The organism is Micromonospora sp. NPDC049359 (assembly GCF_044466585.1).
Lineage (GTDB): Bacteria > Actinomycetota > Actinomycetes > Mycobacteriales > Micromonosporaceae > Micromonospora.
In genome coordinates this window covers 282,280-397,622 of record NZ_JBITMW010000005.1, presented here as the reverse complement: position 1 = coordinate 397,622, position 115,343 = coordinate 282,280, and the positions used below count along the sequence as shown (strand labels likewise).

The 115,343-nt window shown below is 70.8% G+C and carries 96 protein-coding genes (1 of these 96 running past the window's edge); 45 read left to right on the top strand and 51 right to left on the bottom strand.

The window, feature by feature from the left end:
- Positions 1–692, top strand: the 3' portion of a protein-coding gene (locus ACIBTX_RS15415; protein WP_363661502.1) for a zf-HC2 domain-containing protein. It extends 25 nt beyond the left edge of the window; the window shows 692 of its 717 coding nt (coding positions 26–717); the start codon falls outside the window, past its left edge; its stop codon occupies positions 690–692.
- A gap of 78 nt (positions 693–770) precedes the next feature.
- Here ACIBTX_RS15415 and ACIBTX_RS15410 read toward each other — a convergent pair whose 3' ends face one another.
- From ACIBTX_RS15410 to ACIBTX_RS15400, 3 genes are all read right to left on the bottom strand, one after another.
- A complete protein-coding gene (locus tag ACIBTX_RS15410) occupies positions 771–1,694 on the bottom strand; it encodes a hypothetical protein (RefSeq protein WP_357171472.1) in 924 nt (307 codons plus the stop codon).
- 116 nt (positions 1,695–1,810) lie between these two features.
- A complete protein-coding gene (locus ACIBTX_RS15405; RefSeq protein WP_357120607.1) occupies positions 1,811–3,019 on the bottom strand; it encodes an alcohol dehydrogenase catalytic domain-containing protein in 1,209 nt (402 codons plus the stop codon).
- Between the two features lie 91 nt (positions 3,020–3,110).
- Entirely contained in the window at positions 3,111–6,011 is a 2,901-nt protein-coding gene (locus tag ACIBTX_RS15400) for a BTAD domain-containing putative transcriptional regulator (RefSeq protein ID WP_396832614.1), read from the bottom strand.
- Between the two features lie 248 nt (positions 6,012–6,259).
- Between ACIBTX_RS15400 and ACIBTX_RS15395 the strand changes: the two genes are divergently transcribed.
- The 4 genes from ACIBTX_RS15395 (at position 6,260) to ACIBTX_RS15380 (ending at position 8,921) form a co-directional block, all read left to right on the top strand.
- Positions 6,260–7,216 carry a sigma-70 family RNA polymerase sigma factor gene (locus ACIBTX_RS15395; protein ID WP_363661505.1) on the top strand — a complete coding sequence of 319 codons (957 nt, stop codon included), beginning with the start codon at positions 6,260–6,262 and terminating at the stop codon, positions 7,214–7,216.
- A 51-nt stretch (positions 7,217–7,267) separates the two neighbouring features.
- The gene (locus tag ACIBTX_RS15390) at positions 7,268–8,020 is read left to right on the top strand and encodes a GNAT family N-acetyltransferase (RefSeq protein WP_396832613.1); all 753 of its coding nucleotides are present in this window, start codon (positions 7,268–7,270) and stop codon (positions 8,018–8,020) included.
- Between the two features lie 140 nt (positions 8,021–8,160).
- On the top strand, positions 8,161–8,616 hold the full coding sequence (locus ACIBTX_RS15385) for a hypothetical protein (protein ID WP_357120618.1): 456 nt from the start codon (positions 8,161–8,163) through the stop codon (positions 8,614–8,616).
- A gap of 2 nt (positions 8,617–8,618) precedes the next feature.
- Positions 8,619–8,921, top strand: coding sequence for a transcriptional regulator (locus ACIBTX_RS15380; protein WP_357120621.1), 303 nt, complete (start codon positions 8,619–8,621; stop codon positions 8,919–8,921).
- A 208-nt stretch (positions 8,922–9,129) separates the two neighbouring features.
- On the opposite strand, the gene ACIBTX_RS15375 is transcribed toward ACIBTX_RS15380, so the two are convergent.
- The 3 genes from ACIBTX_RS15375 to ACIBTX_RS15365 form a co-directional block, all read right to left on the bottom strand.
- Positions 9,130–10,725, bottom strand: a complete 1,596-nt coding sequence (locus tag ACIBTX_RS15375; protein ID WP_357171468.1) for a Na+/H+ antiporter — start codon at positions 10,723–10,725, stop codon at positions 9,130–9,132.
- Positions 10,726–10,813: 88 nt separating this feature from the next.
- Complete coding sequence (locus ACIBTX_RS15370; RefSeq protein WP_357120627.1) at positions 10,814–11,425, bottom strand: YdeI/OmpD-associated family protein; 612 nt, start codon at positions 11,423–11,425, stop codon at positions 10,814–10,816.
- Between the two features lie 136 nt (positions 11,426–11,561).
- A complete protein-coding gene (locus ACIBTX_RS15365) occupies positions 11,562–12,815 on the bottom strand; it encodes a cellulose-binding domain-containing protein (RefSeq protein WP_396832612.1) in 1,254 nt (417 codons plus the stop codon).
- Positions 12,816–13,199: 384 nt separating this feature from the next.
- Between ACIBTX_RS15365 and ACIBTX_RS15360 the strand changes: the two genes are divergently transcribed.
- Positions 13,200–15,182 (top strand): GTP-binding protein, encoded by a 1,983-nt coding sequence (locus tag ACIBTX_RS15360; protein WP_396832611.1) that lies wholly within the window; start codon positions 13,200–13,202, stop codon positions 15,180–15,182.
- On the opposite strand, the gene ACIBTX_RS15355 is transcribed toward ACIBTX_RS15360, so the two are convergent.
- Entirely contained in the window at positions 15,145–15,645 is a 501-nt protein-coding gene (locus tag ACIBTX_RS15355; RefSeq protein WP_396832610.1) for a YcxB family protein, read from the bottom strand. The genes ACIBTX_RS15360 and ACIBTX_RS15355 overlap by 38 nt on opposite strands.
- A gap of 93 nt (positions 15,646–15,738) precedes the next feature.
- Between ACIBTX_RS15355 and ACIBTX_RS15350 the strand changes: the two genes are divergently transcribed.
- Both ACIBTX_RS15350 and ACIBTX_RS15345 read left to right on the top strand, forming a co-directional pair.
- Complete coding sequence (locus tag ACIBTX_RS15350; RefSeq protein ID WP_357120639.1) at positions 15,739–16,299, top strand: hypothetical protein; 561 nt, start codon at positions 15,739–15,741, stop codon at positions 16,297–16,299.
- 22 nt (positions 16,300–16,321) lie between these two features.
- Positions 16,322–17,542, top strand: coding sequence for an MFS transporter (locus ACIBTX_RS15345; protein ID WP_396832609.1), 1,221 nt, complete (start codon positions 16,322–16,324; stop codon positions 17,540–17,542).
- Positions 17,543–17,553: 11 nt separating this feature from the next.
- Here the strand turns inward: ACIBTX_RS15345 and ACIBTX_RS15340 are convergent, their stop codons facing one another.
- Complete coding sequence (locus ACIBTX_RS15340; RefSeq protein WP_396832608.1) at positions 17,554–18,792, bottom strand: hypothetical protein; 1,239 nt, start codon at positions 18,790–18,792, stop codon at positions 17,554–17,556.
- Between the two features lie 272 nt (positions 18,793–19,064).
- Between ACIBTX_RS15340 and ACIBTX_RS15335 the strand changes: the two genes are divergently transcribed.
- Positions 19,065–20,588: an RICIN domain-containing protein gene (locus ACIBTX_RS15335; RefSeq protein WP_357171462.1), complete on the top strand. Its 1,524-nt coding sequence runs from the start codon at positions 19,065–19,067 to the stop codon at positions 20,586–20,588.
- A gap of 71 nt (positions 20,589–20,659) precedes the next feature.
- Here ACIBTX_RS15335 and ACIBTX_RS15330 read toward each other — a convergent pair whose 3' ends face one another.
- Both ACIBTX_RS15330 and ACIBTX_RS15325 read right to left on the bottom strand, forming a co-directional pair.
- Positions 20,660–21,787: a glycosyl hydrolase 53 family protein gene (locus ACIBTX_RS15330; RefSeq protein ID WP_357120649.1), complete on the bottom strand. Its 1,128-nt coding sequence runs from the start codon at positions 21,785–21,787 to the stop codon at positions 20,660–20,662.
- Between the two features lie 24 nt (positions 21,788–21,811).
- Positions 21,812–23,002 carry a cellulose binding domain-containing protein gene (locus ACIBTX_RS15325; RefSeq protein WP_396832607.1) on the bottom strand — a complete coding sequence of 397 codons (1,191 nt, stop codon included), beginning with the start codon at positions 23,000–23,002 and terminating at the stop codon, positions 21,812–21,814.
- Between the two features lie 224 nt (positions 23,003–23,226).
- Here ACIBTX_RS15325 and ACIBTX_RS15320 point away from each other — a divergent pair, with 224 nt between their 5' ends.
- Positions 23,227–24,054, top strand: a complete 828-nt coding sequence (locus tag ACIBTX_RS15320) for an SAM-dependent methyltransferase (protein ID WP_357120655.1) — start codon at positions 23,227–23,229, stop codon at positions 24,052–24,054.
- Positions 24,055–24,278: 224 nt separating this feature from the next.
- On the opposite strand, the gene ACIBTX_RS15315 is transcribed toward ACIBTX_RS15320, so the two are convergent.
- On the bottom strand, positions 24,279–24,437 hold the full coding sequence (locus ACIBTX_RS15315; protein ID WP_396832606.1) for a hypothetical protein: 159 nt from the start codon (positions 24,435–24,437) through the stop codon (positions 24,279–24,281).
- Positions 24,438–24,675: 238 nt separating this feature from the next.
- Between ACIBTX_RS15315 and ACIBTX_RS15310 the strand changes: the two genes are divergently transcribed.
- Both ACIBTX_RS15310 and ACIBTX_RS15305 read left to right on the top strand, forming a co-directional pair.
- Positions 24,676–24,861 (top strand): hypothetical protein, encoded by a 186-nt coding sequence (locus tag ACIBTX_RS15310; protein ID WP_110562400.1) that lies wholly within the window; start codon positions 24,676–24,678, stop codon positions 24,859–24,861.
- 287 nt (positions 24,862–25,148) lie between these two features.
- Positions 25,149–26,504, top strand: coding sequence for a carbohydrate-binding protein (locus ACIBTX_RS15305; protein WP_357120664.1), 1,356 nt, complete (start codon positions 25,149–25,151; stop codon positions 26,502–26,504).
- Positions 26,505–26,544: 40 nt separating this feature from the next.
- Here the strand turns inward: ACIBTX_RS15305 and ACIBTX_RS15300 are convergent, their stop codons facing one another.
- On the bottom strand, positions 26,545–27,210 hold the full coding sequence (locus ACIBTX_RS15300) for a TMEM175 family protein (RefSeq protein ID WP_357171458.1): 666 nt from the start codon (positions 27,208–27,210) through the stop codon (positions 26,545–26,547).
- Positions 27,211–27,358: 148 nt separating this feature from the next.
- The gene (locus tag ACIBTX_RS15295; RefSeq protein ID WP_357171457.1) at positions 27,359–29,674 is read right to left on the bottom strand and encodes a tetratricopeptide repeat protein; all 2,316 of its coding nucleotides are present in this window, start codon (positions 29,672–29,674) and stop codon (positions 27,359–27,361) included.
- Between the two features lie 121 nt (positions 29,675–29,795).
- Between ACIBTX_RS15295 and ACIBTX_RS15290 the strand changes: the two genes are divergently transcribed.
- Both ACIBTX_RS15290 and ACIBTX_RS15285 read left to right on the top strand, forming a co-directional pair.
- Positions 29,796–30,398: a hypothetical protein gene (locus tag ACIBTX_RS15290; RefSeq protein WP_357120673.1), complete on the top strand. Its 603-nt coding sequence runs from the start codon at positions 29,796–29,798 to the stop codon at positions 30,396–30,398.
- Between the two features lie 148 nt (positions 30,399–30,546).
- The gene (locus tag ACIBTX_RS15285) at positions 30,547–31,809 is read left to right on the top strand and encodes a prolyl oligopeptidase family serine peptidase (RefSeq protein WP_396832605.1); all 1,263 of its coding nucleotides are present in this window, start codon (positions 30,547–30,549) and stop codon (positions 31,807–31,809) included.
- Positions 31,810–31,824: 15 nt separating this feature from the next.
- Here ACIBTX_RS15285 and ACIBTX_RS15280 read toward each other — a convergent pair whose 3' ends face one another.
- Positions 31,825–33,012 carry an amidohydrolase family protein gene (locus ACIBTX_RS15280; RefSeq protein WP_357171455.1) on the bottom strand — a complete coding sequence of 396 codons (1,188 nt, stop codon included), beginning with the start codon at positions 33,010–33,012 and terminating at the stop codon, positions 31,825–31,827.
- Positions 33,013–33,423: 411 nt separating this feature from the next.
- On the opposite strand from ACIBTX_RS15280, the gene ACIBTX_RS15275 reads away from it, so the two are divergent.
- Positions 33,424–34,848: an APC family permease gene (locus ACIBTX_RS15275; RefSeq protein ID WP_357120683.1), complete on the top strand. Its 1,425-nt coding sequence runs from the start codon at positions 33,424–33,426 to the stop codon at positions 34,846–34,848.
- A gap of 59 nt (positions 34,849–34,907) precedes the next feature.
- On the opposite strand, the gene ACIBTX_RS15270 is transcribed toward ACIBTX_RS15275, so the two are convergent.
- Positions 34,908–35,738: a hypothetical protein gene (locus tag ACIBTX_RS15270; protein WP_357120686.1), complete on the bottom strand. Its 831-nt coding sequence runs from the start codon at positions 35,736–35,738 to the stop codon at positions 34,908–34,910.
- A 6-nt stretch (positions 35,739–35,744) separates the two neighbouring features.
- On the opposite strand from ACIBTX_RS15270, the gene ACIBTX_RS15265 reads away from it, so the two are divergent.
- The gene (locus tag ACIBTX_RS15265; protein WP_357171454.1) at positions 35,745–37,283 is read left to right on the top strand and encodes a histidine decarboxylase; all 1,539 of its coding nucleotides are present in this window, start codon (positions 35,745–35,747) and stop codon (positions 37,281–37,283) included.
- A 60-nt stretch (positions 37,284–37,343) separates the two neighbouring features.
- On the opposite strand, the gene ACIBTX_RS15260 is transcribed toward ACIBTX_RS15265, so the two are convergent.
- The 4 genes from ACIBTX_RS15260 to ACIBTX_RS15245 form a co-directional block, all read right to left on the bottom strand.
- Entirely contained in the window at positions 37,344–38,237 is an 894-nt protein-coding gene (locus tag ACIBTX_RS15260) for a serine hydrolase (RefSeq protein ID WP_357120692.1), read from the bottom strand.
- Between the two features lie 13 nt (positions 38,238–38,250).
- Positions 38,251–38,928, bottom strand: a complete 678-nt coding sequence (locus tag ACIBTX_RS15255; protein ID WP_363660933.1) for a hypothetical protein — start codon at positions 38,926–38,928, stop codon at positions 38,251–38,253.
- 104 nt (positions 38,929–39,032) lie between these two features.
- Entirely contained in the window at positions 39,033–39,533 is a 501-nt protein-coding gene (locus tag ACIBTX_RS15250; protein ID WP_357120698.1) for a SigE family RNA polymerase sigma factor, read from the bottom strand.
- Positions 39,526–40,407: a hypothetical protein gene (locus tag ACIBTX_RS15245; RefSeq protein WP_357171452.1), complete on the bottom strand. Its 882-nt coding sequence runs from the start codon at positions 40,405–40,407 to the stop codon at positions 39,526–39,528. Before ACIBTX_RS15245 ends, ACIBTX_RS15250 begins: the two co-directional genes overlap by 8 nt.
- Before the next feature lie 194 nt (positions 40,408–40,601).
- Here ACIBTX_RS15245 and ACIBTX_RS15240 point away from each other — a divergent pair, with 194 nt between their 5' ends.
- From ACIBTX_RS15240 to ACIBTX_RS15230, 3 genes are all read left to right on the top strand, one after another.
- A complete protein-coding gene (locus ACIBTX_RS15240; protein WP_357120704.1) occupies positions 40,602–41,279 on the top strand; it encodes a GyrI-like domain-containing protein in 678 nt (225 codons plus the stop codon).
- A gap of 63 nt (positions 41,280–41,342) precedes the next feature.
- Entirely contained in the window at positions 41,343–42,122 is a 780-nt protein-coding gene (locus tag ACIBTX_RS15235) for a hypothetical protein (RefSeq protein ID WP_357171451.1), read from the top strand.
- Positions 42,119–42,484, top strand: a complete 366-nt coding sequence (locus ACIBTX_RS15230; RefSeq protein ID WP_357120710.1) for a GntR family transcriptional regulator — start codon at positions 42,119–42,121, stop codon at positions 42,482–42,484. Before ACIBTX_RS15235 ends, ACIBTX_RS15230 begins: the two co-directional genes overlap by 4 nt.
- A gap of 77 nt (positions 42,485–42,561) precedes the next feature.
- Here ACIBTX_RS15230 and ACIBTX_RS15225 read toward each other — a convergent pair whose 3' ends face one another.
- Together ACIBTX_RS15225 and ACIBTX_RS15220 are read right to left on the bottom strand one after the other, a co-directional pair.
- A complete protein-coding gene (locus ACIBTX_RS15225; RefSeq protein ID WP_357120713.1) occupies positions 42,562–42,831 on the bottom strand; it encodes a hypothetical protein in 270 nt (89 codons plus the stop codon).
- Between the two features lie 209 nt (positions 42,832–43,040).
- Entirely contained in the window at positions 43,041–46,226 is a 3,186-nt protein-coding gene (locus ACIBTX_RS15220) for a penicillin acylase family protein (protein WP_396832604.1), read from the bottom strand.
- Positions 46,227–46,687: 461 nt separating this feature from the next.
- On the opposite strand from ACIBTX_RS15220, the gene ACIBTX_RS15215 reads away from it, so the two are divergent.
- Both ACIBTX_RS15215 and ACIBTX_RS15210 read left to right on the top strand, forming a co-directional pair.
- The gene (locus ACIBTX_RS15215; RefSeq protein ID WP_396832603.1) at positions 46,688–49,135 is read left to right on the top strand and encodes a hypothetical protein; all 2,448 of its coding nucleotides are present in this window, start codon (positions 46,688–46,690) and stop codon (positions 49,133–49,135) included.
- Positions 49,132–50,145 (top strand): aminoglycoside phosphotransferase family protein, encoded by a 1,014-nt coding sequence (locus tag ACIBTX_RS15210; protein WP_357171448.1) that lies wholly within the window; start codon positions 49,132–49,134, stop codon positions 50,143–50,145. The genes ACIBTX_RS15215 and ACIBTX_RS15210 overlap by 4 nt, the downstream gene beginning before the upstream one ends.
- Before the next feature lie 215 nt (positions 50,146–50,360).
- Here ACIBTX_RS15210 and ACIBTX_RS15205 read toward each other — a convergent pair whose 3' ends face one another.
- Entirely contained in the window at positions 50,361–51,104 is a 744-nt protein-coding gene (locus ACIBTX_RS15205; protein ID WP_357171447.1) for a TetR/AcrR family transcriptional regulator, read from the bottom strand.
- A gap of 102 nt (positions 51,105–51,206) precedes the next feature.
- On the opposite strand from ACIBTX_RS15205, the gene ACIBTX_RS15200 reads away from it, so the two are divergent.
- Positions 51,207–52,436 carry a DUF418 domain-containing protein gene (locus tag ACIBTX_RS15200; protein WP_357171446.1) on the top strand — a complete coding sequence of 410 codons (1,230 nt, stop codon included), beginning with the start codon at positions 51,207–51,209 and terminating at the stop codon, positions 52,434–52,436.
- Here the strand turns inward: ACIBTX_RS15200 and ACIBTX_RS15195 are convergent.
- From ACIBTX_RS15195 to ACIBTX_RS15170, 6 genes are all read right to left on the bottom strand, one after another.
- Positions 52,418–53,038, bottom strand: coding sequence for a dihydrofolate reductase family protein (locus ACIBTX_RS15195; RefSeq protein WP_357171445.1), 621 nt, complete (start codon positions 53,036–53,038; stop codon positions 52,418–52,420). The genes ACIBTX_RS15200 and ACIBTX_RS15195 overlap by 19 nt on opposite strands.
- Before the next feature lie 4 nt (positions 53,039–53,042).
- A complete protein-coding gene (locus ACIBTX_RS15190; protein WP_357171444.1) occupies positions 53,043–53,870 on the bottom strand; it encodes a TIGR02452 family protein in 828 nt (275 codons plus the stop codon).
- Positions 53,871–53,984: 114 nt separating this feature from the next.
- On the bottom strand, positions 53,985–54,557 hold the full coding sequence (locus ACIBTX_RS15185; protein ID WP_357171443.1) for a GNAT family protein: 573 nt from the start codon (positions 54,555–54,557) through the stop codon (positions 53,985–53,987).
- A gap of 227 nt (positions 54,558–54,784) precedes the next feature.
- Entirely contained in the window at positions 54,785–55,252 is a 468-nt protein-coding gene (locus tag ACIBTX_RS15180) for an NUDIX domain-containing protein (RefSeq protein WP_357171442.1), read from the bottom strand.
- Positions 55,252–55,401 (bottom strand): hypothetical protein, encoded by a 150-nt coding sequence (locus tag ACIBTX_RS15175; RefSeq protein ID WP_357171441.1) that lies wholly within the window; start codon positions 55,399–55,401, stop codon positions 55,252–55,254. Before ACIBTX_RS15175 ends, ACIBTX_RS15180 begins: the two co-directional genes overlap by 1 nt.
- Before the next feature lie 101 nt (positions 55,402–55,502).
- On the bottom strand, positions 55,503–56,057 hold the full coding sequence (locus tag ACIBTX_RS15170) for a hypothetical protein (RefSeq protein ID WP_357171440.1): 555 nt from the start codon (positions 56,055–56,057) through the stop codon (positions 55,503–55,505).
- A 113-nt stretch (positions 56,058–56,170) separates the two neighbouring features.
- On the opposite strand from ACIBTX_RS15170, the gene ACIBTX_RS15165 reads away from it, so the two are divergent.
- Complete coding sequence (locus ACIBTX_RS15165; protein WP_357171439.1) at positions 56,171–57,103, top strand: aminoglycoside phosphotransferase family protein; 933 nt, start codon at positions 56,171–56,173, stop codon at positions 57,101–57,103.
- Between the two features lie 57 nt (positions 57,104–57,160).
- Here ACIBTX_RS15165 and ACIBTX_RS15160 read toward each other — a convergent pair whose 3' ends face one another.
- Together ACIBTX_RS15160 and ACIBTX_RS15155 are read right to left on the bottom strand one after the other, a co-directional pair.
- Positions 57,161–57,859: a Type 1 glutamine amidotransferase-like domain-containing protein gene (locus tag ACIBTX_RS15160; RefSeq protein ID WP_357171438.1), complete on the bottom strand. Its 699-nt coding sequence runs from the start codon at positions 57,857–57,859 to the stop codon at positions 57,161–57,163.
- Between the two features lie 92 nt (positions 57,860–57,951).
- A complete protein-coding gene (locus tag ACIBTX_RS15155) occupies positions 57,952–58,782 on the bottom strand; it encodes a hypothetical protein (RefSeq protein ID WP_357123311.1) in 831 nt (276 codons plus the stop codon).
- 209 nt (positions 58,783–58,991) lie between these two features.
- Between ACIBTX_RS15155 and ACIBTX_RS15150 the strand changes: the two genes are divergently transcribed.
- From ACIBTX_RS15150 to ACIBTX_RS15140, 3 genes are all read left to right on the top strand, one after another.
- Positions 58,992–61,847, top strand: coding sequence for a BTAD domain-containing putative transcriptional regulator (locus ACIBTX_RS15150; protein ID WP_357171437.1), 2,856 nt, complete (start codon positions 58,992–58,994; stop codon positions 61,845–61,847).
- A gap of 109 nt (positions 61,848–61,956) precedes the next feature.
- A complete protein-coding gene (locus tag ACIBTX_RS15145; protein ID WP_357171436.1) occupies positions 61,957–62,190 on the top strand; it encodes a holin in 234 nt (77 codons plus the stop codon).
- Positions 62,191–62,316: 126 nt separating this feature from the next.
- On the top strand, positions 62,317–64,587 hold the full coding sequence (locus tag ACIBTX_RS15140) for a glycoside hydrolase family 44 protein (protein WP_357396844.1): 2,271 nt from the start codon (positions 62,317–62,319) through the stop codon (positions 64,585–64,587).
- A 162-nt stretch (positions 64,588–64,749) separates the two neighbouring features.
- Here the strand turns inward: ACIBTX_RS15140 and ACIBTX_RS15135 are convergent, their stop codons facing one another.
- Positions 64,750–65,553 carry an NAD(P)H-binding protein gene (locus ACIBTX_RS15135; RefSeq protein WP_357123302.1) on the bottom strand — a complete coding sequence of 268 codons (804 nt, stop codon included), beginning with the start codon at positions 65,551–65,553 and terminating at the stop codon, positions 64,750–64,752.
- An 89-nt stretch (positions 65,554–65,642) separates the two neighbouring features.
- Positions 65,643–65,825 carry a hypothetical protein gene (locus ACIBTX_RS15130; RefSeq protein WP_357123425.1) on the bottom strand — a complete coding sequence of 61 codons (183 nt, stop codon included), beginning with the start codon at positions 65,823–65,825 and terminating at the stop codon, positions 65,643–65,645.
- Between ACIBTX_RS15130 and ACIBTX_RS15125 the strand changes: the two genes are divergently transcribed.
- Positions 65,742–66,062, top strand: coding sequence for a helix-turn-helix domain-containing protein (locus ACIBTX_RS15125; RefSeq protein ID WP_357123422.1), 321 nt, complete (start codon positions 65,742–65,744; stop codon positions 66,060–66,062). The genes ACIBTX_RS15130 and ACIBTX_RS15125 overlap by 84 nt on opposite strands.
- 88 nt (positions 66,063–66,150) lie before the next feature.
- Here ACIBTX_RS15125 and ACIBTX_RS15120 read toward each other — a convergent pair whose 3' ends face one another.
- The gene (locus ACIBTX_RS15120) at positions 66,151–66,513 is read right to left on the bottom strand and encodes a helix-turn-helix domain-containing protein (RefSeq protein ID WP_355052955.1); all 363 of its coding nucleotides are present in this window, start codon (positions 66,511–66,513) and stop codon (positions 66,151–66,153) included.
- A gap of 108 nt (positions 66,514–66,621) precedes the next feature.
- On the opposite strand from ACIBTX_RS15120, the gene ACIBTX_RS15115 reads away from it, so the two are divergent.
- The gene (locus tag ACIBTX_RS15115; protein WP_357123299.1) at positions 66,622–67,461 is read left to right on the top strand and encodes an NAD(P)H-binding protein; all 840 of its coding nucleotides are present in this window, start codon (positions 66,622–66,624) and stop codon (positions 67,459–67,461) included.
- A 54-nt stretch (positions 67,462–67,515) separates the two neighbouring features.
- Here ACIBTX_RS15115 and ACIBTX_RS15110 read toward each other — a convergent pair whose 3' ends face one another.
- The 4 genes from ACIBTX_RS15110 to ACIBTX_RS15095 all read right to left on the bottom strand — a co-directional run bounded on the left by ACIBTX_RS15110 (position 67,516) and on the right by ACIBTX_RS15095 (position 71,156).
- Positions 67,516–68,244, bottom strand: coding sequence for an anti-sigma factor (locus tag ACIBTX_RS15110; protein WP_357123296.1), 729 nt, complete (start codon positions 68,242–68,244; stop codon positions 67,516–67,518).
- A complete protein-coding gene (locus tag ACIBTX_RS15105; protein ID WP_357123293.1) occupies positions 68,241–68,867 on the bottom strand; it encodes a sigma-70 family RNA polymerase sigma factor in 627 nt (208 codons plus the stop codon). Before ACIBTX_RS15105 ends, ACIBTX_RS15110 begins: the two co-directional genes overlap by 4 nt.
- A 76-nt stretch (positions 68,868–68,943) precedes the next feature.
- Positions 68,944–70,467, bottom strand: a complete 1,524-nt coding sequence (locus ACIBTX_RS15100) for a molybdopterin-dependent oxidoreductase (RefSeq protein ID WP_357123289.1) — start codon at positions 70,465–70,467, stop codon at positions 68,944–68,946.
- Between the two features lie 59 nt (positions 70,468–70,526).
- On the bottom strand, positions 70,527–71,156 hold the full coding sequence (locus ACIBTX_RS15095; protein WP_396832602.1) for a fasciclin domain-containing protein: 630 nt from the start codon (positions 71,154–71,156) through the stop codon (positions 70,527–70,529).
- Between the two features lie 260 nt (positions 71,157–71,416).
- Here ACIBTX_RS15095 and ACIBTX_RS15090 point away from each other — a divergent pair, with 260 nt between their 5' ends.
- From ACIBTX_RS15090 to ACIBTX_RS15080, 3 genes are all read left to right on the top strand, one after another.
- Positions 71,417–71,638, top strand: a complete 222-nt coding sequence (locus ACIBTX_RS15090; protein WP_357171433.1) for a hypothetical protein — start codon at positions 71,417–71,419, stop codon at positions 71,636–71,638.
- A gap of 72 nt (positions 71,639–71,710) precedes the next feature.
- Positions 71,711–72,754 carry a hypothetical protein gene (locus ACIBTX_RS15085; RefSeq protein WP_396832601.1) on the top strand — a complete coding sequence of 348 codons (1,044 nt, stop codon included), beginning with the start codon at positions 71,711–71,713 and terminating at the stop codon, positions 72,752–72,754.
- 153 nt (positions 72,755–72,907) lie between these two features.
- Complete coding sequence (locus tag ACIBTX_RS15080) at positions 72,908–74,011, top strand: FUSC family protein (protein ID WP_357171430.1); 1,104 nt, start codon at positions 72,908–72,910, stop codon at positions 74,009–74,011.
- 322 nt (positions 74,012–74,333) lie between these two features.
- Here the strand turns inward: ACIBTX_RS15080 and ACIBTX_RS15075 are convergent, their stop codons facing one another.
- Positions 74,334–74,963: a VOC family protein gene (locus ACIBTX_RS15075; protein ID WP_357171429.1), complete on the bottom strand. Its 630-nt coding sequence runs from the start codon at positions 74,961–74,963 to the stop codon at positions 74,334–74,336.
- Positions 74,964–75,137: 174 nt separating this feature from the next.
- Here ACIBTX_RS15075 and ACIBTX_RS15070 point away from each other — a divergent pair, with 174 nt between their 5' ends.
- The gene (locus ACIBTX_RS15070; protein WP_357123271.1) at positions 75,138–75,632 is read left to right on the top strand and encodes an SMI1/KNR4 family protein; all 495 of its coding nucleotides are present in this window, start codon (positions 75,138–75,140) and stop codon (positions 75,630–75,632) included.
- Between the two features lie 28 nt (positions 75,633–75,660).
- Here the strand turns inward: ACIBTX_RS15070 and ACIBTX_RS15065 are convergent, their stop codons facing one another.
- Positions 75,661–76,686 (bottom strand): XRE family transcriptional regulator, encoded by a 1,026-nt coding sequence (locus tag ACIBTX_RS15065; RefSeq protein ID WP_357171428.1) that lies wholly within the window; start codon positions 76,684–76,686, stop codon positions 75,661–75,663.
- A gap of 213 nt (positions 76,687–76,899) precedes the next feature.
- Here ACIBTX_RS15065 and ACIBTX_RS15060 point away from each other — a divergent pair, with 213 nt between their 5' ends.
- The 4 genes from ACIBTX_RS15060 (at position 76,900) to ACIBTX_RS15045 (ending at position 94,909) form a co-directional block, all read left to right on the top strand.
- Positions 76,900–82,965 carry an RHS repeat-associated core domain-containing protein gene (locus ACIBTX_RS15060; RefSeq protein WP_363660950.1) on the top strand — a complete coding sequence of 2,022 codons (6,066 nt, stop codon included), beginning with the start codon at positions 76,900–76,902 and terminating at the stop codon, positions 82,963–82,965.
- A gap of 87 nt (positions 82,966–83,052) precedes the next feature.
- A complete protein-coding gene (locus ACIBTX_RS15055; protein WP_396832600.1) occupies positions 83,053–88,884 on the top strand; it encodes an RHS repeat domain-containing protein in 5,832 nt (1,943 codons plus the stop codon).
- Between the two features lie 45 nt (positions 88,885–88,929).
- Positions 88,930–93,543: a LamG domain-containing protein gene (locus ACIBTX_RS15050; RefSeq protein WP_396832599.1), complete on the top strand. Its 4,614-nt coding sequence runs from the start codon at positions 88,930–88,932 to the stop codon at positions 93,541–93,543.
- 82 nt (positions 93,544–93,625) lie between these two features.
- Positions 93,626–94,909, top strand: coding sequence for a hypothetical protein (locus tag ACIBTX_RS15045; protein ID WP_396832598.1), 1,284 nt, complete (start codon positions 93,626–93,628; stop codon positions 94,907–94,909).
- A 56-nt stretch (positions 94,910–94,965) separates the two neighbouring features.
- On the opposite strand, the gene ACIBTX_RS15040 is transcribed toward ACIBTX_RS15045, so the two are convergent.
- Positions 94,966–95,436: a GNAT family N-acetyltransferase gene (locus ACIBTX_RS15040; RefSeq protein ID WP_396832597.1), complete on the bottom strand. Its 471-nt coding sequence runs from the start codon at positions 95,434–95,436 to the stop codon at positions 94,966–94,968.
- Between the two features lie 122 nt (positions 95,437–95,558).
- Here ACIBTX_RS15040 and ACIBTX_RS15035 point away from each other — a divergent pair, with 122 nt between their 5' ends.
- Both ACIBTX_RS15035 and ACIBTX_RS15030 read left to right on the top strand, forming a co-directional pair.
- A complete protein-coding gene (locus ACIBTX_RS15035; protein ID WP_396832596.1) occupies positions 95,559–95,957 on the top strand; it encodes a DUF2809 domain-containing protein in 399 nt (132 codons plus the stop codon).
- 52 nt (positions 95,958–96,009) lie between these two features.
- Entirely contained in the window at positions 96,010–96,345 is a 336-nt protein-coding gene (locus tag ACIBTX_RS15030; RefSeq protein ID WP_363660953.1) for a hypothetical protein, read from the top strand.
- Between the two features lie 49 nt (positions 96,346–96,394).
- Here the strand turns inward: ACIBTX_RS15030 and ACIBTX_RS15025 are convergent, their stop codons facing one another.
- From ACIBTX_RS15025 to ACIBTX_RS15000, 6 genes are all read right to left on the bottom strand, one after another.
- A complete protein-coding gene (locus ACIBTX_RS15025) occupies positions 96,395–96,826 on the bottom strand; it encodes a DUF6196 family protein (RefSeq protein ID WP_357394115.1) in 432 nt (143 codons plus the stop codon).
- A 70-nt stretch (positions 96,827–96,896) separates the two neighbouring features.
- Positions 96,897–97,364 carry a nuclear transport factor 2 family protein gene (locus ACIBTX_RS15020; protein ID WP_396832595.1) on the bottom strand — a complete coding sequence of 156 codons (468 nt, stop codon included), beginning with the start codon at positions 97,362–97,364 and terminating at the stop codon, positions 96,897–96,899.
- Between the two features lie 95 nt (positions 97,365–97,459).
- Positions 97,460–98,080 carry a hypothetical protein gene (locus ACIBTX_RS15015; protein WP_396832594.1) on the bottom strand — a complete coding sequence of 207 codons (621 nt, stop codon included), beginning with the start codon at positions 98,078–98,080 and terminating at the stop codon, positions 97,460–97,462.
- A complete protein-coding gene (locus ACIBTX_RS15010; protein WP_357123230.1) occupies positions 98,061–98,585 on the bottom strand; it encodes an SRPBCC family protein in 525 nt (174 codons plus the stop codon). The genes ACIBTX_RS15015 and ACIBTX_RS15010 overlap by 20 nt, the downstream gene beginning before the upstream one ends.
- A gap of 129 nt (positions 98,586–98,714) precedes the next feature.
- Complete coding sequence (locus tag ACIBTX_RS15005; RefSeq protein WP_396832593.1) at positions 98,715–99,332, bottom strand: response regulator; 618 nt, start codon at positions 99,330–99,332, stop codon at positions 98,715–98,717.
- 8 nt (positions 99,333–99,340) lie between these two features.
- Positions 99,341–100,540, bottom strand: coding sequence for a sensor histidine kinase (locus ACIBTX_RS15000; protein WP_396832592.1), 1,200 nt, complete (start codon positions 100,538–100,540; stop codon positions 99,341–99,343).
- A gap of 135 nt (positions 100,541–100,675) precedes the next feature.
- Here ACIBTX_RS15000 and ACIBTX_RS14995 point away from each other — a divergent pair, with 135 nt between their 5' ends.
- A complete protein-coding gene (locus tag ACIBTX_RS14995) occupies positions 100,676–101,338 on the top strand; it encodes a DUF998 domain-containing protein (RefSeq protein WP_396832591.1) in 663 nt (220 codons plus the stop codon).
- Positions 101,339–101,464: 126 nt separating this feature from the next.
- Here the strand turns inward: ACIBTX_RS14995 and ACIBTX_RS14990 are convergent, their stop codons facing one another.
- From ACIBTX_RS14990 to ACIBTX_RS14980, 3 genes are all read right to left on the bottom strand, one after another.
- A complete protein-coding gene (locus ACIBTX_RS14990) occupies positions 101,465–101,638 on the bottom strand; it encodes a hypothetical protein (RefSeq protein WP_396832590.1) in 174 nt (57 codons plus the stop codon).
- A gap of 104 nt (positions 101,639–101,742) precedes the next feature.
- Positions 101,743–102,336 (bottom strand): hypothetical protein, encoded by a 594-nt coding sequence (locus ACIBTX_RS14985; protein WP_357171407.1) that lies wholly within the window; start codon positions 102,334–102,336, stop codon positions 101,743–101,745.
- Between the two features lie 120 nt (positions 102,337–102,456).
- A complete protein-coding gene (locus ACIBTX_RS14980) occupies positions 102,457–105,621 on the bottom strand; it encodes an AfsR/SARP family transcriptional regulator (RefSeq protein WP_396832589.1) in 3,165 nt (1,054 codons plus the stop codon).
- Positions 105,622–105,977: 356 nt separating this feature from the next.
- Here ACIBTX_RS14980 and ACIBTX_RS14975 point away from each other — a divergent pair, with 356 nt between their 5' ends.
- The 6 genes from ACIBTX_RS14975 (at position 105,978) to ACIBTX_RS14950 (ending at position 111,242) form a co-directional block, all read left to right on the top strand.
- Entirely contained in the window at positions 105,978–107,540 is a 1,563-nt protein-coding gene (locus ACIBTX_RS14975) for a VCBS repeat-containing protein (protein WP_357123212.1), read from the top strand.
- Positions 107,541–107,702: 162 nt separating this feature from the next.
- Positions 107,703–108,155 carry a VOC family protein gene (locus ACIBTX_RS14970; protein ID WP_357394104.1) on the top strand — a complete coding sequence of 151 codons (453 nt, stop codon included), beginning with the start codon at positions 107,703–107,705 and terminating at the stop codon, positions 108,153–108,155.
- A gap of 375 nt (positions 108,156–108,530) precedes the next feature.
- Entirely contained in the window at positions 108,531–108,908 is a 378-nt protein-coding gene (locus ACIBTX_RS14965; RefSeq protein WP_363661587.1) for a hypothetical protein, read from the top strand.
- 154 nt (positions 108,909–109,062) lie between these two features.
- Positions 109,063–109,269 (top strand): hypothetical protein, encoded by a 207-nt coding sequence (locus ACIBTX_RS14960; protein WP_363661586.1) that lies wholly within the window; start codon positions 109,063–109,065, stop codon positions 109,267–109,269.
- 170 nt (positions 109,270–109,439) lie between these two features.
- Positions 109,440–110,678, top strand: coding sequence for an FAD-dependent oxidoreductase (locus tag ACIBTX_RS14955; protein ID WP_396832588.1), 1,239 nt, complete (start codon positions 109,440–109,442; stop codon positions 110,676–110,678).
- Between the two features lie 126 nt (positions 110,679–110,804).
- Entirely contained in the window at positions 110,805–111,242 is a 438-nt protein-coding gene (locus tag ACIBTX_RS14950; protein WP_357123197.1) for a GNAT family N-acetyltransferase, read from the top strand.
- Between the two features lie 153 nt (positions 111,243–111,395).
- Here ACIBTX_RS14950 and ACIBTX_RS14945 read toward each other — a convergent pair whose 3' ends face one another.
- Together ACIBTX_RS14945 and ACIBTX_RS14940 are read right to left on the bottom strand one after the other, a co-directional pair.
- Positions 111,396–111,965, bottom strand: a complete 570-nt coding sequence (locus ACIBTX_RS14945) for an NADAR family protein (RefSeq protein WP_357171397.1) — start codon at positions 111,963–111,965, stop codon at positions 111,396–111,398.
- A 478-nt stretch (positions 111,966–112,443) separates the two neighbouring features.
- Positions 112,444–115,152: an RICIN domain-containing protein gene (locus ACIBTX_RS14940; RefSeq protein WP_396832587.1), complete on the bottom strand. Its 2,709-nt coding sequence runs from the start codon at positions 115,150–115,152 to the stop codon at positions 112,444–112,446.
- Positions 115,153–115,343 lie beyond the last annotated feature (191 nt).

Here is a 115,343-nt window from a genome sequence, read left to right as displayed (position 1 = left end):
ACGCCGACCACTTCGACGTCGGCGGTTACCTGCTGGGCGCGCTCGACGAGTCCTCGGCCCGCCGAGCCGAGGAGCACCTGGCGGGTTGTGCCCAGTGCCGGGCCGAGGTCGAATCGCTGCGGACGTGGACGGACGCGCTCGAGAACGTACCCGACGTGATGCTGCTCGACGGCCCGCCGGAGGACGGCGACCTGCTGTTGCAGCGCACCCTGCGGCAGATCCGCGGCGAGGCCGCCGACGAGCGCCGCCGCCGGCACGCCGTGACCGGGGTCGCCGCGGCGGTCGTCGCCTCGGCCGTCCTCGGCGGCGCCTTCCTCGTTCCCCGGGGCGACACGACGACGGACGCGACCGCGCCGCCGCCGAGCCCGAGCGTCCCGGCCGACCGGGCGGTCCGCTCCGCCAGCGCGGCCGATCCGCGCACCGGCGCTCGTCTCGCCGTCGCCGTCCAGCCGGCCCCCGGCTGGGTACGCCTCAACGCCACGGTGTCCGGCATCCCGCAGGGCCAGCGTTGTCGCCTGCTGGTCGTCGGCAAGGACGGCAGCACGGTACTGGCGGGCAGTTGGCTGGTGTCGGAGCGCGGGGCCGCCGAGGGCGTCACCCTGGACGGCAGTGCCCTGATCGACGAGGCCCAGATCGGCAGTGTCCGGGTGGAGACGACCGACGGCACGGTGTACGTCAGCGCGACGCTGTAGGGCATACCACCAGCAGCGACAGACAGCAACGCGCCGGCCCGGCCAGTGGCCGGGCCGGCGCGAGCCGCACCGCCGGGATCAGCCCAGGCGCACCGAGACGACCGCGTTGTCGAAGTCGACGGTCGCCAGATCCGCGACGTCCCCGTTGATCACCTTCGAGCGGCCGGTGCAGTCCGGGCCCGCCCAGAGCTTGAGCGAGCCGGGCGCCGCCACCGAGGAGGAGACACCCGGGCGGCTCAGGTTCCGGCAGCCGGTGCCGGCGACCCCCTGCGAGCCAGCGCCGTCGCCGAAGTTGGTGTCGTCGAAGAAGACGGCGCTGGTGGCCGGCGGGGCCGGCGACTCCGCGCCGGGCTGCTCGCCACCGGACGCGCCGGCCTTGCCGCCGGTCGGGGTCACGCCGAACCAGGTCCCCCCGACACCCTGCCCCTTGGTCTCGCCGGGCTTGGTGTCCTTGGCGAAGCGGTAGGCCGGCCAGCCGCCGATGGTGACCTGCCGGCTGCCGTCCGAGCGCCGGACCGTACCGACGGCCTCCGCCTTGACCCCCGCGACGAAGATCTTGCCGCCCGGCGTCACCGTGACCGGCGGCCAGGTGGTGGCGCAGTCACCGTCGCAGTTCGACGTCGGCGGGTTGTTGCTGTCCTTGTCGAACCGGTACAGGGTCAGTCCCGCGCCGTTGACGACGACCGGGTCGAGTTTGCCCGCCCGGCCCACGGTCAGCTGGACCCAGCGCTGCGCCGACTCGCGGGCGGCCCCGGTCGCCACCCCGCCGTTGGGTACCGCCCAGTCACCGGTGCCCTGAGCCGCGTTGTTGGACTTCGCGGTGCCGGACGTGAGGGCGAGGTCGGCGACACCGGCCCCGCCCTGTGGTGATGCCGCCGGGCTGCCGCTCAGGTCGGCGGCCCGCGCTGGGCCGGGTGGCACCTGGCTCGGGCCGCACGCCGTGAGCGTCACCGCGCCGACGGCCAGCGCGGCGATGAGGGGTGTCACGTGGTTGCGCATCATCGGAAATCTCCAGCAGTCACCCGGCTCCCAGGAGGTCCGGAAACCGTTCGCCCCTCACACGGAACAGGTCCGGAATCGGTTCAGGGCGGGTGCTGCCGCAGTCGGCCCCGAGGAACTCAGGTGGTGCCGAGGGCCACCTTCAGCCAGCCGGGGCTGCGCAGGTCGAACTCCCGGTACGCCCCAACGGCGTCGGTCAGCGGTTCGTGCTCCGTCACGACATCCTCCGGACGGACCTGACCGGAGGCGACCATGGCCGCCAGCCTGGGGATGTACCGGGGATGGTTGCCGTTGCCGGCGCGGATGGTCAGGTTGCGTCCCATGGCCACACCGATGGGGAAGTACCGGTCGCCGGGCGGATAGACACCCACGATGCCCAGCGTGCCGACCTTGGCGAGGCTGTCGACCGCCCAGGTCTGCGCCTGGCTGGGCGCGTCACCCGGCTTCCAGTGCCCGTCCTGGCCCTGGCTGTCGAGGTTCGGGGAGATGGTGCGCTGTTCCTCGGCGTTGCGCTCGGCGTCCTTGCCCGCCGCAGGTCCCGACTTGGCGCTCTCACTGTCCACTCCGACGGCGTCGATGGCGCAGTCGGCGCCGATACCGTTCGTCAATTCCATGATGGCGTCGACCGGGTCCACCTCGTTGAAGTTGATCACCTCGGCGCCACGGCCACGGGCATGCTCCAGCCGGTCGGCGTGCCCGTCGATCGCGATCACCCGGGACGCGCCACGCTGGTACGCGGAGAGGATGGCGAACTGACCCACCGGACCGCAACCCCAGACCGTCACCACCTTGCCATCGTCGGCATCGGCGAGGACCGCTCCGAAGTAGCCGGTCGGGTAGATGTCGGACAGCGTAATGGCCTGCGACTCGGTGACGTTCTCGCCCAGGGAGATCAGGTTGGTGTGCGCGAAGGGCACGCGCGCGTACTCCGCCTGCAAGCCGTTGAACGGACCCTGCATATCGGGTGAGCCGGGCGAGGCCGTACCGGTCCGCGGTCCGAGCGGGTTCGCGTTGTCGCACTGCGCGAAGAGGCCCCGGCGGCAGTACCAGCAGGACCCGCAGCCCAGCACCGCCGAGATCACCACCCGGTCACCCGGTCGGAAGTTGTGGATCTGCGAGCCCACCTCCTCGACCACCCCGACGCCCTCGTGGCCGAGGATCTTGCCCGGCGACATCCCGGGCATGGTGCCGCGGACGAAGTGCAGGTCGGTGCCGCAGATCGCCGCTGTGGTGACCCGGACGATCGCGTCCGTGGGTTGTTCGATGCGGGGCTCGGGCACGTCGTCGACCCGAATGTCACCGATTCCGTGGAAAACGACGGCCTTCACGCGTACTCCCATCCGCGCTGGTCGCCGCAGTGGCGCCAGCCCTCGACAACGGGACCCGGCTTCCCCGGGCGGGCCACGACAAACCGCCCGCTCACGCCAGTTTCTGGGCCAGTCGGGTGACCGAGGCACGCATCCCCTCGGTGCCGCCGTCGGGAAACTCCCGCAGCAGCGTGCGCGCCTCTTCGAACGCCCGGCGGGAACCGGGCAGGTCACCGACGGCGATGAGCACGTCGGCCATCTGCCGCAGCGCGGCGAACTGCGACGGCCGGTTCCCCACGCGCCGCGCCGTGCTCGCCGCGAGTTCCAGCTCCGTCACCGCCTCCGCGACCCGGCCGGTCTCGACCAGGTTGTCCGCGACGGCGGCGCGAATCGCGCTCTCCTCGTGCGCACGCCCCGCCCGCTGGTTGAGGTCGAGCGCCTCCCGGAGCACCTGGATCGACTCAGCGACCTGCCCCTGGGCGGTCAACGACCGTCCCATCCGCAGCAGGCTGCAGATCTCGCCCTGCCGGTGGCCGAGCAGGCGGAACAACGCCAGCGCCTGCGTGCTGTGCGTGAGCGCGCGGTCGTGTCGGCCCAGCACGCTGAGCACCTGGTGGCAGTTGTTGTGCACCAACGCCTGTTCCAGACGCATGCCCCGGTCCTGGTAGGTCGGTGCGGCCTCGCCGAGCAGGCCGAGCGCCTCCTCGTGGGCTCCGAGAAAGTACCGGGCGCCCGCCAGGCTGCGCAGGACGTGCGCTTCCCCGACGACGTCGTGGCGTGCCCGCGCGGCACGTAGCGCGTTGCGCATGACGTCCTCCCAGTCCTGGAAGCGTCCGGCCCACTGCAGGTACTGCTGCATCGAGATGGCGAGCTGCCACGGCACGATGCCGTACCCGACGTCGGCGGCGAGGCGCACCACCTCCGTGAGCACCTCCCGCTGGCGGTCGAACCAGGCGATCGCTTCGTCGTGCGTGTCCGGCCGTTCGACGACGACACCGGGCAGCGGCGGCGCCGGCTCGATCGGCGAACGGTTCGGGTTCAACGCAAGCTGCGCCTGGTAGCTGCTGTGCAGATAATGCTGCAGCAGGCGGCTGAGCGCCGCCTGTCGTTCCGCCGCCGGCTCCTCGGCCTCCCACAGCTCCTCGGCGTACGCCTTGACCAGCACGTGCGACGTGAGTCTGCCGTCCTCGTGCTCGCTCACCAGCGCCGCGTCGATCAGCTCGGCGAGCAGGGCACGCGTGGTGTCCGGGCCGCGGTCGGCGAGGCTCACGCAGGCCTCGGCCGTGACACCGGGCAGCGGGGCGGCCGACAGCAGTCGGAACAGCCGGGCGGCCTCCGGACTGAGCTGCCGATAGGACCACGAGAAGGCCGTCCGGGGATCGACCAACCCGCGGCTGGCCGCGAACGCCTCGAGCCGGTGGGCGCTGTCGCGCAGCTCGGCGGCGATGGTGGCGAGCGACAGGCCCGGACGAGCGGCGATCCGGGCCGCCAGGATGGCCAGCGCCAGCGGAAGCCGACCACACAGCTCGATGACCTCGTCGGCCGTGCCGGCCCCCTCCCCGTCGTCGGTCGACCGGCCTGGCAGGCCGGCGAGACGACGTTCGAGCAGTCGACGGGCCGTCGGCAGGTCGGGCGGGTCGACCCGGAGCAGGTGCGCGCCGTCGAAGGCCGCGAGGCCGACGAGGGCCCGCCGGCTGGTGACGATCACGAGACTCCGTGCCGAGTTCGGCAGCAGCGGGCGCACCTGGGCGGCGTCGTGGGCGTTGTCCAGCAGGAAGAGCATCTGCTTACCGGCCGTCATGCTGCGGTACGTGCCGATCCGCGCGTCGAACGTGTCGGGCACGTCGGAGGCGGGCACGCCCACCATGTGCAGCAGCGAGCGTACGGCGTCGTCGGCCGACAGGCGCTCCCCCGCGCAGAGGTGCCCCCGCAGGTCGAGGTAGAGCTGCCCGTCGGCGAACTCGTCGGCCACCCGGTGGGCGAAGTGCGTGGCGAGCGTCGAGGTGCCCACTCCACCCATGCCGTCCATCGCGATCACCAGTGGACTGGTCCGCCCGGCGGTCCGCATCCCCGTGGTCAGGTCGCCCAGGATCAGCAGTTCGGATTCGCGGCCCACGAAGAAGGGCGGGTCCGGCGGGAGCTGCGCCGGGCGGACCAGCGGTGCCGGACGGGCCACCACGGGGTCCGCGTCCTCGGCGGGTGTCAGCGCCGTCTGGGTGAGGGCCTGCCGATGGGCGTCCTGTAGGTGGTAGCCGGGATCGATGCCCAACTCCTCGTCGAGGCGCGTCCGGATGACGCCGTACACGGCCAACGCCTCCGCCTGCTGCCCCGCCGCGGCGAGGGTCGTCACGAGGCTCGCGTGGACCGGTTCGTTGAGCTCACCCATCGTCGCCGCGAGCCGCAGCGGCGTCAGGACCCGGGCGGGCTGACGCAGCCGTACGGCCACCGCGGCGGCGGCGATCGCGGCGTCGAAGAACTCGCCGTCGATGCCCGCGCAGACCGCCGCGGCGGCGGCGCTGTCGAGAAGCCCGTCACCGGACGAACCGTGGCAGCGCCCCAGCGCGTCGAGATACTGCTCCAACGCCTGGTCCGGGCGGTCCTGCGCCAGGCTGGACTTGGCCGCCGAGACGTCGCGGCGGAACGCGACGAGGTCGAGCGTCTCCGGCTCGGCCACGAAGAGGTACCCGTTGCCGTGCCGCAACAGGTACGAGCCGACGGCCCGCGCGGGCAGGTCGGGTTCGAGCAGGCGGCGCAGCGCCGCGACGTACTTGTGGATCAGGTTCACGGCGCTGGCCGGCGAATCTGGACCCCAGACGAGATCCATCAGATCGCTGGTGGTGGTGGGACGCCCCTGCCGGGCCAGCAGGACCGCCAGGAGGCGGCGTTGCTGGCGCGGGCCCGCGTCGAGTTCGGCCGCACCGCGCCAGACCCGCAGCGGGCCCATGATCTGCAGGCGCGGTCCCCCCTGCGACGCCGGTTCCGCTGTCCGACCGGAGCCGACATCGTCCGTCACGTTGATCACGCTGCGTCCACCGAGTGGAGGTCTACTTGACGACGACTGGATCGGACAGTTCGCCGCAGGATCCGACAATCCCGGGCGCGGGGAAGCCGACACCGGGGTCGAAGGCGGCACGCACCGACCGGCTCGGCCCTGCGGAGGCGAGGTCCTGTCTCGTAACCCATGTTCAGCAGACGTCGCCGGCGAGACGAAAGTTCGATCCTCTTAATGGATTTTTCCCACCGGCGAGCTAGCGTTCCCGGATGCTTCTCCCGACCTCGACGCACGTGTCGGCCGACGACATGGTCGAGCAGGTCCGGAGCGCCCAGCAGGGCGATCCGGCCAGCTTCGCGCTGCTTCTCGACCGCCACTACGCCGGCATGCTCGCGGTGGCACACCGTCTGTTGGGCTCCCGGCCCGACGCCGAGGACGCCTGCCAGGATGCGGCGATCACGGCGTTCAGCCGCATCGGTGAGCTGCGCGACCCCGGCGCCGCGCGGTCCTGGCTACACGCCATCGTGCGCAACAACTGCCGGACGATGCTCCGCGCCCGCATCCCCGTTCCGGTCGGGGTGGCCGGCGAGAATCTGCTCGCCTCGGAGCTGGACGACCCGGTCGCCCGCATCGAGCGCAGCGCCATGCGGGACTGGGTCTGGCACGCGATCCAGCAGTTGTCGCCGGCCGCGCAGACGGTGGCGTTGCTGCGGTACTTCACCAACAACAACTCGTACGAGCAGATCGCCGACCTCTGCGGTACGCCGGTCGGCACTGTCCGTAGTCGCCTGAGCGAGGCACGCCGGCAGTTGGCCGAGGTCCTCCCCCGTGTGCACGACGAGCGGCACGGCGAGACCGTGGCGCTGCGCGCCGAACGACAGCAGGAGGCGGCGACCATCCTGTCGGCGGTACCGGACGGCGCCAGGCTGAACAAGGTGGCCGCCCGCTGGGCCGAGGACATGACCTTCTGGTGGCCGAGCGGCATCCGGACGACCGGTCGGGAACCGGTCTTCGCCGTCATGCGGCAGGACTACGAGTCCGGCGTCGCTGCCAGGATCACCGGAGTGCTCGCCGGGTCCGGCGTCACGATCTGGGAGAACGCCTTCATCAACCCGCCGGAGGATCCGCACCACTGCCCGCCCGGGGGGACCTGGTTGCTGAGGGAGAAAGAGGGCCTGGTGCGCGAAGTGCGCCTTCTGCACACCCCACGGCCGCCCCGGTTCTAGAGAATCCGCGGCGGAATCGAACTTTCCCCCGCCGAGCCATGTCCTGAGGGTATGACCACGTACTCCATCCACGACCTGGAACCACAGCTCGCCGCGAACCGCACGTACTGGTGCGGTTGGGCCGGCGCCCAGCCCGACACCGACCTGCCGACCTATCGCACCGACATCCCGCACCCGCTTCTCAACGGTGTCCTGCGCGTACGCGGGCGGCAGCTCGACGACGCGATCACGGAGGCGAGGAAGCACCTGACCGGCTCGGTCTGGGGCTGGTGGGTGGGTGCGGACAGCGACGAGGGCACCGCCGAGGGACTGCTCGCGCGCGGCGCGACCCAGATCTCCGACATGCCCGTCATGGCGGTGGACGTGACCACGCTGCCCGAGGTCGAGGGCCCCAGCGACCTGCGGATCCAGGTCGCCGCCACGCCGGCCGAGATGCGCGAGTACGTCGAGGCGTACGCCGGGGCGCTCGGCGTCCCCGGCGACCTCGGGCTCGTCGTCGACCGGGAACTGTCCTTCGCCTATCCGGACGTGATCCGCCTCGCCGGCATCGTGGACGGCCGCACCGTGGGCACGTGCACCCTGTCGCTCGGCACCGACGTCGGCGCTCTGTACTGCATCGCCACCCACCCCGACCACCGTCGCAAGGGCATCGCGACCGCCCTCACCCGCGAGGCGCTGCGCATCACCCGCGCGGCCGGACTGCGGATCGCCACCCTCCAGGCGAGCAGTGAGGGCGAGCCGGTGTACCGGCAGATCGGCTTCGACACCGTCACCCGCTACCGCCTCTACCAGCTCCCGGAGTGAGTCCGCGGCGCTGTCGGGCGGGTCGTACGCCGGTCGGCGCGGCAGCGTGCTGACCGGTTCGGCAACAACTTGCTCGTACGGAAAGTGAGTGTTAACTTTCCGTACGAGCAAGTACTTTCCCTAGCTCAAGGAGTTGCGCGATGAGCACCACCCCGACCCCAGAAGAGGCACGGCGAGCTCTCGAGGACGTCGACCGGCGCCGGGACCAGACGGCGGCGGCCGCCAGCCGGTCACGCTGGACCTGGCTCGCGGCCGGAATCCTCGTCGCGGCGTACGGGATCGTGGCCGACCGTTATCCGGACTTCGTGCGCACCTACGGCACCACCATCGTCATCCTGCTTCTGCTCGCCTCGATGGCGGCCAACACCCGATGGGGAGCGGCGCTGCTGCGGCGTCCGGTGCGTCCCCGGGCCACCCCCGACACGTCGAGCCTGCTGTGGTCGGCCCTGGTGCTGGCCCTCCTGATCGGTGGCGCGGCCTTCGCCACCGCCCTGGACGTCCCGCACCTCTGGGCGTGGTTCGGCCTGGTGGGTGGTGTCCTGCTGGCCGCCGCCGGGCCGTGGTGGCAGCGCCGCGTCCTCACCCGCCCGGCCTGACCGTGGCGGCCGACCCGAAGCTGGACCCGGTCCTGCTCGATCCCACCCGGCTGGCCATCCTGGCGCTGCTGGCGGGGACCGAGTGGGCCGAGTTCGCGTTCGTCCGCGACGCCATGGACCTGAGCGATTCCGCCCTTTCCAAGCGGATCTCGAACCTGAGCGACCGCGGTTACGTCGAGGTGCGCAAGGGCTACGTGGGCAAGCGACCCCGCACGTGGATCAACCTCTCCGTGGCCGGGCGGTCGGCCCTGAGCGGCCACATCGCCGCCCTGCGGGACATCGCCGCCCGCGTGGACGGGCCTTAGCGTCACGCCGTGCGACCGACGCCAACAACATCCTGATGTGCGTGATGCCGGTGAGTCATCTAGATGCCTCACAGGCATCACGCACATCAGCATTACCGCCGCCGCTCAGCGACGCGGCCCCGACCGTGTGATCGCGGCCTCGTTCCAGGCCACCGTCACCATCGCCGCGCTACTCCAACGTTTGTGAACCTTTGAAGACACGGCCTCGCTAGCGGTTGTCGTTGTCCCGGCGCTGGGTCATGTGGACCTGTTCGAGGTCGAGTCCGTCCTGGACCCGGCGAAGCACCTCGTCGTCAATCTCGCCCGCGTCGCGCATGCGCACGACGGTCTCGTGGCGGTGGTCGATGACCGCGAGGTGCAGGTCGGCGTACTGCTTCTCGTAGTCGGCCGCAGCCTCGTCCGGGCCGGCGGCGGCGTCACCGTCGCGCAGGACCCGCAGCCGGCGGTCGTACTCCGTGCGCAGCTGCTCGTGCACGTCGTCGCTCGTGCCCAGCTCGGCGGCCATCGTGGGCAGGGACTCCAACGCCCGGTCCATGGACGTGATCTCGGCCTGCCGGCGTTCCCGCTCGGCCTCGGAGTCGGCGCCCAGCCCGGCCCAGCGCGTCACCCGGGGCATCAGCGGCGCCTGCACCAGCAGGGTCACGGCGATCACGACAGCCGTGACGAAGACGATGAGGTCACGGTCCGGGAACTCCGCTCCGGAGGGAAGCGTGTGCGGTACGGCCAGCGCCGCCGCCATCGACACGGCGCCCCGGAACCCGGCCGCCGACATGAGCGCCCGCGGACGCCCGCTCAGTCGTCGTTCCCGCTGCTGCGGTCGCCGGTCGATCGCCCGGATCACGTACGGGCTGGTGAAGAGCCAGCCGAAGCGCACCGCGACGATGACCGCGCAGACCACGAGCGCGACGAGCATGCCGTGTGCCAGACCGGTGTGGTCCAGCCCGCGCACCGCCGACTGCGCCTCCAGCCCCACCAGGACGAACAGCGCGGCGTTCGCCAGCATGGTCACGAACTCCATGACGGTGTGGACCTGCCGGCGCGCGTTACCAGGGAACAGGCGTGGCGAGGCACGGCCCACCCACAGTCCGCTGACCACGGCCGCGAGGACACCGGACACCTCGGCCGCCTCCGCAATCAGGTAGGCGGTCAGGGGTGTCAGCAGCGCGAGCAGATTGTGCTGGAAGGGGTCGGTCAGCCGGCGACGGATCTGCAGGACGAGGAACGTCACGACCGCGCCGGACGCGATGCCACCGAGGTACGAGAAGGCGAACAACCCGGCGACCCGACCGACGCTCAGGTGCTCCTCGCCCAGGGTGATCCCGACCGCGAGCGTGTAGATCACCAGCGCCGTACCGTCGTTGACCAGGCTCTCCGCGCGCAACGTGGTCGCGATACGACGGGGCAGCATCCGGCCCAGGACGCCGACCGCCGTCGCGTCGGTCGGCGCGACGGCGGCGCCCAGCACCCATGCCGCTCCCCAGCCGAGCCCGAGCGCGTGCGCGGCGACCGCCACACCGGCCGCCGTCGCCACCACGAGCAGGGTGCTCAGCAGCACGATGACCCGCAGGTTCCGGCGCATCTCGCGCAGTGAGGAGGAGAACGCCTCCCAGTAGAGCAGCACCGGAAGGAACACCAACAGGACTGCCTCGGGCGGCAGGTGCACCCCGCGCAGCGCGGGGGCGAAGCCGAGGAGGACACCGGCGATCAGCAGCAGCACCGGCGGAGCGATCCGGAGCCGACGGGCCGCGCCCGTACCGACCAGGATCGCGACACCGACCGCTACGACCAGGGCGAGGCTGGACACGAGGTTTCCGCTGTCCTTCGTTCGGGGGTGACTCGGACCCGGCAAGGATGACCGGACCCAGTGGACGGCTACTTGACGCTCCCCCGGGTCACGACGACGGAGGGCTCGACGGCCTGGCCTTCTGCGGGTACGGGGTCTCGTGGCGGGCGAGCATGGCGACGAACTCGGCGATCTTCCGCTCGCGGGTCTCAACCCGCTTGACCGCGTTGACGCGGTGGATGAGAGAGAACCGGTTGGTCTTGGTGAGCACGTCGAACATGGCCTGGGCGGCGGGATCGGCGGCGATGGCGGCGAGCAGGTCGGCCGGCACCTCGGCTTCCGATGGCGGAGCGTACGCGGCCGCCCACCGCCCGTCGGACTTGGCGGCCTCCACCGCGGCCCGGCCGGCGGGCGTCATCCGCCCCTCGGCCTCCAGCCGCGCCACGTGCGCGACGTTGCGTTGTGACCAGATACTGCGCGGACGGCGGGGGGTGAACCGGATCCAGGAGGACTCCTCGTCCCGCTTGCGGGCCTGCCCGTCGATCCAGCCGTAACAGAGCGCCTCGTCGACCGCCTGCTGCCAGGTCAGCGTCGTGACCGTGCCGCCCTTCTTGGTCAGGGCCAGCCAGACGCCCGGCGACGTGGCGTGGTTGGCGGACAGCCACCCGCGCAGCGCCTCGGCGTCCACGACGATCAGCTCCTGGAGTTCGGCGCTCGCCATGACAGCAGGCTATCGTCGCGCCGGTCGGCCAGCCTCCACCAGGTGGGCCGTTCCGGCACCGACCAGCGGTGCGCGCGGGGACGGCCGGGGGTGCGGCACGTCGACCGTGCCACACCCCCGATCCCACCTCCGGTGGTCAGCAGCCGATCCGACTGGCTCCGACCGCGACGTCGTCGTACCAGAGGGTGTCGGACCCGTTGCCGTAGCTCTCCCAGCCCAGCTTCAGGTCGGTGAGCTGCGGTCGCCAGGTGCGGTTGTACCACTGCCCGTCGATGTCGTGCGTGGGTACGCCGTCCGCGGTCAGCCCCGCGACGGCGGCGCCGTCCAGCCAGGTGCGGAGCTGACCGGACGAGCCGTCCACCATGAACTCCAGGCAGGTCCACCGGTTGGTGGGCAGCGGCACGCTCTGTGCCACCCCGGCCGGGCTCTGCTCCGGCAGGGTCGCGTCGTCGGAGGCGCGGTTCCACTGCAGGGCGCCGTTCTGGCCGCCCATCCGCAGGTCCCGGTTACCGTCGGCGGCGTCGGTCATCGCCATCATCGTGGTGTGGTCGGTGGGCTGGGCGGTGGTGTGCCGGACCCAGATCCGGCCGTAGCGGACGCTGCCCACGCTGCCGAGGTTCTTCGTCGACCTGATGAAGACGTGGTTGCAGTACCCGGCCGCCCCGTTGATCCGCACGGCTCGGCTGCCGCTGTGCGTGGTGGTCGTGTCGATGGTGGCGGTTCCGGCGCCGGAACAGTCCGGGCTCACGACGGCCCAGTCGCCGGACGGTGTCGAACCGGTCTGGTTCTCGAAGCCGTCGCAGAGCACCGCTCCGGCACAGCCGACCGGCGGCGGCGTCGTCGGCGGGGGCGTGGTGGGCGGGGGCGTGGTCGGCGGCGGCGTCGTGGGAGGCGGCGTCGTCGGCGGGGGCGTCGTCGGCGGGGGCGTCGTGGGAGGCGGCGTCGTCGGCGGGGGCGTCGTCGGCGCGACGCCGTTGCACGGTACGCCGTTCAGGCTGAAGCCGGTCGGCGCTCCACCGCTGGTGCCGTACGTGCCCTGCACGCCGAACTCGGTGACGCCACCGGCCGGAATGCTTCCGTTGTACGACATGTTGCGGGCGGTCACCGTCGATCCGGACTGGCTGACCGTGGCGTTCCAGCCGCTCGTGACGCGCTCGTTCCCGGCGTACGTCCAGGTGACGGTCCAGGTGGAGACGGCGGTGTCGCCCGGGCTGACCTTGACGCTGGCGGTGAAACCGCCGGGCCACTGGTTGGGCGTGTAGTCGACCCGGCAGCCCTGGGCGGCCGCGGCCGGCGCGACGAGCAGGGCCGTGCCGGTCGCGGTCACGGCGGCGGCCAACGCGGCGACGACCGCGAGGGTCGGGGCGGGGCGGGCGCGGAGAATGGTCATGGGAAGTCCTTCTGCCATCAAGCGGGAGACCGGCGCGGCAGCGCGCGTCCGGGGCGGACACGGCGACACGCCGGGTACGGCGCGGCGATGCGCCACAGCGAGTGGTCGATGCGTACGACCGACGTGCCCGGCTCGAGGTGAAGCTGTCAGTCACCGCTTCGGGTTGTTACCCGGAACGCAGTGACGCCCGCTCCCAATGTATTGACAGACCACTATCTAATCAAGCGCGCGTAAATCGGTGGCCCGACGCCGGCGGCCGTGCCAGCCTGGCCGGAGAAGGACCGGGCCCGCACGGCCCGGCACCACCAGCAGACGGGAGCACGGCGATGCGAGGACTCGAAACCCCGCCCATCCGGACGCGAGCTTTCGAGGACCAGAGCGCCTGTGCAGACCATCAACCTTGGCATCGTCGCCCACGTCGACGCCGGTAAGACCAGCCTGACCGAACGCCTGCTCCACGCCACCGGGGTCATCGACCGGCTCGGCAGCGTCGACGCGGGCACCACCCAGACCGACACCGGAGCGATCGAGCGTCGGCGGGGCATCACCATCCGCAGCGCCGTCGCCTCGTTCACCGTGCGCGACCGCCAGGTCAACCTGCTCGACACCCCCGGGCACAGCGACTTCGTGGCCGAGGTCGAACGCGCGCTCGGGGTGCTCGACGCGGCCGTGCTGGTGCTGTCGGCCGTCGAGGGCGTCCAGCCGCACAGCCGCCGGATCATGCGCATCCTCCGGTCGCTCCGGCTGCCCACCCTGATCTTCGTCAACAAGATCGACCGGGTCGGCGCCCGCGTCGACGAGCTGGTCGCGGACACGCGCCGGCTCCTCGCGCCGACCGTCGTCCCGCTGGGCACGGTCCGCGCGCCCGGCACCCCCGACGCCACCTACCGGCCGCGCCATCGGGGGTACGACCACAGCCTCGCCGAGGTTCTCGCCGAACACGACGACGAACTACTGGCCGCCCTCGTCGACGACCGGCCGCCCGACGCCGACCGCGTCGACGAGGCCCTGCGGGCACAGGTCGCGGCGGGGCAGGCGTACCCGCTGCTGTTCGGCTCGGCGCTGTCCGGGGCCGGCGTACCGGAGCTGCTGGACGCCATCGCGGCAGTGCTTCCGCCCGCGCCCCCGGGCGAACCCGACCCGCGAGCGCGGGTGTTCGCCATTGAGCGCGAGCCCTCCGGCGAACGCGTGGCCTACCTGCGCTCGTACGGCGGGCAGTTCCGGGCGCGGGAGCGGGTCACCGCGTACCGCCGGGAGTCGGACGGCCGGACCACCACGACGCACGGGCGGATCACGCGGCTCGACGTGGTCGGCGCGGCCACCGACCAGGCCGCGCTGACCGCCGGCCACATCGCCCGGGTCGGCGGCCTGACCGGGGTACGCCTCGGCGACCAGCTCGGCAGCCCGGCCGGCCTCGACGGGCGGTCGTACTTCCCCGCGCCGACCCTGGAGGCGGTGGTGCGACCCCGCGACTCGTCCCAGACGCTGGCGCTGCACGCCGCGCTGCTGGACATCGCGGACACCGACCCGTTCCTGCGGACCCGGGTGGCCCCCGAGGGCGGCACGAGCGTGCTGCTCTACGGCGAGGTGCAGCGCGAGGTGCTGAGCGCCACGCTGGCCGAGACGTACGGGGTCCAGGCGGAGTTCGGGCCGGGACGGCTCATGCACGTGGAGCGGCCGACCGGCACGGGCACCGCCGTGGAGATTATCGGACACGGCTTCTTCGGGACGGTCGGGTTCCGGGTCGAGCCCGGCGTCGGCGTGGACTACCGGCGGAAGGTCGAGCTGGGCTCGCTGCCGCTGTCGTTCCACGCGGCCATCGAGGAGGCCGCCCGCGCCGCCCTCGACCAGGGCTGTCACGGTTGGCCGGTCACCGATATCCGGATCATCCTCACCCACAGCGGCTACTGGTCGCCGATCACGACCGCCGGGCACTTCCGGGACCTCGCCCCGTACGTCCTCATGCAGGCGCTCGCCGAGGCCGGCACCCGGGTCTTCGAGCCGTGCCGCCGCTTCGAGGTGGAGGTGCCGGCCGACCGGCTCGGCCCGGTCACGTCGTACCTGGGCCGGCTCGGCGCCCGGGTCGACGGCACCGACGACGTCGCCGCCGGCTGGCGGATCAGTGGCGTGCTGCCGGCACGGCTCGAACTCCAGGCGCAGCGGCGTCTGCCCGACCTGTCCAGCGGGGAGGGGCTGTGGTCGTCGACGCCCGGCGGCGACCGACCGGTGTCCGGCGAGCCGCCGCGCCGGGCCCGCACCGACGGCAACCCGTTCGACCGGGCGGAGTACCTGCGCTTCCTCGCCCAGCCGAAGAACCGACCCGTAGCCGTCAGGGACGCGGGCCCAGGAGGCCCCGGTCGGCCATGAAGGCGCGCAACGTCTCGGCGTCCTCGGCGGACATCAGCCACCGGGGGATCACGGTCGCCGGCATCCGGCCGACGAACACGATCCAGAAGTCCGGGTTGTCCCCCACCCGCGCGACCCCGTCCCAGGCGATACCGCCGGACTCCGAGCCGCTGCGCATCATGATGTTGTCGTCGGTGATCTCGTACGCGCCCTCGACGGCGTAGTCACCCGAGCGGCGGCGGGCCCGCGAGCGTACCCAGGGCAGGTAGAGCATCGACAGCACGCCCGCGAGCACCAACGTCAGCCACAGCGGGGACGCGCGCTCACCCCAGCCCAGCCCGCGCGAGAACACCAGGCCGACCGCCCCGACCGCCACCAGCACCGCGCCGATGTAGCTGAACCGACGCAGTCGGACACCGGCGAGGGTGGCTGCCACCCGAGCGGGGTAGGCGGGGTCGGCGGGTACGTCGAAGCGGATGCGCACCCCAGAACGATAGTGCCTGCATCGGCCCGGGTCGCGGCGGACGTGGGGTCGCGGACGTTTCGGCCGCAGTGGCTTTCGGGTAGCGGATGGCGCATGAACCGCGATCTCCTGAAGGCCGTCCAGGTGGCCTGGGGGCTGCCGGAGTTCCGCGACGGGCTGCGACACCTCATCGACCTCGACGAGGTGTCCGTGCTGCTGGGCACGCTGGCCGTGCCGGATCACGACGGTGCGGTCGACCGCAGCCTGGTGGACCTGCTGCGCTCCGGCCTGGAGACGGTCGAGATCCGGGAGGCGGTGTTGCTGCTGCTGGAACGGGACGAGGTGCGCCGGCCGCTCGTGGCGGCGGCGGTGGAACCGCTCGCCGACCGACCGGGCCTCGCCGCCGCCATCGCCTCGGCCGCCGAGGATCCCGGGGTACGGCGTGCGGTCCGGGCGGCGCTGGACAGCGCCAACGTGCGTGAGCTGATCTGGCAGGCGATGGAGAACCAGCTCAGCGACCACCGGTTCGGCATGATCCGCCGGGCGGCGGCGCTGTTCGTCCGGCACCCGAGCGTGCGGCGGCTGGCGTGGGCCGCGCGCCGGCACGGCGTGCTACGCGAACTACGGCGCGGACCGCTGATCGACCAGGGGCCCTCGGCCGGCAAGGGGCTTTGACACACGCCCTTAGCGTGGTGGAGTGGCCGCGCCTCGCCCGGCACCGCCCCCGCACCTGAGCCGCCCGCTGACGTTCCTGCTCGCGCTGGCGGCCGGCGCGGCCGTCGCCAACCTGTACTGGGCGCAGCCGCTGCTCGGCGTCATCGCCGACGACCTGGACGCGCCGACGTCCACGGCCGGCTGGCTCGTCACCGCGACGCAGATCGGGTACGCCGTCGGCGTCCTGCTGCTCGTACCGCTCGGCGACGTCCTGGACCGCCGCCGCTTCGTCCCGCTGATGTTCCTGGCCTCCGCCGCCGCGCTACTGCTGTGCGCGCTGGCGCCGTCGATCGGCGTGCTCCTGGTCGCGCTCGGCGTGCTGGGCGTCACGACGATCTCCGGGCAGATCCTCACGCCGCTCGCCGGGGACCTGGCCGGCGACGCCGACCGTGGTCGGATCGTCGGTGTCGTCGGCTCGGGGACCCTCACGGGCATCCTGGCCTCCCGCACGATCAGCGGACTCGTCGCCGGCGCTGCCGGTTGGCGTGCGACCTACACCCTCGCCGCGGTCGTCGCCGCCCTGCTCGCGGTCCTGCTCCACCGCGCGATGCCGCCGCTGCCACCGCGAGCACGCATCCCGTACCCACGGCTGCTGTTCTCGGTCGCGGCGATGGTCCGGCGGGAGCGGGCGGTCCGGTGGACGCTGGTCCTGGCCGCCGCCGGCTTCGCCGCCTTCTCGCTCTTCTGGACGGCGCTGACGTTCCTGCTCAGCGGTCCACCGTTCCACTATCCGCCGGCGGTGATCGGGATGTTCGGGCTGGTCGGACTCGCCGGTGTCCTCTCCGGCCTGCGCGGTGGTCGTCTGTACGACCGCGGCTGGTCACTTCCGGCCACCGGGGCGGCCTGGGCCCTGGCCCTGGGGGCGTTCGTCGTCGCGGCGTTCGGCGGCCGGTCCCTCGTGCTTCTCATCACCGTGGCCGTCGTGGTCGACGTCGCCTTCCAGACGCAGGCCCTGCTCAACCGTGCACGGTTGTTCGCCCTCGCGCACGAGGCGCGCAGCCGGCTCAACACGGCTCTGGCGACCGCCAACTTCATCGGCGCCGCCGCCGGTTCCGCCGCCGCGAGCACGCTCTGGTCGGCGGGCGGCTGGTCAGCGGTCGCGATCGCGGGAGCGGGCCTGGGCTGTCTGGCGCTCGCCGTGTGGGCGCTGGGACGCCGTGGCCCGCTCGTCGTCGATTGTGCCGAACCAGGTCCCGTCACCTGAGGACGAGCGGGTCAGCGCGCCTGCGTCTGGTCGACGATCGGGAACGCCCGCCGTACGGCCGCCAGGAACTCGTCCCGGCGGGAAGCGTAGGTGCCGACCGCCGCCCACAGCGCCTCCAGGGCGGCCTGCAACGGATCCGACTCGCCGGCGGCCACGAGGGCCGGCAGGGCCATCGCGACCGGGTCCACCGGGCCGTCGAGCGCCGCGCGCAGCAGGTCGGTCGGCGCGGCATCCCCGCGGCGCAGCGAGGCGACGGCGATCGTGACGGTCGCCCTGCCCTGGATGCGTGTCCTGAGCGCCGTCGTGTCGGTGAAATCGGCGGGCAGCGGTCCACCCCGTTCCAGCGCCGTCCACGCGGGCCTCATCCAGTCGAGATCCGCGATGCCCGCGAGGGCGCACGCCTGCCGCGCCGCCCAGACCGCGATCTCGCGTTGGGTGACGGCGTCGGCATCGGCCAGCCCGTCGACCAGGTCCCGGTCCAGCAACAGCATGCCGTGGATGTTGCCGCGTACCTGTCGGAGTCGCTCGCTCGGCAGACGCCCGCCCCAGCGCCGCAACTCCTCGCGCCGCCGATACTCCTCGTTGCGGCGATCCTCCTCCGCCCGCCTGCGCACCTCGGCCTCAACCCGTTCCCACAGCGTGAGCGGAGCCGGCAACCCGTGCGCCCAACCGTGCCAGTACGCCGCGTTGCCGCTGCCCTGGCGCAGCACCGCGTCGGCACGGACAGCGCCGTCACCCGGGTCGCCGGCCGCGCTGGCCTCCGGCCAGAAGCAGAGCAGGTAGCGGTCCGGTCGTCGGTCAAGGTAGGTGTGGTCGTCCTCGTCGATCTCGTCGGGGTCGAGCCCGCCGAACGGATCGCTCCCCTCGTCCATGCCCGCCGCGCAGTACCGCACGCGGTAGGCCGGCAGCCGGCCACCGTCACTCTCCTGCGAGGTCAGCGGCAGGTGGGCCAGCGCCCCATCGCCCCACGGGACCAGGTCGACCACCGGGGCCCTCGGCTGGAGCGACACCTCCACCACGTCCTCCCACTCGGCGGCTGCGGTCGGCGGCTCGGCGTCGTGCAGCTCGATCCGGAACCGGACCCGTCCGGAGTGGGTGCCGGTCATCAGGAACAGCGCGCCCGGGTGTCCGGCCCCGCATAGTCCGTTGACCTGCCCGGCGAACGCCCGGTCCATGTCGGGCAGCTCGCGACTCGTCACGTAGATCTGCCCATAGTCGACCGGCGCCGGGCCGTCGAAGAGAACGCGCATCGAGCGATCCTGTCATCGACCGATCGCCCTCCGCTGCCCCGCGACGAGGCGGCCGACCACCTCGTCAGTGAGAAACGTCGATGCCTTGACACTCCACATGCGATCGCTAACACTTGGCTGCAACACGCGCTTAACACACGGAACACACGCTGTCCGCGTCAGGGTGAGGGGCCGGGTCCACCCGCGCGGCACGCCAATCACGCCGCGATTCGACCGATCATGTCCGCGGTTCGTGTTAGCGCTAACACATTCACCACCGCCTCGGAGGCATCATGGTCACACCACCCGCTGACCGCGCACCTGATTCGACGCACGATCCTCGCCTGTTACGGCGGACGCTTGTCGCCCTGGTGGCCGTGCTGACGGCGATGGTCGGCGGCATCGCGGTCCGGCCCGGGCCGGCCGCTGCCGCCACCAGTCAGTTCCGGGGCATGAACTGGGCCGTGCTGGGCGACAACTTCAGCACCGGCCCTCTCGTCGTACAGGGCCTGAGCATGTCCGACAGCAACGCCACCGTGCGCGCCAAGGCCAACGCCCTCTACGACGACATGGCGTCCACGCTGGGTGTCAACACCGTCCGGCTGCCCATCAACACCCACACCGTCGGAACGGCCTGGTGGGAGGCGTATCGCGGTGCCATCGACGCCGCCACCGCCCGTGGGTTCAAGGTGATCCTCGCCTACTGGGAGGACGGCGCCGCCTCCGGCGGCAGGATCACGAACCTCGCCGCGTGGAACGCGATGTGGTCCACGGTGACCAACACGTACGGCTCGAACACCAACGTCTACTTCGAGCCGATGAACGAGCCGCACGGCTACAGCTCGGCGGAGTGGCGCACCGTCGCGGCCAACTGGCTCACCTACCACTACTCGGCCCCGCCCGGCCGGGTGCTCATCGGCGGCACCGGCTTCAGCCAGGACCTGCGTGACATCTGTAACGACAGCCGCTTCAACGCCACGCTGCTCTCCTTCCACTACTACGCCTTCTTCTACGGCGCGATGACGTACGACGCCTTCCGCGGCCACATCCAGACGCGCCTCGGCAACTGCGCCTCCCGGGCGGTCGCCACCGAGTTCGGCGCGCCCATGAACGACGGCCGCAACTACGCCGACCCGAACAGCACCGACAACTTCGTGCGGTACATCCGCGCGATGGCCCAGGTCATGCGGGACAACCAGATGGGCGGCACCTACTGGCCCGCCCTGGGCGGTAAACCGGGCACCATCGGCTACGACTGGTACTCGATGTACGCGCTCAGCGGCGGCGGCACCGACCTCAACCTCACCGTTCGCAACACCTCCGGCGCGGACCGGATCCGCTACGGCTGGGGCGATACCATCGGCGGCGGCGACCCCACGACGCCTCCCCCGACAACGGGGACCTTCTACCGGGTCGACGTGCGGCACAGCGGCAAGGCCATGGACGTCCAGTCACCGAACATGAACAACGGCGCCCGCGTCGGCCAGTACACGTACGGCGGCAACGCCTGGCAGCAGTGGCAGTTCCAGGACGCCGGCAGCGGCTACTGGCGCATCATCAGCCGCAACAGCGGGAAGTGCCTCGACGTGACGAGCGCCTCGACCGCCGACGGCGCCGAGCTGATCCAGTACACCTGCGGCAGCGGCACCAACCAGCAGTTCCAGATGGTCACCAACGGCAGCTACTTCCAACTTCGCGCCCGGCACAGCGGCAAGTGCGTGGACGTGCCCGCCGCGTCGACCGCGGACGGGGTGGTCCTCAAGCAGTACACCTGCAACAGCGGAGCCAACCAGCAGTGGTCGCGGACGGCCGTCTGACGACCGGCACGCCAGCGCCCCCGCTCATCGTCGTAACGGTGCGCGGGGGCGCGTCGTCCGTCCCGCGAAGATCAGGGCGTCCAGCGTACGTTCGGGTTCACCCGCCCGGACCAGTCGAAGACGGCCATGTTGTCCCACTGGTTTCCGGTGCCGTTGATGTTCGCCGGGTCCCAGCCGTTGCCGTTGACGGCGTACCAGGTCGGCTCCCAGTAGAAGACACCGATGGCCCCGGCGTTGCGGGCGGTGTTCTGCACCCAGTCGAACTCCTGAGCCTGACCCGACCAGGTCGCGCTGATGCCGTCGCACGTCGCGTCGCCGATGGCGTTCGGCTCGCTGTCCGCGTTGTTCCGCGTGAAGGGGTACGCGGTCTCCGCGATCACCACCGGCCTGCCGTAGCGACCGCGCAGGTCGACGATGTTGTTGTAGAGGTTCGCCAGGCTGCCGTGCCACATGCAGTAGTAGGACAGGGCCGTGATGTCCCACTGCACGCCCTGGGCGCGGATGCCGTCGTAGAACCAGCGGGCGTTGGCGTTGCTGTCGGCGTTGGCGGTGTGGATCATCACCGGGATGCCGCCCCCGCACGCCTTGGTCGCGTTGTAGCCCTGCTTCAGCAGGCCGGCCAGCGGGCGGAAGTCGTTGTTGACGACCTTGCCCTCGTCCCACAGCATTCCGACGTTGATCTCGTTGCCGATCTGCACGCTGTCCGGCAGGGTGCCCTGCCCCCGCAGGCCGGCGCAGACGTCGTAGGTGAAGTTGTACACGTCGGCGCCCAGTTGGCTCAGGGTGTGGCCGGCCCACGCGACCGGCTTGTACTGCTTGCCAGGGTCGGCCCAGGTGTCCGAGTAGTGGAAGTCGATGAGCACCTTGAGGCCTTTCGCCTTCGCCGCCCTGGCCTGGGCCAACACCCTGCTCTTGTTGTTGTAGCCGCTGGTTGGGTTGTTCCAGACGCGCAGTCGGACGTAGTTCACGCCGACGGACCTCAGGATGTCCAGTGGGTCACGGGCGACGCCGCCGGCGTCGTAGTACCGCGCGCCCAGGTCGAGGCTGCGCTGCAACGAGGAGACGTCGGCGCCCCGCATGGTGAGCGTGTTCGCGGCGGAGGCGGGCGCGGTCAGGCCGCCGAGCGTGGTGGAGACGACGAGGACGCCGGCCAGGACAGCCCCGGCCAGGAACCTACGGCGACGGTGCGGTGTGCTCACGGGACTCCTCGGGAGGGGGCGGGCTCAACCCACCGCGCACTGGGCGCCGTTCAGCGTGAAGCCGAGCGGCGGCGCGTCGCTGGCGCTCCACCGCCCCTGGATGCCGAAGGTCGTCGAGCCGTTCGGCGCCAGGACACGGTTCCAGTCGACGTTACGGGCGGTCACGGTGGAGCCGGTCTGGCTGACCGTGGCGTTCCACGCCGAAGTCACCTGCTGGTCTCCGCTGAAGGTGAAGGTGACGATCCAACCGTCGACCGGTGCCGCCTGGGTGTTCTGGACCGTCACCGTCGCCACGAAGCCGGTCGGCCACTCCGACTGGTTCCGGTAGGTCACGCGGCACGTCGAGGGCGGCGGGGGCGACGGCGTGGACGTCGTGGGCAGGGTGACCGTGTTGGACGCGATCGACACGTTGCCCACCGCGTCCCGGGCCCGTACGTAGTACAGGTTCTGCAGCGGCGTGGACGCGGGCAGCGACGTCGTGTACGTCGTTCCCGGCACGGTGGCGATCAGCGTCGAGCTGAACCAGCCGTCGAAGCGGTAGACGTTGTACCCGAGCACGCCGACGTTGTCGGTCGACGGCGACCAGGACAGGGTGCCGTTCGAGGCGGTCACCTCGGTGACCGTCAGGTTCTGCGGTGCGCTCGGCGGGGTGGTGTCCCCGCCGGTCTCCGTCACCGGCGTGACCACGGTCAGCGCGTCCGTGGACGTCGACCGGTGCCCGAGGGTGTCCCGGGCGGCCACCCGGAACGAGTACTGCTTGCCCGGCCCGATGTACGAGGTGATCGTGGTGCTGGTGACGGCCCCGACGCTGGCGCTGTAGATGACGTCGTCGAACGCCTGGTAGTACGTGATGTCGTACCCGACGATGGCGCAGCAGCCCGGCCTGGCTGCCGCCCAGGTGAGGGTGACCGATCCGGTGCGTACCTCGCTGGCGGTCAGGTTGGTGGGCGGGCTCGGCGGGAAGGGTGAGGTGCCCGGCGTGCCGGGCGGCGTGGTGGGCGGCGGTGGCGCGGTCCCGGTCGGTTCGGCGGCGGGCATCGCGCCGCCGTGCGGCGCCGGGGCGACCCCGGGGTACGCGGCGGGGGCGGCGGTGCCGGCGTCGGCCGCCGGCGCGATGCCTGCCACGGTCACGACCACCGCCGTCGAGAGCATGGCGGCGACCAGCAGACCCGGACCGAGACGGCGGAACAGCGAGGACGACGAGACGCCTGTCATACGTCGACGATGCAGCCGCCATATCGATGATCGCCAACGTATCTCATTACTCGGTCGCCTCTCTTTCGGCGTGTCACCCGGTGCGTGCCCTGGTGGGGAGACGATTCACTGGGAGCGATACCAGCCGGGGCGGAATTCCGCCCGCCCGATCGCTACACTCGCCCCAACGCCGGCACCGTCCACAGTCCTCAGCCTGCGCTGATTCGAATCGAATGGAGACGCCTGTGACCCGCGACAAGGCGGCACCCCCGGGCATCGACCCCCGCATTCCCAGCGTGGCCCGGGTCTACGACTTCTTCCTGGGCGGCAAGGACAACTTCGAGGCGGACCGACAGGTCGCCGAGCACGCCCTGCGGATCACCCCGGACGGGCCGGCAGCCGGCCAGGCGAACCGGGCCTTCCTGCGTCGGGTGATCCGCTTCCTGGTCTCCGAGGCGGGCATCGACCAGTTCCTCGACATCGGATCGGGGCTGCCCACCCAGGGCAACGTGCACGAGGTCGCCACCGAGCAGAACCCGAAGGCTCAGGTGGTCTACGTCGACAACGACCCAATCGTCCTGACGCACGGCCGGGCACTGCTCGCCGCGGACGGCACCGCGACGGTGATCCAGGCGGACATCCGGACACCGCAGGAGATCCTGCGCCACCCGGACGTGCAGCGGTTCCTCGACTTCGATCGGCCGGTCGGGCTGCTCCTCTTCGCGATCCTGCACCACCTGGGCGACGACGAGGATCCGCGCGCGGTGGCGGCGGAGCTGATCGACGCGCTGCCCTCGGGCAGCTACGTGGCGATCTCACACTTCCGCGACCCCGGCGAGCGGGACCCGGAGGGCTCCCGCAAGGCGCGCGAGGTCGAGCGGGTCTTCAACGAGTCGCTGGGCACCGGCCGCTGGCGTACGGACGAGGAGATCCTCTCGTTCGTCGACGGGCTGGAGGTGCTGGAGCCGGGGCTGGTGCCGCTGGCCGAGTGGCGGCCGGCGCCGGGCGCGTCCGCGCCACAGCAGACCGACACCTATCACACCTTCGTCGGGCTGCTCGCCCGCAAACCATAGGCTTCACCCCCGATGCGGTCCGTCGGCGAGAGCACTGAGCCCGAGCTACAACGGCGGCGATAGCGGGGCACCTGGGGGTATGACCCTCCTGCGCCCAACTTCCGTACCGCCATGTCTCAGCGCCCGAGATCGTGCCACGGTTCCAGAGTCGTTCTAGCGGGACCACCGAGATCAAGCGCCAGGGCCCCGGTCGCCCCGAAGTGCCGGGGCGCCCTCCTCTCTGGCTACGTGAACGGCCTGCGCCTGGTCCATCCGACGAATCTAACGAACAGGGCGTCAGGGCCGGGCATCTCGTGAGGGTTGAGCTTCACCATGTCGCCGGTCGCGTCGAAGAGGTAGCCGGCCATCTCGATCGACAGCCCGACCGGGTCGCCGTCGAACACGGCTCGCAGGGTCAGTCGGGCGGTTGCGCACGGCCAGACTCCGCACCCTCGGCGGCAGTGCCAGATCGGGCGGATGGGTGCATGTCCTGCGGAGATCGGCAAGCAGCGACCGGATGGGGTGTGGCGCAACGTCATGCTCACATGCTGTCGCTCGTTGGTGTCATGTGTCAACAACGTGCAGCATCAACGTGCCGCGTTGTTGCTCGGCTACCACACGTTGTTGCCTACCGTCAAGGGCATGGATCTGGTCGGCGTTGCGGAGATCCGAGACATGCTCGGCGGGATCAGCCGGCAGCGGGTCAGCATCATCGCGAACAGCAAGGGCTTCCCTGACCCGGTTGCCGTGCTCGCGATGGGCAAGGTGTGGCGTCGGCGCGATGTTGCCCGGTGGATCGCTGAACATCGACCCGACCAGGCCGACTGACCCGATACGACGAAAGCGCCCCGGTGGCCCGTGGTGGGTGTCGAGACTTCTCGTACCTGGGCCACCCGGCCGCGCGGCCTCATCGCCAGCGGCGCGAGGAACAGGGTTACCGGCCGACCACCCGCACCCTGCCCGATGTAGAACGGGTACGCAGCTCAGCGAGAGCGCCTTCCTCGAAGACTTCGCCGGCGACGTTCGACAGGTTATCTGTAAACAACCCTTGATATTAAACGTCACGAACGTCAATATGTGGAGGTCGCGGGTCGCCGAAGCCTGGGGAGTGAGCCATGAGAAGCCGTCGCATCGTCGCAGCGCTGGCCGGGGCGGCGATGTCCGTCGCGGCCGCCGTCGCCTTCGTCCCCAGCAGCATGGCCGCCGTGTCCTCGGGCAACGCCGTCGCGATGGTCGCCTGCACCGCACCCGCCTGGGCCGAGGGCACCACCTACCAGGTGGGCGCACAGGTCACCTACGGCGGCCGGCTCTACCAGGCTCTGGTCACCCACACCGCGTACGTCGGCGCCGGTTGGAACCCCGCTTCGACCCCGTCGCTCTGGCGTGACCTGGGAGCCTGCTCGGGAAACACTCCCCCACCCAGCACGCCACCGCCGACGACCGCGCCACCCACCACGCCACCCCCGACCACCGCTCCCCCGACCACGGCTCCCCCCACCACGCCGCCGCCGACCGGCGGAACCTGCGGGGTGAAGTCCCGGCCGACCGGCAAGGTGTTGCAGGGCTACTGGGAGAACTGGGACGGCGCGTCCAACGGCGTACACCCCGGGCTCGGCTGGATCCCGATCACCGACAGCCGGCTCCCACAGCACGGCTACAACGTGATCAACGCAGCGTTCCCGGTGATCCGCGCGGACGGCACGGTCCTCTGGGAGAACGGCATGGACGCCGGCGTCAAGGTGGCGACCCCCGCCGAGATGTGCCAGGCCAAGGCGGCCGGCGCCACGATCCTGATGTCGATCGGCGGTGCCGCCGCCGGCATCGACCTGAGCTCCACCGCGGTCGCCGACCGGTTCATCGCGACGATCGTGCCGATCCTGACGAACTACCACTTCGACGGCATCGACATCGACATCGAGACCGGCCTCACCGGTAGCGGCAACATCAACACCCTGTCGACGTCGCAGGCCAACCTGATCCGGATCATCGACGGCGTGCTGGCCCGAATGCCGTCGAACTTCGGCCTGACCATGGCGCCGGAGACCGCGTACGTCACCGGCGGCAGCGTGGTCTACGGCTCGATCTGGGGCTCATACCTGCCGATCATCAAGAAGTACGTCGACAACGGCCGGCTCTGGTGGCTCAACATGCAGTACTACAACGGCAGCATGTACGGCTGCTCGGGCGACTCGTACCCGGCTGGCACCGTGCAGGGCTTCACCGTGCAGACGCAGTGCCTGAACAACGGCCTCACCATCGGGGGAACCACCATCCGGGTGCCGTACGACAAGCAGGTCCCGGGCCTGCCCGCGCAGATCGGGGCGGGCGGTGGCTACCTGTCGACGTCGTTGGTCACGCAGGCCTGGAACTCCGTGCCCGGCCTCAAGGGCCTGATGACCTGGTCGGCGAACTGGGACGGCTCGAAGGGATGGACCTTCGGCGACAACGTGAAGCGCCTGCAGGGTCGCTGAGGCCCGCGCCGGCCCGCCCCGAGCCTGCGACAGGACAGGTTCAGGGCGGGCCGTCCGCGGCCTGGGCCCGGGTCCGTCTGATGCTGGCGATCTCACCGTTGATCGGTAGCCAGTAGAAGGGAATGAACGCCGCGACCGCGATCAGGCCGGCGATCGGGTGGACGACGCACAGGGCGGTTCCGACAGCGATCCAGACGGGGGCCACCCGGAAACGCCTGCTGATCGCTCGGGCGGTGGCCTCGTCGGTGGTGGACGTCAACAGACGGTGACCGCTGCTGGCGTACTGCCAGATGACGTTGAAGAGGATGGAGGCGGCCCCGTAGACGATGCCGTAGAAGACGAGCGCGGCCCGCTTGCCGGGCCCCTCCTCGAAGGCACGGGCCAGCACCGACGAGACGAACGGCAGGAACGCGATCACCATCAGCAGCAGGGTGTTCAGCAGTAGCAGCAGGCGGTCGGCGGAGCGGATGTGATCGAACATGACGTGGTGGTTCACCCAGATCTGGCCGAGCAGCAGAAAGGTGACGCCGTAGGCCAGGTAGGACGGCCACAGGTCGAGCAATCCGCGCATGAGGTGTTCGGTGTCCTCGGGCGGCTTGATCTCCAGGACGAGAAGGGTGATGGCGATCGCCATGACGGCGTCGCTGAAGGTGACCACCCGGCTCGGGTCACGTTCCGCTCCGAACGGCCTCCGGGATCTGGTCACCCCGTTCGAGGTGGCACCGCGGGAGGTCCGGATCCTACGCATCAGCCTCCCCCACCCGTACCCGGCTGCCGCCGGAGCGCTGCCGGGAATCCCCGCCGCGCAAGGAGCTAAACCGGCACCCGCGCCGTCGTCTGGTCGGCGCGGACGCCTACCGGGCCCGCAACCTGGCGCGGACGGCTGCGGCGTCCGGGTGGTCCAGGGCCGTGAAGATGTCCAGTGCCCGCTGCCAGTCGGCTCGGGCGGAGGCGGGGTCGCCGAGTGCGAGGCGGGTGTCGCCCAGCCGGCTCAGAGTGTCCGCCTCGCCCCAGAGGTCGCCGAGATCCCGGGTCAGGTCGAGCGTGCGCTCGTAACACTCCACGGCCCGGCCGAACTGGCCGAGGTGGTGGTGTGCGTACCCGAGGCTGTCCCAGGTCGCCGCCTCGCCCGCCCGGTCGTCGAGTTGCTGGAGCAGGTCGAGCGCCTGCTCGCAGTAGGCAAGCGCCGCGAGGTGTTCGCCGATCTGCGCGTGGCACCAGCCGACGGCGTTGAGCGCGTCGGCCTGGGCCCTGCGGTGGCCGGCGGCGCGGGCCAGGACCAAAGTCCGCCTTGAGTGCTCGAGCGCCTTGCGGGGCTCGCCCTGACGGTCCCAGAGCGAGGCGAGGTTCTGGTGCGTACGCGCCTCGCCCCCGGTGTCACCACCGGCCACGTACAGGTCGAGGGCGCGTTCGAGGTGGCTGTGCGCGTCGGCGTACCGGTTGACCACGGTGTGCGCGCCGGCGAGGAAGCGGTGCGCGACCGCCTGGGCGACCGGGTCGCCGAGACGTTCGGCGGCGAGCAGGGCCGCCCGGCAGGTCTCGACCCGGTCGTGCCAGTGCCCCTGCCGGTCCAGGAACGTGTCGAGGGCCCGACCCAACCGCCAGGTGTGGGCGTCGTAGCCGGCGCTCGCGGCGAAGCGGAGCGCGGCGAGCAGCACAGGATGTTCGGCGGTCAACCAGTGCAGCGCCTCCGCGTGCGAGGCGGGCCGTTCCGGACGCACACCGGCCGCCGCCGGGGCCATGAGGTGGTCGACCGGATCGCTGTGCGGGCGCAGCAGGGCGTCGGCGGCGTGGGTGGTGTGGGTGTAGTGGTCGAGGAGCCGGATCGTGGCGGCCCTGCGGTCGGGCACGGAGTCGGTGCCGTCGCTGAGTTCGGCCGCGTACGCGCGCAGGAGGTCGTGCGCGGTGAACCGGCCGGGCCGGTACTCGGCCAGCAGGTTCGCCCGGGTCAGTTCGGTCAGCAGCAGTCGGGTGTCGTCCACCGCGCGACCGGCCAGGCTCGCCGCGGCGGCCACCGTGATGTCCGGGCCGGGGTGCAGGCCCACCAGCCGGAACAGCCCGGCGGCCGGTGCGCTGAGCGCGGTGTACGACCAGGAGAACACCGCCCTTACCTCGCCGACCGCGTCACCCGCGTTGAGTACGCCGAACCGTTGACCGGCCGTGCCCAGCTCGGCCGCGAGGGTGGCCAGCGGAAAGCCGGACTGCTGGGCCCGGGCAGCGGCGATGTTCAGCGCCAGCGGCAGCCGGGCACACGCGGCGATGATCGCCTCGGCGGCGTCCGGCTCGGCGGCCACCCGTTCCACGCCGAGCCGACGGGTGAGCAGCTGAGCGGACGCGTCGCGGCTGAGCAGGCCGAGCGGGAGCGGGTGCGCGCCGTCCAGGCTGACCAGCGAGGTGAGCTGGCTGCGGCTCGTCACCAGCACCATGGTGGTGGGCGTGCCGGGTAGCAGCGGGCGGACCTGTTGGGCGTCCCGGGCGTTGTCCAGCACGATGAGGATCCGCTTGCCGGCGAGCGCGCTGCGGTACAGGGCGGCCTGGGCGTCGAGGTCGGCGGGCACCCGGGTGGCCGGAACGCCGAGCGCGTCCAGGAAGCCGTGCAGCGCCTTCGCCGCGCTCACCGCCTGCCCGCGCGGGTCGAAGCCGCGCAGGTTGACGTAGAGCTGACCGTCGTCGAAGCGATCGGCGACGCGATGCGCCCAGTGCACGGCCAGGGCGGTCTTGCCCACGCCCGCGGTTCCCGAGATCGCGGCCACCACGACGGAGGTGGGCGCGGCGACGAGCTTGTCGAGGAGGGCCACCTCGTCGTCGCGGCCGGCGAGGCTGGCCACGTCGGCGGGCAGTTGCCGGGGTACCAGCCGGCCGGGCGTACGCGGCGTGCGGCGGCGGTTCTCCTCGACGCGGTCCCGGGCGGTGGCCAACGCGCCCTGCTCGGCTGGCGTCGCGCCGAGCAGCCGGACCAGCGCGTCGAGCCGGTCGGTGGGCGGCAGCGTCTTCCCGGTCAGGTACTCCGCGATGGCGGTGTGCGACCAGCCGGTGCGGGCGGCCAGCTCCCGATAGGTCAGCTCGCCGTCGCCGTGTTGGCGTGCGTACCTGCGTCGCAACGCCCGCAACAGGCCGGCGAGGTCGTCGGACGTCTGCGCCCCCGCGGCATCCAGTGCCCTGCCCCCCACCGTCGACAATCGACGTTCGTCAGTGTACGGCGGTGTACGGAATTCCGGCCAGAGCCCGATCGGATCCGCGATCCTGCTCGTGCGCGGAGCACAGCGCACCGATCCGATCGATGGAGGTCACGTGTCCGTACACCTCAAGCCTCTGGCCCTGGCCCTGACCGTGCTCGCGGCGACGCTCGCCGTTCCGGCGGCGGCCGCGTCGGCGGCGACGCCCGACACGGCCATCTGCACGACGAAGAAGGCCTGCGCCGACGGCGGTCTCGCCGCGGCGTCGACGCACCGGGCGGCCCGCGCCATCGGCGGCGTCGGGGCCAACGTGATTCCGGTTACCCCGCCGGCCGCCTTCCCGCCGGGCACCCCCTGCTATCGCGAGGAGGTCTCCGAGCAGGTCTACGAGACCGCCACCTACTCCACCATCTACGAGCTGTACTTCCAGGCGAGCGTCTGCCTGTTCGCCACGGAGATCGTGCTGTACAACCTGGACACCTCGCTCTCCTTCCCCAACGACGTGCAGGACCCGCGACTGACCTCGATGCAGTTCGTGACGCGGGACGAGGTGTACGCCCACAGCCCGACCGAGAAGGACGGGTACTCCGAGCTGTGGGTGACCTTCTGCACCAACCCGGCGCAGCCGAACACCTGCCAGCGCTACCTGCACCGACTGGGGCTGATCTTCACCCAGGCCTGGGTGTACCCGTTCTCCGTGTTCGAGCGTCTGAGCTGACCGTCCGTCCGTGACCGATCAGGGCGCCCTCCGGGATTCCCGGCCCCGGGCGCCCTGGCCGCGCGTCCGCGTCGGTTGCCGATGGATTTCCACGCCGTTACGGTGGGGTGCCATCGACGTTTGTCTACAAACGGGGGGCCGTATGTCCATGCCTGTCACTCGCCGTACCGTGCTGGCCGGTGCGGCCGGCGCCGCTCTCGGTCTCACCCTGCCGGGCGCCGCCGCCCAGGCCGACGACCGGCACCACGAGGTCGGCGTGGGCTTCACCCTCGACGCGCGGACGCTCGACGGTGGTGAGCAGGTCACCTCGGTCACCCTCGACACCCGTCGGCTCGGCCCGATCGACCCGGCGGGGCTCACCCCGGACACGTTCACCGTGCACGCCAAGGCCACCAGCCCGCTCCCGATCGCTCCCGGCGATCTGATCTTCAGCGAGTACGACCTGGACCGCACGGTGACCGCGGCCCGGCTCGACCGGCACGGAAACATCGTCCTGGAGCTGAGCCACGCCGAGGGTCAACCCGGCGGCGGCACCCTCGGCTACATCCTGAGCAAGGGCCGCAACGTCCGACTGGACCTCGTCTACACCATCACGCAGAACACGCCGCTCGCGCGCCGCCACGGCTCCCCCCTCACCATCACGCGCTTCGTGCAGGGGCGACTGTCGAACCCCGAGGTGGACGCCTTCACCCACCACGTTTCGGGGTCGGGCCTCAAGTACCGGCTGTACTCCCCGGCACATTCGCCCCGCCACGGCCGACGGCCGCTGATCCTCTGGCTGCACGGCGCCGGCGAGGGCGCCTCCCTCCCCGACGACTACTACGACAACGAGACCACGCTGCGCGCCAACCGCGGTGCGCTGGGTTTCGCCACCCCGCAGGCCCAACGGATCTTCTCCGGCGCGTACGTCGTGGCTCCGCAGAGCACCTCCTACTGGATGGAGGACGGGCCCCGGTTCGCACCGCTGATCCGCGAGATCGTCCAGGATCTCGTGCGTCGCGAGCGCGTCGACCCCGACCGGATCTACGTGGTCGGTTGCAGCAACGGCGGCTACATGTCCCTGGAGATGACCGTCACGTATCCCGATCTGTTCGCCGCGTCGGTGCCGATCTGCGGCGTCGTCGAGCCGCTCGGCGGGCAGGGCCCGCCGCTGGTCACGGACGCGGAGCTGGCGGCGATCCGGACGCCGACCTGGCTGGTCACCTCGCTCGACGACGACACCGTGCCGCCGGAGACCAACACGATCCACGCGCACGACCTCATCCGAGGATCGCTGGTCACCCTGTACGACCACGTCGTCTGGGACGGCTACCAGTTCCCCGGTCACTGGTCCTGGATCTACGTGGCCCGCAACGACCCCAGCCACCACGGCACCCACATCTGGCAGTGGATGGCCGGCCGCAGTCGGTGATCCACCCCGCAGAGGTCAGCCCACCTGAACACCTGCCCGGTACACGGCGAGCGGGTGGCGCAGCACCCCGATGTCGCTCGTCGGGTCACCGTCGACGATCAACAGGTCGGCCTCGAATCCGGGCCGGACGCGGCCCTTACCGCCGCCCACGCCACACACCTGCGCACCGATCGCGGTGGCCGCGGCGAGGGCGGCGGTGGGGGGAATGCCGCAGGCCACGTACTCGACGAGTGTCTCCGGCAGGATCCCGTGCGGTTTCGCGGGGCCGAGGCCCGCGTCCGAACCGGCCACCAGATGGACCCCGGCCCGGTAGAGCGTGGCGGCACCGGCACGTAGCGCGGCGGCGCTGAGCCCGGCCCGCTCCGCCATCGCCACCACCTCCGGCGGCGTCACCACGGCCGGATCGGTGCCGAGCGTGGCGCAGACCGCCGGTCCGGACGCGGCCAGGCGGGCCGCGAGTTCGTCGGGGACGCGGGCCCCGGCCGCGGTCACGCAGGTGCAGTGCTCGATGCCGTCCACCCCGACGCGGAGCGCCTGCTCGACCGCGAGCAGGGCGTGCGCGTGCGCGGTCACCGGCAGGTCCAGGTCGTGCGCCTGCGCAACGGCGGCGGTCATCTCCTGATCGGTGAACTGCAATCCACTGGTGTCCGTGCCAGGGGTGAAGACCCCGCCGCTGGCCATGATCTTGATCAGGTCCGCGCCGGCTGCCGCTCGCAGCCGCACGGCCTCTCGCACACCGTCGACACCGCTCGCCTCACCCCCCAGCGCCCAGCAGTGTCCGCCAACGCTGGTGATGGGCGTACCCGACGCCACCACCGTCGGCAGGTCGTCGCGTACTCCCCGAGCCCGCCATCGGAGCACCGCGTCGCGTCGGTCGCCCAGGTCCCGTACCGTCGTGACGCCGGCCGCCAGGTGCGCGCGCAGTGACGCCTCGATGACCGCGTCGAGATCCGCCTCGGCGCGCTCGGCGAGTCGACCGAGCGCGTCCGGCCCGGCGTCGGCGCACAGGTGCACGTGTGCGTCGACCAAACCAGGCAACACTGTCCCGTCTCGCGCCTCGCGTACCGGCCAGCCCACCGGCGCGTCGATCCAGCCCCGGTGCACGTCGGCGATGCGCCCGCCCTCGATGAGGACCAGCACCCCACCATCGGTGAGCCGCTCGCCGTCGAACATCCGGGCAGCCCGGACAGCCTGCTTCGTCATCGTCACCCCATCCGCACGACCGCGGCCATCACCCCCGCCGCGGCGCCTCGTGTCCTCCGGCGAACCACCGGCCGTGACCCGACCATCGCACCGGTGACGGGTGTCCAGCCTCCCTCAGCGGGGTGATCCTTCCTCCCTCTTCCGAGGCGGTTAACGATCAACACGGCCGATTGTCCACACAGGACGCGAGGCGGGTCGTCCCGAATCTTCGTTGCGCTTCCCGGGGCGCTCAAATTCTGCGACCCGCTGCTCCCAGTAACGGCGAGATCACCTGTAAGGTCATCGAGTCCCGTCCCTGACCTATCGCCTAGAACCTGGGGAGGTTCAGTTATGGTCACGCCTTCGGTGACCCCCCTGACGGTGTCCGCCGAGCGGGGACTGGCACGCAAAACTCTGCGAACGAGTTCTCTGGTGACGTTCGGCGCGACCGCGTCGTCTCCCATGGCCGTTCTCGTCGGCGGTATCGTCGCGACCTATGCGGCGACCGGCAATACCGGTGTGGCCTCCAGTTTCCTGCTCCTGACGGTCGTGATGCTCCTGTGGGCACCGGGGTACATCGCCATCGCCCGTTACGTGCAGCCCAGTGGAATCTTCTACACCGCCCTCGCCGCCGGCCTGTCCCGGCTCGTCGGGGTCGCGGGCGCGCCGGTCGTGCTCCTGGCCTACAACACCATTCAGATCTCGTTGTACGGGCTGCTCGGGTCGGTGATCAGCGGGCTGGTCGGCGGACCGTGGTGGGTCGGCGCGCTCCTCGCGTGGGCCATCGTCGCGGCGTTCGGTCTGCAACGCACCGGCGTCAGCACCGCCATGTTCGGCACCATCCTGATCGTCGAGATCACGTTGCTGCTGGTGTTCGTGCTGGTCGGCCTGGCTCACCCGGTGGGCGGTCAACTGACCTTCGCGGCGTTGAACCCGGCGCAACTGTTCGACACCGGGGTGGTGGCCGGGCTCGCGGTCCTTCCCCTCGGCTTCGCCGCGTTCTTCGGCACCGAGACCATCGCCGCGTACGGTGCGGAGGCGCGCACCCCACGGGCGGTGTCGCGCAGCATCATCTACGTGATCCTGGGCCTGGGCCTGCTCTACGCGCTGTGCGCGTGGGCAATGGTGGCAACGGTGGGCGCCGACCGGGTCGTCGACCTGGCCCGCGACCCGGCGGCGCCGCTGCCGTTCGAGGTCTTCTCGGGCTCCCGCGCCGGTAGCGCCGGCGTCCTGCTGGTGGCGCTGGGTGGCCTGCTGCTGGTCAGCAGCGTCCTCGCGGCGATGATCAGCTTCCACAACAGCGTGGCGAGATACCTGTTCGCGCTCGGCAAGGACCGGCTGTTGCCCGCTCGCCTGGCGGCCATCCGCGAGGGTGGGTCGGGCGCGCCGCTGGGCGGCTCGATCACCCAGTCGATCACCGCTCTGATCGTCATCCTGCTGTTCGTGGTGAGCGGCGCCGAGGCGTTGACCATGTTCACCTGGCTGAGCAACATCGCCGCGGTCAGCCTGATGCTCTTGATGACGGTGAGTTCACTCGCCACCGTCCGTTACTTCGCCCGGGGCGGCGGACGCAGCGAGTCGCTGTGGGCGCGGGCGATCGCTCCCACCCTCGGTGGTATCGCGATCGCGGTGATCCTGCTGGTCACGCTGGTCAACATCAGCGCCGCGCTCGGCACGCCACCCGGTTCCCACACCGCCTGGCTGGTGCCCGGAACGGTCGGCGTCTTCGTCGTCATCGGCGTGCTGTGGGCGATCAGCGTTCGGGCCCGCCGCCCGGACCTGCTCACCGGCATCGGGGAACGGGAGACCAACCCGACGCGGCAGGTCGACGAGGACCTGGGTCACCTCACGCTCTGAGCCGCGTCCACACGATGAAGCAGGCGGCGCCGCCGAAGCGGCGCCGCCTGCTTCAGGTTCTAGGCTGTCGCGCCCCTGGTCGGGCTGATCCGCTGCGCGCCGAGGTGCACCAGCGTCGCCAACTGGGCGATCCCCGTCCAGATCGGAGCGTCGCCCGAGTAGCTCTGCAACGGACGCCACGACTCGTAGAGCGGCGTGGTGGACTGGATCAGCGGTCTCTCCCACGGATCGGTGGGCCGGTCGACGACGATCCGCGTCTCTTCGGGATCCATCATCTGGATGTAGAAGCGGCCGGGAATGCGGTCCTCACCCTCCACCCGGCGCATCGTCTGCTCCCAGGTGCCGAGCGGACCGTCGAGCGAGCTGACCGCGAGCCCGATGAACGTCGACTCGGCGGTGATCCGCTCGTCGACCCGGTTGCACATCTGCGGGGGCTGACGCGGATCCAAACCTCCGTTATCGAGGTAGTGTCGCGCCGTCTGCGCGAGGTCGTACAGCAGCCTGGGCAGGTGTGAGACGTCCTCGCCGGCCTTGTCGAGACGCGTCGCCGCGCCCACCTCGAAGACCGATCGATCCGCTGTGGACCCGATGACCGGCACCGCGTAGAGGAAGGCGAAGCCGTAGGGGCACAGCGGGTTGCGCCGGCGCTGCGCCCACGCGTGCCGGCCGTGCATCGTGTTCATCAACCCGACCCGGCTCAACGCGGACGATCGCAACGACGCCCAGATCCGCCGCGTCTCCGGATCGCTGACCGGGGGCGCGGTCGGCGACTCGCGCGTGGTCGGCGACGGCTCCACCGGTGGCGGCGCGTACGCGGACGGCGTGGGCTGCCAGGGGACCGGCGGCTGCTGCTCGACGGCGGGCGACGGTATCGCGGTCGTGGGCGCCACCCAACCGTGGCGTCCAACCGCCGGCGCCGGCTCCGGAGGGATGGACGGCTGGCTGCCCGAGTGCTGGTCCCAGGGGACCGCTGCCGTCCTTCCGGCACTCGCCGCCGCTCTCCAATCGTCGGCGCTCCTCTCAAAAGGATTCGAGCGCGTTCCCGGCCTGTCGTACGCCACGGTGTCAGTCCCTCCAAAGACGTCGCCACAGCCTCTCATCGCACACACACCGCGATCAACCATGCACCGCCAGTCGGCTTGATCGCGATTCGGAGACTGTTGCCTGTACGTCGGCGTCATGGTCCACTCTTCGCTGAGTCGCCTATCAACGGAGAGCCCGTGACCTCCCCCACAAGCGTTCCCGACGACCTTTCCCTCACCGCTGAGATCGAGCAGTTACGAGCCGCTCTGTCAGCGCGCAGGTCGATCGGCTTCCCGGCCGCGGTGGATATCGACTATGGACCCGTGACCTCCCTGTTCGGACTGTTGATCAATAATGTCGGTGACCCGGATACCGACCCCGACACCGTTCACACGAAGGCCTACGAGCGCAGGGTCATCGACTGGCACGCGAACCTCTTCGGCGCCCCCGCCGACGATCGGTGGGGATATCTGACCAGTGGTGGCACGGAGGCCAACCAGGCGGCCATCCTGCTCGCCCGGGACCGGTTCGCCGGCGCGAGTCCCGTCCTCTACTACAGCCAGGCGACCCACGACTGGATCCGCAAGACCGCCAGCATGCTCAACCTCCCCGAGGTCGTCATCCGCACCGACGTCACCGGTGAGATCGACTACGACGATCTGCGCGGCGAGTTGGCCCGGCGCAGGGACCGGCCCGCCATCGTCGTGGCCAACGCCGGCACGACCGTGACGGAGGCGGTGGACGACCCAGCCCGTGTTCGTCGCGCCCTGTCCGAGCTGGCGATCCGCAACGCTCACCTGCACGTCGACGGAGCACTCGCCGGTGTGCCGTTGGCCCTGCTGCCGGACCGGCCGGTGGCCATCGACCTTGGCGGCGTGGTCGACTCCGTGGCCATCTCCTGCCACAAGTTCTACGGGACCACCATCCCGGGCGGTCTGGTGGTCACCCGCCGCTCGCTGCAACGGGCAGCGCGACGGATCTCCTACACCGCCACGACCGACAGCACCATCAGTGGCTCGCGCTGCGGCCAACTCGCCGTCCAGATGTGGTACGCGCTGCGACTGCTCGGCGAGGACGGGCACCGTGAGCGCGCCGAGCGCGCACGCGAAACGGCTCGTTTCGCCCACTCCCTGCTGGCCAGCGTCGGCTGGCCCGCCTGGCGCAACGTCCACGCCTTCACTGTCTACTTCACGACACCGCCACCGCCGATCTCCCGCCGCTACGGCCTGTCGAACGCCGACGGCGGCATCAGCCACCTGATCTGCATGCCGGGCGTCACCCGCCAACAGATCGAGGCGCTCGCGGCCGACATCGCGACCGTCCGGGGCACCGAACAGCCCAGCCCGAGCCGCGGCGTCCGGCGACTCGTGCCGGTCGCGCACCTGCCCCTGGCGGCCGCCGATCGGCCCTGATCGGCGGCCACCGCCCGAACGCCAGCCGTGCGGCGGGACGCCCGGGGGCGACGGCCCACCCTACGAAGGGCCGTCGCCCGCGGTGGCGGCGCGCATCTCCTTGAGGACGAACTTCGCCGCCTTCTCCACCACGCTGACGCCCGCCTCCTGGCTGACGTGATGGTCGGAGAGCACGGCGATCAGCCAGTCGTGACGGGCCTCGACGATCCGTCCGATGCTGTTGACGAGCCAGCGACCGCTGTCGACGTCCACGGTGTCCCAGCCGTTCTTGACGTACACGGAATTGCCCGGCTCACGCGCGGCGGTGACTCCCCACCGCTGCTCGGGGATCACCTTCTTCATGAGGCCCATGACGAAGGTACGGTCCTGCGGCGTCAGCGGGCCCTTCGACGACGTCAGCGCCGTCAGCAGACGGATCTGGTCGGCGGCCGTGGTCGTGGTCGTCCCCCAGTGCTTGTTGGCTTTGGTCTCCAGCAGACCGAGTGTGCGGTTCGCGGCCGTGAGGCCGCGCGAGCCGTCGATCTTCTGCCACAGGGCCACCGCGGCGTCGTTGTCACTGGACACGATCATGGCTTCGGCCAGCCGTCTGGTCTCCGAGCTCAGGGCCTTACCGGGCGGGTTCTGGCGCAGCAGCAGCGCCGCGAGGATATTGACCTTGACGATGCTGGCGGTCTCGAAGCGGGTGGCGCCGGCCGTCACCGCGGCCGTACTCTGTCGATCCACTGCCGCGACCGCGAGATGGCCGTCGTACCGGTCGACGTAGGCCTCGATACGTGCCCGCGCCGGTTTCAGCCGGTCGACGGCCGGCGTCGTCGGAACCGGACTGGCCGGCGAACGACCGGGTGACGCGTCGCCCCCGCCGCCGTCGCGGACGTGCGTCGTGCCGTAGGCGGCCGTCGCGACGCCGGCGAGGGACACGGTGACCGCGGAGACAACCCAGCGGCGTGGCAGCATCCGACCTCCCCGCTCAGCCAAGACGGGCCACCGCCTTCGCCGCGATCGTATCCACCGCAGCCTGGTCGCCCAAGTCGGGCAGGCTGATAGTCGAGACCGTCTCGTCCCGTTTCACCATGACGAAGTACCTAGCGGTAGTTGGGGTGTCGGCATGTGCGATGCGGCCCCTGACGAGCAGACCGGCACCGCCCAGATAGTGCGGGTCGATGATGTCGAACGAGACCCGTGATCCGTTAATCAGGTAGCTCGCGCACCGTCGGAGGACCGTACGGACGTCGTCGACACTGCGCTCGGCCCATCCGGGCTCGTACGTCTCCACGATGTGGTGGGCCGGCGACGAGCCGTCCGGCAGCCGGTAGTAGCGCTCCACGGCAGCCCGTCGGTGCGACTTCGCGGTGTAGTCGCTGCTCTGGTAGTCGGGGCAGTCGTCCTGCTCCCACGGCCAGGGTGGCAGACCGGGCCGCGCGTCGTCCGCACGCCAACCCGCACCCAGGTCGCCCGCTCCCAGCAGCATGCTCAGGCCACTCCGTTCGACGTTCACGGTCGGTGGCTTCTCGGGGCCGTCACCCGGCCCCGACCGCTGACACCCCGCGACCAGCACCACCAACGCCGACAGGACCAGCGGCACGACCAAAGCCGGCACCCGGACCCTGCCGCGAACCCGGCCCCGGCAGGTCCTGCTGCTCGACACGGACACCGAACCTCCCACACACAGATGACTGCCATCGCAGGTCGCGGCGTCGCCGAGGGTGCGCGGTGGCACCCCCGTCGCCGCCACCGGACAGACCCGGCCGATCAATGCCGCTCCTCGGCGAACAACTCGGAACGGGTCTCGCCGAGCAACTCGCGCAGCCGGCTGAGGGAGCGCATGCTCTGGCTCTTCACGACGGCCGTGGAGACGCCCACGACCTCGGCGGTCGTCTCCACGCTCAGGTCGTCCCAGTAGCGCAGGACGATGATCGCCCGATCGCGCAGTGGCAGGGTGGCGACCGCGTCGAGCAACGTCATGCGCAGCTCAGCCGGATGCTCCTCGCCCTGGTCGGGCGGCGTCGACATCGCCAACTCGGTGCTGGAGCGACGCCGCTGCTGATCGATCACGCAGCGCAGCAGTACCTTGCGGGCGTACGCGTAGAGGTCGTCGGCCCGTCGGACCCGCCCCCAGTTGGCGTACATCTTCGCCAGCGCGGTCTGGGTGAGGTCCTGGGCGAGATGCCAGTCGCGGCACATCAGGAACGCGGCGTCGCGCAGGCGGCCCACGGCCGCCTGCGCGAATTCCACGAAGTCTTCGTCAGCCATTCGACCTGGCCAGGGTGGGGAACCTCTTGGCGCCGCTCCGGACGTACTCGGCCGGAATTCTCGTCCCCCAGCTCGGATTGGCGGCGATCGCGATTGCCTCATCCACGGACAGAACGGCGGGCGCGGGCGAACTCCCCTTGCCATCCCAGGCCAGACAGGTGGAGAGCAGCACGTCGATCTGCAGGCCGTCCCGGTGATACACCGTGATCATCTTGTCCTGCACGCAGTTGCCGGGCACCTCGGTCAGCTCCACCGTCCCCGGAACCGGATCGCCGCCGAGGTCGTCCTGGTAGACGGAGAGCCGCACCATGCCGGGTCCGTCGCCCCGATCCAGGAAGGTCTGGACGTACGGCATGCCGGGGCCCGCCCCGCTGCTTCCCAAGCTCGCCTGACCGCTGGTCTCGCCCTTGGGTAGGAGCCGCATCAACAACTCCAGGGCGCCCTGCGGTGTGGTCGTCAGCAGTGGACCGTCCGGCCCCGCGCCGATCCGCACGTTGTCGATCACCGTGGTGGTGGGAGCCGCCGACGTGGCCACTCCCGGGGCCTCGGCTGCGCCCGCCACGGACCCGCCACCCGGGGCGCTGTCGGAAGTCTGCGCCCGGGACGGCGTCGGGCTGTCGACCGGCCCACCCGGCGAACCGACGCCCCACGTCTCGGACTGACCCACCTGGTCGGCGCCGCCGGTGAGCGGCCCGGCCGCCAGGCCGATCACGAGCAGCATCGCCAACGCGGATCCGCCCGCGCCGAACTGCGCCAGCCGACGCCGGCGGCGTAGTCGTCGACCCTGCACCACCGACTGCTCAACCAGGTCACCGAGCGGCGGGGCGACGTGTCGGGCCAGTTCGTCCCTGAAGCGCCCACGTAGGTCCCCCACGTCCCTTACCCCTCCTTGGCCGACCGCCGGCCGTGACCATCCGTCACCCTAAAGACGGGCCGACGGACCATTTTGGTCTCGCTTTTCCGGCACCAATTTCGGTCGCCAGTGGTGAGGTGGGTCGCACTTTCTCCACGTGGTCAGGCACTTCCGGAGAGTTACATCCCGCTCTCGAATCCCTGCAGAATGACCGGATGACCGAGGAGACCAACGGCAAAGTCGATTTCAAGAAGTCCCTTGACGCTTACCGAGCGCAACGAGGCCGCTTCCGGATCATCGACGTGCCCGACATGCGGTATCTGATGACCGACGGTCACGGCGACCCCAACACCTCACCCGCTCTGGCCGACGCGATCGCGGCGCTCTACCCGGTGGCGTACCGACTGAAGTTCGCCAGCAAGCGGGACCTCGGGCGCGACTACGTCGTCCCGCCGCTCGAAGGTCTGTGGTGGGCCGAGGACATGGAGTCGTTCACCACGGCACGGGACAAGTCACGGTGGAGCTGGACGCTGATGCTCATGGTCCCCGGCTGGATCGACCAGTCCCGCTTCGCCACCGCTGTCGAGCAGGCCGGCGCGAAGCGCCGACCGACGCGACTCGACGACGTCCGCCTTCAGACGCTACGAGAGGGGCGGTGCGTCCAGACACTGCACGTCGGTTCCTTCGACGACGAGGCGGCCGTGCTCAGGCAACTGCACCACGGATTCATCCCCCGTGAAGGGCTTCGCATGGCGGGTCGGCACCACGAGATCTACCTCAGCGACTTCCGCAGGACCGCCCCCGACAAGCAGCGGACCATCCTCCGGCAGCCGGTCACCGTCAACGCCCGGACGGCCGCCGGGCCAGGCGGCGCGATGCGCGACGGGGGTTGACATTGGTGCAGGTTATGTCTCATCTTGTTGAGACAAGGCTTGCGACGTATCGGGGTGGATGTCATGCGCGAAGCGGATCATGCGGAAGCCGGACGGTGGCTCAGCCGCCACGGCCTGACCGACGTCGGGCCGACGCCGCTGCTCGCGACGCGACTGGCGGTACGGCGGCACGCGAAGCTCGTCGACAGCGTCCTGTTGGCCGCGTTCCTGATCGGCGCCGCGCTGACGCACGTGCTGGGCCGACTCGACGACGACACGTTCTCCTGGCCACCGCTGCTGGTGCTCGCGGCGCTGGTGGTCGTACTGCTGACGGGGCAGTGGCTGCTCGGCTGGTGGGTACGGCGGGTCGACCGGACGGCCGGCGCGCGACTGTCCCGTCGGGTGGCCCATCCGGTCGAGCTCGGCTGGCCGGTGGTGCTCGGTCGGCCGCACGCCGCCTTCGCGGTCGCCACGTTCAGCGGCGCGGCGCTCCTCGCCGTGAGCGTGCTGCCCGTGCCGGACCCCGGCCTGCGGTACGGAGCGGCCGTCGTGCTGATCGGCCTCACCGGCGTCGGGGCTGGCATCGTCATGCAGCTACGCCAGATCCTGACGACCCCGGCCGTGGCCGAGGACGAGGGGTCGCTCACCGCCGACGTCATCATGCGGGTCGAGGACGCCCGCCACCTCGTCACCCCGAGCCTCGTGTGGTCGCTGCCGGCCATCTTCCTGTACGGGGATTCGCTCGGCTGGTGGAACGCCGTCTCACTGGCGCTCGTGCTGGCGGGCGTCTGCGCGCTCGGCCTGATCGAGGGCCGGACCACGGACGTCGGGACGACGGCGCGGCGTGCCATGGCGCTGCGATGATCGTCATCGACGCGGCCTCACCGACGCCGCCGTACGAGCAGCTCCGGGCCCAACTCGCAAGGCAGATCCAGGGCCGCACGCTCGCCGTCGGCACCAGACTGCCGACGATCCGCCGGCTCGCGGCCGACCTTGGTCTCGCCGTGAACACCGTTGGACGGGCCTACCGGGAGCTGGAGGACGCCGGGCTCATCGAAACCCACGGACGGGCCGGCTCGTACGTGTCGGCCGGCGGTGAGCGGTCCCTCGAACAGGCCCGCCGCGCCGCCCGCGACTACGCGGCCGTCATCGCCCGCGTCGGCATCGATGCCGCCGAGGCGATCCGAATCGTCGAAGCGGCACTGGGCCAGGCCGCGAGGCCATGACGTGCCGGGCGGATCGGGCGTGCCGGTGCGGACGGGAGCACGCGCCCGAGGCTCCTCCCGCGCACCGCCGCGGCGGGCTACTGCTCGGCAGCGGGTCGGCTGTGCACCACCAGCTCGCCGATCTCCAACCGGCCGACGCGCAGCTCCCGCACGACCGCGCGGCGGACAGCCAGCCGACCGATGACCAGCGCCCCGACGGCCACTGCTCCGACAGCCAGCGCCCCCAGCGCCAGGGCGCCGAGCGACGCCGCCCCCGCCGCCCGCGCGCCGGTGGCCACCGCGCCCGTCGCCACCGCGCCGTCGATGCGCGTTCCGGTCAACCGCTTCAGCCGAGTCTCTCGCTTCATCGCTCCATTGTCCGCGTACCTCCGGCCGAACGGTGCCCGCACACCGCGGGTGTCACCCAGAGCACCGCTCCTCGCCCGGCAAACGGGACCGTCGCCCGTCGCCACCAGGGTCGGCCGATGATTGCGTACGAGACCGCCATCGGTCACCCGGGCACCGCGCTCAGGGCGGGAGGGGCCGGCGAACGGTTCGCCGGCCCCTCCCGGTCGGGTCACCGTCCGTACAGCTCGAATTCGTGCAGCGAGAATCCGTACGAGGTGGCCCGCTTGACGCCGTACACCCGCACGTAGCGGGCCGTGACCGGAGCGAAGGTGGCGTTGTCGACGCCGCCGTTGCCGGCGGTGGTGGCGAACACCGGCGTCCAGGAGCTGCCGTCGCCGGAAACCTCGATCCGATACGAGGTGCCGTAGGCCGACTCCCAGCGCAGCACCGCCCGGCTGACGGTGCGGGCCGCGCCGAGGTCGACGCGGAGCCACTGGTTGTCGTTGTAGCTGCTGGCCCACCGGCTGCTCAGGCTGCCGTCGACCGCCTTGTCCGGGGTGTAGCTGGTGAGGAACTGGGTGCTCGACGCGGTCGCCGGGCGGCCCTGGGCCAGGTTGGTGACGTCGTCACCCCGGCGCGCCGGGAACGAGACGACCTGCTGGTAGGTGGGACGGTTCTGCCAGGCGATCACCGGGTGGGTGATGCCGCCGAGCCCGGAGTGTGCGATCGAGTCCGCGCACCACTGGTCACCGGCGCCGCAGGACTTGTCGCCGGGGTAGACCGTGGTGGCCGGCAGCGCGGCGGCCTGGCCGAGCGCGTCCAACAGGGACTGTCGGCACGCGCCGAGGTTGCCGTTGCCGCAGTACGAGCGACCCGGCCCGCCGGCGACGGGGTCGCCGAGCACGGTACGCAGGTCCTTGTCGACGTAGCCCCACCAGCCGTGCTGGAACGACGAGCCCTTGTGCGCCTGACCTTGCGACGCCCAGCTCGCGGTGCCGTCACGCCCACCGTTCTGGCCGCCCGACGGCGCCTCGTTGACCTCGATGGCGTCGACCAGCGCGGCGTAGAGGTCCGGACCGAGGCCGGGCCGGAACTCGGCCGAGGCCAGCAGCGGCCACCAGGCGTCGAAGATCCGGATCGCGTCGGCGTGCTGGTAGACCTTGGAGCCGGGGGCTGTCTCGACCCGGCGGGTGCCCGCCTGCTGCCAGGCGCGCAGCTTGCCCACCGCGTCGACCAGCGCCGGGTCGGTGACCGGCGTGCTGTCCAGCACCCGCAACAGCTCGCTGAGGACCTGCTGGCCGCGCAGGTCGGTCACCGCCGCGTCCGCCATGATCTTGACGACGTCGGCGCGGCCGAGCTTGCGCTGGGAGATCGCCGTCCGCACCGGGCCGTCGAGCAACTGACCCCGGTGTACGGAGCCGAAGCTGAAGTTGCCGTCGGCCGCCCCGAAGTCCCGCGCCTGCTTGTTGTTCCAACTCACGTAGTAGTCCTGGTTGACCGACTGCGGGTGGGCCGACGCCGGCGCGTACGTGGCGTCGTTGGTGTCGGGATTCCAGCCGGCCCACTCGTACGCCGGCTCGGCCTTCGCCGGGAGGTTCGGGTCGGTGCCGGACGACCGGACCGGGTTCGAGCCGGAGTTGAAGTACGCGGCCTCGGTCGAGTTGACGTAGAACCAGTTGAACGCGTACCCGACGCTGGCGGCGGAGCCCTGGAAGGCCGCCGCGCTGCCCATCGCCGCCGGGTCGTTGAAGGCCTGGAAACCGATCGCCGAGTCGGCCTCGTGCCGGTAGGTGGAGCGCAGCTTGGTGAACGCGGTCGGTTGCCCGTCCACCAGTCCCCGGTAGGAGACCAACCCGTACTTGGTGCGCAGCGCGCGCAACGTGTACGAGCCCGCGGGGGTGGAGTCCGCCAGCGTGGGCGACCAGGAGTTGCGCTGCTCCAACGCCTCCATCGCGAGACACTGCCCGTGGTAGAGGTAGCGGTTGGACCGCAGCGTCGGCGCGGTGCCGTCGGTGGTGCACAGCGGCACCGCGTACGTGTCGGTGAGGTCCTGCGAGGCCGAGGTGGCGCTCCACGCGTAGTCCTGGCCGCGACCCAGCAGCACGTAGAGGTTCAACCCGGCGAACGCGGCCCCTCGCGCGCTGATGCCCGGCCCCTGCAACTCCTGGAGCATGAGCAGTTGCGGTGCGAAGTAGCCGGTCTGCGGACCGAACACGGCGACGGGGTTACCGGTGGTGGTGTGCCGTCCGGAGACCACGACAGCGTTGGACATGCCGTGCGCGCGCAGGTTCGCCAGCCCGCCGACCAGCTCCTTGGTAGCGGCGCTCGCGCCGGTGCGGGAGGCGGCCCCGCCGCTGGCGTCGTGGGCGAGCGGCTCGGCGACCACGGTCCCGGCGTCGGGGAGCACCGCGCTGGTCGCGCCCGGAGGCGTCCCCCCGTACGGGAAACTCTGCCCGTCGTGCAGGGTGAGCACGGTCTCCGGGTCGTTCTGCGACCGGAACGCCGCCCAGATCCGGTCGCCCTCGGTCGCGCCGTACTTGGCGCGGGCGGCCACCCGGACCAGGGCGGACTGGATCTCACTGCCGCCACCCCCGCCGAACAGGCCACCGATCACGCCGGCGGTGGCGATCAGGTCGGTCATGGTGAAGTGCCTCGGCTTGCCCGCGCCGGCGAGCACGTACTCACCCGGGTAGTTGTCGTCGGCGATCGACTTGTCGATGTAGGCGTTGATGCCGGCGATGTAGTCCACCACGTCGGTGTAGAGCTGCTGGCCCCGGGCGCCCTTGGTGCGCAGCGCGTCCACCTGGGCCTGGAGGTCCGCCTCGGTGTACGGGGAGTTGGCCCAGACGCTCTGCTCCAGCTCCCGGTTGCCGGGCGCGCCGCCGGCGAACGAGCTGACGTTCCCGCGGCCGACGTGCCGCAGCAGGTCCATCACCCAGAGCCGATCCTGCGCCCCGGCGTAGCCGGCGCCGAACATCGTGCCGCCGCGGGTGGTGCCGGTGACGTGCGGGACGCCGGTGGCCTTGTCCCGCACGATGGTCACGTCCGCGCGCGGCGAGACGGTGCTCTCGACCTGTGCGGCCGGCACGCCGAACGAGGCGTCGTTGTAGAACTGGGCGATCTGCTCGTCGGTCAGCCCGGCGTAGTTGTAGACGAGGTTCGCGTACTCGTCGAGCTGGTCGCTGGAGTGCGCGGGGCGGGTGCCGAGCGCCTGGTGCGCCAGGATGGCGACGAGCGTGGCGTTGCCGTTCTGTCCGGGGGGCAGGATGTCGGAGCACTGGCCGAGGCAGTAGTCGTTGGCGGCGAACGTGGTGGCGGCCAGCGCCGGTGACGGCGGGGTCACCGTCAGGACGCTCGCGGTGAGGGTGGCGGCGGTGAACGCCGCGAGCCGGGTGCGGAGTGCGGGACGGGGCATGGCGATCCTCCGGGGACGCGGAGTCGGGCCTTCGGTGCGCCCGGCTTCCGGTGCCGACGTCTCGCCCTCCGTGCCGGGCGCGCCACCCGGAGGTGAGAATGACTCACATCGATACCGGGCAATGATCGGCGCTGAACCGTCGTTAGGGATACCCGTCGTTCACCACGCGCGAATGCCGACGTTTCGCCAGCGGCCAATGGTCGTGCGGACCGCAGGTTCGCCGGCCCTGATGAGAGGAATCCCGGTCGCGGGCACGGCCGGCGGAGGGGCGGTTGGACCAGACCAACGCGCATCAAAGCGTTGGTCTGATTCGCAACTCAACGCTGAGCTGCGGCGGTCAGCGGATCGCTGAGCGTGTTGCCCCCTGCCGGTAGAGTCACGGCGCATCGGTCATCACGCGACCACGTAGCGCATGACCCCGAAGGGACTGCGGGATGCCCCTGGAGCCGAGGTTTCGCCGAGTGGCCGCGCTGCGCCGACGGTTCGTCAACCGGGAGTCCATCCTGGAGGCATATGCCGAGGAGTTGGCGAAGGTCGGCGCGAGCGTTCGGGTGCTCAATGTCGTCGGGGTGGGCGGCATCGGCAAGTCAAGGTTACTGCGCGAGTTGCGCGACCGGGCCGGTGAGGGTCGCCGCACGGCCACTCTCGATCTTCAGGTGCCCGCCATGCGTCAGCAGGAGGACGCCCTGGCCGTGCTGAGGGTAGAGCTGGGCCGGCAGGGGGTGCGGTTCGACCGTTTCGACATCGGCTACGCCGTGTACTGGCAGCGGCTGCACCCACATCTGCGGCTCACGGCCAAGGAGCTGCCGTTCGTCGAGGAGAGCGAGGCCCTCACCCAGATCCTCGACGACGTGTCAGGGATTCCGGTGTTCGGCACGGCTGTCGGCCTCGTGAAGTTGGCGGAGCGGGCAACGACAGGCGCTCGCCGTCGACGTCAGATCCGGATCGACGACACTTTGCGGTCGCTCGACGACCTCTCCAACGTCGACCTGGTCGACGCCGTCACCTTCCTGTTCGCCGAGGATCTGCGGGAATCAAGCGCCGACCGGCCGTACGTCATCTTCGTCGACGCGTACGAGGCACTGGTGTCGGCCTCGGTCCGGGCCGGCCGCGCCTCGATGCTCGACGTCTGGCTGCGTGACCTTGTGGCGCAGCTCGACCGGGGCCTTGTCGTGGTCGCCAGCCGCGAGCCGCTGCGCTGGCACGCGTACGATCCGAGCTGGGCCACGGTGACACGTCAATGCCAGGTGGATGGGCTGCCGATGAATGCCCGGCTGGAGCTGCTGACCGAGAGCGGCATCGCCGATGCGGCGGATCGAGACGCCATCGCCCAGGCGAGTGCCGGCCTTCCATTCTATCTACATCTGGCGATCGACACCTGGACCGCTGCCGGCGATCCAGGACGCGCCGTCTCCCCCGAGGAGATCCTCCAGCGCTTCCTGCAACACGTGGGCGGCCAGGAGATTCGCACCCTGGAATTGCTGAGCATCCCCCGGATCTTCGACTTCGAGATCTTCCAGGCGCTCGCTGACGCGTTCGACCTGCCTCGGCACCGGCCGGCCTGGGAGTCACTTACGGCGTACTCGTTCGTCTACCCGGCCGGTCAGCATGGTCATCGGCTGCACCAACTCATGCGGTCCGCCCTGAGCACGCACATATCGCCGGCCACAGCCCGCGACGTACACCGGATCCTGCGCGACATCTGGGCGGACCGGTCCGGACAGGCGGCACGCACCGAGGACGGGGTGGCGACCAGGGCCAGGGCCATCCGGGAGACCGCCTACTCGGCGCTACACGCCGAGGACGTCGACGGCGCTGGACTGCTGGAGTACGCCGACCAGGCGCTGAATTGTGGCGGCAAACAGGCGGTGGACGGGGTGCGGCGCGACCTCCAGGAGTTCGTTGGTGAAGGCGGTGACGCGACCGAACTGGCCGCCACGCTGCGATGCATGGAGGCTGAGTCGGCCGTCATGCTGGGTGACGCGCCGGCCGCCACGACGCTCACGTCGACGCTCGATTGGCCGGTGAACGAGGTGGTGGGTGCCCGGCTGGTGCTCGCCGCCGCCCACGGACGCCGGATCGGCGGCGCCACCGGGGCGGCCCGTCGGTTGTTCGCCGAGGTCTGGGAGAACCACCCGGGACCGGTACGGCATCGAGCGGGTGTCTGTCTCGCCGACATCGAGATGTGGCAGGGCCGATTCCGGGCCGCGTTCGCCATGTCCGAGCAGATCCTCGCCGGTTGCTCCGAGGACGACGCGGTGCTGCGCGGGGACGTAGCCCGGCTGCTGCACCTCGGGCACCGGTTCGCCCTCGACTTCCCGGCCTCGGAGCAACAGTGGAATCAGGCCTACGAGTTGTACCGACGGGCGGACACGGTAGTGGGGCTGGCGAACCTCGAGACCAACCGCGCCGAGTTGCTGGCGTGGACCAACCCGGCGGACGCGGTACCGGCCGCGATGGTGGCGATCGAGGTGCAGCGCACCATGGGTGCCCAGCACGAGATCGGCAAGGCGTTCACGGCGCTGGCCATCGCGCAGCTTCGGCTCGGTCGGTACGACGAGTCGGGCGGCTCGTTCCGGGCCGCCGCCGACGCGTTGGACAAGGCGGGTTACCGCTCCGGGCGGGCTCGGGCGGAACTGTTCCGGGCCTTCCTCAACGTCAGGCGGGGCCGCCGCGCCGACGCTGTGGACGCCGCGCGGTGGGCCGTCGCCGAACTGGTCGAGGCGGAGGTCTACCCGAACCTGATCGTGTTGGCTGGGCAGTTCCTCGATGCCCTCAGCGAACGCGACCAGCAGGTTACCGACGCCGCTGCGGTGGCCCGCGACCAGATCGATGCGCTGGACTCCCTCGTCGCGTTAGAGGAACGTGGCAGGCAACTGGTAGCGGCGCTCCTGGAGGAACAGCCATGACGTGGACGGAGACCTACGACCGGGCCCGGTCACAGGTGGATGCTGCCGCCGGCTACTACAACCACAACATCCGCGTCGAGGTCAAGTCGGGGCCGGTCATCGTCCGGATCCCCATTCACGGCGCAGACGTGATGGACCTGCGGCTGTGGCGCGAGGAGGATCTGCTGCCGGCCATCGCGCCGTACGTTATTCAGGCACCCCGGCTGCTGTTCCTCAACAAGGATCCCGCGTTCCAGATCCACCAGTTCATCCCCGGGGACGTGCTCAACGACATCGCACCGCGCGGCACCGCCTGCCCGCCGCACGTCCCGGATGACGTGGCGAGGCTGCTTCGGCAGCTGGCCGACGTCCCCAGGGACAAGCTGCCGCCGATCCCCGCCGACTGGCCGGCCGACGGCGACAGTGCCGGCTTCGGCCGCCGCCTCGCCGGAATCACCCAGTGGATCTACGACACCTTCGTCGACGAGTACCGGCCACTGTTCGACAGGTTCGGCATTCCGGATGATCCACTGACAGCGCTCGACCACATGTGGCCCACGCTCACCTCTCGGCCGTTCGTCTGCGTCCACGCCGACGTGCACCGCAAGAACATCATTGTCGACGACGGCACCAGCGTGTTCCTGGACTGGGAGCTGGCCCTGTGGGGTGATCCGGTCTACGACCTCGCCGTTCACCTCCACAAGATGACGTACCTGCCGGCCGAGGAGACGGTGTTGCTCGACCATTGGCAGGCTGCCATGCCACCCGAGTACCTGGCCCGATGGGAGCCGGACCTCGACGGGTACCTCGGCCACGAGCGGATCAAGTCTTCCATCGTCGACACCATCCGGTACGCGCAACTGTTCGTCACGGGCGGTCCGTACCCGTATCCGGAGGAGGACATGATCCGGTCGATGGCCGGCAAGCTCAACGCGGCCCGGCCGCGGTGGGGCATGACAGCGCCGATCGGTCTGGACGACGTACGCGCGGGGTTCGCCGACTGGGTCGCCTCTCACCGCTCGCATTCATGACGGCCAGACGCGCCGCAACATGCCTACGTCACCGACCTCGCCTGGGCGCGGTGGTCGCCGAGGGGCTGACGGCGTAACCGAAGCGACGTAATGGCGGCGGCTCGCCGGCGGCTCTCGTCTACGCCGCCGATGCGGCGGTTCTGCCGGTCCCGACAGGGTCCGGCCGCGCGTCCGCAACGCCGCCGGGTGTCGTCCGAGTTCTGGTGAAACAGGCACTAGTCGCGGACACTGCGGCCGACGAGCGCTTCGATGCCGTCCAGGAGCAGGCCGAGCCCGAAGGTGAAGTCGGCGTCGTCGATCCACTCCTCGGTGCCGCCCAGTGCACTCGCGCCAATGGCCGAGGTGAGCTCCGGGTAGCCGTCCGCGTCGAGTACCTGCCCGAGGATCTCGCCGTACTCGGCCAGCCCGGCGATCGAGTCGTCGGTGGCGGCCGGACCGGCGCTCAGCGCGTGGGTCAGGGCCGCCTGCTGGGTAGCGTAACCACTGAGAACGGTGGCGATGTTGATCCGTGCACCGTAGGCGAGCCCGGTGCCGGCGAGCGCGGCGAGCGCGCGGTCCAGCCAGCGCAGCAACCGGGGCCCGGTGGGCGGGGTGCGCTGGTCGAGCGCCAGCAGCCACGGTCGGGCGAGCAGGAAGTCGCGGTTGGCGCGCGTCCAGTCGAACAGGTAGTCGCGCCAGGCGCGTCCGTCGAGCGCGGGCGGCTCGGGCGCTGCGGCGTCAGCCATCATGACCAGCAGCTCGTCCTTGCTGCCGACGTAGCGGTACAGGGACATGGCCGCCACCCCGAGTTGGGTCGCGACGCTGCCCATCGTCACCCCGGCCAGACCCTCACGGTCGGCGATCCGGATCGCGGCGTCGACGATGCCGCCCAGTTCGAGGCTGGGCCGGGGGCCGTGCCGGGAGCTGGTCTCACGACCCCACATCCGGGCCACCACTGCCGGAAGCCTCCGTTGCGCCACGTCCGATTCTCCTCGCTCTTCACCCGGGGGTCTTGCCTGCACTCTAGATCTCGTGGACTCTGTATCTCATACGCTGTAGCTCATACAGAGATGGAGATCGTGATGACCACGCGGGTACCGGGCGGACGTCTGCACGACGTCGACGCGATCCGAGGGTTCGCCCTCCTCGGCATATTCGCTGTCAACGTCACCTTCATGGCCTCCGGCTATCCGGGGAACCTGGTGACGGATCCCGACTTCGCCTCGGGCCTCGACGACGCCGTCCGCACGTTCTCGTCGGTCTTCGTCGACATGAAGTTCTACGTGCTGTTCTCGTTCCTCTTCGGATACAGCTTCACCCTCCAGCTGACCGCGGCGAGCAGGGCCGGCGCGGCGTTCCCAGCACGCATGCTCCGCCGGATCGGTGGCCTCTTCGTCCTCGGCGCTCTGCACACCGTGTTCCTGTACGGCGGCGACATCCTCACCACGTACGCGGTGGCGTGCCTCGCGCTGCTCCTGCTGCGCAAGGTGGCCGACCGTACGGCGCTTCGGATCGCGGCGGCGCTCTACACACTCGTGCTGATCAGCCTCGTCGCCAGCGCGCTCCTCGTGGACCGCTCGGCGTTCCTGCCCGGCGAGGCCGAGGCGCTGGCCAACGGCGAGGAGGCAACCCAGGCACTGCTCGGCGGTTGGACGGCGAACATCGGCGAGCACCTCGCCGGCCTGCCCCTGCTGGTGCTCCAGGCGGTCACCCTGCAGGGCCCGACCGCCCTGGCATTGTTCCTGCTCGGCATGGTCGCCGGACGCCGGCAATGGCTGAACCGGACCTGGGGCAACGAGCCGGTGCTGCGCCGGATCCAGTGGATCGGTTTTCCGATCGGACTGCTCGGGGCGGCCGTCTACGCGGCCAGCGGCGGCAACGGCAACACTCTCGGCGTCGCGGCCAGCGTTTCGACCGCGCCGCTGCTGGCCGCCGCCTATGTGGCGACGCTGCTACGGATCATGCACAACCCGCGTACGTCGGTGGTCCGGGCGGCGCTCGCCCCGGCCGGCCGGATGGCCCTCACCAACTACCTCGTCCAGTCGGCGGTCGGCCTGATCGCCTTCACCGGCATCGGCTTCGGCCTCGCCGGGACGTTCTCACCCCTGGCCCTCTTCGCCTTCGTCCTCGCGGTGTTCGCGGCCCAGTTGGCGGCAAGCGCACTCTGGCTGCGGCGGTTCCGCTACGGGCCGGTCGAGTGGGCGCTGCGCTGGCTCACCAACGCCCACCGTCCCGCCTTCGTCGCCCGAACCGATCGGGTGCACGCGGTCGAGGACGGCGCACGGCGGCCCGATCACGCGTCCTCGGCGTAGCGGACGGCGTACCTGTGCAGCGTGACGCCCTCGGCGAAGGAATCCTGCTCGATCAGGTCCAGCTGCACCGATCGCTCCAACTCGTCGAAGAGTGGCCGACCCCCACCGAGGACGACGGGGTGTGTGAAGATCAGAAGCTCGTCCAGCAACCCCGCGCGGAGCAGCTGGGTGGCGACAGTCGCGCCGCCGACACCGATGTCGCCGTCCTGCTCCTCCCGGTACCTGGCGAGCAGCTCGACGGCGTCGCCGCCCGAGCCGAGGGTCCGGGTGTTGTACCCGGCCTCGGTGCGGGTGCGGGACACCAGCACCTTGGGCTTCGTCGTCCAGATCTCGCCGTACTCACGCATGAAGTCGGGCAGCTTCTCGTCGGTGCGCGCGGCCGGCCAGAACCCCTCCATCGTCTCGTAGATCGTGCGCCCCTGGACCATCGACGTCAGCGCGCGGGCCCGGGTGTTGAACTCCCGGTGCAGCGGCTCGCCGATGCGCAGCCAGTTCCCGGCGCCCTCCTCGCCGGGGGCATGCTCGATCCTGAGATCGAGAGAGACGTTCATCCAGTACACGAAACGGCCCGACACGTTGCCTCCGGTGATCGCGGTCTGCACCCACCTAACCCGACGTTGGCGAATCCTCGACAGATCCCGCCAGGCGTTTCCTGAACGCGTGGTACACGGGGGTGCCCGGCAGGCCGTCGTGGATGGCGAACACCACGCGGTCGAACCGATCGACCACGTGCAGAGCGTCGGCGAACGCGCCGGCCACCGCAGCGGGTTCGTTGCGGAACACCCCGCACCCCCAGGCGCCCAACACGATCGAGCGATGTCCGTGCGCGACGGCGACCTCCAACACCCGCCGCGCACGCCGGGCCAGCACGGCCGGCACGTCCGCCGCGTGCGCCGGCTGGTTGCGCACGATCGCGCCGAGGTTCGGCGCCGCGGCGGTCAGGAACGACGTCGGGTACGGCTGCTCGAGCAGGTTTCCCCTGTCGTCCCGGAACACCGGCACCAGCGGGGAGTAGATGACCCGGTCGCTGTAGCGCAGATCCTGCTCAGCACGGTGGAACGCGTAGAACTCCGGCACGGCACGCAGACACGGGTAGAGCGCCGACGAGCGGGCGATGCTCTCCTCCTGCGCCTGCGCCCCGCCCAGGAACCCGCCACCCGGGTTCTTCGCCGACGCGAACACCAGGCATGCCGCGCCGGGCCCGAGCCGGTACGCCGCCTGCAACGTCGACTCGTGCGTCACCTCCATCGTCGCGGCGCCGGGTGCCGCGTCCCGCGCCTCGAACACCTCGTCGGGGAGGTGATGACGAGTCCCGGCGACCGCGGCGCGTACCGCCTCACCGACGACGACCTCGACGCCGTGGTCATTGCGGTAGCGTCCCGACTCGACGATCGCGACGGTCTGCCGGGCGATCTCCCGAAGCCGGCCGCTCACCGGTCCACCCGCGGGATCAGAAGACGAAGGGGGGCCACAGCCAGCAGGCTAGGCAGGGACAGCAGCCGCCCACAAGCGGATTTCGGGATCACGCTCGATAACCGCTGGCGAGGCTCACAGGGGTGACGGGTCGTCGCGCAACCGGCTGTAGAGCCAGCCGTCCCGCCAGGCGCCGGCCCGGAACTCACAGGCCCGTACGACCCCCTCCAACTGGAAGCCGGCCTTCTCCAGCGACCGCTGCTCGGCGACGTTCTCGGCGTGGGTGCTGGCCTGGATGCGCTGCGCCGGCGTGTGGCTGAACAGGTAGTCGCAGAGCAGCGCCTGGGCCCGCCAGCCGATGCCCTGACCGCGCCACTCGGGCAGCAGCACGATGCCGATCTCCCAGTAGGGCGCCCGACCTCCGTACTGGCGCTGGAGGTAGCTGAGGTAACCCGCCCGCGAGTCGGTCGCCGGCTCGACCTGCACGACCAGGCCACCGGTCCGCTCGCCGAGGTAGCCGTCCTCGGCGAAGCGACGGGCCGGCGCGGCGGCGTCCCGAAAACCAGCCCAGTCGAGGCCGATCAGCCCGGGTTCGACCGCGAACCGGCGCAACATCTCCAAGTCGTCCTCGGTCACCGGACGCAGCCGGACCGTCGATTCGGAAGCCTGGTGCACGACGCCGACCACCTGCGGCTCAGAACTGGTCACCCTGGTGACCGTAGCGACGAAACGGCCGATCCGCTGTCCCGATAGGGCGTGTGTCAAAGTCCTGGGTCGAGCCGAGGCGGAGTCCAGGCGGCGGTCCGGCAAGGCGGAGATGGGCTCGGATACCGGTGTTGTATCCGGGCCCATCTCCAACGCCGCCGGCCGTCGGCTGGGCCCGCCGCAGGCCGGCCAAGGGCTTTGACACACGCCCTAGGGCAGACCGACCGCCGTCAGCTCGCGAGGTGGCCGGTTGCCCCCAGCAGCGCCCGGGTGAACCGGTTGAGGCCGACACTTCGTAGCCGCGCCGGGGTGAACCAGTCCAGTTCGCAGATCTCCTCCTGGTCCGGGGCGGGCGTCCCGTCGACGATCACCGCCTCGTAGACGGCGGTGACGTACGCGACCTGGTCACCGTTTGAGTAGGTGACCTCGTAGTCCGTACCGCCCAGCACGTCCAGCAGCCGCAGCCGGCCGATCTGGACGCCGATCTCCTCACGGACCTCACGCACGGCCGCCTGGGCCGGTGATTCGCCGATCTCGACCGCGCCACCGGGCACACCCCACCTGTCCGGGCTTCCGGTGTGTCGTACCAGCAGGAGCCGCCCGTGCTCGTCGACGACGAGGACCGACACCGACGGCAGCTGGATCAGCTCGGGGCCGATCACGGCCCGCAGCCGGGCCAGGTGCGCGGAAATGGCCATCAGCGCGGGAACGGATCTGCCGGCAGGTCCGGTAGCGGCGGAGCGTCGCCCGTCTCGTCGACGACGGTGATCTGCCAGTTGACGAGTGTGGGCGCCGCCAGCCGGCTCACCCGCCAGGCGAGGACGCCGACGGCAATCACGAGCGCCACCGCCCCAGCAACGAGCAGCCACCGCCACGGTGACACCCGATGGTCAGCGCGCGGGGGCGGCTGCAGGTTCTTGCGCCGGAATACCCAGATCGGAGGCCCGATCAAAGCCACGACAGCACCTCCTGGGCAACGGTGGCGGCTGACTCGACCACCGCCGGATCGGCGACGCCGGTGGCCTCGTAGTCGACGAGCACCCCGTGGGTGCCGAGACACACCGAGAAGTGGATACGCCGACCGGTCTCGCTGTCACCCGAGAGGTAGTAGAGGGCACGGTCTCCGAGCGCGAACGGTTGATTCCTTCTGTTCGAGGCCGGCTGCAGTCCACCACGGTCCAGGCAACGCGGACCGCGGCCTTCGTATCGGCCGTACCGTCCGAGTGACACCCACAACGAGGTACGTGGGGCCTGGGTCCCGGACATGCTCTTGACCCAGCAGTAGTTCGAGCGCATGGCCGACTCGTTCTGCTCGGCCGCCTCAGGGGTACCGTGCCCGGGAACGAGACGATCGAGCACCTCCGACCGGATGAGCGGGCAGACCGCGGGAGGCGCAGGCGGATCGACCGTCGTACTCCGCCAGCCCAGCCAACCGCCGACGGCCACCGAGAGCAGGACGCAGAGGGCCACCACCAGGGCGCTCTCCCAATGTCCCCGCCGCATACCGGCAGTGTGACCGGACGCCGCAAATGGCCATCGATACGCCGAGAGCGCCGCAACTGCGCCGCCCGCCGCTAGGCTCAGCCGCCTCGATAACCTGACGAAGGATGATTGTCGTGCCAGCCGCTCCCCTGTCGCCCGATGTGCCGATGCACGAGGGCCAGCTCACGGTCTCACTCGACGTGGTGCAGCAGTTGGTGGACACGCAGTTCCCCGAGTGGCGGGGCCTGGCTCTCCAGCGCGTCGCCTCGCAGGGGACGGTCAATGCCATCGTCCGTGTCGGGGAGCGGTTGACGGCCCGATTCCCCCTCCAGCCTCAGGAGGTCGACGTGGCACAGGCCTGGCTGGAACGCGAGGCGGAAGCGGCCCGAGAGCTGTTGGGGCGTACGCGATTTCCCACTCCGGAGCCGGTCGACATCGGTGAACCGGGTGCCGGCTACCCGCTTCCCTGGTCGGTCCAGACGTGGATACCCGGAGTTGTTGCCACCGATGACGACCCCGGCGACTCGGTCGCGTTCGCGCACGATCTCGCCGAGTTCGTCGACGGCGTGCGAGCCATCGACACAGGCGGCCGCACGTTCACCGGCCAGGGTCGCGGTGGCGAGCTACCCGCACACGACGACTACCTGAAGGACTGCTTCCGGCACAGCGAAACGTTGCTGGACGTTCCGCCGCTCCGCCGGTTCTGGGAGGTGATGAGGGAACTGCCGCGGGGCGAGGCCCCGGACACGATGAACCACGGCGATCTCATACCCGGAAACGTCCTTGTCTCCGACGGGCGGCTGGCCGGGGTTCTCGACGTGGGTGGGCTGGGCCCGGCCGATCCTGCCCTCGACCTCGTCGGCGCCTGGCACCTGCTGGATCGGGAGCCACGCCAGGCGTTCCGGAAGCGACTCGACTGCGACGATCTCGAGTGGGAGCGCGGTAGGGCGTGGGCCTTCCAGCAGGCGATGGGACTGGTCTGGTACTACCACCGGACCAACCCGACGATGAGCCTGATCGGCCGACGCACCCTCGCGCGCATCAGCGCCGACCCACCGGCATCCTGAGCATCGTCCGCCTCCCGTCCCGGGCGCGGTGATCGGCCGGTCTGCGCGGCCGAATCGTCACGACCTGGCGCCGCCGTTGAGCAGTCTCCAGTGGCCTTCGGAGATGACGTCGACGGCCCCGTCGACCACCCTGATGGCGGTGTTGTCGTCGATGGCGTAGGTCGGGACCGGAATGCCGGCTGCCCACTTCTCGATGCTGGACAGTGTGGTGTCCGGCATGTCCGGATGATCGAGGTGGGGGTACAGCGTGAAGTCCACCAGGCCCAGCGCCCGGTCGGCGCCCTGCGCCATGTCGCTGCCGTCCGGAACGAACTGACTGTCGAACTCGGCGTCGCAGTTGTACGGGGTGACCGCGATGCTCCCGGCGCTGACCCCCACATAGACCGTGTCACTCAACGACGGCAGGAGGTCGGCCAGGCCCGACTGGCGCAGCCAGTAGGTCAGGTACAGCACGTCGCCGCCCCAGACGAGGAGGGCGTCGGCCTCTCGGACCGCCGGGATCCAGTTCTCCTGCCGAATGGTCGGCAGCGCCGTGAGTTCCAACATCCCCAGGGACTTCCAACCCAGTTGGGTCAGCGGGATCGACGCGTGGCCGTGGACCGCCTTCCACGCTTTCTCGGCGCCACCGGGGAAGGGGTGAACGCCGGTCGGGATGAACAGGGCCGTGGACTCGGCGATCGGCTTGCCCAGCAGGTCGACGAGCGCGTCGGAGATGCTCGGGTTACTGATGCCCCCGGACGTGAGAAGAAACCTCATGAGCTCCGCTCCCCTGGTCGTCACCTGATGAGGATCATATTGCCCACGCGGACCGGCGACCGGGGCCGCCAGTGGCGGCCCCGGTCGGCGAATCAGCTCCCGCAGATGGCGTACCCGTTGAGGCTCCACGAGCCGGCGAAGCCGTCGGCGTCCTCGTCCGCCCGTGCCCGAACGGTGTTCCCCCCGGTGATGTTGATCGCGGTCAGCAACACCTGGCCGTTGCCGGCGTTGATGTCGGCGCCCGCGCTGTAGAGGCCCTTGCCGGCCGGGCACGACTTGACGGCGTTGTCCGACGAATTGCTCGCGCTCGTCCCGGTCAACGCGACCCGCTCCAGCCCGGCGGGCGCGTTGGCGCAGACGGCGATCGAGGTGGCGCTCCAGCCGGCCGGCGAGGTGCCCTGCACCGCGACCGCCCGGACGGTCACCGAGGTCAGGTCGAACGACGGCACGACCTGGTCGAGCACCACGTCACCCAGGCCGCTGTTGACCCGCCCACCCATGCCGATGACCTTCTTCGTCCCGCAGCTCGCGGTGACGTACTCCGTTCCGACCGCTCCGGTCGTGGCCACCACCTGGTATCCGGCCGGCGTCGTGGCGCACTGGGCGACGGCCTGCAACGCCCAGTCGCCGGCGAAGTTGGCCGGGCCTGCCTCCCGCATGGTCACGAAGAACCCGGTGCCGTTCGCCAGCGGCTCCAACCGGTCCAGCCCGACCCGCCCGGCGGCCGACGAGCCGGCGATCAGGAAGCCGCCACCCCCGGTGACCACCTTGCCGGCCGGGCAGGACGCCAGCGCCGACTTGTCCGCGCTGCTCTCGGCCGCCGAATGGGTGACCGTCTCCAACCCGGCCGGCACCGCCCAGGCCGGTGCCGCCCAGGCCATGCCCGCCACCACGGCAGCCGTCGACACAACTGCCGTCAGCACGCCCCGTCCCCTGGTTACCCGCATGTCGCTCCCCTTGTCCACAATGGCCGGACGAGCCGGCCCGCCTCCCCCCGGACCTGCGGATCCGGCGGCTGAGGAGAGCCTGGGCGAGGCCGCTTGGCGTCCGCTATCCGACCGCTTGGCGCCGGCCGCACGGGTCCCGCCGTCCATAGACTGTGGTCGTCCCATCACGACTGACGAGGAAAGCCATGCGGTGGTCAGTCCTCGGCCCCGTCCAGGTGACCGCCGGCGGGCGCGTCCTCCCCATCGACCGCCCCCAGCAACGCGCGGTGCTCGCGCTGCTGCTCCTCAACGCGGACCGGTTGGTACCTCTCGGGCAGGTCGTGTCGGCGCTCTGGGCCGATGACCCGCCGGCCAGCGCACGGACGCAGGTGCAGGTCTGCGTCTCCCGGATCCGGGCGGCCCTGCGCGAGGCGGGCGCGGGCGACCTGCTGGCGACGCAGGGCGGCGGCTACCGGCTCACCGTAGGCGGGACCGAGCTGGACCTCACCGAGTTCAGCGTGGCGGTCGAGCGGGCCCGCGTCGAGGAGACAGCCGGTCGGCGGGCCGAGGCGGCGCGGCTGCTGCGGGACGGCCTGGCGCTGTGGCAGGGGCCGGCGCTGGCCGGCGCGGCCGGCGCCTTCGTCGACGCCGCCGCCGCCGGACTGGACGAGCAGCGGCTGCTCGCGTACGAGCGGCTCGCCGCCGTGGAACTCGGCCTCGGCCGGTACGCCGCCACCGCGCACACCCTGCGCCCGCTGGTGGTCGAGCATCCGCTCCGGGAGCCGCTGGTGGCCGGTTACCTGCTCGCCCTTGCCGGCTGTGGCCAACAGGCCGCCGCGCTGCGGCTCTACGCCGAGACCCGCCGCCGTCTCGTCGACGAGTTGGGCGTCGATCCCGGCCCCGAGCTGCGCGAGGCCCACCTGCGGGTGCTGCGGGGGCAGACGACGGCCGAGCCCGCACCCGCGGGGCCCGCCGGTCCGACTCCGGCGCAGCTCCCCGGCGACCCCGCCTGGTTCACCGGCCGCGCCACGGCGCTGCGCCAACTGGACGCACTGCTGCCCGCCGACGCGGCGCGGGCCGCCCGGGACGGCGGCCAGGACGATCTCGGCCGGGCGGTGGTCATCTCCGCGATCGCCGGCACGGCCGGGGTCGGCAAGACCACCCTCGCGGTGCGCTGGGCCCACCAGGTCGCGCACCGCTACCCGGATGGGCAGCTCTACGTCAACCTGCGCGGGTTCGACCTCGACGGTCGGGCCGTGTCACCGGGCGAGGCGCTGCGCGGCTTCCTGGAGGCGCTGCACGTGCCGCCTCAGCGCGTACCCACCGACCTGGCCGGGCAGGCCGCCCTGTTCCGGACGCTGCTCGCCCACCGCCGGGTCCTGGTGCTGCTCGACAATGCCCGCGACGACGAGCAGGTACGGCCCCTGTTGCCGGGATCCCCGGGCAGCCTGGTCGTGGTGACCAGCCGTAACCGGCTCACCGGCCTGGTGGTCAACGCCGGAGCCCACCCGGTGATGCTGGACCTGCTCGCACCGGCCGAGGCGCGGGAGCTGCTGATCGCTCGGCTCGGTCGCGGCCGGGCCCGGCGGGAAGAGACGGCGTTGGACGAGATCGTCCGGTGCTGCGCCGGCCTGCCGTTGGCCCTGGCCGTCGTCGCGGCCCGCGCGGTCGGGCAACCGGACGTGCCGCTGGCGGTGCTCGCGACCGAACTGCGGGACAGCGGCCCGGACCGGCTCAGCCCACTGGCCACCGGCGATCCGATGACCGACGTGCGGGCGGTCTTCTCCTGGTCGTACCGGGCCCTGGACGCCGACTCGGCCCGGTTGTTCCGACTGCTCGGGCTGCACCCCGGCCCCGACGCCGGACGGACGGCGGTGGCCAGCCTCGCCGGTCTGCCGCCGGCTCGGGTCGGTCCGCTGCTGGCCGACCTCACCCGCGCGAATCTGCTCACCGAGCGCACCGCCGGCCGGTACGCGATGCACGACCTGCTGCGCGCGTACGCCGCTGAGCTGTGCCACGACACCGACCCCTCGGTCGAGCGGGAGGCCGCCCGACGCCGCCTGTTCGACCACTACCTGCACGCCTCGCACGCGGCGGACCACCTGCTCGACCCGTACCGGTTGGCGCGACCGGCCGCGCTGCCGCCGCCGGCGACGGGGGTGACCGTGGGCGACCGCCCGGAGCACGGGTGGGCGTCGGCGTGGTTCGCCGCCGAGCACCACGTCCTGTTGGCGTGTGTGGAACAGGCGGCAGCCGCCGGCCTGGACCGGCACGCGTGGACGCTGGCGGCGGCCCTCACCACGTACCTCGATCGCAGCGGGCACTGGCCGGAGCTCGCCGCCGCCCAGCGGACCGCGCTGGCGGCGGCGCGGCGTCGGGGTGATCTGGCCGGTCAGGCCCTGGCGCACCGCGGCCTCGCCATCGCCTGCACCTGGTCGGGCGATCACGAGGCGGCGCACCGGCACTACCGACGCGACCTGGAGCTGTACCGCGAGCTGGGCGACGACACCGGACGGGCGCACACGCACCTCGGGGTGAGCTGGGTGCTGGCCCGGCAGGGCCGGCTGCGGTCGGCCCTGGACGAGACCCGGCTGGCCCTCGACCTCTACCGGGCCGCCGACTACCGGGTCGGACAGGCCAAGGCGCTCAACAATCTGGGCTGGATGCACGCCCGGCTCGGCGAGCCGGGGCCGGCGTTGCAGTGCTGCCAGGCGGCCCTGCGGCTGCACGAGGAGACCGGCGACCGGCACGGCGCGGCGCTGACCTGGGACAGCCTCGGGTACGTCCGGCACGGCCTCGGCGACCACGACGAGGCCGCGGACTGCTACCGGCGGGCGCTGGCACTGCACCGCGAACTCGGCGACCGGTACGACGAGGCGGAGGTGCTGGACAACCTGGGTGACAGTCTGCGGGCCGCCGGTGACCTCGACGCCGCGCGCCGGGCGTGGCGGGAGGCGCTGACCATCTTCGACGAGCTGCGGCATCCGGACGCCGACCGGCCCCGGGCCAAGCTGGCCGTTGCGGCCGTCCCGGTGGCGCCCACCGGCGGTGGCGAGCTCTGACCGAGCCGGGCCGCCGGCAACAGCTGAAACGCGACGAGCATCCACCCCTCCTGACCAGGCATTCTTGGCTCATGGACCATTCCACGAACCTGGCTCTGGAGGTACGGACATGTTCACCACGAGATTCTGGAAGGCCACCGCCGAGCGGGCGGTGAAGAGCGCCGCGCAGGGTCTGCTCCTCTACTGGGGGGCCGACGTGGTGTTCAACGCGTGGCAGGCGGACTGGGCGGCAGCGGGTGGCATCGCGTCCGGCGCCGCGGTGCTGTCGGTGCTCACCTCGCTCGTGAGCGCGAGGGTGTCGGGCGAGGGTGACTCGCCCAGCCTGGTGGGCGGCGAGCAGTAGCACCGACCCAGCCGGGAGCCCTTCGGCGTCGAAGGCGCTCCCGGCCGTCGAATTGACTCGGAGGCACGAAGGCGCGACGCTGTGGCAGCGCTCCCATCGACGGGCTCCTATTCGAAAGGAATGCTCGTGCGTCCCCACACAGCTCTACTTCCGGTCGTGCTCGCCACGGCCCTCGGCGGTCTGGCCCTGCCCGCGCCCGCCCTGGCCGCGGCTGGCCCGGCACTGGCCGTGGACACCACCGCCGCCCGGCACCAGATCAGCCCGTACATCTACGGGATGAACTTCGCGGACGAGGCCCTCGCCCGCGACCTGCGGCTGCCGGTGCACCGCTACGGCGGCAACGCCACCACCCGTTACAACTTCCGCGCCGACACCACCAACCGCGCGGCGGACTGGTACTTCGAGAACATCCCCAACGACAACCCGAGTCCCGGGGACCTCCCGAAGGGCTCGGAGAGCGACCGGTTCGTGCGGCAGAACAAGGCCACCGGGGCCGCCACGGTCATGACGATGCCGATGCTCGGCTGGATCGCCAAGGACCGGACGCGGGCCTGTGGCTTCAGCGTCGCCAAGTACGGCCCGCAGGAGTCCACCGATCCCTGGGCACCGGACTGCGGCAACGGCAAGAAGCCGGACGGGTCACTGATCACCGGCAACGATCCGGAGGACACCAGCACCGCCGTCGGCCCGGAGTACGCCACCGACTTCGTCAACCACCTCAAGGAGCAGTTCGGGGCCGCCGCCGACGGAGGGGTCCAGTTCTACAACCTGGACAACGAGCCGGATCTGTGGCACTCCACCCACCGCGACGTCCGCCCGACCGGGCTGGGCTACGACGAGCTACGCGACCGCACCTACGAGTACGCCGCCGCGATCAAGGCCGCCGACCCCGGCGCGAAGACGCTCGGTCCCGTCGGCTGGGGCCTGAACTCGATCATCTACTCGGGCCTCGACCAGGACACCTGCTCGCGCACCGGCTGCTGGTCGAACCCGCCGGACAAGGCCGCGCACGGCGGGCAGGACCTCGGCCCGTGGTACCTCGACCGGATGCGCGAGTACGAGCAGCAGCACGGCACCCGCATCCTCGACTACTTCGACGTCCACCTCTACCCGCAGCAGTCCGGCGTGCTCGGCGACGCGGCCGGCGACGCCAACACCCAGGCGCTGCGACTGCGCTCGACCCGCCAACTCTGGGACCCGACCTACGTGGACGAGAGCTGGATCAACCAGCCGGTCCGGTACATCCCGCGCCTGCGCGAGCTGGTCGACCAGCACTACCCGGGCACGAAGATCGCGATGACCGAATACAACTGGGGCGGCTACGGGTCGCTCAACGGCGCTCTCGCCCAGGCCGACGTCCTCGGCATCTTCGGCCGCGAAGGACTCGACCTGGCGACCCTCTGGACCGCACCGACGACCGACCAGCCGGTGGCCAACGCCTTCCGCATCTACCGCAACTACGACGGCTCCGGCGGTGCGTTCGGTGACACCTCCGTCCAGGCGACCAGCGCCGACCAGGGCAAACTGGCCGTGTACGCCGCCGAGCGCAGCGCCGACAAGGCGCTCACCGTGGTCGTCGTCAACAAGACCGGCGACGACCTGACCAGCCCGGTCGCCCTCACCGGCGTCTCCGCGAGCACCGCCCAGGTCTACCGGTACAGCGGGACGAACCTGGCCGGCGTCGTCCGGGAGGCCGACCAGCCGGTGACCGCCGGTGGCCTCACGACCACCTTCCCGGCCAACTCGATCACCCACCTGGTGCTGCCGCGCGCCACCGCGCCCGGCGACACCCAGGCGCCGACCGCCCCGGGCAAGCCGACCGCCGGCACGGTCACCAGCGACAGCATCGCGCTGGCCTGGACGCCGTCCACCGACGACACCGCCGTCACCGGCTACGACGTGCACCGGGTCGACACCACCGGCACGGTGAAGATCGGCAGCGCCACCGGCACCACGTACACCGTGACCGGGCTGACGCCGGACACCCCGTACACCTTCGTGGTGACCGCCCGCGACGCGGCGGGGAACGTCTCGGCGGCCTCGCCCGGCCTGACCGTGCGGACCGCGCCCACCGCGCCCACCGCCCGTTGCGCGGTCGGCTACACCGCGAACAGTTGGCCGGGCGGCTTCACCGCGACCGTGACGATCAAGAACACCGGGACCACCGCGATCGACGGGTGGAAACTCGGCTTCGACTTCCCCACCGCCGGCCAGAAGGTCAGCCAGGGCTGGTCGGCCACCTGGAAACAGAACGGCACGAGCGTCACCGCGGACAGCATGAGCTGGAACGGCAAACTCGCCGTCGGCGCGTCCACGAGCATCGGCTTCAACGGGACGTGGAGCGGCACCAACCCGGCGCCGACCGCCTTCACCCTCAACGGTCAACGCTGCGGATGACCTGAGAGTCCCACTCCGTTAGCAGGCCGCAGGGGTCCGGGGCGCAGCGTCGCCCCGGACCCCTCGCCCGCGAGCGGCGGAGCACTGAGCTTCTACGGTCGGGACCTGACCGCCGCCGTCCTGGCAGCTGTCGAGCCTCAGGACCGGGCGGAGCAGGTTCTGTCAACGCGCGGCGGCTGTGACATCGGCGGCGGCGGCGAGGGGATCCGTGAGCGGTCGATCCAGCAGGCGCCCGAGGTCAGGACCGGTGTGGTGGAGAAACCCGTGGCGGACACTGCTGGCGATCGAGGCGAGCATCGGCGGCTGGTACGGCAGCAGGATGGCGTTGCCGAGCAGGCGGGCGCGGTACTCGCCAAGATCGATCGTGCGGTGCGCGACGCCGAGACGATCGGCGATGTCGCCGGCGGTGATCGGGGTTCCGACCAGGTCGTACACCTTTCCGGCGTGGGCGCTGGGCTCGCTGGCGACGACGGCTGCGGCAGCGGCCAGGTCGGCCCGCGCCACCGCGGCGAGCGCGCCGGTCCCGAACGCCGACTCCAGGCCGTCGGGCGTCCACGTGAGCAGGGCCCCGAAGAGTTCGGCGTACAGCCCGTTCCGCAGGATCGTCCAGGCGAGCCCGCTGGTCGTGATCAGGTGCTCGGTAGCCCGGTGGGCCAGCGCGAACCCGAGATGGTCCCCGGCGCTGGTCAGGCTGGTGTACGTCACGTGCGCCACTCCGTCGCGCCGGGCGGCGTCGAGGAGGGCTCGGTGACGCGCGATGACTGTGTCGTCCTCGGCATACCCGGCTGAGATCAGGACCAGGGTCGAAACCCCGGTGAGGTCGAGGGTCGCGGGATCGTCGAAGTCGAGGTGGCGCTGTGCGCCAGTGGGAGTGCGACTTGCCGCCAGGGCGGGTGTCCCTCGCTGGGCCAGCTCTGCGAGGGTGCGCGAGGCGAGCTGCCCGTTGGCGCCGGTAAGCATGATCATTGCGGCTCGGTCTCCTGCCGTGGTTCTCTTCAGTAACTACCGGGCAGCCTGGACCCACGCCCGGCGGGCCACAAGGAGGCAGTCTCGTGTCACCAGCGCACACCGAGGTAACCGCGGAAGCCGCCGAGCTCGAACCGTGCGGACAGCCGGAACACCCGGACTGCGGCATCCGAGACGTTCTTGACCGGGTGGGCGACAAGTGGTCCGTACTCGTGATCGTCGAACTCGCCGCCGGGCCGCGACGCTTCCGCCAACTCCAGCGCGCCATCCATGGGATCTCCCAGCGCATGCTGACCCTCACGGTGCGCCGCCTGGAACGAGACGGCCTCGTCCTTCGGACCGTTTACCCGAGCGTGCCCGCCCAGGTCGACTACCGCCTCACCGAAACCGGCACCAGCCTCACCCATCTCGTCAAGGCCCTCGCCGACTGGTCGCTGGCACACCGCGACGTCATCGCCGAAGCCCGTCAGGCGTACGACAGCGACCACCCCGGCAACGAGATCCGGTGACCCGCAGCGCATCTTCGACAAGCTGACCGCGCCAGCTCGTCGGCCCGCCCATCACGGTGAGGTTCTGCTTCCGCGTTGTGGATGGTCCTCATCGCCCGGCGTCGTAGGCATCCCGCGCGCGTTCCACCTCTGGGAGGCTGGCGTCGGCCCACGTGGCCAGGTGGGCGAAGATCGGGCCGAGGCTGGCGCCCAACTCGGTGATCTGGTACTCGACTCGCGGCGGCACCTCGGCGTGGTAGGTGCGCGTCACGAGTCCGTCGCGTTCGAGTTGGCGGAGCCGCTGCGTGAGCACTTTGGGCGTGATGCTCGTCAGTCGGCGCTCCAACTCCACGAAGCGCTGCCGACCGTATTCGTGCAAAGCCCACAGGATTGGCGTGGTCCACCGGCTGAACACGATGTCCACGACCGGCGCGACCGGACATGCCAGCTCGGGATCCGTCGAGCGCTGCATGTGCCCTCCGTCACATATCCATTACTATCCTCTAGGTACCTACTATATCGGCGCTACTAGCGTTTCCGGCAACCGCGCGAACGACGCGGTCGAACTGGAGACACAGACATGTTTGTCGTGGTTGGAGCCACCGGAAACGTCGGCAGTACGCTCACGTCAATCCTCGCGGCCTCGGGCGGTGGGGTGACGGCGGTATCCCGGGGACGACGCCCGATCGCCCTGCCAGACGGGGTCCGTCACCATCACGCGGACCTAGAGCGGCCGGAAAGTCTGAGCCCGGTGCTCGCCGGCGCCGACGCGCTGTACCTCCTCGTCGAGGGCGCCGGAGCCCATCTCGACATGCGCGAGATCCTGCGGGTCGCCGCGGCCGGTGGCGTGAAGCGCATCGTGCTGCAGTCCTCGCAGGCGGTCGTTACACGGCCCGACTCGCCGTCACACGCACCCCTGCACGCCATTGAGGACCTGATCCGCCGATCCGACCTCGGCTGGACGATACTGCGCCCTGGCGGCTTCGCCTCCAACGCATTCGCCTGGGCGGAACCGGTGCGGAGTACGCGGATGGTGGCCGCGCCGTTCGGCGACGTCGGTCTACCCTTGGTCGACCCGGCCGACATCGCCGAAGTGGCGGCCGCAGCCCTGCTCGACAGCTCGCACGTCGGCCGCACCTACGAACTGACCGGCCCGGCTCTGAGCACGCCTCGCGAACGGGTCGCCGACCTCGCCGCCGCGCTCGGCGAGCCGATCGGCTTCGTGGACCAGACGCCGAACGAAGCCCGTGAGCAGATGCTGCGCTTCATGCCGCCACCGGTGGTCGAGGGCACGCTGGCGATCCTCGGCACGCCCACCGAAGCCGAACAGCGGATCAGCCCGGACATCGCCGAGATCCTGGGCCGATCCCCACGCCCCTTCGCCGCCTGGGCGAAGCGCAACATCGACGCTTTCCGCTGACGCCTCGCGCCCGTGGCGGTACGGCGGAGCAGCGATCTCTCCTGGCGCCGGTGCTCAGCTCAGCGCGACCGTGCCCACGATTCGCGTGGGGGCGACGGAACCGCCCACCGGTTCGTTGGAGACGCCGAACGTTCCCGCCTCGGCAACCGGGCCGATGACCGTGGTCGACTCCCTGACTCCCTCTGCCAGCCGTCCCACCTTGCGGGGCTCGCTGCCACGGATGAGCCACAGCTCGTAGATCCGCCCGGGGCCGGGCTCGGGCAGGTCGCGCAGCAGCACCACCCCGCGGTCCCGGCTGCGGGAGACCACCACGGTCGCGGCGCCACCGGGCTGGAGAGACCGCTCGAACACCCGGGCGTCCGGGGCGTCCAGGACGGCGGCGATCTGCCGCGCCTGCTCGCTGCTGGCCCGCTCGTCGCTGACCCGATCGTTGGTCACGGCCCAGGTGGCCGCGCTCGCGCCGCCGGCCACGAGGACGGCCACCGCGGCGGCCACCGTAAGGCGTCGCCACCTGCCTGCCTGCCGTGTGGCGCTGTCCCCGGCGGCTGCGGAGCGCACCTGCGGGGTGCGCGCCGCCTGGACGAGGGTGCGCTCCCGCAACCCCTGGGGCAGGGCCTCGACGACGGTATCGTCGGCGAGCCGGGCGACCGTCTCCCGTAGCTCGGTCACCTCCTGTCGGCACGACTCGCAGTCGGCCAGGTGCCGCTCGAACGCCGCCCTCTCAAGGTCGTCGACCGCGTTCAGGGCGTACGCGCCGGCGAGGGTGTGGATGTCGGCACTCATGCCCGTCCCTCCATGTCGATGCCCAGGCAGTCACGCATCCGGATCAGTCCGTCGCGCATCCGCGTCTTCACCGTCGGCAGCGGTGTCTTCAGCTTTTCGGCGACCTCACGGTAGGTGTGGCCGCCGTAGTAGGCCAGGACCACCGCCTCCCGCTGGACCGGTGTCAGCCGGCCCAGACAGCGACGGACCTGTTCGCGCTCCAACCGGGCGGTGACGTCCTCGACGACCTCGTCGTAGGGGACGTGCGTCTCGGTCGCGGCGACCCGCTGGGTGCGGTCGGTGTGGGCCTGCTCGGAGCGCACCCGGTCCACCGCCCGCCGGTGCGCCATCGTCAGGATCCAGGCGGAGGCCGAGCCACGACCGGCCTCGAATCGGCCGGCGGTGCGCCACACCTCGACCAGCACCTCCTGCGTCACCTCCTCCGCCTGCGCCGGGTCGCGCACGACGCGGCGGGCCAGCCCGAGGACGCGGCCGGCCATGGTGTCGTACAGCGCCGCGAACGCCGCCTCGTCACCGCGTGCCACCCGCGCCAGCAGCTCGTCGGGGCTCGGTGGCGTCGCGGTATCCGGCGGCACCGAACGTAACCGCCGCGCGTGTTCCGGGTCGCCGCTCATCCTCGGCATGTCCTCTCCTGTGCAGGCGGCCGTGCAGTCTGCCGCCGCGTACTCGTTCCTGGCCGGAATCACGGCAAGCACCAGGTCAGGTGATCGTGACGGTGGTGCTGTGCCAGCCGGTCGCGCCGTCGGGGAAGGGCGCAGCCCGTTGGTCGGTCTGGGTCGCACCTGTCGCATCGGTGGCCCGTACGCGCAGGGTGTGGCTACCCGGGGTGGCGTCCCAGCGGTAGGTCCACTGCCGCCACAGGTCCGGCGATGGTCCATCGGCGAGGCGGGCCTGCCGCCACGGCCCGTCGTCGACCTGAATCTCGACGGCCACGATTCCGCGCCGTTGCGCCCACGCGACACCGGCGATGATGACAGGCCCGGCGCGACGTTGCGCGAAAGGTCTCGGAGTGTCGATGCGCGATGCGGTCTTGACGGGCGCGTCGGCGGCCCACCCGCGCTGCACCCAGTAGGGGTCGAACGCGTCGAAGGTGGTCACCTTCATCGAGGTGAGCCACTTGCAGGCCCCCACGTAGCCGTAGAGGCCGGGAACGAGCATGCGGACAGGGAAACCGTGTTCCAGGGGCAGGGGTTCACCGTTCATGGCCACGGCCAGGAGCGCGTCGCGCCCGTCGAGGATCGCCGCGAGCGGAGTGCCGATGGTCATGCCCTCCACCGAGCGGCTGACAAGCTGGTTCTGCCCGGCGTGGAGGCCCGCCTCGCGAAGCAGCGGTGCAAGGGGAACCCCCGTCCAGCGGGCGGTGCCGATGTAGGGACCGCCGACCTCGTTCGAGACACAGTTCAGGGTGATGTCACGCTCGACGAGGCCACGGGCGAGAAGATCCTCGAATTTCCAGGTACGAGGACGGTCGACTGCCCCGTCCAGGGTCAACCGCCAGGTCTTCACATCGACCTGCGGGACGGTGAGTGCCGTGTCGACACGGTAGAAGTCCCGGTTGCGGGTGAGGAACGCCGAAACCCCGTCGACACCGACGGAGACACCGCCGGGTAGCGGCGGTGCCGGTCGTACCGGCGGCGGAATGCGAACGGCGGCGCGGGAACGGGCGCCAACCGCACTGCCGCGACCGACGGCCTGGCCAACGGCGGCCGTGGCACCGGCGGTCAGCGCGGTCCCCGCTGTCGTGGCCAGGAACTGACGGCGGTTGAGCAGCCTCGGCCGGCTCGGCGCGATGGCCGTTACCGTTCGACCGGCGCGCGCCAACAGCAACATCGCGGCCGATCCGACGCCGACGCCCGTCAGGACCGGCAGGACGTCCAGGGGTGTCGCCCCCGGGCGGGACAGGACGGCCGCGACACCGACAGCGGCGAACACGGCGAGACCAGCCAGACCGTAGCGTCGTCGTCGAAGCGCCGCCGCGCCGAGCAGAACCGCGGCCAGGGCCAGCAGCGCGTAGACGCCGACGAGGAGCGCGATCTTGTCGTTCGCGCCGAAGGTGCGGATGGCGAACGCCTTGACGCCCTGCGGTGCCAGGTCGATGGCGACGCCGCCGACTGCCAGCACCGGATCGGCGGCCGGGGCAACCAGTGCCGCGAGGAGATGCGCCACGGCCAGGGTCACTCCGGCGGTCAGCAGGCCGACGACCGCGCCGCGGACGGCGGTCATGCGGAGGGTCGGCCCCGGCCGACGAGTCGCCGGCCGGGGCTCGATGTCGGTCGCCGCCATCAGCTCTTGGGCATCAGAACGGTGTCAACGATGTAGACGGTGGCGTTGGCCGTCGAGACGTTCCCGCAGACCACCATCGAGGTGCCGTTGACGGTAAACGACGAGCCGCTGCCGGTCACCTCGAGGTCGCCGCCCTGCAACGTCTTGTGGGTGCCCGCCAGGGTGTCCGGCGACAGCTGGGTCGTCACCACGTGGTAGGTCAGGATCTTCTTCAGCAGGGCGTCATCGGCCAAGACCTTGTCCAGGTCCGCCTTCGGGATCTTGGCGAACGCATCGTCGGTCGGCGCGAACACCGTGACGCCCTGCGCGCCGTTGAGCGAGTCCACCAGGTTGGCCTTCTTCACGGCCGTCACCAGCGTCGACAGCAGCGGGTTGCCGGACGCGGCCGTGGCCACCGGCACCTTCGCCATCGCCTCGAAACTACCGGGGTTGGACGCATCGGTCGGCACGGCAGCGCACCCCGAGCCGAACTGACCGGACATCATCGTCGAGGGCGAAGCCGATGCCATCGGCGCGCTGGCCGACATGCTCGGCGCGCCGCTGGCGCTGTCCCCGCTGTCGGTACCGCCACAGGCGGACAGGGCCAGCACAGCGATCACGCCAACGGAGGCGAACAGGCGACGCTTCATACGAACTCCTCAAATGCTTGTACTTCACTGCTGTTGTCATGAGGCATTCGAGGCCGATCGCGAGACGGATGGGCGCAACAGGGAGCAAATTCGGAACGGCACCGGGAGCAGACCTGCGGGCTTGTGTCCAACCGGCCTCTGACCTGCACAATCCGAGCTGGCCTGGCCAGCCTCACGGCCAGGGCAGCATCTTGCGGAACTGCGCCGAAGCCGTCCCGCCCGAAAGCATGAGTGCCCAGGCACCGGGTACCCGACCTGGCATGGGCAGCCAACAGCGCAACAAGCACGACAGCGGCGGCGAGTCGGCGCGGGGCCGCCGGCACCCGGGCAACGGCGCACGGGGCCGGCAGGGGGCGACGGTCGAGCACTCGCCTGATCAGCGGCACGAGCGCACCGCTACCGGATCAGCGGGCACCGAGCGCGACCAGGGCCGGTCGAAGGCGGCCCACGAGGGCCGAGTCAACCGCCAGGGTACGGCCTGACCGGTCGGAGCCGAATAACCGCCGGAAAATCAGCTACTCCGACAGCCGGGGCGCCGTCGCAGACGCCGGCTGGTGCCAGCGATCCGGGGATTCAGGACCGGTACGCGGGCCATAAGATCCACCGATATGGCCCGCACCACGCCTCCGCGTCCGCTGGATATCACCGCGGTATTTCCCGAGCTACGGGAACATTCCACCACGGCCACCCGCCTGCATCCCCGACCCGGCGCTCCGACCGTCAGGGACAGCTCGGTCGGTGGACCGCTGCTGTGGCCGGCCCACGAGGTGTGGCCGGTCTGCGACGACGCCGGGGCGCACGAGCCGTGGAACCTTACGACCCCGGCTGCCCTGCGCCGCAGGCGGGAGATCCTCGCGACCGCAGAAGCCCGGGATCCGGTGCCGGGTGGGGACTTCTTGACCGTCAAGGAGCGGGCGGAACTCGACGCCGCCGACGCCCTGGAACTGGACGGCCTGATCGAGGATCCCATCCCGTTGGTCCCCGTCGCGCAGCTCTACCGACGAGACATCCCGGATTACGCCGGTCCGGACGACACCGACCTGCTCCAGGTGCTGTGGTGCCCGGTCGACCACTCGGACCGGCACTACAGCCCTCGCGTCTTCCTCTACTGGCGCGACAGTTCCACCGTCGGCCCTCTGCTCGAAGCACCTCCCGAGCCGCCGGTGATCAGCGACATGTACCTGCCGATCCCGTGCCTGGTGCACCCCGAGCAGGTCCACGAGTACCAGTACGCCGATCTGCTGCCTGTTGACCTACGCGACCGGCTCGACGAGTGGGATGACGACGAGGACGAGAGCCGTCCCCGTTATCAGAGCGACCTGTCGCTGGCGCCGGGATGGAAGGTCGGCGGGTTCGCGAACTGGTCCCTGACCGATCCGTACCCGATGGACTGTGTCGCCTGCGGCACCGCGATGACCTTGATCTGCACCGTGGATTCGGGCGACTGGAACGGGATGCATTGCAGCTGGCGCCCGTCCGAGGAGGACCCGACCGCGTCCCCCGACATCGTCGGCGTGCAGATCGGGCGCGGCTACTCGCTGTACACCTTCCACTGCTCCGTGTCATTCGATCATCCTCCGCTCACCGCCATGCAGTGAAGCGGCCGCCCACCATGACCTGCCATCGGCCTCTCGTCCCGCGTGCCGCCCGCCACCCAACGATTGAGCAGCTCACAGGCGGGGTAGTCCCGGTCCTCGCGGAAGATCAATAGGCGGCCGGGTCGGGGCCGCCCGGCGAGAGGGGCAGCACCGGTGCGGACGTGGGGGCGCGACGCCGTAGCGCGGTTGCGGGACGACGGGATGACCGTGGTCGAGCTGACCGCCGCCGCGGTGGTCGCCTGGATCGTGGCGGCGGTGGTGATCCGTCACCCGGACCCGTTCTATGCGCCGACCGCCGCGCTCGTCGTGCTCGGTGAGTCCCGCGGGCGACGGCTACGGCAGACCGTCGAGATCCTGCTCGCGGTGGCCGCCGCCGTGCTCGTCGCGGAGCTGCTCGTGTACGCGCTGGGCCCCGGTACCGGCACGGTCCTGCTGGTGCTGCTGCTGACCACCACGACGCTGGTGCTGATCGGAGCCCGCCGTGCCCTGGTCGTGCAGGCCACCGTGTCGGCCATGTACCTGGTCGTGGTCGCCGCGCCGCACGGCACGCTGATGCCGTTCCGCTTCGTCGACGCGCTCGTCGGCGGCGCGGTCGCGTTGGCCGCCAGCCAGCTGATGGCCGCCCGCGACCCGTTGGCCCCGCTCGTGGCGCAGGCGCGGCGCAGCTACACCGACCTGGCCAACCTGCTCGATGAGGTGAACACCGCGCTGCGGGGTTGCGACGAGGATGCCGCGCGCGCCGCGCTGGACCAGGCTCGGCAGGTGGACGACTGCGTCGCCCAGCTACAGACCGCCGTGCTCGCCACCGGTGAGACGCTGCGGCTGGGACTGCGCCGCCGGCACCTGGGCAAGCTCGTCGACGTGGAGGCGACGCTGCGGCAGCTCGACTATGCCGCGCGCAACATCCGGGTGCTGGCGCGGGCCGGCGTGACCCTGACCCGCCGGCACACCGCCACACCGCCGGAGCTGGCCGCCGCGATCGGCGCGCTGACCGCCGCCGTACGGTCGGCCGGGGAGGCTCTGGCCAGCGACCTCAGCGGCGCCGACGCCGACCGGCACGCGCACCGGGCCGACGCGGCGGCCCTGGAAGCGGTCCGGATCGCCGCGGGCCTGCTGCGGTCCGATCCGCCGCTGCCCGTCACCATGATCGTCGGACAGATCCGGGCGACCGCCATCGACCTGCTGCGCGGCGTCGGCCACGACGACGTGGGGGTGCTGGACCGGGTGGACGAGGCGCTCGGTCTGAGCCGGGTGTGACGCCCGGTCAGTCGGGGCGAGAGGCAGTTCGTGCCCATCTCGCCCGTTGCGGGCTGGACCGCGCCGCCGCGCGCGGCCGGTGGCCGGGCGTGACCCTCAGCCACCTGCGTGGAGGCGGATGCGGCGGTAAGCGGTATACCGCACAGTCATATTCATACCTCTGAGGAATACCGCTCAACAGCACCATCGCCACGGCGGGCAGCCAAAGCGAGGGAGCGCTCTTCGCCCAATTCCTTGCGCAGTTCGTTCACGAGCCCGCGTTCGGGTTCCCAAAAGATCAGCAGCTTCGGGCCCATCTGCGGGTCGCGCTCTGGCTGGCCCGCTACTCGCGTCCAACCCAGGTCGCGACGCATGCCTCATTACCCTCGGGGTCGGCCAGCACCCACCACTTCGGCGCGTGTGCGTCGGAGACGACGCGCCCGCCGGCGGCCAGGGCGGCGGCGACGCGGTCCTTCGCTTGATCGTGCGGGACGGCGATGTCGACATGCATCCGGTTGCGTTGCGGTCGCGCCGTCTCCATGGGTTGCAGCCCGAATCCGGGCCCCCGTCGCGCCGGATCGGCCAGGTAGTCGTCACCGATCTGCCGGTATCCCAGCAGCGCCTGCCAGAACGGCAGCACGTCCGACTTCACCAGGGCATCGAGGGTGATGTTGAGGAGCTGCACCGCCGTGGGATCGGCGGGGATGCCCAGCGCCCGCGCAGCGGCCGATATCCGTCGCGCCAATGAGATGTCACGCCGCGACAGCGACACGGTGACGCCCGCGTGGCGCAGATCCAGGTTGAGATGCTCCTGCTCGTCGCGGCCGGCGAGCCGGCCGATCTCGTCGACGAACGCGATCCCCGCCGACAGCGAGCCAGTCCGGAAGTAGGCCGAAACCAGGTGGTAGAGACAACGCCAGTCTTCTACACCGTCAGCCTCGTGGAAACGCCCAGCGGTGATCTGCACCGTCACGTTCGCGAACCTAACAGCAGGATGCTCACCTGAGCCAGCCGAGGAAGCGTCGGGGCAGCGCACCCGCCGGGTCCGCGCAGTCGCGGCAGGAGTGAATCCTCAACACGAACAGCGTTCAGACAATGGAGCCCCGGGGCGTTCCGGCAACCGACGTTCAGCGACTACCGTCAGCGCGTGCTCGATCCCACGATCATCTTCGACGCCTCCGATCCGCTGGAAAGTCCGCTCACCGACGAGGTTCTACGGCAGGTGGAGGCACAGCTCGGCCGCAAGCTACCCGCCGCGTACGTCGACCTGGCCCGGCGACACAACGGCGGATTGTTGGCTCGTGACGCCTACCCCTCGCCCAGCCGAACCTCCTGGTCGGCGAACTACGTCGCGGTGGACACCCTGGCGGCGATCGGCCGGACCGCGCCCTTCAGCCTGTGCGGCGAGCTCGGGAGCGCGTTCTGGATAGCCGAGTGGGGCTACCCCGACATTGGTATCTACATCGCCGACTGCCCCTCAGCGGGCCACGACATGATCGCCCTCGACTACCGGTCCACGGGCGAGCCGACAGTCGTGCACGTCGACCAGGAGTGGGATTACCAGATCACTGTCCTCGCCCCCGATTTCGAGACGTTCCTGGGCGGCCTCGTCGACGACACGGATTTCGATGAGGACGATTGATCGTCCGCTCGGCAACCACGGCAGTGATTCAGGACGATCGGCCTGCCTGTTTCGTCGCGACGAACAGAAATTCCTGGTCCAGGGCCCCGGTGCAGTTCGCCTGCATCGCCTCGGCGCCGGGGTTCACATCGGCCGGGCCCCCGAGCGCCCCGACGCAGAGACCACTGTGGATCGGGCGTAGCCGATAGCCGCCGGGCACCGGCACGTTTGTGGCCTCCAACAGGTACCGCTGGTGGGCGGCACCGGTGCAGTTGTCCGGCGCCAGCAACGCGCCGTCCCCCGTCAGCGCCTCGTCGACGGTCAGACAGCCCGCGCCCTCCTTCGGATGGTGCCATTCGATCTCGTAGACCCCGACACCGACCGCCTTGAGGAAGGTGTCCGGGGAGATCCGGTCGCACGCCCGTTGCACCGCCAGCGGCCGGTCGGTACGGCCGTTACGCTCCCGCCCCTCGCCCAGGCACAGGTCACGATCCCGCACGTGCGCGGGTTGGATCAGGTACCAGCCATCGGGCAGGGCGGCAGTCGCGGGCGTGGAAGCCCCGGAGGATTCCACGGCACGGCCACCCGAGCCGTTCGAGCCGTCTGAGCCGAGGGCGCCCTTCCAGGCCAACGCCGTGCCCGAGCCGATCACGGCGGCGAGGGCGGCGATCACCACGATTGCCCTCCTCGACCGTCGCGGCCGAGCAGCCGGCGCGGGCGGCGCGACCGGTTCCGCCGTGGCCACCTCGGCCTCCTCGACGGGATCCGGAGAACCGCTCGAGATCGGCCCGACGGCAAGCCGGTTACGGACCGCGACCCAGCGGGCCGCGGCGGCGTCGCCGAGTCCGCAGGCTCTCGCAAAGGACTGCACCACCTGTTGCCGGGGCAGGGTCGTACGGCTCAGAGCCGACGCGATCGTGCTCGACGGCAGGGCGTCCCCTGAGGCGTCGGCCTTGGCCGCGAGTTCCCGGTACGTGAGGCCGGACCATTCCCGCAGGGCCCGCAGCGCCGTCACGAACTCGGCCGGGTTCGTCGCCTCGTCGGGGTTCGGCGGCTGCGTTCCGGCTTCGGACATTCGACTCCCCCATGCGTCGATCGGACTCGATCGAGGTTAACGATCCTAGTCATCTGACGCTCGCCGTGCGGGCCCGTTCGGGACTGTCCCGAACGCGCCGGATCCGTTGCCCACGGCGACGTCCGACGCCCAGTGTCCTAGTCGGATGGCCGATCCGGCGCGTGCGGGGCAACCGGCTTGTTCGCAGTCACCACTTCACGCGGGGGGAACAGGATGCCCATACCAGGTACCCGTCGGATCGGCTGGATACGCGCCGGTCGTGGCTCGCTGGCCGGCGCTCTCGTCCTGGCGCTGGTCATCAGTTTGGCCGGGGCGGCGCCCGCACAGGCCGGGCCCGCCGCCGGCCGCCCCCGCTCCCCCGCTGCCAAGAACCCGGTCGCGCCGGTCAAGGGGACGTCGGCACCGGCCCGCCCGCGTGCTGTCGACCTGGAGGAGCAGGCCGCGCTGCGTAAGGCGGCCCGCGCTGAGTGGCCGTCCGCCGCCGCCGTGGACGTACCCGTCGCCGCCGCCGTCCGGCCGATGTCGAGCGAGCCGGAGATCTCCCTCGCCCGGGCCGGTGCGCTACCTCTGTGGGTCGGATCGCCCACCGGGGCCGGCACGGTGCGCGTCGAGCTTCTCGGCCAGGACGCCGTCCGAGCGGCCGGGTTGACCGGCCTGCTCATCCGACTCTCCCGCCGGGACGACACGGCCCGGACGCAGGTGAGCATCGACTACTCCGGCTTTCGTACCGCCTACGGCGGTGACTACGGCTCCCGGCTGCGGCTGGTCCGGATGCCCGAGTGCGCGGCCACCACGCCGGCCGCCCCCGGTTGCCGCACCGGCACGGCGGTTTCCAGTCGCAATCAGCCGGCCACCGGTCGGGTCGAGGCCCGGGTGCCCGACGGCTTGTACGCGCTCACCGCCGGGCCGTCCGGCGGCGCCGGCAGCTACCAGGCCACCTCGCTCTCACCGACAGCCACCTGGGAGGTCGGCCTCCAGTCCGGAGACTTCACCTGGTCGTACCCGATCGACACGCCGGAGGTCCCCGGCGTCGAGCCCGACCTAGCCTTGAACTACTCGTCCGGTTCTATCGACGGGCGGGTGGCCGCCAACAACAACCAGCCGTCCTGGGTGGGCGAGGGCTTCGAACTTCAGTCCGGCTTCATCGAGCGCTCCTACAAGCCCTGCTCGACCGAGCCCGCCTCGCCGGTGGGAGACCTCTGCTGGGGCAGTGACAACGCGATCGTGTCGCTGCCCGGCGCGGCCGGCGAGCTGGTCCTGGACGACACCAGCCGCACCTGGCGGATGGCCGACGACGACGGCTGGCGGGTGGAGCGGTTGACCGGCGCCGTCAACGGCGACGACGGCGACGACAGGACCGACAGCCGCGACGGCGACAAGGGCGAACACTGGCGACTCACCGCACCCGACGGCACCCAGTACTACTTCGGCCTCAACCGGCTACCGGGTTGGGCCGCCGGCCGGGCCGAGACGAACTCGACCTGGACGGTGCCGGTCTTCGGCAAGGAGCCCGGGGCCTGGTGCTACCGGGGCACCCCCGCTGACGCCTGGTGTCAGCAGGCGTACCGCTGGAACCTCGACTACGTCGTCGACCCGCACGGCGACGCCATGTCCTACTACTACCGCCCCGAGACCAACCACTACGGCCGCAACGCCACCGCCACCGCGCCGACCCCCTACGTCCGGGGCGGCCAGCTCGACCGCATCGAGTACGGCCAGCGCGCGGACACCCTGTTCACCGTGCCGGCCGCCGCCCGCGTGGTGTTCGCCCCGGCCGACCGTTGCATCCCGGGGAGCAGCTGCGTCACCTCCCAGCCGCAGAACTGGCCGGACACCCCACTCGACCAGGCCTGCACGTCGACCGGGACGTGCCAGGTCTTCGCCCCCACGTTCTGGTCCACCAAACGCCTCGACCGGGTCACCACGCAGGTGTACACCGCCGGCGCCTACCGCGACGTCAGCTCCTGGCAGCTCACCCAGTCATACCCCCGGCCACAGGACCAGACCAGCCCGCCGCTGTGGCTGGACGCGATCCGGCAGTCCGGTCACGTCGGTGGCACCACCACGCTGCCGCCGGTCACCTTCGACGGGCAGACCTGGCCGAACCGGGTGGACACCGCTGACACCGTGCAGGCGCTGTACAAACGCCGGATCAGCGCCGTGCACACCGAGACAGGTGGCCAGATCTCGGTGGCGTACGCGCCGGTGCAGTGCCGGCCCGGGGGCCTGCCGGCCGAGGACGACAACAACCGGCGCTGTTTCCCGGTGTACTGGGGCATCGGGTCCGCCACCCGGCTGGAGTGGTTCCACAAGTATGCCGTCAGCCAGGTGACCGAGGAGGACCTGGTGGGTGGCAACCCGCCGGAGATCACCTCTTACGAGTACGACATCGGCGGGCACGCCTGGCACCACGACGACGCCGAACTGGTCCCGACCGGCCGCAAGACCTGGGGGCAGTGGCGCGGTTACCGCACCGTGCGGGTACGCACCGGGGCCACCGGTGGTCAACGTTCCCTGACCGAATACGTCTTCATGCGCGGCATGAACGGCGACGTCAACAAGTCCGGTCCGCCGGACCAGGGCGTCCAGGTGGACGGTGTGCCCGACGATCCGCAGTGGAGTGGCTTGAACCGGGTGGTCACCACGTACGACGGCGACGGTGGTCCCTGGTTGCAGCGCAGGGTCTCCGCGCTGACCGGCGTACGGGCCACGGCCACCCGGGAGCGTACGGGGATGCAACCGCTCACCGCGTACCTGGTGACCGGCACCACCGAGCGGATCCTCACCGCGCTCAGTGACGGCTCGACCCGTACCACCGAGACCAACTACGGCTACGACCCCGACTACGCCGGGATGACCCGGGTCGAGGACAAGGGCGACCTGGCCGATCCGGGCGACGACACCTGCACCCGTACCTGGTACACCCGCAACCTGAAGGCGTGGATCACCGACACGGTGTCCCGGACCGAGACGGTGGCCGTGGGCTGCTCCACCACCCCGGCGTACCCGGACGATCTCATCTCCGACGAACGCGGCTACTACGACGGCCAGTTGGGCTGGGGTGCGCCGCCGACCGCTGGCGACGAGACCCGCAGCGAGGAGGCCGGCTCCTGGTCCGGCGGCCCGGTCTACGTCACCGCCGGCTCGACCGAGGTGGACGGGCACGGCCGGCCCACCGCCGTGGTCGACGCGTTGGGCCGCCGCAGCAAGACCGCGTACACGCCGGCACTGGGCGGGCCGACCACCCAGGTCAGCACCACCAACGCCCTGGGCCACACCACCACGAGCACCCTGGACCCGCTGCTGGGTAGCCCGGTCAGCACCGTGGATGCCAACGGGCGACGGACCGACCTGACGTACGACGCCCTGGGCCGGTTGCGCCAGGTGTGGCTGCCCGGCCGGGCCAAGGACACCCAGAGCCCCAACAGTCGCTTCGAGTACGTCGTCCGCGCCGACGGGACCAGCGCCACCCGCGCCGAGACCCTGACCGGGGACGCCGGCGGCGGTTACCGATCCGCGTACACCCTCTACGACGGCTTCCTGCGTCCCCGGCAGACCCAGACGGCTTCCCCCGCCGGCGGCCGGATCATCACCGACACGTTCCACGACGGCCACGGCCGTGTCGACCGCACCTACGACGACTACTGGGAGGCCAGTCGCGACCCGGTCCCGGAACTGTTCCGGCCGACCGGCAGCGTGCCCGGCGAGACCCGGTACGGCTACGACGGAGCGGACCGGGAGACGGTGGAGATCTTCCTGTCCCACGGCGTCGAGCAGTGGCGCACCGGCACCGCGTACGGCGGCAACTGGACGTCGGTGGACCCGCCCGACGGCGGCACCGCCACGACGACGGTCGTCGACGCCGACGACCGGGTCACCGCCCTGCGGCAGTACACCGGCGGGTCACCCACCGGCGCCTACGACGAGACCCGGTACACGTACACCAGGGGCGGTGAGCTGGCCACCGTCACCGACCCGGCCGGCAACGTCTGGCGTTACTCCTACGACCTGCGCGGCCGCCGGATCCACACCGAGGACCCGGATACCGGTACCTCGACCTCCCGCTTCGACGACGAGGACCAGCTGACCAGCGCCACCGACGCCCGCGGGCACACCGTCGCCAGCACCTACGACCCGCTCGGCCGCCCCACCGGCCGGTACGACGGTTCCCCGGACGGCACGAAGCTGGCCGACTGGACCTACGACACGCTGCCCGGCGGTATCGGGTTGCCCACCGCGGCCACCCGGTACGCGGGCGGCGACACGTACCGGTCGGAGACCCTGGGCTACGACCCGGCGGGTCGGCCGACCGGAACCGCCGTCACGGTCCCGGCCGCCACGGCCGGGCAGACCGAGCGGTACGCCAGCACGTTCAGTTACAACGCGGCGGGGGCGGTCACCTCCGCCAGCCTGCCGGCCGTCGGCAGCCTCGGTGGCGAGACGGTCACCTACACCTACAACTCCCTCGGTCTGCCGGCCACGATGACCTCGCGGACCGCGTCCGGCGGCAGCGTCACCTACGTCAACGACACCGCGTACGACCCGCTGGGTGACGTCGAGTCGTACCAGCTCGGCGGCCCGGAGGCGGTGCTGCTGCGGACCTTCGGCTACGAGACCGGCAGCCGCCGGCTGAGCACCGCGCAGGCAATCGGCGTGGGCACCGAGGACGCCACCATGGTCAGCGACGTCAGCTACCGCTACGACGACGCCGGCAACGTCACCTCCATCGCCGATGCCGCGGTCGGCGACACCCAGTGCTTCCGCACCGACTACCTGCGCCGGCTCACCGAGGCGTGGACCGCCACCGACGAGTGCGCCGCCAACCCCAGCCTCTCCGTCCTCGGCGGGCCGGCCGCCTACTGGCAGTCGTACCGGTTCGACAAGGTCGGCAACCGCACCGAGGAGGTCCGCCACGACGCCGTCGGCGACACCCGCCGGACGTACGACTATCCGGCCGCCGGCACCGCCCAGCCGCACACCCTGCGGTCGGTCACCACCACCGGGCCGGCCGGCAACCGGACCGACACCTTCGGCTACGACCCGGACGGCAACACCACCACCCGGGCGGTGGCCGGCAAGGACCAGACCCTGACCTGGGACACCGAGGGCAACCTGACGGCGATCGCCGAGGGCGGCCGGACAACCTCCTTCGGGTACGACGCCGACGGCAACCGGGTGCTGCGCCGCGACGCCACCGGCACCACGTACTTCCTGGGCAACGCCGAGCTGTTCCGCCCGGCGGCCGGTGGCGGCGCCCTCGGCACCCGCTACTACGGCCACGACGGCGACGTGATCGCCGTACGGACCGCGGACAACCGGCTCAGCTGGTTGGTGGACGACCACAACGGCACCGCCGGGGTGGCGGTGGACGCGGTCACCCTGACCCCGACCCGGCGCTACAGCCTGCCGTACGGCGGAAGCCGTGGCTCCGCGGCGAGCACCTGGCCCGGTCAGCGGGGCTTCGTCGGCGGCACCGTGGACGCCGGGGTCGGCCTGGTGCGGATCGGCGCCCGCGAGTACGACCAGGAGACCGGCCGGTTCCTCTCCGTCGATCCGGTGATCGACGAGTCCGACCCGCAGCAGATGCAGGGCTACGCGTACGCGAACAACAGCCCGGTCACCTACTCCGACCCGGATGGGCTGCGACCCGACTGCGGCACCGGTAAGGGCTGCACCCAGTTCAACAAGACGCACCGCTACAACGGCAAGAAGTACGTCAAGAAGCCCAAGCCCAAGCCGAAGCCCAAGGCCAAGGCCGTGCGCCGGCCGGCGGCCGGGCCGAAGTCGGCGCGGGACCGACTGCTGGCCAAGGACAAGCAACTCGACGATCGCGACAAGCGCGGCAAGGTCAAGCCGAAGACGGCTAAGAAGAAGGAGAAATCCGACGACGGTCGCCCTTGTGCGTGTCTCACCGGGGGCCAACGTGGAAAACGCGACGGTAAACACTCCTTCCTCCAAGGCAAGAATGCTGCGGAGCTGGATGAGATGTACAAGCAGGCGCGGAAAGACCGGAACTTCGACCTAGCGAAAAAGATCAAGGAACATCAGAAAAACACGGGCTCCCGCAATTACGGAAACTCCAATAATTCGCGAACGGCCAAACCCAAGGCATCGCCGACACCTGCGCCGACGGCAACACCCCAGACCAAGTTCGAGCCGCCACGTGTTCGACCGGACGAGGGCGTGATAAAGACGGTCGTCATCTCATTGCTGGGAATCGGACTGGGAATTCTCGCTGGGATCGGCTGCGCCGGAACCGGTGGGGCCGCCTGCAGCTGATCGGCATCGCGTTCCTATTCGAATGACGACCAGATGTCCCGGGAGGTCCTGGTGCGCGTACGAAATTGTTGGTTGTTGGTTGTGGCGGTGGTTGTCGCGACGGTGGTGGCCTCGGCGCCGCCAGGGCTGGCTGCTCCGGCCGCTGGGTCGGCGGAGGGCAAGGGTTGGTCGGGGAAGCCGGCGCAGCGGGTGCTGGCCCAGCCGCGCGGGGCGGACCCGGAGGCGAACGTCGCCCTGCGTAAGGCACCCGAGGTGGTCTGGCCTGCAGCCGGCATCGCCGAGGTGCCGGTGCCGCGTGAGGTCGGCGGGCTGGCGCGCGACGACGCGTCGGCGTTGGTGCGGGCCGGCGCGCTGCCGGTGAAGGTGGGCGCGTCGACGGTGGTCGCCGGGGCGGCCACCGACCCGGGCACGGCGCGGGTGGAGGTCTTCGACCGCGCCACCACCGCCCGGGTCGGCGCGCGGGGGATGGTGCTGCGGATCGGCCACACCGACAAGGTGGCCCGGCAGACCACGGTCGAGGTCGACTACTCGGGCTTTCGGCAGGCGTACGGCGGTGACTACGCCAGCCGCCTCGGGCTGGTCCGGCTGCCCGACTGCGCCTTGACGACCCCGGCCGCGAAGGGGTGCCGGACCGGCACGGCGGTGCCGAGCCGCAACGAGGTCGACAGCGGCCTGCTGCGCGCCGAGGTCGGCGACGGACTCTACGCCGTGACCGCCGCCCCCGAAGGCAGCGCCGGCAGTTTCCGCCCCACCTCGCTGGCCCCGTCCGCCACCTGGCAGGTAGGCCTGCAGAGCGGCGACTTCAGCTGGTCCTATCCGGTGAGCACGCCGAACGTGCCCGGCCCGACGCCGGAAATCGCGTTGCGTTACTCGTCGGGTTCGGTCGACGGGCGGGTCGCGTCCACCAACAACCAGCCGTCCTGGCTCGGTGAGGGGTTCGACTACCAGCCCGGCTTCATCGAACGGTCGTACGTCCGGTGCGGCGACGACGGCGGGCCCACGACCAGCGGCGACCTGTGCTGGGCGACGGACAACGCCACGGTGGTGCTGCCGGGCCTCACCAGTGAGCTGGTCTACGACGCGGGCAAAGATCTGTGGCGGGCTGAGCAGGACGACGGCTGGCGGGTCGACCGACTCGGCGGAGCGCCGAACGGCGCCCGCGACGGCGAGTACTGGCGGCTGGCCTCACCCGAGGGCACCCTGTACTACTTCGGTCGGGAGCGGCTTCCAGAGGGCAGCGCGAGCAGCCCGACCACCGGGTCCACCTGGACCGTCCCCGTCTTTGGCAACGGCACCGGCGAGCCCTGTCACGGCGCCACCTTCGAGGCGTCCTGGTGCCAGCAGGCGTACCGGTGGAACCTGGACTTCGTCGTGGACCGCCACAACGACGTGATGTCGTACTGGTACGCCCCGGAGACCAACCACTACGGCCGCGCGGGGCGGACGGACCTGCCCACCCCGTACGTGCGGGGCGGGCAACCGACCCGGATCGACTACGGGCAGCGGATTGGTTCCGTCTACACCGCGCAGCCCGCGGCCCGGGTGGTGTTCACTCCGGCCGACCGGTGCGTTCCGGGCACCAGTTGCGTCCGTTCCCAGCCGCAGAATTGGCCGGACACGCCGTGGGACCAGTGGTGCGACACGACCGGGTGCCTGGTGCTGTCACCGACGTTCTGGTCCACCAGGCGACTCTCGAAGATCACGACTCAGGTGGTCACCGGTGGCGCGGCCCGGGACGTGGACTCCTGGACCTTCGGCCAGTCGTACCCGGTGCCCGCGGACCGGCAGCCGGCGGCGCTGTGGCTCGACTCGATCACCCGGGCGGGCCTGGTCGGCGGGACCGCCACCCTGCCGGCGGTGACCTTCGACGGGCAGCCGGCGGAGAACCGGGTGGACCGGGCCGACACCCGACCGGCCATGTACAAGCGGCGGATCAGTTCCATCTACACCGAGACCGGCGGGCTGATCCAGGTCGCGTACCAGCCGACCGAGTGTCGGGCCGGGACCGTGCCCGCCGTCGACAGCAATGAGAAGCGGTGCTTCCCGGCGATCTGGGGGACCACGCCGACCGAGGACTGGTTCCACAAGTACGTCGTGAGTCAGGTGACCGAGTCCGACCTGGTCGGCGGCAACCCACCGAAGACCACCTCCTACGAGTACGTGTTCGGCGGGTCCGGCTGGCATCACGACGACGCCGAACTGGTGCCGGCCGGACGCAAGAGCTGGGGACAGTGGCGCGGCTACCAGCGGGTGAAGGTCCGCACCGGCGCGGCGGGCGGTCGGCGCACGCTGACCGAGCACCTGTTCATGCGGGGCATGGACGGGGACGTCAACCGCACCGGCCAGCCCGATCAGGTGGGTGTCGATGGTGAGCCGGACCTACCGATGTGGCGGGGCTTCAACCGGTCCGTCACCGTCTTCGATGGCGACGGTGGTGCGCTCGTCAGCCGTACCGTCGCCGAGCCCCGCGACCTCGGGATCACCGCCCAGCGTCCCCGCGTCGGCGGGACCGGCGGAACGCTGGAGGCCCACCTGACCGACCTGGAATGGGAACGCGTCGAGACGGCACTGGCCGGCGGCGGTGTCCGAACCACCGAGCGGGCCTACACGTACGACGCCCGGGGCCGCCTAATCGAGACGCACGACCGGGGTGACGTGGCGGAGCCGGGTGACGACACCTGCTCCCGGGTCGAGTACGCCGAGAACACCACCGACTGGGTCGTCAGCGCGGTCAAGCGGGAGCTGACCCTCGGCGTGGCCTGCGACGCGGCCGGGGCGTACCCGACCGACCTGGTCGCCGAGAAGCGCTACTACCACGACGGCAACACGACGTGGGGCGCCCCACCGACCGCGGGTGACGTCACCCGGGTCGAGGAGGCGCAGACCGGGACCGGGGGTCCCACGTACGTCACCACCAGCCGGCGCACGCTCGACCAGCATGGCCGGCCCAAGCTGGTGTACGACGCGCTCGACGAACCCACCCGCACGACGTACACCCCGTCCGAAGGCGGACCGTTGACCCGTACGGTGGTCACCGACGCCCTCGGCTTCACGACCACGACGGAGTACGAGCCGCTGCGCGGTGTGCAGGCCAGCACGACCGACACCAACGGGGGCACCACCACCCGGGCGTACGACCCCCTGGGCCGGATCACACGGGTGTGGCGGCCGGGACGGTCGCTGAGCGCGCCGGCGAACGTCGAGTTCAGCTACACGGTGCGCAGCGACGGGCCGAGCGCCGTGCTGACCCGTACCCTGCTCGCCGGGTCGAGCTACCAGAACAGCTACGAGATCTTCGACGGGCTCCTGCGGCAACGCCAGACGCAGCGGGACTCGCCCCGGGGCGGGCGGATCGTCACCGACACCCAGTACGACCCGCACGGTCGGGTCGCCGTGGTCGTCGGACCCCGGCACGACCCCGACCCCGTCAACGGAGCGCTGGCACCCGATCCGCAACTGGTGACGGCGCAGACGGTGTACGGCTACGACGGCGCGGACCGGCCGACCTCCACAGCGCTCCAGGTCCTCGGCGAGGACCCGGACCGGTGGCGCACCACGACGGCGTACGGCGGAGACCGGATCTCCACCACACCGCCGGCCGGTGGTACCGCCACCACCGAGGTCCTCGACGCCCACGGCCGGCGGTCGGCACTGCGGCAGTACGCCGGACCGACCCCGACCGGCGGTTTCGACGAGACCCTCTACCAGTACGCCAAGGGCGGCCAACTGGCGACGGTCACCGACCCGGCCGGCAACGTGTGGCGCTACGGCTACGACCTGAGCGGCCGGCGGGTGCGCGAGGAAGCCCCGGACACCGGTACGACGCTCACCGGTTACGACGCGCGGGGTCAGGTGACCAGCGTCCGCGACGGTCGGGGCCAGACGGTGGCGTACCGCTACGACCCGTTGGGTCGCCGCACCGGCGCGTACACCGGTTCGACCGACGGCCCCCAACTGGCCGAGTGGACGTACGACACCGCGACGCTCGGCAAGGGACTGCCGGCCTCGGCGGTCCGCTACGTGGCCGGTCAGCGGTACGAAACCCGGGTTGTCGAGTACGACCTGCGGGGCCGACGGACCGCGACCGCGGTGGTGATCCCCGCCACGGAGACCGGGCTGGCCGGCACCTACCCCACCACCTACACCTACAACGAGGGCGACCAGGTCACCTCCACCGGGTTGCCGGCCGCCGGGGACCTGCCGGCTGAGACCCTGCGCCAGGGCTACGACAACCTGGGCTTCCCGACGAGTCTGACCTCGCCGCTGGACAGCTACGTGGCCGGCACCAGCTACACCAACCTCGGCGAGCCCGAGGAGTCGACGCTCGGCCCGGCGGGTCAGCAGGTGGTGCGCGGCTTCGGCTACCAGGACGGCACCCGGGCCCTCACCCAGTCCACTGTGGTGCTGGGCGAGGACCTGCTGGCCGCCACGGTGCACGAGTACGACCCGGCGGGCGACCTGACCCGGGCAGCGGATCTGGCCACCGGCGATGACCAGTGCTTCCGCTACGACCGGTTGCGCCGGTTGACCGAGGCGTGGGCGGGTTCCGGCGACTGCACCGCCGACCCGGCGACCGGTGACCTGGCCGGCCCGGCGCCCTACTGGCAGTCCTACGCCTACGACCCGACCGGCAACCGGACCAGGGACGTGCGGCACGCCGTGGGGGGCGACGTCACCCGCACCTACACCTACCCCGCGCCGGGTGGGGCGCAGCCGCACACCCTACGGACCGTCGATACGACCGGCCCGACGGGCAACCGCTCCGACGGGTACGGCTACGACGCCGCCGGCAACGCCACCGGCCGGCCCGGTCAGTCGCTGACCTGGGACGTGGAGGGTCGCGTCGCGTCGGTGACCACGAACGGGCAGACCACCTCGTACATCTACGACGCGGACGGCAACCGGCTGATCCGCCGGGATGCGGGCGGTAGCACCCTCTATCTCGGCGACACCGAGTTGCGCCGCTCCGGCGCGGCGACGACCGGGAACCGGTACTACCGGCACGACGGGGAGACCATCGCGCTGCGGGTCAAGGGCGGCGTCACGCGGCTGATACCGGATCAGCGCGGCACCGCCGTACTCGCGGTCGACGCGGCGACGCAGCAGGTGACCCGCCGTCACATGCTGCCGTTCGGCGACCCGCGCGGTGGCCCGGTGAACTGGCCGGGCGGCCGGGGCTTCCTCGACGGCGGCGTCGACCCGCTCACCGGCCTGACCCACCTCGGCGCACGCGACTACGACCCCGGGACCGGTCGGTTCGACGCCGCCGACCCGGTGGTCGACCACCAGGACTCACAGCAGGTCAACGGGTACGCGTACGCGAACAACAATCCGACCACCTTCACCGACCCGGACGGTCGCCGGGTCCGGATCCCGGAACCGTACGACAGCCTGTTCAAGCGACTGGGCGTCGCTGACCCGGTCCGGGTGGCATCGCAGTCGAGCACCGGCAAGCCCGTACCGAGGCCACAGTGCCATGGCGGCACCTGCTCCGTCACCGGGGTGATCAACGGGCCCGCACCGGTGCGGGAGTCCGACTCGTGGGTGATCGACCTGCCGATCTTCGAGGTCTATCCCCGCAACTACGGCCGGGACATCCGGGAGAGCCGGTGGAGCGCCTGCGACAGCGGTGATCCGGCGCCGGCGATCGCCTGCGCTCAACGGCCGGACCCGGCGCCCCGGGTGGTCTACCAGTGGCAGGAGCGCGACTGCGTGGGCTGGAACGACTGCCTCAGCCCACGGCCCTACGAGAACGTACGGACCGAGATCTACGACGACGAACCGGACGGTGGCCCGCCGCGCAACAGCATCGACATACAGCGTTTCCTGCACGGTGGCACGGGCGGCGGCCCGGTCGGAGGCACGGGGCGCTCCGCCGGTGGCTGGCCGTCGAGCGGCGGCGTCTACTACCTCGGCTGACCACCCCGCACGCTCCGACCGGGAACCGCAGAACGGGAGAACACGATGGGACGACTGGCGTATGCCGCGGCTGCGGCCCTGATGGGGGCGGCGCTGCTGGTGGGACCGTCGGGTTCGACCACGACGCGGTCCCGGCCACCGGAGCCGCCCGGTGTCGGGCAGGACCTCTCGGCCATGGCCCGGGCCCGGCAGACCGGGCGGCCGGTCGAGGACACGGCGTCGGGATCGGCGAACCGGGAGGTCTTCGCCCACCCCGACGGCACCTACTCGGCCCGCATCCACGCCCGCCCGGTGCGCGCCCGCACCGGAGCGGGGTGGGTGCCGATCGACACCACCCTGGGCCGGCGGCCCGACGGACGGGTGGCGCCCCGGGCCACCACCGTCGACCTGACCCTGTCCGGCGGGGGTACCGGGGACCTCGCCGTGCTGCGCACCGCCACCGGGGCGGAGTTGGCGCTGAGCTGGCCCCAGCCGCTGCCCCCTCCGGTGCTCACCGCCGACACCGCCCGCTACCCGGACGTCATCCCCGGCGTGGACCTGCTGATGCACGCCACCGCCGCCGGCTTCTCCGAGGTACTCGTGGTCCGTACGGCGGAGGCGGCCCGGCGACCGGAGTTGGCGCGGATCCGGTTCGGGCTGCGGAACGCCGGCCTCACCGTCCGCACCGATCCGGCCGGCACGGCCGTGGCGGTGACCGCCGACGGTACGCCCACGGTCACCTTCGGAACCGCCTGGATGTGGGACTCCTCCGGTGCCCGGCGGCGAGCCGCCACGACCGGGGTGTCCGGGCGGGCCGAACCGGTGGTGTCCCGCGAGCGGGAGCCGGCACTCGGTGACCGGCGGGCCCGGATGGGTCTGCGCGTCGAGCGGGACTCCCTCACCATCGTGCCCGACCGACGCCTGCTGACCGACCCACGGACCACCTTCCCGGTGTATCTCGACCCGCCGCAGTCGGCCGACCGGCAGCACTGGCTCATGGTGGAGCAGGACCTCTCGTACTACGGCTGGTGGGACTCCGCCTACGACGCCCGGGTCGGCCGTGATCCGGAGGACTCGACGACGGACCGGTTCCGGTCGTACTTCCAACTGGACACCGGCTACCTGGCCGACAAGCAGATCAAGAAGGCGATCTTCACGCTCAAGGAGAAGTGGCGCTACTCGTGCAGCCCGGAGCCGGTGTTCCTCTGGACCAGCGCACCAATCGCGGCGACCGGGAGCTGGGACGCCAAGCCGGCGTTGCTGCGCAACCTCGGTTCCGTCAAGACACCCTCCGGGGACTGCGAGACGCTGGAGACGGTCGAGTTCGATCTCCATCCGTTGGTCACCGAGGCGGCTGCCGCACACCTGCCACAGGTCACCCTCGCCATCGCGTCGGACGAGTCGAGCGGTGGGAACGGCGGCAAGGTGTTCGACAACGACCCGTTCGTCGACGTCTGGTACAACAGTCTGCCGGCGGCGCCCACCCAGGTCAGCACCGCCCGCGTCGCCGGCTGCTCGGCCACCACCCCGGTCTACGTGGACACCGCCCGACCGGAGTTCCGGGTCCGGCTCTTCGACGCCGACGCCGGTCAGTCGATCTTCACCCGGTTCGAATGGCGCGAGGCCGGCTCGTCCTCGATCTCCTCTGCCGACTCGGACGCCCACGCCTCCGGACAGGAGGTGGCCGTACCCGTGTCGACCGCGCTCGAACAGGATCGTGTCTACGAGTGGCGGGCGTCGGCCTACAACAACGAGTTCGAAGGGGTGGTGGACGTCGGTCCGGCCAGCCCGTGGTGCCGGTTCGTCGTGGACACCACCGCACCGACCGGCAAGCCGACCGTGACCCGGGTCTGCGTCGGTGCCTGCCCCACGACGTTCAAGGTCGACCAGCCCGCACAGTTCCGCCTCGACGCCCGGGCCATGCCGGACGTCGTCGCCCTCGCCTACGCCCTCAAGGACAGGTCGGCCACCACCGTGCCCGCCGTCGACGGCCAGGCGACGATCACCGTCACCCCGGTCAAGACCCTGGACACCCTGCGGGTCTACGGGGTGGACCGGGCTGGCAACCGGAGTCAGTACACCGACTTCTCGGTGCTCGCGACCGGCCTGCCCGTCGAGGCGGCGGGCTGGCCGGTCGACCGCACCGACACCGGCGTCCTGGCCGACACCCGTACCGCCAACCCCATCACCCTGCGCGGCGGCTACTCCTGGCGGGAGGGCCAGTCCGGCGGCGACGCCATCGCACTGGACGGTGCCGACGGCACCGGCGGACAGACGCCGGGGCCCGTCGTGCACACCAACACGAGCTTCACCGTCACCGCCTGGGTCCGGCTCGACGCTTCCGCCGACTGGCGGGTCGCGGTCAGCCAGTCCGGGATGAATTTCGCCGGCATGGAGCTGCGCTACGACGTGACCAACCGGTGGGCCTTCGTCATGCGTACCAGCGACACCGAGGCCGGCACCGAGGACGTCGCGCTGTCCAACACGCTGGCTCAGGTCGCCGTCTGGACCCACCTCGCCGGCGTCTACGACCACGAGGCCGGCGAACTGCGCATCTACGTCGATGGACGGCTCGCCGGGCAGGCGCCCCACCGCAGCACCTGGGACGCCGCCGGTCCGTTCGTCGTCGGCTACCGCAACTGGTACGGATTCACGCCGTCGCGCTGGCAGGGCCTCCTCGACGACCTGCACGTCTATCCGTACGCCGCGTCCAGCCGTCGGGTCGCCGAGATCACTGGCGCCTTCGGCCGGTGGGGTCCGACCGCCTGGTGGCCGCTGGACGGCACCGACAGCGACGCCACCAGCGGCCAGCACACCCTCGCCCGGATCGGCGCCACCGGCTGGACCACCCGGAGGCAGGGCACCGACGCGCTGACCCTCGACGGCGTCGCCGCGCAGGCGTACACGGCGAACCCGGTCGTGCACACCGACGCCAGCTTCAGCGTCGCCGCCTGGGTGCGCCTGGACCGGGACGCCACCGCCGTAGCGGTCAGCCAGGACGGTCAGGTCGACAGCGGATTCGTCCTCGGCTACCGGGCCGGCGTGGGTTGGATCTTCGGCAGGAAACGCGCCGACAGCGCGGCCGACACGGTCCCGTCCGACGTCGCCGCGTACCGGGTGCCCCCGCAACTCGGCGTGTGGCTTCACCTCGCCGGGGTGTACGACCACGACCGGCGCCAACTGTCCCTCTACGTCAACGGCCGACTGGCGGCCACGGCCGGGCACGAAGCCACCTGGGACGCCCGTGGATCCTTCGCCCTGGGTCGGGGTCGGCTCGGCGGCCGGGACGTGTACTGGCCGGGCGCCCTCGACGAGGTGCACGCCGTCGGCGTCGCCACCGGCGCCGACCAGGTTCGGGAGTGGATGGCCAGTGACGTCCCGTACGGTGCGCGGGCAACGTGGGATCTGGACGATATCGCGGCGGGTGCCACCCGCAGGGACGCCACCGGCAACGGGCACACCCTCTTCGTCGCGTCCGGCGTGAGCACCAAGGCCGGCAAACGGGGCAGCGCCCTGGCGTTCCCCGGTACCGCCGGCGCGGCCGCCTGGACCGCCGGACCGGTCGCCCGAACCAACACCGGCTTCACCGTCGCGGCCTGGGTCAAGCTCGACCGCCTGGATCGTCCGGCCACCGCCGTCAGCCAGGACGGCGAGGCAGCAAGCGGGTTCAGCCTGGGCTATGACGCCACCTCGCAACGCTGGGAATTCGCCATGAGCAAGGAGGACGGTCCGACCCGGCCCGGCGGCAGCACCGTCGTCCGGTCGACCCAGTCACCGGTGGCGCAGACCTGGACCCACCTGGCTGCCACCTACGACGGCCTCAAACACGAGATCAAGCTGTACGTCAACGGCGAACTCGTCGGCACCGTCACACACACCAGCACCTGGACCGCCACCGGACCGGCCGTCATCGGCCGCGCCATGGCTGGCGGTGGGCCGGTCAACTGGTTGCCGGGCGCGGTCGACGAGGCCCGCATCATCGACCGGACCTCGGCGCCCGAGGAGATTCGGGACCTGTTGGACGCCACCATCCTGGGGCCCGGCGCCTGGTGGTCGCTGAACGCCGGCACCGGCGTCAACGCCTCCGACGACTCCGGCAACGGTTTCCCACTCGCTCTCGTCGGCGGTGCGAGCTGGACGACCGGGCGGTGCGCCAACGCGCTCCAGTTGGACGGACACACCGGTGGGGCCACCGCGCCCGGTCCGGTCCTGCGCACCGACCAGAGCTTCACCGTGGCGGCCTGGGTCCGCCTCGACGGCGCGGGTGGTGACTTCGCCGCCATGAGTCAGGACGGCCTGCTCGCCAGCAGCTTCTACCTCGGTTACAACGTGAGGCTCAACAAGTGGTGGTTCATCCTGCCCACCGCCGACTCGGCGAACCCCGAGGACGTCGTCGCGTTCTCGACCGGTCCGGCCCGCTCGGGAGTCTGGACCCATCTGGCCGGCGTCTACGACGCGACCGCACACGTGATGCGGCTCTACGTCAACGGCGTGCCGTCGACGGCGACGGCGGTCAGCGCCAGCTGGGACGCCGTCGGCATGACCAGGATCGGCGCGGCCCAGTGGAACGGGAACCTGGTGGACCACTGGCCGGGGCTGATCGACGACGCACGGGCGCTCGCACGGGCGTCCAGCCAGGCAGACGTCCAGGCCATAATGGCCGGCTGCCCGGGTGGCTGATCCCCGCGGGCGGCCGATCCGCAGCGACCTCGGCCACCGGATTGTGCCGTGCCCCATGGTCGCGGGTGCGATACTCGCGGCCGTGAGTTCGCCGCTGAAAGCCTTCGCCGGGCTGCTCGACCGCTCCATCCGCGAGATGACCGCCCTGGCCACGGACGCCCGGGGCTTCGACGCGGCTCGGATCGGCCGCATCGCCGATATCTGGGACAACAACGCCGTACCTCTGGTGGGCGCGGCATGCGCGCCGAGGCCACTTCGATCCAGACGAGCGCGCGCCGGCCTACGGTGGATGGCTGACCTCGGTGCCGACCGACGCAGGCTGATGGTCGACCTGGACCCGAGCCTGGACAGGGTGCTCCCCATCGCGCAGCCGGACCGTTCCGTCCGTCGGGACTACCTGGGGCGCGTCTTCCCGGGCGTCTTCCGGCTGACCGAGGAAATCGTCGACGCGCTCGCCCGCGACTACGACCTCGCCGCCGGCAGCGTGCGCTCACTCACGGCCCGACCTTCGGATGCGGGACTGCAGGTACAGCTCACCCTGGCCACTCCACGACGGTTCACCCCCGCTACCGGACGCGTCTCGCGGGACGGGTCCCAGAAGCCCTGGCCGGCCGCGCCGCTGAGGTTCACCTTCGACGGGGTCACCGATCTGCGGTTCGACGCCGAGGACCGGGTCGGGATTGCCGTGAGCCACACCGACGCCGGGCCGGGGGTGACGATCGGGCGCACCGGTCGCCTGCGGGCGACCGAGGCTTCCGTCTGGCCCGACGACCGACGATGGTACGAGTCAACGGCCGGCCGGGCGGCCGACCTCGTCACCCCGCACACACGGCCGCACCGACGAAAGCCGGTACCGACGACGACCCTCACAGCACCGCAACAGGCCGCCGCCCAAGCGCTCGTCATGTTGCTGAACCACGCTCGGCTCGTCCACCACTATCCGAATCGGGCCGCCGGCGTGCCGATCCTCGACATCTGCCGCATCGCGGCCGACGCGGGCAGCGCCATTGTCGCCGCGAGCACGCGTCGGGGCGCCGACCGGCAGGCCGCCTTCGCGGAGCTTGCTCGACGGTGGCGTCACGTACCCCCCGGGGTGCCGCCTGAGACGATCCGCTCCGGCCCGGTCGTGCTGCGTCACGCACGGTACGACGAGCCCCACGCCGACCACGACGTCCCTCAGCACGGCGGCGTCGTCCTCCTCGCCGCGGTGCCGGGCGCAGACCCCGAAGGACCGTGGGCTCTCGCCCGTGCGGAGATCGCCGAGCCGTCACGATTCCGGATAGCCAGCACCGCGTTCGACGACGGTCAGCACATCGACCGTGCCGAAGAGGATTTACGCATGGGCGACGCGCTCGTCGTCCGTTGACGCGTGAACGACCACGAGGGCGCGGCATCGCGCGATCGGCGGCGTACTGACCTGGCTTACGTGGTGGCAGTGGCCGACGGCGAGTAGTTGTACACGACGTAGCCCCGGTAGACCGCGATCTTGTCGTACAAAGCTCGGGCCTCGGCATCGACCTCGGTGTTCCAGTACAGGCGTGGGGATCCGTGCTGGTCGGCATCCTGCGCCACCCATTCGATCATTGCGGTGGCAATGCCTCGCCGTCGTACCTCGGGCGTAACGAACAGTTCAGCCAGATAGCACCTCCCGGCACCCCAGACGCTTGCGTGGAACAGGTAATGCGCGATGCCGACCATCGTGCCGTCGAGCCGTGCGCAGATGCCCCGGATCTGCCCACCGTCCACCAGGCGTTGCCAGGTCCATTCGTAGCCATCGTCGTCGACCTCGGTCGCGGGCCGACCCGGCCGGCCAGCCCAGTGCGCGTGGAAACTCCGGGTCAACGCTTCCCACTCGCCGCGGTCGAGGTGTGTCAACGGGCCGATACTCAGCACCTCGCCATCCTCACATCAACCCCAGCACCCGGCGCACTCAGGACGAGGCCGTGTGTGGGAGCCCTCGATCGAGCCGAGAGGGAGGACAGGTCGCGGTCCGGCAAAGGGCTACCGTGGCGAGAATGTCGATCAAGCCCCGTACGGCGCGGTGGCTCATGCCCCTGGCCGCGCTGCTGTTCCTGGGCCTCGCACTGCTGATTCGCGCCTTCGACGACGGGGCCCTGCGACAGTACTCCGGCACCGCGCTGTACGCGTCGATGGTCTGGGCCGCAGTGCTGTTCCTGTGGCCACGGATGGCGCCGATGCCCGCCGGGACCGTCGCCACGGCCTTCTGCTGGGTGGTGGAGCTCGCACAGCTGACCGGGGTGCCAGCCGAACTGTCGGCGCGGAGCCTCGCCGCGAGGCTCGCGCTGGGTGTGCAGTTCGACCCGGTCGACCTGGCCTGGTATCCGGTGGGCGTGGCTCCCCTGGTGGCGCTCCACCGCCTGGTACGCGCCCGCCACCGCACAACCGACGCGTGACATCGGGTCCCAGCGCCTCCGAAGTGCCCCATGGAGGTGGCTTAATGGTCGCGTGCTCACCTACGTCCGTTGGTACTCGGCGGATGACGACCGTTGGAACTACGAGGAGCTGGACGCTGATGGGTGGGCGCTGCGCCACGTTGAGGTGCGCGTATCGGACGGGGTCGTCGTTGCGGCAGCGTCGCTCGCAGAGGTGCTCATCGCTCGCGACTCAGGGATAGTGGGCGCGGTGGGCGCGTACGAACAGCGGTACGGGGTTGTGCCGGAGGCCCCGTTCCCGCTGCCCGCCGCCACGTTGGATCCCGCCTTGGAAAATGTGTCCCCCGGCAAATTCAAGCACCTGTGGCGAAATGCTCGTCGGCAACTGGAACAGCAGACCGGCACCTGACCCGCTCGTCCCGAGATCATGTACAGCTGGAGGCCACCACCGCTGTGGTCTACCGGCCGGCTCGCAGCTCACCCAGGACCTGTACGACCTCGGCGCGGACCTGAGTTGGGCAACCCCAGTAGTCGTAGATGCCACCGCGGTCGCCGTTGTGACCACAGATGACGAACACCCCGGTACCCAGCCGGCGCTTCAACTCGGTGGCCAGCCACCCGACGAACCCGCTGTTGTCCAGTTCCGGCGGGAAGTGAAACGAGAACACCGTGAAGCGTTCACCGTCGGTCGCCCCGCCTGGCGCCAGCCAGGACCACCGATCCTCGTCGCGCACCACGGCCAGCAGGTCAACCGTCAAGGCCGGTGGCTGAGTGAGCGGCGCCTCGAAAAACGACCACTCGCCGTCGAATATGACCAGTTCGGCGGCCGCTATGACGCGTCGCAGCCGCTGCGCGGTTTCGTCACGGGATTCCTGGCTGATGCTGACCACGCAACGATCCTGCCCCAGGACGGCAGCCAACGCAGTCGCCCTCGACACACCGCTGCTGGCGAGGCGTGAATCAGGGTCGGGGCTCGCCGTCGATGGTGCCGCTCGTCTGCGGCCGGAGCGCGGTCAACAGGCTGTCGAGTTGACCCCACGCCCGCGCGCTGGCGACGTGGTCGATGTAATCCCGGGACTCGATAATGAGCCCATCGCGGATACGCATCACGAAGACGCACGGCACCGTGAAGGCCTCACCCGTCTCGGCGACCCGCCCCTGATAGGCAAACTCGGCGACAATCACCTCCGGGTCCGCGGTTTCGTGAATCCTCACGTCGACCGGCTTACGGTTCAACGTCCGGCCATCCGGAGGCGCCGCGGTGAAATGCTCGTGCAACTCGCTCCGGCTGCGCAGCGGTGGCGGATTGAGCGGGTGAAACGGATGCGTGACATGGGTCTGTTCGCCGTACAGGTCGGCCAGGTCTTCGTACGGACCGTCACAGACACCGTTCACCAGTCGGAGGAACGTTTCGCGTGGACCAGTCATGCCGAGCTTCCTTCGAATCAGATAGATGTCACGCGTGTCATGCCGAGGACGAGATGCGGAGACGGCCGAGACCGCCGTCCAGCTACGAGACAGCCCTAGTCACCAGAGGAACCCCAGAAGTAGATCTCGCTGGGATTGCCGTCAGCGTCATGCAAAACCGCACACCGGCCGAACCAGCTTCGGTTAGCGAGAGGTTCGATCGCCTCCACGTGCGACCGAGTCAGCTTGCGGGTACCCAGGTACTCGATCGCCTCCGCCTCGATCACCGGCTGAATCGTCCCGTAGCCAGGCTCTTCACCGTCGGCCAAGATTCGCGACATATCCAGTATCGAGTGGGTACCGGACTCCTGGACGGATTCGTCCGCCCACAGCTCGGCCTCCGTCATCGGCCGATTCGGAAAATCCGCCGCCGACTTGCCGTACTCATACGGCACGGCCCACCAGTAGTCGCCGGTCTCGAAAACCTGCCGCCGCAGTCCGTCCAGCGCGACTTGGAGATCCGGCTGATATGCGACGTAGTAGCTCCACCCGGACGCACCCACGTTGACCCCCCTTGATCTTGAAGCAAGATAGCCGGAAGGCAGGCTTGCGTCCATCCTCCGCAATGGCACCGAAAATTGATCAAATCGCCGCGTGGTGCGCTGTGCCCGGATTGCTTCGGCAACGAGAGGCCCGGAGCGAATAGGCGGAAGCGGGTCAGCGGCGATCTTGATCATGCGGCCCATGTTCCGGATCTTGCGCGCCTCTCGTGGCTGAGCGAGGAAGCCCCGCCAGGGCGGCAGCAAGATAGATGTTGCGGCGTGCGATGAGGCGTTGCAGGTAGGGCCGCAGGATGAGGCTGGCAACGAGGGCGCCAACGGGTCCCATCGGCGCGGTGAACTCGATGACGTCGCGCATGAGGGTTGTCGAGGAGTCATCCGGGATCGGCGTGAAGCTGTGCTCGTGGCGCCATCGGCCGAATGGGCCGCTGATCTGCTCGTCCGCGAAGCCGTGCGGCCGCCGGTAGTCAACGATCCGAACCGTCATCCGCCAAGGAAGGCCGAGATGCCGGGCCTCCCACGTGACGGCATCGCCGGCCGTCAACCGGCCGGTCGTCATGCCGCCGACCGCCCGCTCGGCACTACTTCCCATGGATTCGGTGTGCATATCAACATCGAGGCAGGCGTCGAAGACAGCTTCCGGGACGGCCTGAACGTGCGTAGTCAGCTCGATGCGCGGCATACCGCCACCGTAAGGTTCCCGTGGGCTCGGCGACCATGGCGTGGCTGGCGCCGCCTTGTCAGCGGCATGAGCGTGCAGCCGAACGAGTTGTCAGGCGGCATTGTCCCCACGGTGCCGGTCGGGTTCGGGTCATTCGTACGTGACGAGTCCGGCGCGCTGGGCGAGGAGGGCCGCCTCGGTCCGGTTGGTGCAGCCGAGCCGGGTCAGGACCCGCGAGACGTAGCCCTTGATGGTGGCTTCGGTGAGATGCAGGTGGGCCGCCAGTTGAGCGTTGGTCAGGCCGCGGCCCAGGCCGGTCAGGATTTCGCGGTCCCGTGCGGACAGTCCGTTCGGCAGCGTCACCGCCGGGTCGGCGGGCAGCAGGACCTGGGCCGCGCCGGGCGGCAGGATCGTGTGGCCGGCGGCGGCGGTGCGGATGAGGCCGGCGAACTCGCGCGGCGGCGTGGTCTTGACTACGTACCCGCTGGCTCCGGCGCGCAGCGCGGCGGCCACATACCGATCGGCGGTGAACGTGGTCAGCGCCACCACGACCGGGGCCGGGTTCAGGGCGGCGATCTGCTCGGTGGCGACCAGTCCGTCGACGCCGGGCATGCGAAGGTCCATCAGGACCAGGTCCGGACGGTGCCGGATGGCGGCCTCGACCGCTGCGGCCCCGTCTGTCGCGGTGTCCACGACCTCGATGTCGCCGGCGCTCGCCAGGATTGTCCGCAGGTGAGCGCCGACAAACGGATCGTCGTCGGCCACCACGACCCGGATCATGACGACCTGTCGGGTTGCACGCCGGGCAGCAGCGCCCGCAGCGTAAAGCCGCCCCCGGGCTCGGGTCCGGCCGCGAACGTGCCGCCGAGCAGTTCGACCCGACGCCGCAACCCGTGCAGCCCGGTCCCCGCTCCGGAAGCGGCCAGCCGCGCGTCCGCCGCCGACCGAACTACTCCGTTGCGGACAAGGACTCGCACGCCGCCGCCCTCGTACTGCACCCCGACCTCGACACGGGCACCAGGCGCGTGTTTGCGCACATTGGTCAGCGCTTCCTGAATGACCCGGACCACCGCCTGACCGACCGCCGGGGACACCGGCACCGGGGTACCGGTCACCGCCAGGGCCGCCGCACCCACCAGTGGTCGCAGATCTGGCAGCGGCTCCGGCGCCGGCTCGCGGGCAGGCGGCTGCTCGGGCAGGACTCGGACCAGGTCGCGAAGGTCGTCGAGCGCGGCGCAGCCGGCCTCTCGGATCCGTTCGGCGGCAACCCGAGTCGCCTCATCGGCTGCGGTGAGCCCGAGCGCGCCGGCCTCCAGCACGATGAGGCTGACCTGATGTGTCACCACATCGTGCATCTCGGCGGTAAGCCGGGCACGTTCACCTGCGGCGGCCCGCTCGGCCTCCGCGTACCGGTCGGCCTCGGCCCGCCGGGCCCGCTCGCGCAGCATGTTGATCATGCGGCGCCGCGCCGCCAGGTACAGGCCGGCAAGGACCGGCACACCGAGCAACACCAGGCTGGAACGGAGCCGCACCCACGAGAGCGGCCACGGTGCCGTGGCCGCAACCAAGAGAGCGACCACGGCCGCCCAACCCGACACGCGACGCCTCGCGTACACCGCGACCGCATAGGCCGCGAACGGGGCAGCCGAAGTGAGGAACACAACCGTGTCCTCACCCGGCCGGATCGAGCCGCCCGAGCCGATGGTCTCGACGGCGGCCAGGACGGCACTGCCAGCGAAAACAACCCAGGCCACGGTGACCGGTGCGCTCCGGCGCCACCACAGCGCGCCGGCCGCCGCCGCGAAGACCACCGCGGTGAGGCCGCCACCGCCCCGAAGATCGGCGGTCGTCCCGGCCAACAACACCAGTCCGGAGAGCAACGCAACCGCTACCACCGCAGCGTCGACCAACCGCTGCCTCGGCGGGTCATCCCGCTCGGCGACCGCATCCGACCCACTCAAGCTGGCTACCACCACGCGACAACCGTAGGTCGGAACCGGGAACCCGTCCCTCCCGTACCGACGAAAGTAGGTTCGGAACCCCGCCATCGGCCCCGTACCGACCGACGGCTGCCGCTACCAAGATCAAGCTCTGGCACGCCCAATAGAGCGATGAAGAAAGACATCACCACCCGGCGGCTCCTCGCATGCGGCGCCGCCGCCGGTCCTCTGTTCGGCATCGTGATCATCGTTGGTGGCGCGCTGCAGCCCGGATACCGCCCGATCCGCCAGTCCGTCAGCGAACTGGCCACCGGATCGACCGGCTGGATCCAGACCACCAACTTCCTCGTGTGCGGTTCGCTGTTCGTGGTATTCGCCCTCGGTGTCCGCCGGGCCCTGCGCCCCCGCTCAGCCGCCCGGACCGCGGCGGCCTTGACCGGCCTGTTCGGCGTAGCCCTCATCGCCTCCGGGCTGTTCACCACCGACGTCGCCGGGCAGCCTCAGCACACCTGGACCGGCACCGCGCACAACGCCGCCGGCAGCATCGCGTTTCTGTCCCTACCGCTTTTGACCTTCACCTGGGCCATCTGCTCGGCCCGACGTCGCTCCTGGGTCTGGACGGTAACCAGCGCGGCGGCCGGCGTGACCATGCTCCTGCTCATCCAAGGCCTGGCCGTACCCGAACACCGCGGCCTGTATCAGCGCCTCACCATCGGAGTCGGCTGGACCTGGATCACCGCCTTCGCCCTGCACCTACGCCGCAATACGTGCACGTACGAAGGCGAAGTAGCTGATCAGAAGCACCCGATCACTCGCCCGTTTCGCCAAGGCTGAGCGCGTCTCGTCAAGATCAGATGCGCGCTCAGTGGCATGGGCGGACTCCCGCCCTACCGACTCCCCGGGGCGCCGACGCTGACGCCTTCGCGGTCGGCGAGGAGAATCCGCCGGTCGCGGCGCTGTCTATGCCGGCTCGCGCACGCCGCCGGCGTTGCCACCATCGTCTGGCGACGGTTCGTGCGGGGCTTCGGGCAGCTCGTCCGGTCCGCCGGGCAGAAGGACGCCCGCGTCGTCGGGCACCGGTTCACGTGGGTCGATGGGCGGGTACTGTTCGGGGTCGAGATCCGGTCCAGTCATCAGGCGAGTATCCGTCGTCTTCGGCACTGCCGCTCGTCGGGCCCGCGAGCCGGACGGTCTCCCCCTCCGGCCGGCCCGCCCGGCCCGGAGGCCGCCGCCGGCCGTCAGGCCAGACCGGCGCAGACCGCCCGGACCGCGGTGACCAGGCCGGGGTCGCCGCAGTCGGTGGATGCCGAGGTACGTCCGACGACCCGCCAGCCCTTGGTGTCCTTGCGCAGGAACACCTGGTCGCCACCGGGGATGGAGGCCGACTGCGGGGCGATCGCCATCAGCCGGGCGAAGCCGCTGCGGCAGCCGAGCACCTGCACGTCGGTGACGCTCTGCCCGTTGAGCGCGGCGCCGGTGGCCTCGAGCAGGACCGGCGGCCGGCAGGACGGGTCGGTGTCGGTGCTCGGCAGGGCGGCGAGCCGGGCGGGCCCGGTGGCGGCGGAGGCGGGGTCGACCGTTCGGCCGGATTCCGTACCGGGGCGGGCCGGGTCCGGGGCGGAAGCCGGTGGCGCGGGGACGCCGAGGGTGGTGGGCGTCGCCTGCGGTCCGACGGCGGTGCCCGCCGGGTCCGGCGCGGCGGTCGGCCCGGACAAGGCCGGTGCCGGGCCGCCGGCCGCGGCACCGGCGCGGTCGGCGTGCGCGCATCCGGCCGCCGGGAGGGCCAGGGCCACCGCCACCACCAGGTACGCGCTGCTGCGTCGGATCGTCATGAAACGTCTCTCCATCTCGTCGAAGCTGCTGCCCGGGTGGGCGCCCGGTGCTGCTCCGACGCTAGGGAGCCGGCCTGCCGGCGATCTGGACGAAACCTGGAAGCGCAGGCCAGGGTGGGTTCAGGCCGGGTGGGCAACCGACACGGCCACGCCCACCGACGCGGTCGCCTCGCAACCGCATGCCCACCGCTCGTGCCAGCCGGACGCCTCGTCGGCCTCGCGGGTGCCGAGCCGGCGGAACGTCGCCGCGGCGGTCTCCCATGCCTGGTGGGCGGACGCGACATCGCCCAGCGCCGCATGAGCCGCACCCAGGTCGCGCAGCGTCCGTGCGGCACCGAGATCGTGGTGCAGCTCGACCCATCCGTCGTACGCGAGCCGAAGGTTCTCCAGGGCGACGTCCGGCCGGCCGGCCGCCAGGTGCAGTTCGCCGACGGTCCGCTGGACCAGCGCCACCCCGAACCGGTCGTGCAGCCGCCGGCACGTCCCGAGGGCGCGCTCCAACGGCTCCTGCGCCCGGCTCAACCGGCCCTGCCGGATCCACACCTTCGCCAGCGCCTGCTCCGTGTAGCAGGCGAGCAACTCGTCGCCGCTCGCCAGGATCAGGTCGTGGCTGCGGAGGCACCAGCGCTCCGCCTCGGCCAGCTCACCCCGGGCCCGATGTACCAGGCCGATCCCCCGGGCGGCGATGGCCTCGCCGCGAGCGTGGCCCAGCGAACGGTAGGTGTCCACGGTACGACCCATCCAGCTCAGTGCCGCCTCGTCGTCGCCGAGCTCCCGCAGGCAGTAGCCGATGCCGTAGGTCGCGTGCGCGGCGGCGGTCTCGCCCCCCAAGCGGCCCAGCACCTCGGCGGCTGTGGTCAGCAGCGGGACCGCCTCGCGATGCCGGCCCACCTCACGCAGTACGGTGCCGAGACCGTTGCGCGCCGCAGCCGACCCGTGCTCGTGGCCGGCGGCTTCGAACAGGTCGATGGCGGTCCGGAAGTTCCGTTCGGCCTCGGCGAACCGGTCCTCCTTGTAGCGCAGCAGCGCGATGCCGCACTCGATCACCGCCTCGCCGACCACGTTGCCGGCCGCCCGGGCGGCGGCCGACGCCGCCGCGTGGGTGCGTCCCCAGCCGACGAAGTCGTTGCGGACCGCGAAAGAGGCATAGACCAACGCGTCCGCCAGCGCGCACGCCGCCACGTCCATGCCGAGTTCCGCGGCCCGTTCCACCGCGACGATCAGCGTCGGCGCCTCGACCTCCAGCCAACCGGGTAGCTGGTGATCCGCCGGAAGCGGGACGGCCGGTACGTCCACCGGCAGCGGCGCCTGCCGGTACAGCGGCGGAATGGCGTACGGCAGCCGCTGGTTGAGCCGCTCACCCAGCTCGGTGGCCGTGACCAGCACTCTGGCCACCGCGGCGCGCAGCGCGTCGTCGCTGTCCTCCTCGACGGCGCGTTCCCTGGCGAACAGCCGGACCAGGTCGTGCATGTGGTACCGGAGCAGTCGGTGCGTCGGGTCCGCAACGGCGGTCACCAGGCGGGCGTCGGCGAGCTGTTCCAGCAGTTCCTCGGCGTCGTCCATCGAGCCGCCGACGAGTGCCGCCACCAGCCACTCCGCGAAGCTCGACACCCCGAGAAAGCCGAGCAACCGGAACGCAAGACGGGCCGGTGGGTCGAGCGCCTGGTAGCCGACCGCGACGCTGACCCGGACGGCCAGCCCGTCCGCCGTCATCTCGTCGAGCCTCGCGCGTTCGTCGCGCATCCGCTCGGCCAGGCGGGCGATCCGGCGGTGCGGTCGGGCCGCGATCCGGGCGCCGACGATCCGCAGGGCGAGCGGCAGGCCGGCGCACATCTCGACAAGCGCGGCGGTCGCCTCCGGCTCGGCGGCCACCCGGCCTGGCCCGACGATGCGCTCCAACAGGACGACCGAGTCGGCCCGGTCGAGCAACGGCACCTCGATCTGCTCGGCGCCCGGGATGGTGGTCAGCAGGGCCCGGCTGGACACGATCAGGGCGCTGCCCGGCCCACCGGGCGCGAGCGGGCGAACCTCCTCGGCGCTGACCGCCGAGTCGAGCACGATGAGGAATCGGCGTCCGCTCAGCATGGCGCGGTACTGTCCGAGCTTGTCCTCCAAAGTGGGCAACTGCTGGATATTCGTGGCGCCCAGGGCCCGCAGCACCCGGTCCAGGGCCTCCCCGGAGTCGCCGCCTCGGCCGGCGAGGGTGACGAAGATCTGCCCGTCGGGGTACGAGTGGCGCAGGAGGTATGCGAGCCGGATGCTGAGCGCCGTCTTACCCACGCCGCCCGGGCCGGAAAGGATCACCACGGGCGCGGCGTTGTCCTTGAGGCGCCCATCGCCGGGTTGCAGCACGCTCAACGCGCAGGAGATCTCCGGTTCACAGCCGACGTGGTCGGGCAGGTCGGCCGGAAGCTGACAGCCGGGTCCCGGCGGAGCATGGTGTGCCGGCTCCGGTTTCGCCTCGACACGCGTGGGCACGGCGGCAGCGGGCTGCGCCACTCCGGGCATCTCGACAGGGGCCGCGGCCACCCTCGGCGCACGCAGCGTGCCCCGCAGGATCTCCCGCTGCAGGTCCTGCAGGTCGGTGCCCGGGTCGATGCCCAACTCGTCGGCGAGCTTGACGCGGGTCCGGGCGTACAGGTCGAGTGCCTCGGCTCGGCGACCGTCGAAGTACAGGGCGCGCATCAATGTCACGGCCAGCGGCTCGACGAGCGGGCTGCGCTCCAGGGCCACCGTGAGTCGGTCGACGACCTGCCCCGGCCGGCCCTGGCCGATCTCGCTGTCGGCCCAGTCGAGCAGGACCCGGACGAGCTGCTGGGACAGGCCCTCCCGAACCCGGGCCGCCCAGGCGCCGGGCAGCCCGTCGAGCGGGTCGCCCCGCCACAGCTCGACCGCCTCCCGCAGCAGCGCCGCCCGGTCGGGGTCGGCCGCCGCGAGGCCCTGGGCCTGCTCGGCGAAGCGGCGCAGGCGGTGCAGGTCGACGCGGTCCGGGTCGATGTCGAGCAGATAGCCGGTCTGACTGCGGCCGACCGTGATCGGGACCGTCTCGGCGGATTGGGCCGCGACCAGGATCCGCCGGATTCGGGTGAGGTACGTGTACAGGACGCCCCGGGCGTCAGCCGGCGGGGCGTCGTCCCAGACCCGGTCGACCAGCGCCTCGATCGGCACGCTGCGGCCCACGTCCACGGCGAGCGCGGCGAACACCAGCCGTTGCTTCGGTGGTCCCAACTCGAGCGGCCGGCCGGCCGCGACCACGCGGAGATCACCCAGTATGCATAGTTCCACGGCTTCGCCCCCGCGTCCGTAGCGCCGCTGGACGGCCCGCGAGCAGGGCGTCCGAAGTTGTCAAGGATCCATCCAGGTTCGCTACCTGATGTGGCTGCGAGGGTTCTGCCAGCCACCGCACCGGCAGCTCGCGGACCACTCACCGGAGTGGACGGCCCTCATCCCACCTCCGACGAAAGGGTCGCGAACACACAACCGCACAGCAGGACCAAGCGGGACCAGCCATCGAGGGCAGGCCCCACGGTGGCTTGTGCGCTGCGACTTTACCTGTCGCATTGGGTCCAGCCAATGGCTGTCGTGCACCTCGATCCACGTTCGCGACCACTCCGTTCATCCCCACCACGAAGGGAAGACCCATGCGTCGCTTCCGAGCCCGCAGACCGGCCGCGATCCTCGGCACCATCACGATGGCCGCCGCTGGCCTGGTCAGCGTGTCGTCCGCGCCGGCCCAGGCCTCCACCATCGAGGGCCCGATCAGCCGCAGCGAGGTCCTGTCCCGTGCACAGAACTGGGTGGACCGGGACCTCACCTACACCCAGACCGGCTCCTGGGCGAGCGACATGGACGGCGACAAGACCTACCGGCGCGACTGCTCCGGTCTCGTGTCGATGGCCTGGCACCTGAACACCAGCTACATCACCGACGACTTCCAGGGGAACAACTCCCGCTGGGACACCCTCGGCAGCATCGACAGCTTCCAGGCCGGCGACGCGATGGTCCGCAGCGGCCACATCGAACTCTTCTCGCACTGGGCCGACCGGAACGACCACAGCAAGGGCGCCTACGTCTACTCCTTCAACGACGACGGCCAGACGGTCCAGAACCCGTACAAGGACAACAACGTCGGCAGTCGTGGGTTCAACAGCGCCAGTGACCTGAGGACGTACAAGCCGATCCGGCGCACCGGCCTGATCGCGGGGGCGACGGCACGCAAGGGACCGGCGTTGGGGCACGACGACGGCGACGGCACCCTGACCATCCACCGCTGGAATTCGACCGGTACGGCGTTCGACCACACGACCGATTACAAGGGTGAGAGTTCCTTCGACCTCGCGAACGTCGGCGATCGGATGGCCTCGGGTGACGTCGATGGTGACGGCACCGACGACATCGTCATGGCGTACCAGATCAGCGATGGCACCTTCGGCTTCTACGTCTTCGACGCCGGCCTGACCAGCCGCGGCCGCTTCTACACCTCCAGCCAATACAACCTCGACCCCGTCGCCGGACGCCTCGTCGTGGCCGACTTCACCGGCGACGGCAAAGCCGAACCCGCCCTCATCCACGACGACGGCGACGGCACCACCACCATCCACCGCTGGACCAGCACCGGCACCACCTTCAACCGCACCACCGACTACGTCGGCACCGGCAGCTTCGACCTCGCCAACGTCGGCGACCGCGTCGCCGCCGGCGACGTCACCGGCGACGGCAAAGCCGACATCGTCATGGCCTACCAAATCAGCGACGGCACCTTCGGCTACTACGTCTACAGCCAAGGCCTGACCAGCCTCGGCCGCTTCTACACCTCCAGCCAATACAACCTCGACCCCGTCGCCGGACGCCTCGTCGTCGCCGACTTCACCGGCGACGGCAAAGCCGAACCCGCCCTCATCCACGACGACGGCGACGGCACCACCACCATCCACCGCTGGACCAGCACCGGCACCACCTTCAACCGCACCACCGACTACGTCGGCACCGGCAACTTCGACCTCGCCAACGTCGGCAACCGCGTCGCCGCCGGCGACGTCACCGGCGACGGCAAAGCCGACATCGTCATGGCCTACGACCTCGGCAACAACACCTTCGGCTACTACACCTTCAACCAAGGCCTCACCAGCCTCGGCCGCTGGTACACCTCCGGCCCCTACAACATCACCCCCGTCAACGGACGCCTCGTCCTCGGCAACTGGTGACCTGACCTCGTCTCACACGAACAGGACTCGGGGGTCACCGGCTGCGCCGGTGACCCCCGAGTCGCGTCCGGTCAGGTCGCGGTGGTCACCTCGGCCTCGACCTGGCGATTCATCTTGGGTAGGTGGGGAGACGCCGCTGGCGGTGTCCGGCATGCTGTGGGCATGACCGAGGAACCGAAGAGTCGTTCCGCCTCATCCAGCGATACGGTGCTCGCCGCATCGCCAGTGATCTCGGTGATGTTGATCGTCTCTGATGCAGAGGCCGCAGTCGCCTGGTACAGGACTGCGCTTGGCGCGACGGAGCTGTGGAACCTTGGTGGCGTGGCCGGCCTCGCGATCAGCGGCGCCCCCTTCTTCCTCCACCAGGTCAATCCCGAGAACCCGACAGAGACGAGTCCTGGCCAGGTCGGAATCACGAGCACCCGCATCGAGGTGTTCGTCGATGACCCCGACACCTTCATCGAGCGCGCCGTCGCGGCCGGCGCAGTCGCCGGAGCGGCAATCGAGGATCACCGCGTGCCCTGGGGGACGCACCGTCAAGGTGGCTTCACGGACCCGTTCGGTCACAACTGGTCCGTGGGCGACACCTCGCCCCTGCGCCCGTTCCCACGTTGATCGGGCGAGCCTGCTCATGACGCCGCGTCTGGCCCGGCTCGAACGCGAAGAACGCCCCGGCCGAAAGTCGGAACCGAGGACCGTGACCACGCCCGCCGTGCCGTCGCCGCGTTCAAGCTCGTCTACGGCGCCACGTTCGCCAACGCCGTCGCGATAACCACCGGCGATCTCGGCGAGCGGCTCTCCTCCTACGAGTACCCGAGCCCGCTAGCGGGCGGCCAACGCACCCCACCTCGTCGCGCTCGTGCGTGTGGACGCCCGCTTCGAACATGGCAAACTCGTCGGACGCCCCGCGGCCACCCCGGCCACCAAGGCCCCCGCCGCCACCCAACCAAGATCACCCAATCACACGTTGGCATCGCAGAGGAGGCACACGTGGGCGATCCGGTGAAGGATGCCACGCTCGAAGGTCCCATTCCAGAGGCTTGGCGGCCGACGCTCAAGGCGGTCGTGGACTCGCTGGTGGGACGAGACGCCGCCATCGGCGCAGGCCTGCCGCCGGTAGACCCAGTTCCTACCGAAATCTCGCAGAAATGCCGCCAGGCGATTGACAACTACGGTGACGTCACGCTGATCACCCCACCAGACGAATCCTGGAACACATCAGTCGCATTGTGGTTCGGCGATCACTGGCGCTGCCTGGTCGACCTCTGGACCGAAGAGGAAGGCAGGAGCGACCTGGTGCTCGATGTCGACGTCTTCGAGAACGGACCTGGATACCGCTACCGCGTGAACCTCGTCTACGTCCCCTGAACCACCGATCCACAGGTGGTGACAATCGCTCACGCGGCGTCTTGACTGTCATCGATGGTGGCCGGTTGACGACGTCTTGCGCCCGCCTGCGTCCCCACCCGCCGGTACGGCGTGATTAGCTGCCGCCCTGGCATCGGATAGCGAACGGATCGACGTGGCGTTGGCCAAGAAGGGCTCTCGGCTCATCCCGGTCGACAGCGTGGTCTACCGGTGGCGGGTGCGCGGAAGGCCAACCTACGCCCAAGCGCTCGGTGATCGACCGCTCACCCTCGCCGTCGAGCAAGCCGACTGCAAGGGCGGCGTACTGCTGGTCGACCTGCCCCAGGACCACCCGAGGACCGTGCGTCACCACCGGCGATGAACGCCAGCCCACCTGGAGCGGCAGATCCGGTTGTTGCGGTGATCGCTACTGTGGGGGTTCGCGGCTGTTTCGCGGGCAGGTTTCGATGCGCCGAGCGTTGTCGGGATGTACTGTCGGCCGCTTGGCTCCGGCGTTTCTCGCGGTTCGGATGGCGTGAGGTGGGAGGCGTCATGCGGGTAGCGGTGGCCGGCGCCGGTCTTGGCGGATTGTGTCTGGCTCAGGGGCTGGTGCGGGACGGCGTCGATGTGCACGTTTACGAGCGGGACAGTGGCCTTGACGTCCGCCGGCAGGGCTACCGGCTGCACTTGGACGCGCGGGCCGGGCTGGCGCTGCAGAGGTGTCTGCCGCCCGAGTTGTTCCGGCTCTTCCTCGCCACGACGGGCCGGCGCAGCACCGTGGTCACGGTACTGACCGCACAGCTGCGCGTCCTGCGCCGCATGGCAGTTGACCCGAACCTGGACCCGGGCGATCCGGCGACGCTGTCTACCTCGGTCGACCGGGGCACGCTGCGGGAAATCCTCGCCGCGGGGCTCGACGCTCGGATCCACTTCGGCCGTGAGCTCGTCGGGTACGCGCAGGAGGCCGACGGTGTGACCCTGCGCTTCGCGGACGGGTCGACCGAGGCCGCGGACGTGCTTGTCGGCGCGGACGGGGTGAATTCCGTCGTGCGCCGCACACTGTTGCCGGACGCACCGGTCGTGGACACCGGCTCGAGGGTCATCTACGGCAAGGTCCCATTGGACGACGCTGCGCGGCGGCTGATCCCGCCGGCCATGTACGAAGGGTTCACCGCCATCATCGGCGGCGATGTCGGTTTGGCCGCTGGGCTGGTCGAGTTTCAGCGGGCACCCGAGGACGCGGCGGCCGAGATCGCGCCTGGAATACGCGTCACGTCGACCGGGGACTATCTGATGTGGGGTCTGTCCGCCGGACGCGATCGGCTTGGCGCGCCGGACACCGAACTGGCCGTGGCCGACCCTGCGGCCTTACATGCCGTCGCGTGCCGGGCGATCCGTTCGTGGCACCCCGACCTGCGTGCACTGCTGGCCCGGACGGCCGTTGATGAGACCTTCTTCATCCGGGTCCGCAGCAGCGAACGCGTCGCCGCCTGGGCGCCAAGCCGGGTGACACTGCTCGGCGACGGGATCCACGCGATGAGCCCGGCCCGCGGCTCAGGCGCGAACACCGCGCTGATGGACGCGGCGAACCTGTGCGCTGCCCTCACCACCGGCAGCGACATCATCGCGGCGATAGCCCAATACGAGGAAGGCATGCGCGACTACGGCTTCGCCGCGGTGGAGGCCTCCCGGGAAGCGGAAGCGGCGTACGCCGGCCGGGGAAACCCTGTGTGGCTCTGGATCGTCAACCACCTGCCCAAACCGCGCGGCGCCCGCGGCTCGGTGCGCTGATCTCGCATATCCGCGAGCTGGCGCAGTGAGCCAGCCTGTGCCGCAGCTGCCCACTGGGCACCCAAAGCGGCAGATCCGGATGCAGTGTAGGAGCTGAACCGGCTTGTACGACGTATCGTGCCTCCCGTGGACGTCGAGGTGGAACTCGTCGAGGCTCTCGACGCGGAGAGCATCGAAGCGTTTTGCCGAGATGTGCCAAAGTTGTCGAGCCGGCCGAGTCGTCTGAGCCCGCAAGCTTTGGCCCGCATGATCGCGTTGCCTGAGTACCAGCTATTCGTCGCCCGGCAGAACGGGAGCATCTGCGGCACACTCACGCTCGCGGTTTACCAGGCGCCCGGCGGAGTGAAGGCCCGTATCGATGATGTCGTCGCCGAACAGACTGAAGGCGGGAAAGCGGTTGCCCTAAGGCTGATCCGAGAGGCCATACGGCGTGCCGTGGCGGCCGGCGCTGCTGGCGTCCAGGTCGTGTCCAAACCGGCATTGTCGGTGGCAAACAGTACCTTCGAACAGATCGGCTTCAGGCAGCAAGGCCCAGGGATCTACGTCCGGGTGTTCCATACCTAACCCCCGACTCCCGCTTCCGCAGGGCACGGCGGCGGTACGTCCAGGACGAGGCGCACTGTCATCGGCCAGTCCCGACGCCGCCTGCCCTTCTTCGCATGACGCCCCGTAGCGCACGGATCGTGGCGAGTCCGTGACCTAGGCGTCTAGCGACGGCTACCGTTCCGGCTGTTCGTGGAGGACGTCGCGAACTTGCATGAGCGCGAACCCGAGCAGGTTGAGGCCCCGCCAGCGAGCCGGTTCGGAGGCGACGGGGTCCTCTCGGGTTAGCCCGATACCCCAGATCCGGTCCACCGGGCTGGCCTCGACGAGAACCCGTCTTCCGGTACCGACCAGGAATTCGCGCAGCGCGGCGTGCTGTCCGAACTTAGCCAGGTTGCCGGCCACCACGATCTCGAAGCGGTGATCGTCCCAGGTCCGTTGATCGAAGCCGACGACCCGGCCGCCGAGCGCCTTGGCCGCGTGTGGGTGCGGCGCGGCGAGAACCCGCTCGGCCATCGCGTCGTCACCGAACACGGTGGCCTTGCGCCACATCATGTAGTGCTCGGCGGTCGCGAAGACGAGCCCGTCGATCATGAACGGCGTTGGCCACCACTGACTCAAGCATCCGGCGCCGACCCGGCCGTCGCGCTCCGGCTGGTGCCCCCAGAAGAACAGAAACTTGATCCGTTCCCCGCGCGCCTGCGCGGCGACCAGATCCGTGACGCTACGACATGAAGCCAGCATGATCGCGAGTGTCCTCGACCCGGACCCCGACGCGCCACAGTATTGTCCGAGGCAGAGCCGAGAGGGCGCTTGGCGGTAAGCGCCTCACCGACACCGCGCTCAGTCGGCGGCAGATCAGTATGCGGAAGCGGGCATGCGGACACGCACTGGGGCCACGCCGGTCGCGGGCGGTTGTCGAGGCCGTAGAACCCGACATGTCGGTTGCTCAGCTGCATCCGCAGGATGGTTCGGGAGTAGCCAGCGGACTCCAACTGCCTGTACGCGCGCTCGACCGTCCGTGCACTCAGCCGCGACGCCCGGGCCTGGCCCACGTACGGGTAGCGAGCGGACCAGGCCCGCGTCTGTCCGGATCGGTAGCTCGTGTCCCACCGTGATTGGGTCGCGGCCGACTCGGGCGCACAAAGCGTGCCCCCGAGTCGGCGCGACAATCGGCAGACCGTTACCGGCGGCCGAACTTGACACCCACCTCTGCTACTGGTCAGGCGGGTACGAACTGCCACTGCTGGTTGGTCCCGCCGTTGGCGGTCCACTGCACGACCTGCGCGCCGTCACTGGTCGAGGCGGCGGAGACGTCGGCCACGAGCCCGCTGCTGCGGCTGACGATGGTGTAGTAGCCGTCACCGGTGGGCCGCAGGTACCACGACTGGTTGGTGCCGCCGTTGGCCGACCACTGCTGTAGCTGCAGGCCCGTCGTGGTGCTGCCGGCGTTGACGTCGAGCATCTTTCCGGAGGCGGTGTAGCGCAGGGTGTAGGCGTCCTGGGTGGTGCTGATCGTCCAGGTGGGGGTGCCGCTCTGCTGGACCGCCTTGGCGCCGTCGGCGGTGGAGTTCCCGGCGATGGCGAGGGGCTTGCCGCTGTTGCGGTTGACGATGCGGTAGGTGCCTGCTGCCGGCCCGGTTCCACCGCTTCCGCCGAGGTTGAGGTATTCGGCGGAGTCGGTGAAGACGGTGCTGCCGGACTTGGCGGTCGACAGTTGCAGGTACACGCGGCTGCCGGTGGCGGGGGCGGTGAAGGACACCGGTTGGGTGACCCGCGAGCCGAGTGGGACGGTCAGGGTGCTGTTGCCGGACGCGACGACCGCGCCGGTCGGGCTGTCGAGCCGGGCGGTCCAGGTGAAGTTCACCGAGGTGTTGGTGAGGTCGTCGTTGAACACGGTGATGTTGCGGGTCACCGTGGCGTTGCGGGCGTAGCTGGGCACCGCCTGCGCCAGCGGGAAGCTGCCGTTGGAGTCCGAATTGCCGGAGGCGGACCAGTACGGGAGGTCGATCGCGGCCACCGGGTTGAACGCCGCCTGCACACGCTGGATCTGCGCGTTGCTCCACGGATCGGGCAGGTTGTCCACGCCGTAGATGGGGTGACCGCCCTCCTCCGGGGTGAAGTCGGTGGACCGCACGCCGGGCACGACGCTGGCCCAGGCGGAGAGCAGCGTGTACGGGCGCAGGTCGGTGGCGCCCTTGCCGCGCTTGGCAGCAGTCGCGGTGGCGAACCACTCGAAGCCCTGCTTGTTGTTGCATGCCGGCCAGATGAACTCGCCCTCGCCGTCGGGCCGCCCGTTCACGCTGACCAGGCCCTCCCCGTACCTGCCGAAGCCGTCGACGTAGTGCGGGATCACCGCGAAGTTGGCGTACGTCATCCCGGGATACAGGCTGACATTGTTGCCGACGCCCACCTCGACAATGATCGGCCGGGTGCCGTCGGCGCCGTTCATCGCCGCGTACAGGTCCTTCTCGAACTGCTCGGAATCCTGGCCGCTCTGGTTCGGCTCGTTGTTCTGACTCCAGCGGATGATCGCGGGGTGGTTGCGGTCGCGCAGGACCAGCGCACGGGCGTGGTTGATCATGTTGTCGCGCCCGACGGAGTTCTGCCACTCCTGCGAGGACTGAGAGCCGCGAATCGCGACCTCGTCGATGATCATCAGGCCCATCTCGTCGGCGACATCCAGCATGTACGGGCTTCCGGGCTCCTGGTGGATGCGCACCACGTTGTAGTTCAGCCGCTGGTAGTTGTCCACCGCCTGCGGCCAGCCGCCGTTGCCGGACGACGGGGGCAGGAAACCGGGCAGGGTGTGGTACGCGTCGCCCTTGCCGCCGTTGTTGATCCGGTCGTAGTCGCCACCCTGGAGGTTGTCGCCACGGAAGTTCACGCGCACGCCGTTGAGGTAGTAGTAGTCACCGTTCTGGGTGGCCTCTCGGAACCCGAACCGGGACGTGGCGTCGCTCGTCCGGCCGTCGTCGGTGACCGCATGCACCGTCAGCCCGTGCAGCTGCGCCCGGTACCCCGACCGGTACGGCACATTGGGCCACCAGTACGAGGTGCTGTCGAGGTTCCACGCGACCGGCCCCACAGTCACGGTCACGGTTGAGCGGGCCGCCACGGTGACCGTACGGCTGGGCAGTGCCGGGTAGCTGAAAGCCGTTCCGTTGCTGGACGACAGCGACCCGGTCAACGTCACCGACCGGGAACTGTCCGACGTGTTACGCACCGACACGTCGTAGGTCAGCGTCTTGTTCGCCACCGACGTACGCACGAATGTGTCGCTGACGTATACCGCCGGGTACACCCGCAGGAACGCGGACCCGAAGATCCCCTGCGGTATCGCCTCGGACCACGTGGCGGCGTCGGGCACCAGGTACCGGCCGTTGGATGCCTTCAACGCGCCGCGGCCCTTCACGTTCACGGTGATCGTGTGGGTGGTGCCGGGCGCCGCGTATGCGCTGATGTCGAAGTTCGACGGGGTGAACGCCGTCGTCTGGGTGGCGACCACGCGGCCGTCGACCGACAGTGTCGCCTGGTGGTTGACGGCGCCGAACTCGATCCAGGTCGACTGCGGCTGCCCCGAGTCCGGCACGGTGATGCTGCGCGAGTACACCGCCTCGTTCACGGTGGTGAAGCCCTGCTTGTACCAGCCGCCACCGGGCACCGCGATCGTGGTCGCCCCCCGACCCGCGGGCGTGAAGTTCCACGTCCCGCTCAGATCGACCGAGGTGATCGCAGCGTTACCGGCCGCCACACCGTCAACTCCGGCGGCCGCGGCACTCTGCGTCGCGACCGGCGCGGCCAGGGCCGACCCGGGGGTCGCCAGGGTCAGACCACCCAGCGTCAGGGGCAGGGCGAGCGCCACGGCTGCGGCCAGCCCTCTGGCCAACGCCGACAATCGGCCGCCCCAGTGGACGTTCGTACGATGCACGGTAACCCTCCTGTGACTCACCCGACAGCTCCGCAACACCGGTTCAGGGCACAGCCTCAAGGCCGATACTCGAATCGATTCGACAAATCTGCCGGCGTCGCCGGCCACCCGGGAAGGGTGGTTACGGCCCAGATACATAGATATGTATTAATGGGTGTCTGGAGCGTGAAGTCAAGGTTTCAAGACGGTTA

Excerpts from the sequence above, each read along its gene's own strand:
- ACIBTX_RS15035 (WP_396832596.1), top strand. The coding sequence starts at position 95,559 with ATGTCGATCAAGCCCCGTACGGCGCGGTGGCTCATGCCCCTGGCCGCG.
- ACIBTX_RS15110 (WP_357123296.1), bottom strand. The coding sequence starts at position 68,244 with ATGAGTGCCGACATCCACACCCTCGCCGGCGCGTACGCCCTGAACGCG.
- ACIBTX_RS15250 (WP_357120698.1), bottom strand. The coding sequence starts at position 39,533 with ATGGCTGACGAAGACTTCGTGGAATTCGCGCAGGCGGCCGTGGGCCGC.
- ACIBTX_RS15310 (WP_110562400.1), top strand. The coding sequence starts at position 24,676 with ATGGATCTGGTCGGCGTTGCGGAGATCCGAGACATGCTCGGCGGGATC.
- ACIBTX_RS15385 (WP_357120618.1), top strand. The coding sequence starts at position 8,161 with ATGAGCACCACCCCGACCCCAGAAGAGGCACGGCGAGCTCTCGAGGAC.
- ACIBTX_RS14995 (WP_396832591.1), top strand. The coding sequence starts at position 100,676 with ATGAAGAAAGACATCACCACCCGGCGGCTCCTCGCATGCGGCGCCGCC.
- ACIBTX_RS15150 (WP_357171437.1), top strand. The coding sequence starts at position 58,992 with ATGCGGTGGTCAGTCCTCGGCCCCGTCCAGGTGACCGCCGGCGGGCGC.
- ACIBTX_RS15200 (WP_357171446.1), top strand. The coding sequence starts at position 51,207 with ATGACCACGCGGGTACCGGGCGGACGTCTGCACGACGTCGACGCGATC.
- ACIBTX_RS15105 (WP_357123293.1), bottom strand. The coding sequence starts at position 68,867 with ATGCCGAGGATGAGCGGCGACCCGGAACACGCGCGGCGGTTACGTTCG.
- ACIBTX_RS15410 (WP_357171472.1), bottom strand. The coding sequence starts at position 1,694 with ATGATGCGCAACCACGTGACACCCCTCATCGCCGCGCTGGCCGTCGGC.
- ACIBTX_RS15145 (WP_357171436.1), top strand. The coding sequence starts at position 61,957 with ATGTTCACCACGAGATTCTGGAAGGCCACCGCCGAGCGGGCGGTGAAG.
- ACIBTX_RS15370 (WP_357120627.1), bottom strand. The coding sequence starts at position 11,425 with ATGGCGAGCGCCGAACTCCAGGAGCTGATCGTCGTGGACGCCGAGGCG.
- ACIBTX_RS15065 (WP_357171428.1), bottom strand. The coding sequence starts at position 76,686 with ATGTCCGAAGCCGGAACGCAGCCGCCGAACCCCGACGAGGCGACGAAC.
- ACIBTX_RS15235 (WP_357171451.1), top strand. The coding sequence starts at position 41,343 with ATGCGCGAAGCGGATCATGCGGAAGCCGGACGGTGGCTCAGCCGCCAC.
- ACIBTX_RS15395 (WP_363661505.1), top strand. The coding sequence starts at position 6,260 with ATGCTTCTCCCGACCTCGACGCACGTGTCGGCCGACGACATGGTCGAG.
- ACIBTX_RS14990 (WP_396832590.1), bottom strand. The coding sequence starts at position 101,638 with ATGACTGGACCGGATCTCGACCCCGAACAGTACCCGCCCATCGACCCA.
- ACIBTX_RS15220 (WP_396832604.1), bottom strand. The coding sequence starts at position 46,226 with ATGCCCCGTCCCGCACTCCGCACCCGGCTCGCGGCGTTCACCGCCGCC.
- ACIBTX_RS14985 (WP_357171407.1), bottom strand. The coding sequence starts at position 102,336 with ATGACGATCCGACGCAGCAGCGCGTACCTGGTGGTGGCGGTGGCCCTG.
- ACIBTX_RS15210 (WP_357171448.1), top strand. The coding sequence starts at position 49,132 with ATGACGTGGACGGAGACCTACGACCGGGCCCGGTCACAGGTGGATGCT.
- ACIBTX_RS15090 (WP_357171433.1), top strand. The coding sequence starts at position 71,417 with ATGGGCAGCCAACAGCGCAACAAGCACGACAGCGGCGGCGAGTCGGCG.
- ACIBTX_RS15120 (WP_355052955.1), bottom strand. The coding sequence starts at position 66,513 with ATGCAGCGCTCGACGGATCCCGAGCTGGCATGTCCGGTCGCGCCGGTC.
- ACIBTX_RS14945 (WP_357171397.1), bottom strand. The coding sequence starts at position 111,965 with ATGCTGGCTTCATGTCGTAGCGTCACGGATCTGGTCGCCGCGCAGGCG.
- ACIBTX_RS15115 (WP_357123299.1), top strand. The coding sequence starts at position 66,622 with ATGTTTGTCGTGGTTGGAGCCACCGGAAACGTCGGCAGTACGCTCACG.
- ACIBTX_RS15350 (WP_357120639.1), top strand. The coding sequence starts at position 15,739 with ATGAACCGCGATCTCCTGAAGGCCGTCCAGGTGGCCTGGGGGCTGCCG.
- ACIBTX_RS14975 (WP_357123212.1), top strand. The coding sequence starts at position 105,978 with ATGCGTCGCTTCCGAGCCCGCAGACCGGCCGCGATCCTCGGCACCATC.
- ACIBTX_RS15240 (WP_357120704.1), top strand. The coding sequence starts at position 40,602 with ATGACCGAGGAGACCAACGGCAAAGTCGATTTCAAGAAGTCCCTTGAC.
- ACIBTX_RS15325 (WP_396832607.1), bottom strand. The coding sequence starts at position 23,002 with ATGACAGGCGTCTCGTCGTCCTCGCTGTTCCGCCGTCTCGGTCCGGGT.
- ACIBTX_RS15020 (WP_396832595.1), bottom strand. The coding sequence starts at position 97,364 with ATGACTGGTCCACGCGAAACGTTCCTCCGACTGGTGAACGGTGTCTGT.
- ACIBTX_RS15285 (WP_396832605.1), top strand. The coding sequence starts at position 30,547 with ATGCCTGTCACTCGCCGTACCGTGCTGGCCGGTGCGGCCGGCGCCGCT.
- ACIBTX_RS15170 (WP_357171440.1), bottom strand. The coding sequence starts at position 56,057 with ATGCGGCGGGGACATTGGGAGAGCGCCCTGGTGGTGGCCCTCTGCGTC.
- ACIBTX_RS15390 (WP_396832613.1), top strand. The coding sequence starts at position 7,268 with ATGACCACGTACTCCATCCACGACCTGGAACCACAGCTCGCCGCGAAC.
- ACIBTX_RS14955 (WP_396832588.1), top strand. The coding sequence starts at position 109,440 with ATGCGGGTAGCGGTGGCCGGCGCCGGTCTTGGCGGATTGTGTCTGGCT.
- ACIBTX_RS15015 (WP_396832594.1), bottom strand. The coding sequence starts at position 98,080 with ATGATCAAGATCGCCGCTGACCCGCTTCCGCCTATTCGCTCCGGGCCT.
- ACIBTX_RS15305 (WP_357120664.1), top strand. The coding sequence starts at position 25,149 with ATGAGAAGCCGTCGCATCGTCGCAGCGCTGGCCGGGGCGGCGATGTCC.
- ACIBTX_RS15130 (WP_357123425.1), bottom strand. The coding sequence starts at position 65,825 with ATGGATGGCGCGCTGGAGTTGGCGGAAGCGTCGCGGCCCGGCGGCGAG.
- ACIBTX_RS15260 (WP_357120692.1), bottom strand. The coding sequence starts at position 38,237 with ATGCTGCCACGCCGCTGGGTTGTCTCCGCGGTCACCGTGTCCCTCGCC.
- ACIBTX_RS15060 (WP_363660950.1), top strand. The coding sequence starts at position 76,900 with ATGCCCATACCAGGTACCCGTCGGATCGGCTGGATACGCGCCGGTCGT.
- ACIBTX_RS14970 (WP_357394104.1), top strand. The coding sequence starts at position 107,703 with ATGACCGAGGAACCGAAGAGTCGTTCCGCCTCATCCAGCGATACGGTG.
- ACIBTX_RS15095 (WP_396832602.1), bottom strand. The coding sequence starts at position 71,156 with ATGAAGCGTCGCCTGTTCGCCTCCGTTGGCGTGATCGCTGTGCTGGCC.
- ACIBTX_RS15180 (WP_357171442.1), bottom strand. The coding sequence starts at position 55,252 with ATGGCCATTTCCGCGCACCTGGCCCGGCTGCGGGCCGTGATCGGCCCC.
- ACIBTX_RS15050 (WP_396832599.1), top strand. The coding sequence starts at position 88,930 with ATGGGACGACTGGCGTATGCCGCGGCTGCGGCCCTGATGGGGGCGGCG.
- ACIBTX_RS15280 (WP_357171455.1), bottom strand. The coding sequence starts at position 33,012 with ATGACGAAGCAGGCTGTCCGGGCTGCCCGGATGTTCGACGGCGAGCGG.
- ACIBTX_RS15335 (WP_357171462.1), top strand. The coding sequence starts at position 19,065 with ATGGTCACACCACCCGCTGACCGCGCACCTGATTCGACGCACGATCCT.
- ACIBTX_RS15010 (WP_357123230.1), bottom strand. The coding sequence starts at position 98,585 with ATGCCGCGCATCGAGCTGACTACGCACGTTCAGGCCGTCCCGGAAGCT.
- ACIBTX_RS15340 (WP_396832608.1), bottom strand. The coding sequence starts at position 18,792 with ATGCGCGTTCTCTTCGACGGCCCGGCGCCGGTCGACTATGGGCAGATC.
- ACIBTX_RS15225 (WP_357120713.1), bottom strand. The coding sequence starts at position 42,831 with ATGAAGCGAGAGACTCGGCTGAAGCGGTTGACCGGAACGCGCATCGAC.
- ACIBTX_RS15160 (WP_357171438.1), bottom strand. The coding sequence starts at position 57,859 with ATGAGGTTTCTTCTCACGTCCGGGGGCATCAGTAACCCGAGCATCTCC.
- ACIBTX_RS15230 (WP_357120710.1), top strand. The coding sequence starts at position 42,119 with ATGATCGTCATCGACGCGGCCTCACCGACGCCGCCGTACGAGCAGCTC.
- ACIBTX_RS15100 (WP_357123289.1), bottom strand. The coding sequence starts at position 70,467 with ATGACCGCCGTCCGCGGCGCGGTCGTCGGCCTGCTGACCGCCGGAGTG.
- ACIBTX_RS15365 (WP_396832612.1), bottom strand. The coding sequence starts at position 12,815 with ATGACCATTCTCCGCGCCCGCCCCGCCCCGACCCTCGCGGTCGTCGCC.
- ACIBTX_RS15135 (WP_357123302.1), bottom strand. The coding sequence starts at position 65,553 with ATGATCATGCTTACCGGCGCCAACGGGCAGCTCGCCTCGCGCACCCTC.